This is a genomic window from Paenarthrobacter nicotinovorans (genome assembly GCF_021919345.1).
GTDB classification, from domain to species: domain Bacteria; phylum Actinomycetota; class Actinomycetes; order Actinomycetales; family Micrococcaceae; genus Arthrobacter; species Arthrobacter nicotinovorans.
In genome coordinates this window covers 1,654,086-1,769,428 of sequence record NZ_CP089293.1, presented here as the reverse complement: position 1 = coordinate 1,769,428, position 115,343 = coordinate 1,654,086, and the positions used below count along the sequence as shown (strand labels likewise).

The window sequence follows — 115,343 nt, the reverse complement described above, 5'->3', positions numbered from 1 at the left end:
CACATTGGCCGATCGGATGCGGCTGGCCAGACGCCAAGCATCCCGCAGCAGTGCCGCGTCGTCCCTGCCGATGAACCCCAACTCCTCAGCGGCAGCCAGGGCCTCAAGGGTGGAGCTGGTCCGCAAAGCGGGATGCTTCCCGGCATGCTGCAACTGAAGCAGCTGCACCAGCCACTCGACGTCGCTCAGACCACCACGGCCAAGCTTGACGTGCCTGGCGGGATCCGCGCCCCGGGGCAGCCGTTCAGACTCTACCCGCGCCTTGATCCGCCGGATCTCCCGGACATCCTGCTCCTGCAGTTCCTGCGGATACCGGATGGGATCGATCAGCTTAACGAAGTCTGCCGCCAACTCATCCGAACCAGCCATGGGACGGGCACGCAGCAGCGCCTGGGCTTCCCAGATCAAAGACCACCGGCGGTAATACTCCGCGTAGGAGTCCAAGGACCTCACCATCGCACCGTTCTTGCCTTCCGGCCGGAGGTCGGCGTCCACCATCAGCACCCGCTCGGCCATGATTGCCGGCTTGAGCGGCTGGGTGAGGAAGCCGGAGACCTTGGCGACGATCGCCGTCGCCTGTTCCTGCGCCTCGGCATCGCTGAAGCCAGGGCGGGCACGGTGCACATACATAACGTCCGCGTCCGAGCCGTAGCCGATCTCGCGGCCGCCCTGCCTACCCATGGCAACCACAAGTACATCGGTTTTCAACGGGCCTGAGCCAGCCACTACGGCCTCGGCCACATGCAGGGCTCCCAGTACGGCAGCGCGGTCAGTCTCGGCCAAAGCCAAACCGACGGCGTCCTGGTCAAGGAGTCCGGCGCTGTCCGCAATGGCCGTCCTGAGGATCTCGCGTCGCCGGATCAACCGGATAAGCCTCATGGCACTCTCAGGGTCAGGATGCCGGGACAGCTTGGATTGGATTTCCTGCCATTGGGCTTCGAAACGAACGGGGGCCAATTCCTTGTCGCTGCCCAGCCACGCCACGGACTCCGGTGATACTTCCAGGAGGTCCGAAATCAAACGGGAATTGGCCAGGACCTGGCATAGGCGTTCGGCGGCAGCCTGCGAATCACGGAGCAGGCCCAGGTACCAGTGCGTGGTGCCAAGGGCTTCGCTGACCCGGCGGAACGCAAGCAGGCCGGCATCGGGGTCGACGCCCTCAGCAAGCCAACCCAGAAGGATCGGCAGCAACTGCCGTTGCAAAGCAGCACGGCGGCTGACGCCCGCCGTCAAAGCTTCAATGTGTCGCAGAGCTCCCTGGGGATCCAGGTAGCCGAGAGCCGCCAGCCGGCCTTGGGCTGCCTCAGGACTGAGCTTTGCGTCTTCGCTGCTCAACTTCGCAGCAGTGTTGAGCAGCGGACGATAGAAGATCCGTTCATGGAGTTCCCGCACGGACTTCTTGGTCTTTTGCCATGCAGCCATGAGCTGGTCCGGATGGGGGCGCTCAAGGGAAAACGGACCCAGGACAGCTTTGGCCAGGAACCGCTGGGCATCCTCAGCCACAGGCATCAGGTGGGTGCGCCGCAGCTGGAACAGCTGGATCCGATGCTCCAGCAAGCGGAGGTACCGGTAAGCGCTGTCGAAGGCAGCGGCATCGGCACGCCCGATGTAGCCTCCCGCCGAAAGTGCGGCGATGGCCGACGTCGTATCTTTGCAGCGGAGGGATTCATCGGACTTGCCGTGTACCAACTGCAGCAACTGGACGGTGAACTCGACATCCCGCAGTCCGCCACGTCCCAGCTTGATCTGCCGCTGCTCCTCGGATGCGGGGATGTAGTCGGTCACCCTGCGGCGCATCGCCTGCACGGACTCCACAAAGCCCTCACGGCCGGCAGAAGACCAGACCAACGGCTCCACGGCCTTTTCATAGCGCTGGCCAAGTTCCCGGTCGCCGGCGATGGTCCGCGCCTTGAGCAGCGCCTGGAACTCCCAGCTTTCGGCCCACCGGGCGTAGTAGCTCAGGTGGGAAGGAAGGGTGCGTACAAGAGGGCCCGATTTTCCTTCCGGGCGGAGATTCGCATCCACTTCCCAGAGGCCCGGTTCGGGAGCAAAGGAGGAAATTGCCCGGGAAATACCCGAGGCCAGGGCGGTCCCGATCGTGGACGCCCGGGCATCCTCCAGCTCTTCGGACTCGATGACATAGATGACATCGACGTCCGAAATGTAGTTCAGCTCGCGGGCTCCGCATTTGCCCATGCCGATGACGGCCATTCCGACGTCGGCGATGTCGTCAGCGTCGTAATGGCCTGCCGCTTCAGCCCGGGATACGGCAAGGGCGGCTTCGATCGCGGCACCGGCGAGGTCGGCCAGTTCAGCTCCGGCTGCAGGCATGAAGTCCTGGGGCGAAGCTGCGCACAGGTCTTTGATGGCGAGCTCAGTCAGGCCCCGGCGGTACGCCGTCCGCAATGCGGCATAGGCGGGCTGCCCGGTGATGCCTGCCACGGGCCTGTGGGCGCCGGGCTCAGCCTTGACGGAACGAAGCAGTGTGGCGCGGAGCTCGTCGCTGGAAGCCTGCAGGGGCTCCGGACTGACAGGAGCATCAAAGACGTCCAGGTGCTCGGGCCGGCGCATCAGGAACTCCCCCAGCGCCTCCGAGGCCCCCAGCAAACGGTACAGGGGCTCGCAGGTGTCCGGATCCGCCGCGGCCAGCTTCTTCAGGCCAGGATTCTTCTCAATGAGCCGGACCAGTGACTGCAGGGCCGTATCGGGACTGGCAGCCATGGAAAGGCCGGCAAACAGTGCGTCCTCGTCAATACCCTCAAGCTCGGGGGCAGCAAGGAAGCGCTCCCCCTTCTCAAGGTCGCTGAATCCGGCTGAGATGAGCCGTCGTGCAAGGCTCACTGGCCCTGCCTAAAGAATGCCGAGGTTGCGCTGCAGCTCATAGGGGGTGACCTGGAGCCTGTAATCCTGCCACTCTGCCCGCTTGTTGCGGAGGAAGTGCTCAAAAACCTGCTCGCCAAGGATTTCGGCCACCAGTTCGGATTCCTCCATTGCCCGGATGGCGTCGTGGAGGCTGGCCGGAAGAGGCGCGTGCCCCATCGCCTTGCGCTCCGCGGTGGTCAGTGACCATACGTCGTCCTCAGCGGCAGCGGGGAGCTCATAGCCCTCCTCGATGCCCTTCAGGCCCGCCCCGAGCAACACGGCGTAGGCCAGGTAAGGGTTGGTGGCGGAGTCGATGCCACGGTATTCGATCCGCGCAGACTGTCCCTTGCCGGGCTTGTAGAGCGGAACGCGGACCAGCGCAGACCGGTTGTTGTGTCCCCAGCTCAGGTAGCTCGGGGCCTCGCCGCCGCCCCAAAGCCGCTTGTAGGAGTTCACGAACTGGTTGGTGACAGCCGTGAATTCCGGAGCGTGCTTGAGGATGCCGGCAATGAACTGGCGTGCGGTCTTGGAGAGCTGGAACTCCGCACCGGCTTCGAAGAAAGCGTTGGTGTCGCCCTCGAACAGCGAAAAGTGCGTGTGCATTCCGGAACCGGGGTGATCGGTGAACGGCTTGGGCATGAACGTGGCGTAGGTACCCTGCTGGAGCGCAACTTCCTTGATGACGGTACGGAACGTCATGATGTTGTCCGCGGTCTGAAGCGCATCGGCGTAACGAAGGTCGATCTCGTTCTGCCCCGGGCCGCCCTCGTGGTGGCTGAACTCCACGGAGATGCCCACGGATTCGAGCATGGTGACCGCAGTACGGCGGAAGTCCTGTGCCACACCACCGGGAACGTGATCGAAGTAGCCGCCCTCGTCCACAGGTACCGGCGAGCCATCCGGGCCCAAGTCCTTGGACTTGAGCAGGTAGAACTCGATCTCAGGGTGGGTGTAGCAGGTGAAGCCCATGTCCGCGGCCTTTGCCAAGGTCCGCTTGAGGACGTTGCGGGGGTCCGCGGCCGACGGTTCGCCGTCCGGAGTCAGGATGTCGCAGAACATCCTTGAGGTTTGTTCGGTCTCACCACGCCAGGGCAGGATCTGGAAGGTGGAGGGATCCGGCTGCGCGAGCATGTCGGATTCGAACACACGCGCCAGGCCCTCGATCGCTGAGCCATCAAAGCCAAGGCCTTCTTCAAAGGCACCCTCGACTTCGGCGGGCGCAAGCGCCACCGATTTAAGGGAACCCACGACGTCGGTGAACCACAAGCGTACGAAGCGCACGTCACGCTCTTCGATTGTCCGCAGAACGAACTCTTGCTGGCGGTCCATAGGGCCTCTTTTCCGATTCGTTGTCCATGCCGCTGGTTTCAAGGGACAGAAGCCACGGCAGCTCAGCCTTCACTCTACTAAGAGTTCCCCCCTAAAGCCGCAGCAGTAGCTGCGTGTAACACACCGTTTACAAAAGGTGACGCTGGGCACACTGCTGGCAGCCGCCGTCGGCACCGCTTAGGCTCTATCCATGGCCCCGAGCAACCTTCCTGAGTCCACCACGCCCGCCGAAGTTTCCGCCCCTTACGGAAGCGGTCCCGGAACCGGTGCGCAGGCGCCATCAGCGACCGGCAGGAAGCCGGCCGGCCGGATACGGATCCACCACCTCCAACAGGCCAAGGACAACGGCGAACACTTCGCCATGCTGACCGCGTATGAGCAGTACGCGGCGGAGATCTTCGACCAAGCGGGAATCGAAGTGCTGCTTGTCGGCGATTCGGCTTCCAACAACGTCTTCGGCAACGAAACCAGCCTTCCCGTCACCGTGGATGAGCTTCTTCCCCTGACCCGGGCAGTGAGCCGCGCAGCCAAGCGGGCATTGGTCATTGCCGACCTGCCTTTCGGCAGTTATGAGGTCTCTCCCGGCCAGGCCGTGGCTACCGGCGTGCGCTTCCTGAAGGAAGGCCTTGCACACGCGGTGAAGATCGAGGGAACCGCGTACTACGCGGACACTGTCAAAGCGATGGTCCAGGCAGGCATCCCCGTCATGGCGCATATCGGCTTCACACCGCAAAGCGAACACTCCCTCGGCGGTTACCGCGTCCAGGGGCGTGGGGATGACGCGCAGCGGCTCGTGGACGACGCTGTGGCCCTCCAGGATGCCGGAGCGTTCAGCGTCCTGATGGAAATGGTCCCCGCGGAAACGGCTGCCCTTGTGGACGCTGCGTTGCGCGTACCAACGGTGGGCATCGGAGCAGGCAAGAGCACCACAGGCCAGGTCCTCGTCTGGCAGGACATGGCCGGACTCCGGGGCGGCAAGATGGCCAAGTTCGTCAAGCAGTACGCAGACCTGCGCACAACCCTGACCGACGCAGCTGCCGCATTCGGCGAGGACGTCCGGTCCGGGCAGTTCCCCGGACCGGAACACTCCTTCTAGGCAGGCCTTGGCTAATCGTCGTCCTGGGCATCCCAGGCGTCATTGCGGGCTTTGACCTTCTCCAATGCGTGCTCGGCTTCTTCCCTGGTTTTGTAGGGGCCAATCAGCTGGGTCCAATCGGACATGGCGTCCTCTTCGATCTCGTGCGTCTTGACGTTGTACCAGTACTCCGTCACGTCTCCTCCTCATCGCCGGGGCCGTTGAACGCGTAACGTTGGCGCGGCCACAGTAGCCTTGCCGTGCATTGTTACTTACGTCTCTTGCGTGCCTTATATGATCAATCTATGCCTTCTCTTGCTTCGACTGCACCCATTGGCGCCCTCACCCCGGGAACCATCAGCCCTGAACGCCCCGTCCCCGCATCGATTCCCCGGCCGGAGTACGTCGGCAAGAAGGCGCCTGCCAAGTTCACGGGCTCCGAAGTGAAGTCGCCGGAGACGGTTGAGAAGATCCGCGTAGCAGGCAGGATTGCCGCCCAGGCGATAGTAGAAGTAGGAAAGCACATCCAGCCGGGTGTCACTACCGACCAGCTGGACAAGGTCGGCCATGAGTTCCTCTTGGATCACAACGCCTACCCGTCCACCCTGGGCTACCGGGGCTTCCCCAAGTCCCTCTGCTCCTCCCTCAACGAGGTGATTTGCCACGGCATCCCGGATTCCACCGTGGTCCAGGACGGCGACATTCTCAACATCGACATCACCGCCTTTATTGACGGCGTGCATGGGGATACCAACTACACTTTCCTGGTTGGCGACGTGGATGAAGAGTCCCGTCTGCTGGTTGAGCGTACGCAGGAGTCGCTCAACCGGGCCATCAAGGCCGTGGCCCCGGGCCGCGAAATCAACGTAATCGGCCGTGCCATCCAGTCCTACGCCAAGCGCTTCGGTTATGGTGTGGTCCGGGACTTCACAGGCCACGGCGTGGGTGAGGCCTTCCACACGGGCCTCATCATTCCGCATTACGACGCAGCCCCGGCATACAACACCGTGATCGAGGCGGGCATGGTGTTCACCATCGAGCCCATGCTTACCCTCGGCACCATCGAATGGGATATGTGGGCAGATGACTGGACAGTCGTCACCCGCGACCACAAACGAACGGCCCAGTTCGAACACACGCTGCTGGTCACTGAGACCGGCGCGGAAATCCTTACCCTTCCCTGAGCTCACCGGAAGGTCCAAGCAGCCCGGCCGGCTGTGCCTTGCCCATCCCCTCCTGCCATGATCGGAAATGCATTGTCCAAGAAGGATGAGAAAACCCACAAGAACGCGCCGCTGATCGGTATCGACATCGGCGGTACCGGCATCAAAGGCGGCATCGTCGACCTCAAGAAGGGGAAGCTGATCGGCGACCGCTTCCGGGTCCCCACACCGCAGCCTGCTACACCGGAAGCGGTGGCCGATGTCGTAGCCGCGATTGTCGCGGAGCTGTCCAAGCGTCCCGAGGCCCCGGCAGCGGACTCCCCGGTGGGCGTCACTTTTCCCGGCATCATCCAGCACGGCGTTGTCCACTCCGCAGCAAATGTGGACAAGTCCTGGCTCGAAACCGACATAGACAAGAAGTTCACCGAGCGCCTCGGCCGTCCGGTTGAGGTCATCAACGACGCCGACGCAGCGGGCCTCGCGGAAGCACGATACGGAGCCGGTGAAGGTGTCGACGGTACCGTCCTGGTGATCACGCTGGGAACGGGCATCGGGTCAGCATTCATCTTCAACGGCCAGCTGGTCCCCAACGCCGAGCTCGGCCACCTTGAGGTGGACGGACATGACGCCGAAACCAAAGCCTCCGCCGTGGCCCGCGAACGGGATGGCCTCAGCTGGGACGAGTACGGCGTGTTGCTCAACCGCTACCTCCAGCACGTGGAATTCCTGTTTTCCCCTGAGCTCTTCATCGTGGGCGGTGGCATCTCCAAGCGCTCGGACGAGTACTTCCCGTACCTGGACCTCCGTACCAGGATCGTGACTGCAAAGTTGAAGAACGACGCCGGCATCGTGGGCGCAGCCCTCGAAGTTGCCCTGCACCACAAACTCGCCAAGTAACCCGGACATGGCCGAGGCTACAGAAAGCCGCTCAGGCATCGCGATCGTCACCGGCGCAAGCCGCGGGATTGGTGCTGCCGTCGCCCAAGCAGCGGCCTTGGCGGGATACGGTGTCGTCGTCAATTACTCGTCTGACGCCGCGGGCGCGGATGCCGTGGTTAACAGCATCCGCGCCCGCGGCGGCGAGGCACACGCCGTCCGGGCAGACGTCAGCCAACCCGCCGACGTCGAGCGTTTGTTTGACGAAGCTGCGCGCCGCGGACCAGTGACTGCCGTTATCAACAACGCAGCCATCACGGGCGATCTGATCGGGCCGCTGGTGGACGTACCCTCGGGGACTGTTCAACGGGTGTGCGACGTGAACATCGCCGGCCTGATCTATATGTGCCAGGAAGCTGTCCGGAGGCTCTCGTTGGATTCCGGCGGACCCGGCGGTTCGATCATCAATATTTCGTCGACGGCCACCAAAGCCGGCTCTCCCGGAACCTGGGTCCACTACGCCGCAACCAAAGGCGCAGTGGACGTTCTGACCGTGGGCCTGGCTGCCGAGGTCGCCAAACAGGGAATCCGGGTTAACGCCGTGGCGCCCGGAAGCACGAACACCGGCTTGCATGCCGCAGCCGGAATGCCGGATCGTGTGGAGAGGCTCAATCCCACCATTCCCATGGGCCGCGGAGCCGAACCCGAGGAAATCGCGGCAGCTGTGACGTGGCTGATGTCCGATGACGCCGGGTACATCACGGGTGCAGTGCTGCCGGTCTCCGGCGGCCGCTGATACGGCCATGCCTTGGTGCCGGTGGCGGCTGCGGCTTCCCCTCCGCTGCCGCCACCGGAGCTAGAGTTGGCTCGCCTCGGAGCCTTTGGGTTGCTTGCTGCCCGCTTTTGCGTGAGCTTCATGCTCGTGTCGGAGCAGCGAAATAGCGGATTCGAAGTCTTCCAATGATTCGAAGGCCTGGTACACACTGGCGAAGCGGAGGTAGGCAACCTCGTCCAATTTGCGGAGCGGTCCAAGGATGGCGAGCCCGACCTCGTGGGCATCAATCTCCGCCGCGCCGGATGAGCGGATGTTTTCTTCAACTTCCTGGGCAAGCATGGCGAGGTCGTCCTCGGTCACCGGCCGCCCCTGGCAGGCCTTGCGGACGCCGCTGATGACCTTGATGCGGCTGAATGGTTCACCCACGCCGGAGCGTTTGATGACGGAGAGGCTGGTTGTCTCCACCGTGGTAAACCGGCGGCCGCATTCCGGGCATTGCCGACGGCGGCGAATGGAAGAGCCGTCGTCCGCCATGCGGCTGTCGACAACACGGGAATCGGGATTCCGGCAGAACGGACAATACACGCTGGGCCTCCCCTGACAACTCCGGCACGGGCACCACCCGGCAAGCCGCCGGATGCGCAAAAGGTGCCGGAAGATTCACTTCCGGCACTAGTTTACGTAGGTACACACCCTAATGACAAGCTTGTAATTACTACATGTAGTGGTGGTGACCCTTATATGTAGTGGTTGACCTGCTATTCGAAGCGGATCCGCACCGCATCTCCGTGACCCGGCAGGTCCTCGGCACCGGACAGGCTCACGATGTGGCTGCTGACCTCCTCCAGGGCACCGCGGTCATAGTTGATGACCTGGACGGCCCGCAGGAAGGTGGTCACGTTCAGTCCGGAGGAGAACGCCGCCGTGCCGCTGGTGGGCAGGACGTGGTTGGATCCGGCGCAGTAGTCGCCGAGGCTGACAGGGCTGTAATCCCCCACGAAGATGGCCCCGGCGTTGTGGATGCGTCCGGCTACCGCTGCGGCATCCGCCGTCATGATTTCCAGGTGCTCCGCAGCGTAGGCGTTGCAGACTGCAATCCCCTGCTCAAGGTCATCCACGAGGACCACGCCGGACTGCGGGCCGGAGAGGGCCTCAAGAACACGGGCGCTGTGCTTGGTTGCCGCCGCCTGACGCGCCAGCTCACGCACGACGGCGTCAGCGAGTTCGGTCGAATCCGTCACTAGGACTGAGGCTGCTTTGGGATCGTGCTCTGCCTGGCTGATGAGGTCGGCCGCCACAAGCGGGGCTTGGGCAGTGGAGTCGGCGAGGATGGCGATCTCCGTAGTGCCGGCCTCCGAGTCAATACCCACCACGCCCTTGACCAGCCGCTTGGCCGTGGCCACGAAGATGTTGCCCGGGCCTGTCACGACGTCCACAGGTTCGATGGGCAGTTCGTCCCCCGAGCCCGGAATCCCGTAGGCGAAGGACACAATGGCCTGCGCACCGCCGATGGCGTAGACCTCATCAATGCCCAGAAGCTTGGCGGCCGCGAGAATAGTGGGGTGCGGAAGTCCGCCAAAATCCTTCTGCGGCGGTGAGGCCAGGGCGATGGATTCGACGCCGGCGGCCACCGCAGGAACGACGTTCATGATGACGGAGGACGCCAACGGAGCGAGTCCCCCGGGAACGTACAGCCCCACCCGGCCCACCGGAATCCAGTTCTGGCTGACGACTGCACCGTCCCCCAGCGAAACGTCCACGTTGCGGGGTCGCTGCCTGTCGGCAAACTGCCGAGCCCTGCTGATTGACTCTTCAAGGGCGGCCCGGACGTTGGGATCAAGCCCGGCGAGAGCCTGGGTCAGGGCCTCCGCGGAAACCCTTGGATGCGACTGCTCAACGCCGTCGAACGTGCGTGCCAGCTCGGCCAAGGCACTGAACCCGCGGCTGCGAACGGCGGCAATGATGTCCTGGACCTTCTGTTCCGCATCCGCCATGGTCTGATGGCGCGCCCTGGGAACAGCTCCGCGGAGTTCCGCCAGGGAGAGGCGACGACCCCGGAAGTCAATGCTCCGGAAGTTAAGGGCGGCTGGGGCGGAAGTATCGGAGGAAGTGGTCACCCCGCTATTTTACGGGCTTCTTGGAGAGAACCCCGAATAAAGACAGGACGAAGGTGACAAACGCCGTCGCACCGGTCCACAGCAGGAGGACAGCATAGGACCGGAGCGTGAACCCATAACCAGGGCCAAGGGCCGGGTTGGCTGGAGGACCCCATAGCTGGGCGGCCAGCAAGCCGGTCAGCCATGCGAGGAGTGCACCCGCCGCACCCCCGAGTAGCGCCAACACCAAACGCCGGGAGGCGCTGGCACCCTCGAGCTTGCCATCGAGCATGAGCCCGGCAGCGCATCCCGATACCAGCATCAAGGCCGCCAGGATCAGGTCACGCGGGAGCCACGACTCAGGGTTGTCAGGATTGGACAGCTCGGGATTGCCGGAGACGAGGTTGAGGCCGCCCGGAGCCAGCAACCACCAGAGCAGCCCCACAACGATTCCGGAAGCGGCCGGGACAACCAGCCAAAGGAAGTCCCGCGCCGGGCGGGAAGCGGTGGCCGGAGCCGGTTCGGAAGCAGCTTGGAGGTTCACACTGGGCTCGGTCATGCACTCACATTAACAAAGGTTCACGCTGGCTCCGCAAAATAGGGGAACCGCTGCGTGGGAGGAATACTCTGGGAGGAGAGCATAGGCCCACCCCAGGAGAACACCACCGTGGCAAGCGAACCATCCGGCTTCGAACAGACTTTCAGGGAGATGTTCCGCAGGCACGCTGCCGGAGTCGCCATCATTACGGCCAACCTCAACGGCAAACCCTTTGGTTTCACCGCAACATCCGTGGCATCGCTGTCCGCCGAGCCGCCCCGTTTCACCTTCAACATGGCCAGGAGCTCCAGTTCCTGGCCCGCTGTCGCGAACGCGGAATATATCGGTGTCCATATGCTGGGGCTGGAGAACCAGGCGTTGGCCGACAGGTTCGCACGGACCCGCGACCGGTTCGACGGCGACCACTGGGAGCCCGGCCCCCATGACGTTCCCATCCTCAAGGACGTCAGCGGCTGGCTGGTCGGCAAGATCCAGATGCGCTTGTCTTTTGAGAACAACGCAGTGGTTGTGGTCGAGGTCGTCGACGGCCAAGTGGGCGGGGAAGGGACCCCGCTGCTGTACCACGGCGGCGCTTACAGCAAGCCTGCGCCGCTCGACTACGAGATCTGACTACCGCGGGCCCGGCTGTCAGTTGTCCAGACAGGCCGGACCGAGCAGGACCTTGAGGTCTCCAAAGAGCGACGGACTGGGATTCACCCGAAGATGCACTGGCAATCCCATGACCTCCACCTTGGTATCACCCATCAGCTTCAACCGGACCTCCGAGTTCCCGCGGTGGGTGCGAAGGACGTCCCGCAGATCCGTTACCACTGCCTCCGTGGCCTTGAACGTGGGAATGGTGATCACGACGGGACCGTTGACGCTTTCGCTCAGGTCCGGCACCGATAGTTCCATGCAGTTCAATGTCACAGCGCCGTCATCCCGGCGCTGCAGGCGCCCCTTGACCACAACGATCAGGTCTTCGGCCAGCACAGAAGCAATGGGGCCGTAGACCTGGCCGAAGAACATGACCTCCATTGATGCACCGAGGTCCTCGATCTCCGCCCTGGCATAGGCATTGCCGCTGGCCTTGGCGATCCTGCGGCTCAGGGAGGTGATCATGCCTGCAATGGTGACAATGGCGCCGTCGTGTGGTCCGTCCTCGGCGATGATCGACGCAATGGTCTGCTCGGCGTGCTGGCTCAGGACACCCTCCAGCCCCTGCAGGGGGTGGTCTGAAACGTACAGTCCCAACATGTCGCGCTCGAAGGAGAGTTTGTCCTTCTTTTCCCATTCAGGGAGATCGGGAATTTCCGTGGTCAGCGAAGCTTCCGGTTCCTGGTCTTCGAACCCGGCGAAGAGGTCGAACTGGCCAATGGCCTCGTTTCGCTTGAGCGTGATCACCGAATCAATGGCTTCTTCGTGGATCATCGCCAGCGCCCTGCGATGGTGGCCGAGGGAATCGAAGGCGCCCGCCTTGATCAGCGATTCAATGGTGCGCTTGTTGCACACCACCGCCGGGACCTTGAGGAGGAAGTCCTTGAAGGACGTGTAGTTTCCCTCCGTCGCCCGGGTGGACACCATCGCGTCCACCACGTTGACACCAACGTTGCGGATGGCTCCCATGCCGAAACGGATGTCCTGGCCCACCGGGGTGAAGTTCAGCGACGATTCGTTGACGTCCGGCGGAAGCACCGTGATGCCCATGCGCCGGCACTCATTGAGGTAGATCGCGGACTTGTCCTTGTCATCACCCACCGAGGTCAGCAGTGCGGCCATGTACTCCGGTGCATAGTGCGCCTTCAAGTAGGCAGTCCAGTACGAAATAACCCCGTACGCGGCCGAGTGCGCCTTGTTGAAGGCGTAGTCGGAGAACGGAAGCAGGATGTCCCAGAGCGTTTTGACCGCGGCCATGGAGTAGCCGTTGTCCTGCATGCCTTGGGAGAACCCGGCGAACTGCTTGTCCAGTTCGGATTTCTTCTTCTTACCCATCGCGCGGCGAAGGATATCTGCCTGGCCAAGCGAGTAACCGGCCAGTTTCTGGGCGACGGCCATGACTTGCTCTTGGTAGACGATCAGGCCGAAGGTGCCACCAAGGATCTCCTTGAGCGGCTCTTCCAGCTCCGGATGGATGGGAATGACTTCCTGGATGCCGTTCTTGCGCAAGGCATAGTCCGTGTGGGCGTTGGCGCCCATGGGACCCGGCCGGTACAGGGCCAGGACGGCGGAGATGTCTTCGAAGTTGTCAGGCTTCATGAGCTTGAGCAGCGACCGCATGGGTCCGCCGTCTAGCTGGAACACGCCCAGGGTGTCGCCGCGGGCCAGAAGCTCATACGACGCGGCGTCGTCCAGCGCAAGGTTTTCGAGATCCAGGTCCACGCCACGGTTCATCTTGATGTTTTCCAGGGCGTCCGAAATGATCGTGAGGTTTCGGAGGCCCAGGAAGTCCATCTTGATCAGGCCGAGGCCTTCAGAGGTGGGGTAGTCGAACTGGGTGATGACCTGGCCGTCCTGGAACCGCCGCATGATCGGAATAACGTCGATGATGGGGTCCGAGGACATGATGACGCCGGCGGCGTGTACACCCCATTGGCGCTTCAGGCCCTCAATGCCCAGCGCCGTCTCGAAGACCTTGGCTGCCTCCGGGTCGGTGGCAATGAGCTGCCGGAAGTCCCCGGCCTCGCTGTAGCGCTTGGACTCCGGATTCTGGATGTCCGCGAGGGGAATGTCCTTGGCCATGACGGCCGGCGGCAGGGCCTTGGTCAGCTGCTCGCCCATGCTGAACGGATAGCCCAGCACGCGGGAGGAGTCCTTGAGCGCCTGCTTGGTCTTGATGGTTCCGTACGTCACGATCATCGCCACGCGCTCGTCGCCGTACTTCTTGGTGACGTAGTCGATCACTTCCGAACGGCGACGATCATCGAAGTCGACGTCGAAGTCAGGCATGGAAACGCGGTCCGGGTTGAGGAAGCGTTCGAAGATCAGACCGTGCTGGAGGGGGTCGAGGTCGGTGATGCGCATGGCGTAGGCAACCATGGAACCGGCACCGGAACCACGTCCGGGACCCACCCGGATGCCGTTGTTCTTGGCCCAGTTGATGAAGTCGGCCACCACGAGGAAGTACCCGGGGAAACCCATGGAGGTGATGACGCCAAGCTCGTAATCGGCTTGTTTGCGGACCTTGTCCGGGATGCCCTGGGGGTAGCGGTACTTCAGGCCGGCGTCGACTTCCTTCACCAGCCACGAGGTCTCGTCTTCGCCTGGCGGGCAGGGGAAGCGGGGCATGTAGTTGGCACCGGTATTGAAGGAAACTTCGCAGCGCTCGGCGATCAGGAGCGTGTTGTCGCAGGCTTCCGGATGGTCACGGAACAGCTCCCGCATTTCCTGCGGTGATTTCAGGTAGTAGCCACTGCCGGAGAAGGCGAAGCGGGACCCGCCGTTGTCGTAGGTTGGCTCAAGCAGAGTGGAACCGGACTGGATGGCCAACAGGGCTTCGTGCGCCTTGGCATCGTGTTCGTGCGTGTAGTGGAGATCGTTGGTGGCCACCAACGGCAGGTTGAGCTCCTTGGCCAGGCGGAGCAGGTCACCGGTGACGCGCCGCTCAATGTCCAGACCATGGTCCATCAACTCGCAGAAGTAGTTTTCCGCGCCGAAGATGTCGCGGAACTCGGCTGCGGCTTCCACGGCCTCCCGGTAGAGTCCCAGGCGGAGCTTAGTTTGGACTTCTCCGGAGGGGCAGCCCGTGGTGGCAATGAGGCCTTCGGAATAGGTGTTGAGCAGTTCACGGTCCAGGCGCGGCCACTTACCGAAAACAGAATCCAACGACGCAATCGACGAGGCCCGGAACAGGTTTCGCATGCCCACGTTGTTGTAGCTCAGCAGGGTCATGTGGGTGTAGGAGCCACCGCCGGAAACGTCGTCCTTGCGCTGGCTCTCATCGCCCCAACGGACCCGCTCTTTGTCACCGCGGGCCGTTCCCGGGGTCACATAGGCTTCGACGCCGATGATCGGCTTGATGCCTTTATCCGTCGCCTTGCGCCAGAAGTCGAAGGCGCCAAACAAATAGCCATGGTCCGTGGTTGCGAGGGCCGGCATGCCCAGGCGCTCAGTTTCGTCGAACAACTCCCCCAGCCGTGCCGCTCCATCCAGCATGGAGTATTCGGTGTGGGTGTGAAGATGGACGAACGAATCATTGCTGGAAGTCACCACGACAGTCTACCGTCCCGGGTCGGGGAGGAAACGGACCGCAACGGCACCGGACTTCAGGTCAATGGAATCAGGCCGAACCCGTTTCCAACAGATCCAAGGCGTACTGGAGGTCCGCCGGATAATCGCTGGCAACTTCCACCCATTCGCCGGTGCGGGGGTGCGTGAAGCCGAGCTGGCGGGCGTGCAGCCACTGCCTGGTCAGCCCCAGCGTTGCCGCAAGACGGGGATCGGCGCCATAGGTGAGATCTCCGGCACACGGGTGGCGCAGCGCCGAGAAGTGGACACGGATCTGGTGCGTCCGTCCGGTCTCCAGATGGACTTCCACCAGGGTCGCCTTACCGAAGGCTTCCAGGACCTCGTAGTGGGTAACGGACGGACGACCGTCCTCGATGACGGCGAAGCGCCAGTCGTGGCCCGGGTGCCGGCCGATCGGTGCATCAATGGTTCCGACCAAGGGATCGGGCAGCCCTTGGACAACGGCGTGGTAAACCTTGTCCACGGTGCGCTCCTTGAAAGCCCGCTTGAGCACCGTGTACGAATGCTCGGTCTTGGCTACGACCATGACACCGGACGTGCCAACGTCGAGCCTGTGGACGATGCCGGCGCGCTCCGGCGCTCCGGACGTGGAAATCCTGTACCCCGCCCCGGCGAGACCGCCAACCACTGTGGGTCCAACCCACCCGGGAGACGGATGCGCCGCAACCCCCACAGGCTTGTCGATGACAACGAAGTCTTCGTCATCCAGCAGGATTTTCAGGCCTTCCACAACTTCCTCCACCACTTCAAGGGGGTCACGCCGGTCGGGAACCGTGACGTCCAGCACCGCACCGGCCACAAGCTTTGCCGACTTCCCCAAGGGCGCACCGGCGCTCGTAACGTTCCCTTCGGCGATCAACAGGGCCGCGGCCGAGCGGGATATGTCCAGCAGCTGGGCCAGTCCGGCATCCGCGCGGACGCCGGCCAGATGGTCAGGTACAACCACAGCGTCACTCACCGGCGGGGCCTCCGCCGGCCGGCTTGGCGTCCTTGGAAGACTTCGCGGCGGCGACATGGCGCTTGCCGTCCATGCCAATACCCCGCAAGGTCAGCAAACAGATGATGACGACGCCGGACACCACCGCGGAGTCAGCGATGTTGAAGATGGCGAAATTCGGCAGCTGGATGAAATCGACCACGTGACCCATGGCGAACGAAGGCTCCCGGAACAAGCGGTCCGTCAGGTTGCCCAGTGCTCCTCCCAGGAGAAGGCCCAAGGAGAGCGCCCACCATGCAGAGCCCAGGCGACGAAGCTGGAACAGGATGGCCACCGATACCGCCGCCATAATGATCGTGAAAATCCACGTCACATTCTCGCCAATGGAGAACGCGGCCCCGGAGTTCCTGATGAAGTACCAGTGCAGCAACGGAGGCAGTACCGGAATGCGCTCCCCCTCGGTCATGGTGCTCGTAACCCAGAGCTTGGTGAGCTGGTCAAACGCGTAGGCGAACGCAGCGAAGCCGGCAAAAAGCCACAGCATGGCCGGACGCCACTTACGTTGCACGGTGGGTGCCGGCTGTGAGGCGTCGTCAGTTAGGTCGTCGGTCATAGTGCTTTCATTCGGGAGGCGTGGCGGTCTGTTATTGGTCTTTAACAGCAAAGGCCGGTGGCCGAGGAGTCCTCAGCCACCGGCTTTCAGAATACTTGCTAAACGTCTGCGGTTGCTTCGCCGACCTCGGGGGCAGCAACGGAACCACGGGCATCGAGATCGCGCAGCTGGCCTTCGATGTAAGCCTTCAGGCGTGAACGGTAGTCACGCTCGAAGCCACGGAGCTGCTCAACCTTGCGCTCCAGGACGGAACGCTGCTGCTCGAGAGCACCAAGGATCTTGCGGGACTTTTCCTGGGCATCGTTCACGAGGCTGGAAGCCTCGATCTGAGCCTCGGCAATGATCTTTTCCTTCTGCTGCGCACCGTCGGAGACGTGCTTGTCGTGCATCTGCTGCGCCATGGCGAGCAGGCCTGCAGCGGATTCAGCGGAGGGGGTAACGCTGTTGCTGGCGGCCGGGGCCTTGGCAGCGGCGGCAGCCTGCTCAGCTTCCTTCTTCTTGGCAGCTTCGGCGGCCTTCGCTTCAGCCTCGGCCTTCGCCTCGGCTTCCTTGTCGACCTTGACGGGAGCCGGAACCTTCTCGACGACCGGAGCCGCAGCAGTTGCAGCGGGCACAGCCGAACCAGCCTCGCCGAGCTTCTTGCGGAGCTCGTCATTTTCCTGGTTCAAGCGGCGCAGTTCCACCACGATCTCGTCCAGGAAGTCATCGACCTCGTCCTGGTCGTAGCCTTCGCGGAACTTGGTCGGCTGAAAGCGCTTGTTGACAACGTCTTCTGGCGTCAAAGCCATCTGGTCACCTCGTTGGTCTAGTTAGTCAGTAGGCCTTCCGGCCGTTCAAAACTACGGTACCTAAATAACATCTTGTTCCTCCAATTCAACACCATCGTGTTGATTTGGAGAATTTGCGGCCTGTGAACCATCGGTGGTCCAGGTTCCGCGGGCAATCAGGCCAGACTGAAGGTCACTGCCATGGCGATGCTCACGGCAATGATCAGGATCAGGAAGCCCAAATCCAGGGATATTCCACCCAGCTGCAATGGCGGTATCAGTCGACGAAGCCTTCCCAGGGGAGGATCCGTGACGGAGTAGACCACATGTGCTGTAACCAATGCCACACCCCTGGGGCGCCACTGGCGCGCAAACATCTGCACCCATTCAAAGACCAGGCGGATGATCAGCGTGATGAAGAACAGAAACAACACAATATGGATAAGGCCGAAAACAATGCCCACGAGTTAGCTCAGATCTCCCACTTGTTCCGGAATGCGGATCGGTCCCTACTATTGCAACACAGATGCCAGGCAGGTTGACCCGCCTGGCATCCGCGAAAAGACTGTTGTCAGCTCTGGTTGAAGAAGCTGGCCTGCGTTTCGCTGGCCTTCTTGTCATCTCCGATGACTTCAACGTACGACGGCGACAACAGGAAGACCTTGTTGGTAACCCGCTCGATACTGCCGTGCAGGCCGAAGACCAGGCCGGCGGAGAAGTCCACCAGGCGCTTGGCGTCCGCTTCACCCATGTCGGTGACGTTCATGATGACCGGAATGCCATCCCTGAAACTTTCACCGATGACCTTGGCATCGTTGTAGGAGCGGGGGTGAACGGTGGTGATCTGCCTCAAGCCAGAGGCATCTTCGCGGCTGGACGCCGCACGCTTAATTGGTGTCACGGGTGCGCGGTATTCCTCTTCGACCTCAACAGGGGGCATTTCACGGACAACTTCCCGGACGGGAGCGGGCGCGCGTCGCTCTTCCCGATCCTGTGTCTGGGGGCGTTCTTCGTCGTGGTGCGCGGCGACGGACTGCTCAGATTCGTAGTGTTCATCGCCGTCGGCGAGCCCAAGATAGATCATTGTCTTGCGCAGAGCGCCAGCCATGGTGCACTCCTATCATTTCTGCAGTAGGCGGGCCGCCATGACTTGACATATTGGAACCCCGGCCCGTCATTCCAATACTTTGACGCTACCCCACGGCCGGACGTGAACCGAGAATATCGGAGCCAATTCTCAGGTGTGTCGCCCCGAACTTCACAGCGGCCTCCAGGTCCTGGCTCATGCCGGCGGAAATCGCCGTCGCGGACGGATGGTCGGCACGCAGTGCGGCAGAAATGCCGGCCAGGTTCGCGAACGCTTCTTCGGGGTCCGCGCCGAGTGGCGCGACCGCCATGAGCCCGCACAAACGCAGGCCGGCCGCCGACTCGATCCGGGCGGCGAGGTCCCCGACCATTGCCGGAGCGGCACCGCCCCGGTGGGTACCGGCGTCGTTCTCCAAGCTGACCTGGATGAAGCAATCAAGGTCTGCCCTGCCCGTGGCGTCCTGCTCACGGGCGACAGCCTTTGCCAGGGCATCAACCAGTTGGGGCCTGTCGATCGATTGGACCGAAGACGCATATTTGGCCACGGATTTGGCCTTGTTGCTTTGAAGCTGGCCGATGAAATGCCAGCGGATGTCCAGTTCAGTAAGCCCGGCAGCCTTTGCGGCGGCCTCCTGATCGCGGTTTTCGCCAACATCGGCGATCCCGAGGGCGGCCAACCTGCGGACATCGTCCGCGGGATGGAACTTGGTCACGACGATCAGCCGGGGAGTGTCGGAGCGGGCGGCGGCAACAGTAGCGGCCTTGATCCGGTGACTTACAGCATCGAGACGCTCCGCAAGTTCCGCAGAACGCGCGTCACCGTGCCGGGGGGCGTCGCCGTTGCCTGGGCTAGTCATGCGTCCACACCAATCCTGCGAATCGACCGGTACGGGAGTCCCGCCGGTATGAAAACAGCGAGTCGCTCTCCAACGTGCACTCCCCCAGGTACTCCACGGCAACGCCGGCAGCGTCCAATTGGGCCCGGACACCCGCAGGCAGGTCCAGGGAAGGAGTTCCCCACGATGTGGAAGACCACGTCGCAGGAACCTTTTCCGCGACCTCGGACCGCAACTGCTCCGGGACCTCATAGCAGTTTCCACAAATTGAGGGACCCACCCATGCCTGGATATCCAGCGCACCCCGGTGCCGCATTTCGGCCACCGTGGAAGAAACGATTCCGGCGGCAACACCCGGGCGACCGGCGTGGGCCACGGCGATAACGGGGCGATCTCCGGAGTCGATCCCTACCAGAACCACCGGTACGCAATCGGCGACCATGACTGCCAACGGTTGGGGCGCACCGTTGGGCAGTACGGCCGCAGACACCATGGCATCGGCGGTGGGCCCGGAACCGTGCGAAGCAATGAACTCCACATGGTTTCCATGCACTTGGTCCATGAATTGGAATCGCTTGGAGCCCAACCCTGCCGACTGCTCCAGCCCGGTACGGCGGAGCTGCACGTCGCCGGGATTGTCCCCCACGTGGAGGGCCAGGTTCCCGGCGCCCGTATCAGTGAATGCTACGGAGACGCCGGGCCGGACCTCATCGCGCCACAAAAACACCAAGTACTTCTTCTCCGAACGGGGCTTACTTCAGGAAGTCAGGAACATCGAGATCGTCCGAGCGGCTGCCCGAAAGATCGGGCTCCACCACTGCGGGGAGGTCGACGTCGAAGCCTGAGTCCGCGGGCAACGCGGCAGGACGCTGCTGGCCCCAGTTGCTCAAGCCTGCGGCGCCGATGCCAGCCGTTGCGTGCTGCGGAGCCGCAGCGTTCGACGGCGCGCTGGACGGCGCAGCAGGGCGGTCGGCCGGTACGGGGTTCTGGGCCGGACGGGACTGATCCATGGAGGGCGAAGTGGCCTTGACGTCGTCAAAGCCTGCAGCGATGACAGTCACGCGTGCTTCGTCGCCAAGGGCGTCGTCGATAACAGCACCGAAGATGATGTTGGCCTCAGGGTGGGCAACTTCCTGGACAAGGCGGGCCGCCTCGTTGATTTCGAAGAGGCCGAGGTCCGAGCCACCCTGGATGGAGAGCAGAACACCATGCGCACCATCGATGGAAGCCTCCAGGAGCGGCGAGGCAATGGCAAGTTCCGCTGCCTTGACCGCGCGGTCCTCGCCGCGGGCCGAGCCAATGCCCATCAGGGCCGAGCCGGCACCCTGCATGACCGACTTGACGTCGGCGAAGTCCAGGTTGATGAGGCCGGGGGTGGTGATGAGGTCCGTGATGCCCTGGACACCTGAGAGGAGCACCTGGTCCGCGGAACGGAAGGCGTCAAGGACAGAGACATTGCGGTCGCTGATGGACAGGAGGCGATCGTTGGGGATCACGATCAAAGTGTCGACTTCATCGCGGAGGGCGTCGATTCCGGCCTCGGCAGAACCTGCACGGCGACGGCCCTCGAACGTGAACGGACGGGTGACCACACCAATGGTCAGCGCGCCCAGGGAGCGGGCGATGCGCGCAACAACGGGGGCGCCACCGGTTCCGGTGCCACCGCCCTCGCCGGCGGTTACGAAGACCATGTCAGCGCCGCGGAGAACTTCTTCGATCTCATCAGCGTGGTCCTCGGCGGCCTGCTTGCCGACCTCAGGGTTTGCGCCGGCGCCAAGGCCGCGCGTCAGCTCGCGGCCGACGTCAAGCTTGACATCGGCGTCGCTCATGAGCAGCGCCTGCGCGTCAGTATTGATGGCGATGAACTCGACTCCACGAAGGCCGACCTCGATCATGCGGTTGACTGCGTTCACGCCACCGCCGCCGATGCCGACGACCTTGATGACGGCCAGGTAATTCTGCGGTGCTGCCACGTTTCGTGCCCCTTGCTTGTGTCCTATAGCGAAACTGATCGAGTCCAACTTGAATCCTTGGACCTTAACCCTCTAGTTGAAGGTTATAGTTATGTCAAGTAACTCTACTGCGACGGTATTTCCTATGGTTCGCACATGCAATGACCGCTTGCGCGTGTCGTGGGAATGTCGCAAATTAAGGGCTACCGGCGGCAGTGGATTTACATCGTCAAAGCTGCCTATTTGGTGAATGGATGCCGGGGAACACTGACGTCATAGACGCTGACGGGAACCTTGGGATCGGCAGGCATCTTGAGCAGTGCCTCAAGTGCCTTCGCCTTCAGCTCCCTGTCCTCGGCATTGCCCCACACTACAGTCTTTCCGTCCACGAGTTTGAGTTCCACGGCGTCGACCGAAGCCGCAGACGCCGTCGACATCCGGGCCCGGACATCCGCAGGCAAGGTATCCAGGACCGCGGCGATCGCCTTGAACAATTCCGTATTGGTCGATCCGGCACCAGCATCGATCAACGGCAGTGCCACGGCAGAGGGATCCTGCGTCGCACCCAACTGGACCCCATCAACGTCAACCATGATGTAGGAATCGCCCTGCTTCAACAGCGCCACCGGAACACGCTCATTGATGTGCACCAACAGCCCCGACGGCGGCCGGGCCTCCATCGTTGCCGATCGGACTTGGACCAGGGGTTTGAGGAGCTCATTGATGTCCTGCTCAGTGACCTGCGGCAGCGGCTTGCCCTCGAGGCCGGACAACGCCTTCTGCACGGCGTCGGGCGTCAGCAGGGTGGTGCCGTCAACCGTGATGGTCCGTACTGCCAATACCGGCGAGAAGATTGCCCCGGCAATAAGCACGGCAATAAATGCGGTCACCACGGAAACCGTCCACCACACGATGCGGCGTTGGCGCCTGCGCTTGGGTTCGGGGAACGCAATGATGTTGTCCCCGGACGACGCAGCAGACTTGGTTGCTGTCGCGCCTGCCTTCCCGCCGGACTTCCCGGCAGGTTTTCCGGGGGCTTTGTCAGCAGTCTTCCCAGGCAACTTGCGGCCGGCTTTATCTGCCGGTTTCACGTCAGGTTCAAGATCCCGTTGCGCACTGATGATGGCGCCGGAGTCATGGCCCCCGGGCTTGGCCGAACGGCCCGCCGCAGGTTCCGGTTGGCGGGCAGCCGGCTTGAACGTGGGCTTCCGGGTGCTAGCCACCCAACGCCTCCACAATGGCGGGACCATAGGCTGTAACGTCCCCGGCCCCCACCGTGATCACCACGTCGCCCTCCGTTGCAACCGCCGCAATGGCGTCCACGGCCTCGGCCCCGGTCACCAGGCGCCCATTCGACAGCCGGTCGGAGATCAGCGAACTGGTCACGCCGGGAATCGGGTCCTCGCGCGCCGGATAAATATCCAGGACCAGCGCTGTATCTGCCGCCCCGAGTGCCGAGGCAAACTCCCCGGCGAATTCCCGCGTGCGCGAGAAGAGGTGCGGCTGGAAGAGAACGTGGACTTTGTGGCCGCCGGCTACCGAACGGGCAGCAGACAGGGCGGCACGGACTTCCGTGGGGTGGTGTGCGTAGTCGTCGTAGACCCGCACGCTCCTCCCCTGCCCCTTCAGCTCGAACCGGCGCGAGGCTCCAGTGAAGTGTCCCAGCGCTGCCGCGGCAGCCGCCGGGGCCACCCCCAGTTCAAGCGCGACGGCGAAGGCAGCCGCTGCGTTGAGCGCGTTGTGGCGTCCGGGTACCTGGAGTTCGAGGCGGTGAATGTCGTTGCCAAGACCCACCGACACCTCTCCGGGTCCACCATCGTGGAGCCTGATGTCGGCGTCGGGTGACGTTCCGTACGTCAAGACCCGGGTGCTTTCCTTGGCCGCTGTTCGTTCGGCGAGTGCCAGCGCTCCGGGGTCGTCCGCGCACGCCAGCAGTACGCCGTCGGCGGGCAGCAGCGCTGCGAACGCGTCGAAGGAAGCAAAGACAGCTTCGGGTGTGCCGTAGTGGTCCAAATGGTCCGCTTCGACATTCGTCACGACGGAGATGAGCGGCTGGTAGTTCAGGAATGAGCCGTCTGATTCGTCCGCCTCGGCCACGAAAATATCCGAGGAGCCATGCGCTGCATTGACCCCAAGCGCGGGAACGTTCGCCCCAATGGCGAAGGACGGGTCCAGGCCGGCCTCCTTGAGCAGGACTGCAACCATGGACGTTGTGGTGGACTTCCCGTGCGTACCGGCTACCGTGACCACCCGGTGTCCCGCCATGGTGGCCGCCAGGCCTTCTGAGCGGTGCAGGACAGGCAGCCCGGCACTTCGTGCCGCCACGAGTTCAGGATTGTCGGCCCGGATGGCTGATCCAGCGACGATGGTCTGGGCGTCACCCAGGTTTGCCGCGTCGTACCCGACGGCGATGCGTGCTCCGGCAGCAGCCAGATCCTGCATGACTGGCAGATCCTTGGCGTCGCTGCCGCTTACGGTAACTCCACGGGCAACCATGATGCGTGCAACGGCGGACATGCCGACACCGCCGATACCAATGAAGTGGACCCGGCCGAGGGTCTCAAGGGGTGCGATGCTGGTGGTCATGCGGATACCGCTTCCAGGACGAGATCAGCCATGCGCTGATCGGCGTTTCTAATACCAAGGGCCTCGGATTTCCGGGCCATGTCGTTCAGTCGTTCGCGGTCCGAGAGCAGGGGAATGAGCTCGCGTTCCAGCCACTGCGGGTCAAGGTCCTGGTCCGCGACCAACAACGCACCGCCGGCTTCCACCAAGGGAGCCGCGTTCAGGGCCTGCTCCCCGTTTCCGATCGGCAACGGCACAAAGACCGCCGGCACGCCGACTGCTGCCACTTCGCTGACCGTTCCGGCTCCCGCGCGGGCCAGCAGGACGTCAGCAGCAGCGTAGACGTTCTCCATCCCGTCCACGTACTCAACCTGCCGGTAGCCTTCACCGGCCAGCAGGCCGCCGTCGTCGTTCTTGACGGCTTTGCCGACACCTGTGATGTGGAGCGTCTGGACCCCTGCAGCCCCGAAGGCAGGCAAAGCTGCGGCGATGGCACGGTTGATGCTGAGCGCTCCGGAAGAGCCTCCGGTCACGATCAGGGCCGGCCGGTCCGCATCGAGGCCGAGCATGGCTTTGGCGGCCGGACCCGCTGCGCCCCGGTCGAGAGTGGAGATGGCACGCCGCATCGGCATGCCTACATGGCGGGCGCCCCTCAGGCGTGTACCAGCAAAGGCCACGGCGACGTGGTTGCTGAACCGGGCGCCGACCCGGTTGGCCAGCCCTGCCTTCATGTTGGCTTCGTGGACCACGATCGGGACGCCGAGCTTCCGTGCTGCAAGGTACATGGGGGTGCAGACGTAGCCGCCCACACCCACCAGGACGTCGGCCCGTGCGTTCTCCAGGATCCGGCAGGCTTGCTTGACTGCCCCGCCCAGGCGGCCCGGAAGCTTGAGCAGATCAACGGAAGGCCGTCGGGGGAACGGGACACGGTCAATGGTGGCGAGCTCGTAACCGGCCGCCGGGATGAGCCTGGTTTCCATTCCCGACGGCGTGCCAACAGTCAGGATGGACGCCTCCGGACGCTTTTCCCTGATGGCATCAGCAATGGCGAGCAAAGGGCTGATGTGCCCGGCAGTTCCGCCGCCTGCAAGGACGACGGACAAAGGCTTGGTCGCGTGGGAATCAGAAGTCATGAAGTGCTAGGTACGCTTTCGTGCGGGTTTGGGTGAGCGGCGCGGCAGGAATCGTGGACGTTGCTGGGGTGGCAGCTGGCCGCGGGCCAAGGACAACACTACGCCCACACCGCACAGGGACATGATCAGCGCCGAACCGCCATATGAGATGAACGGCAAAGGCACTCCCACCACCGGCAGCAACTGCGTTACCACCGCCATGTTCATGCTCGCCTGGCCCAGGAGCCACACCATGATGCCGCCGGCAAGGGTCCGCTGGAACGGGTCCGTCTGGCGGACCACGACCCGGAAAATCGCAATGCCCAGGATGGCAAACAGCACCAGGACCACAATGGTTCCCACAAGGCCGAGCTCCTCACCGATGATGGCGAAGATGAAGTCGTTGTGGGCTTCCGGAAGCCAGTTGTACTTCTGCCGGCTCTGGCCAAGGCCCAGACCTGTCCAGCTACCCTGGGCCAGGCCGTACATGCCGTTCGTTGACTGGAAATCGAAGTCGAACTGTTCGGTGCACGTCGCGGACGCCGTTCCGAGCCATGACGTGATGCGGCAGATCCGGTTGGAGCTGCTGACGGTGGCCAGCACAGCCCCGACGATACCCACGGCGCCGGCGATGCCGAGCATGCGCCCCGGAACGCCGGCGAAGTAGAGCCCTGCGGCGGCGATGGCTGCAATGACAATGACTGTTCCGAGGTCATTACCGAGCATCACCAAACCGATGACCAGTCCGGCACCCGGCACAACCGGGATGATCACGTGCATCCACCGGTTAAGGAGCTTTTGTTTCCGGGCAAGCACGGCGGCAATCCAGACACAAAGGACCAGCTTGGACATCTCCGAAGGCTGGAGTGTGACACCGCCGATGTCGATCCAGTTCTTGTTTCCGTTGACGCTGTTGCCCATGACCTGGACCAAGGCCAGGAGGACCACGACGGCGCCAAGAGCCCACCAGGAAAGTTTCTTCATCCAGTTCACGTTGGTTCGTGAAATGACGTACATGGCGACCAGGCCGACGACGCCGAACACGGCCTGCTTCAACGCATCCGCGTAGGGGGACTTTCCCTCCGAGATGGCTTCGACGCTGGAAGCGGACAACACCATCATGATGCCAATGGCCGTCAACGCCAGGGCACAACCGAGAATGAGGTAATAAGTGGAGCTGTTGGGCGCCTTGCTTTTGCCCTCTAGGCTCTCCCAGAAGCTGCGCCAGTGCCGGCGTAACCCTTTGGGCTGCCTGGCGGCCGGGGGCGTGGCCTTGTTCTTCCCGTCCCGTGGCTCTTTGCCGCGGGTGCGGGTGGGCGTGCTGACCATTGTTACTCCTCGGTGGTCTGTGCCTGCCCTTCCACAAGCTCGCGAACTGCCTGGACGAATGCGTCGCCACGGTGAGCGTAGGAAGAGAACTGATCCATGGATGCAGCCGCTGGTGCCATGAGGACGGTATCGCCCGAGGTTGCCACTCCGGCTGCGGACGCCACGGCCTGGGCCATGATGGTCTCGCCGAAAATTGGCGAAGCGGCGTTACCGGCTGCGGTCTGCACACTCTCAGTGTCACCCTTGGCCTGGGCTATCACCGGGACATCCGGCGCGTGTCGCTGGAGGGAGGCCTCCAGCGAGGCGGTGTCGGTTCCGATGAGCACCACGGTCTTGAGCCGCCGTGCATGTTCCTTGACCAGCTCGTCGTAGTTGACGCCCTTGGACAGGCCGCCGGCAATCCACACCACGTTCTGGAAGGCCGAGAGTGCCGCCGATGCCGCATGCGGATTCGTCGCCTTCGAGTCGTTGATCCACAGGATGTCGTTGTGCTTGGCTACCAGTTGGATCCGATGCGCGCCGGGGAGGTAGTTGACCAGTCCCTGCTTCACAGCCGAGGGTTCCACACCGTAGGCCCGGACCAGTGCCGCGGCGGCCAGCGCGTTGGCCACCATGTGGCGCGGGGCCACCGGGCCAAGATCTGTCATCGCGGCCAGTTCCGCTGCCGAATCCTTGCGTTCGGCGATGAAAGCGCGGTCCACCAGCAGACCGTCCACGACGCCCAGCATGCTGATGGCAGGAGTGTTGGTGGTAAAACCGATGGCCCGGCAACCCTCCACAACGTCCGCATTCTCGACCATGCGCTCGGTTTCGATTTGCTCGGCGTTGTAGATCGCTGCCTTTTGGGTGTTCTCGTACACCTTGGCCTTGTCCGCGAGGTAGGACGCATAGGAACCGTGCCAGTCCACATGGTCCTCCGCGACATTGAGGCACACACTTGCCACGGGCGAGAGCGAGTGACTCCAATGCAACTGGAAGCTGGACAGTTCCACAGCAAAGACGTCATAGTCCACCGGGTCCCGCAGGGCGTCCAGGATCGGCGTTCCAACATTGCCGACCGCGATGGCCTTCAAGCCGGCAGCCTGCAGCATTGACTCGGTCATCCCCACCGTGGTGGTTTTGCCGTTGGTGCCGGTGATGGTCAGCCAGTCGGTGGTCTTGCGCCCTTCACGGACCCGGAGTCGCCACGCCAATTCGACGTCGCCCCATACGGCGATGTGCTTGCGCTTGGCCGCCGCCAGCAGGGCTTGATCCGGACGCCAGCCGGGAGAAGTTACCACGAGGTCGGGCAGGCTGTCCTCAATCAGCGGGAGGGTGCTGACAGCGTCCTCCCCCAGCAGGACGTCAACGGCGCCGACGATTTTCAGGGTGTCTGCCTGAGCTTTGGCTTTGTCGGTGGTTGCGGCGTCCACCACTAGTACCTTGGCTCCGAGCTCAATCAGGGTGTCGGCAGCGGAAAAACCGGACAGGCCGATACCCGTCACCACGACCCGCAGCCCGCTCCAGTTGGAATCCCAGCTGGTCAGCTCCTTGAGCCGGTCGGATGAAGAGGACATGGTTCCAGGGGCCTCGTTCACAGCAGCACCACCCATTCAGCGTAGAAAATTCCCAGGCCTGCGGCCACGAACAGCCCGGCGAGGATCCAGAAGCGGACCACCACGGTGACCTCGGCCCAGCCCTTCAGTTCGAAGTGGTGCTGGAGCGGGGCCATTTTGAACACCCGTTTACCGCCTGAGAGCTTGAAGAAGCCCACTTGGATGATGACCGACAGGGTGATGAGCACGAACAGGCCGCCGATGAAAGCCAACAGCAGCTCAGTCCGGGAAAGGATGGCAAATGCTGCCACGGCTCCGCCGATGGCCAGCGAGCCGGTGTCGCCCATGAAGATCTTGGCCGGTGACGTATTCCACCAGAGGAACCCGACCAGGGCTGCGCTGAGGATGGCCGCGAGCAAGGCCAGATCCATGGGGTCGCGGACCTGGTAGCAACCGCTGCCCGCTTCCTTGGGTGAACCGCATGCTTGGTTGTTCTGCCAGATACCCATGATGGTGTAGGCGCCGAAGACCATGATGGATGCTCCGGCGGCCAGCCCGTCCAGGCCGTCTGTCAGGTTCACGCCATTGGTTGCTGCCGTGATGATCAGGTTGGACCAGACAATGAACAAGATAGCGCCCAGTACTGTCCCGCCGAAGGCGAGATCCAGCCAGGGAATATCCCGTACCAGCGAGATCTGCGTCGAGGCCGGACGGAGCCCGTCCTCATTCGGGAACTGCAGGACGAGCACGGCGAAGATGATGCCAACGGCTGCCTGGAGGATGAGTTTGGCTCGGGCGTTCAGGCCCAGGCTGCGTTTGTTCGAGATCTTGATGTAGTCATCCAGGAATCCCACGAAGCCCATGCCGACCATGAGGAACAGCAGAAGAAGACCTGACGCCGATGGCCCGGCGGACCGCGGGTTCATCATCCACATGATCAGGTGCGTCACAAAGTAGCTGATGAGCACAGCCGCCACCACGACGGTCCCGCCCATGGTGGGGGTGCCGCGCTTGGTGTGGTGCGAAGTGGGGCCGTCATCGCGGATGAACTGCCCGTAACTCTTGGCTACCAGGAACCTGATGAAGAGGGGTGTGCCTATCAAGGCCACCAGAAGGGCGACGCCGGCGCCGATCAAAAGTGCAATCACAGCTGCTCGTTCCCTTCGCTTGCGGCAGCTTCAGCCGCGCTTTCTCCGGTGGGCTCGGCCCGTGGAGGTAATGCTATCCGATCCCCCAAGTGCCTGAGCCCCACACCATTGGAGGACTTGAACAACACGAGGTCGCCTGGTCTGAGTTCGTTCTGCAGGAGTTCGTATGCTTCCTCCACAGTCTCGGTGAAGGAACATTCATCCCCCCAGGAGCCTTCCTGGATGGCAGAGACATAGAGGGCGCGGGCTTCGCGTCCCACCACCACCAGCCTGGAGATGTTCAGCCGGACCACCTGAGTGCCAACCGCAGTGTGTTCGCGGATGGAGTCTTCGCCCAGCTCGAGCATGGCGCCAAGGACAGCCCAGGTCCTCCTGCCTTGTCCAAGGTCTGCAAGAGTGCGCAGAGCAGCGCGCATGGATTCCGGGTTCGCGTTGTAGGCGTCGTTGATGATGGTCACGCCGTCTTCACGTTCTGTTCGCTCCATGCGCCAACGGCTGGCTGCCGACTGGGAGCTGAGTGACGAGGCGATGTCGACGGCTGGAATCCCGGCCGCAAAAGCCGCTGACGCAGCTGCGAGCAGGTTGGTCACGTGGTGGCCACCGATCAGGCGGCTCCGCACCGGAACAGAAGGGCCGCCGTCGGGAAGTATGAGGTCGAAGTCGGGGAAGCCCTGGTCGTTGACCACGACGTTGCGGGCTTCCACCTCTTCGGTGGTAGCGGGCGAGGCCGTGAACCCCAGGACCTTGGCCTTGGTGCGGGCGCGCATGGCAGCTACGCGGCCGTCGTCGAGGTTGATGACCGCAGTGCCGTTTTCGCTAAGGGCTTCGACCAGTTCACCCTTGGTTTTGGCGATGTTCTCCACACCGCCGAATTCGCCGGCATGGGCGGTCCCGACTACCAGGACTACACCGATGTCCGGCTTGACCATCTCCGCGAGGTACTTGATGTGGCCCAGGCCGGTGGCACCCATCTCGATGACAAGGAAGCGCGTATCGGTGTCAGCGGCGAAAACCGTGAGCGGAACACCCACCTCGCCGTTGTACGAGCCCTGTGGCGCCACAGTGGCGCCTGCCGTCGACAACACGCCGGCAAGGAGATCCTTGGTGGTGGTCTTGCCGGCTGAGCCGGTGATTCCAATGACCGTGAACTGCTCGCCGCGCTGTTCGCGGTCGGCCCGGATGCGCCGGACCGCTTCAGCCGCCAGGGCGCCCATGGCCAGGACAGCGTCGTCGACCACGACGGCGGGATATGGGCTGCCGTGGGCATCGGTCACCTCACGTTCGGCGAGGACCAGAACGGCGCCACGCTCAAACGCGGCGTCGACGAAGTCGTGGCCATCGGCGTGCTCGCCGGGTTTGGCCACGTACAACGAGCCGGGCATCGCCTCCCGTGAGTCAGTAACCACAGAGGAGGGCACGATGCCCGGATCTCCGGTCAAACGGCCATGGGTGATGTCGGCGATCTCCGCCGCAGTAAGTGCAATCATCTCGGTTTAGGACTCTATCCGCTGGTCCGATGAAACGCTGAATCCCTTGGATGTCAAGGCGGCCCGCAACTCGACCCTGTCGTCCAGGGCGAGGTTTACGCCTTGTACTTCCTGCCACACCTCGTGGCCGCGTCCTGCGATGAGGATGGTGTCCTTCGCCGTCGCCAGGTCAACGGCGAGGCGGATGGCAGCATCCCTCGGGTAGGACTCGATGATCTCGCTGCCCAGGTTCTCTCCCTCCCGCGCAGCAAAGGCGCCCGCCAGCACCTCAGCGCGGATGGCGGCGGCATCCTCATCGTGGGGGTCGTCATCGCTGATAATCACGACGTCGGCCAGACGGGCCGCGATTGCGCCCATGGTAGGCCTTTTGCCTTGGTCACGTTGTCCTGTGGCGCCAAAAACCACGATGACGCGTGACTCTTCCTCCGGTGACCGGACCGCCATCAGTGCACGGGCCAGGGCATCGGGATTGTGGGCAAAATCAACAACGGCGGCGGGCTCCGTGGAGACGAGCTGCATGCGCCCGGGAACAGCAACCGTAAAAGGATCGTGGGCATCCAAGGCGTCCTGGAGCTCGGATTCATCTACCCCGGACGCCAGGACCATGACGGTAGCCAACGCCGCGTTTGCCACGTTGAAGTCGCCCGGCAAGCCGGTGTGGACCCGCAAGGTCCGGCCGTCCGTGTGGTGCAGTTCGAATTCCGAACCCAACCCGCGCGGGTTGATGGACGCGACGTGCCAGTCAGCGTCCGGGGCGCCACTGGAAGAAGCCGCTGAAAGCGTGGTGACCGGAATGTCCGCCAGGGCGGCAAGCTTGCGGCCCCATTCGTCGTCGACCGTGACAACAGCCTGGCGTGCGCGTCCGGCGGTGAAGAGTTCGGCCTTGGTGTTGAAGTACTCCTCCATGCTGCCGTGGAGGTCCAGATGGTCCTGGGTGAGGTTGGTGAATCCTGCGACGTCGAACATGACAGAGTCCACCCGGCGGTAGGAGATCGCGTGCGATGAAACCTCCATGGACGCCGCGTCCAGGCCCCGCTCCCGCATCAATGCGAGCAGTGCGTGGACATCCGGGGACTCCGGAGTGGTCAGGAGGCTCGGGATGGGTTCTCCGCCGGCCACTATCTCGATGGTCCCGATCAGGCCCGGCTGCTTGCCCAAGGCACGCAGCAGCGAGTTGATGAAGTAAGTGGTGGTGGTCTTGCCATTGGTCCCCGTGACGCCGAAAAGCGACGGGAAGGCCGCATCCTCCGGTTGGCTGCGATAGATCAGCGCGGACAAAGGCCCGACGGCGGCCCGCGGCTCCGCAATGATGAGGACAGGGACGGGCTGCTCGGTTGCCAGCGCAAGCTGGCGTGCACCGGCGTCGTCCGTAACCACTGCGACGGCACCGGCCTCCACGGCTTGGGGTACGAAATCGGCACCATGGCGCGTGGCGCCCGGCAAGGCCATGTAGAGATCGCCCGGTTCAACGGCACGGGAATTGAGCGTGATGCCGGTGACGCCAAGGTCCTGGCTGCCGTCAGGGGCCGTTACTCCCAGCGCTCCCGCTATGACCGCCAGGGGCACCGCAGCAACGGATGCGGGACGGAAAGCTGACCGTCCGGCATCCGGCGTCGCGGTATTGGAAGCTGCCTCTTTGTGCTCTGACACGTGGTTCTCCGTTGGTGCTCGTGGAACGACCGGCCGGGGGCCAGCGGCGCCCGGGCCGTTAGTGGTGGATCGAATGGTGACCGAAACAGACGCCCAAGAAGCTTACTTGACGAACTGGGGCAGCCGCGCGGGAGTCCCGGTGGATGGGGCCACGTTGTAGGTCCTCAGGACCTGTGCCATCACTGACCGGAACACCGGGCCGTTGGTGACTCCATAGATGTTTCCCTTGGGGCGCTGCAAGACCACTTCAACGATGAACCGGGGGTCATCCATGGGGGCCATGCCAACCATCGAGGCAGTGTAGCCATCGAAGCCCGGCAGTCCGTCCTCACGCGGGGCTTGGGACGTACCGGTCTTGGCGCCGACACGGTAGCCGTCGATGGCGGCATCCTTGATCTGTCCCTCGGTCACTGCGCTCTCCAGGATGTCCCTGACCTGTTGGGCGGTCTCCTTCGAGACCACTTGGCGCGGATCCTTGGCAGGGGCCTTCTGCTCCTGGCCGTCGGGGCCGATGTAACCGTCAATCAGCCGGGGTTGGAGCATCACCCCGTTGTTGGCGATGCTCTGGAAGGCCCGGACCGTCTGCAGCGTCGACTGCGACACGCCCTGTCCGAAGAGCACCGTGTACTGCTGGCGTTCATCCCATTGGTCTGGCGTGGCGAGGATGCCCGTCGCTTCGGCCGGCAGCCCGATGTCCGTCTGCTCTCCGATGCCGAACTTCTTCAGCCAGTCATACCGCTGCTCTTTGCTCAGGCGGCTCCCGACCATCACGGTGCCGGTGTTCATGGACCAGCCCAGGATGCCGGCGAGTGTGCGTTCTTCGGTGCCGTGCTCGAAAGCGTCCGTGAAGGTCTGCCCGTCAATGGTGTATGCGGGCGGAATGGTGAAGTGGTCCAGCGGGAAGGACTTGCCCTCCTCGATTGCCGCCGCAGCGGTGATCATCTTCTGGACGGAGCCGGGCTCGTAGGCGGCAGTCACCGAACGCACGCCACGGTCCTTGGCGTCGACTTTGCCGGGGTCGTTCGGGTCCGGGGCATTGGTGTCGGCCAGGGCGATGAGGTTGCCGGTCTTCGTGTCGATCACGACGATCGAACCCCACTCGGCATTCATTTTGTTGACCTGGCTCTGAATAGCCTGTTGAGCGAAGTACTGGATGTCGGTATTGATGGTCAGTTTGACGTCACTGCCGTCGACGGCAGGTGTCAGTTCGTCAGTGGCCACGGGAATACGGAGGCCGTCGGCACCGATCTCGAAGACGCGCTTGCCTTCAGTACCGCGGAGAATCTCGTCCTGGGTTTGCTCGATGCCCGCCTGGCCGGTGGTCCCGTCCTTGAGGAAACCCACTACCCCGCCGGCCACGCTGCCATTCGGGTAGACGCGTTTGCTGATGCCTTCAGCTTTGAGTCCCGGGATGTAGAGCTTGGTAATCCGGTCCTCCAGCTCAGGCTTGATGTCCTTGGCGACCACAAAGTAGCGCTTATCCCCCGTCAGGGAGTCCCGGACCTTGGCGACGTCGGTCCCGAGCAAGGCCGCAAGATCAGCAATGCCCTGGTCACGCGTGATTTCGTCGAGCTTTTCCGTTTTCTCGTTGTAGCGGTGGAACGTCTCGGTGTTCGTATTCACGGTCTGGTCGACGACGATGTTGTACCGGATGACGCTGCTGGCCAGAACAGTGCCGTTCGCGTCCAGGATCTGCCCACGCTCAGCGGGGAGGACCTGGGGGGTCAGGCGCTTGGCAAGGGCAGCCTCGGCCATCCCGCCCATGTCCAGGCCCTGGACCATGAACAACTTGCCCCCGACCACCAGCAGCAGGGTCAGCATGATGCCGAGCCCAACGCGCAGCCGCCTTCGTGCCGCCGGCGTCTTCGTTTTATTCGATGTGCCGGGGTTCTGAGCCACGTTGATTCCTTGCTGCTGGCCTTGGTTCAGTGGACGGATGGACTACTGTCCGGGAGTCTTCTGCTGGGGGGCCGGGACCGACCCTCCATGAAGATCCACCGGCGGTTTCGCTGCCGGGGACGCCGGAGCTGCCGACGCAGTTGCCTGCGCGGCCGACGCTGCCGGCGCCGCGGGGGTGACTGGCTTGAGGTTCTCCAAAGGATCCTTGGTGGTCACCGAGGGAACAACATCCAATACGCCCCCGACGGCCGGAGGAGCAAGAACAGCCCCGGGGCTGTCGCCCTTGACTGCGGGAGTAGCCTTCCCGGTCACCGTCATGGTGTTCAGGTCGATCTGGCCTTTGACCGTGGAAGGAACCATACCCAATTCTGTAGCCTTGGCGGCCAGATTCTGGGGAGCTTCGAAGTTCTGCTTCTTCTGTGTCAGGTCCTGGTTTTCCTTGTTAAGGGTCGCGGCCTGCGCCTTGAGCTGCACCAGCTGGTACTGCGCCGTCGACACGGAGATGTTCAGCACCAGGACCGTCAGGAGCGCCGCTGCCATGGCCACGAAGCACAGAACCACGAAGGGGGTCCTGCGCCTGCCGGGAGCACTGCGTACAACGGAGAGCGGCGTGCGCGGCCGGCGGGCGACATCCGGCTTCCCTGCCGGTGTTGGAAGCGCGCGGGCAGTGTTGCCCACCACGGAGGGCAAAGTCCTCGCTGCGGCGTTGCTCATGCGTCTCTCCTCGATTTGATGCGTTCGACGGCCCTCAGCCGCGCAGAAGCCGCGCGCGGGTTCTCTGCGATTTCTGCCGCTGTGGGCACTTCCGTGCCTTTGGTGATTGTCTTCAATTCAGCTTTGTGTTCCTCGAGCTCCACCGGGAACCCGAGCGGCGCCGAGGATTTCGAGCCCTTCTGGAATACGGACTTGACGATCTTGTCTTCCAGCGAGTGATAGGACATCACCACCACGCGGCCACCCAACGCCGTGGCGGCCACTGCGGCCGGAACTGCGCGTTCCAGGACATCGAGTTCCTCGTTGACCTCGATGCGCAAAGCCTGGAAGGTGCGCTTGGCAGGGTGTCCCCCGCTTTTCGCTGCGGCGGCAGGAACCACGCTGCGAATCTGCTCCACGAGCTCGCCCGTGGTGGCAAATGGCTTCTCCGCCCTCGCGTTGACGATCCTGTTGGCAATCCGTCCGGCGAACTTCTCCTCGCCCCATTTGCGGATGATGCGGACAAGATCTTCTTCGCTGTAGGTGTTCACGACGTCGGCGGCGGTCTGCCCGCGGCTCGTGTCCATGCGCATGTCCAGAGGAGCGTCATAGGAGTAGGCGAATCCACGTTCGCGTTCGTCCAGCTGCAGCGAGGAAACTCCCAGGTCCATCAGGATGCCGTGGACCTCCGGAATTCCGAGGTCAGCCAGCACGTCCTCGATCTCGTCATAGACGGCGTGAACAAGGTCAGTGCGCTGCGAAAAGGGCTCCAGCCGGGCGCCGGCCAGTGAAAGTGCTTCTTCGTCCCGGTCAATGCCAACGAGGTGAAGATCGGGAAAGCGCTGCAGCATCGCTTCGGAGTGCCCACCCATGCCGAGAGTCGCATCGATGGCAACAGGAGTCTCTCCCCTGCTCCTGGCAGCTTCGAAGCCGGGAGCGAGCAGGTTGATGCAGCGGTCTTTCAGGACGGGCACGTGGCGCTCCGATGTGGGCTTTGCCGCGTCCTGCTCTTCCACGCTGCCTCCTCTTTCCTCAGTTACGTGCATGGTGATTCTTGAACCGGATCCCCATCCGCGCCTATCGTCCGCCGGCCTGGCTCAGGGGAAGTTGAGCCAGGAAGACTGTCCGATGGGCGGCTGGAGATCCCATTCAAGAAGCGGTACTGCTTCCACCGACCGGTTAGATGAACCCGGGCAGATTGTCGTCATCCGTTTCCGAGAAGGCTGCTTCCTTCTCGTTGAGGTACTCGTTCCAAGCGTCTGCATCCCAGATCTCGGCCCGGGTGCCGGCACCAATCACTGCCAGCTCCCTTCCCAAGCCTGCGTATGCACGGAGCGCCGGTGGAATGGTCACGCGCCCCTGCTTGTCAGGTACTTCGTCCGAGGCTCCGGACAGAAAGACCCGGATGTAGTCACGTGCCTGCTTGGAAGACAATGGCGCTTCCCGCATCGACTCGTGGATACGTTCGAATTCCTTCTGGCTGAAGACGTAGATGCAGCGCTCCTGGCCCCTTGTGAGGACCAGTCCCTCTGCAAGCTCCTCACGAAACTTGGCGGGAAGTATGATCCGGCCCTTTTCATCGAGACGCGGCGAGTGAGTGCCCAGAAACACTGGCCCCACCGCCCCTCAGTCAAGGTGCCCGTACATACCCAACACTGCCACTACCCTCTTATGTGCTCCACTTTACTCCACAACGCACCACAGTCAACGCACTCGTGGGCGTTTCTCCACCACTTTGAGATTCCTCGGGGCCGAATTGCCGCGGGTTTTCCGGGGGTGGAGTGAAGTGGAGGTATCGACACGTCGGCCGACGTCCAAGTCCCGCGCCGGGAAGCTGAAAGGCGCCTGGGAAGCGCTCTGCACCCCAAAACCGCTTTCGGCGGGAGGAAAGTGGAGCTGGTGGTGGGAAATGGAGGGGCCGGGCGTTGCAACCCTTAAATGCGAAAGGACCCGCTTGGCGGGTCCTTGTCAAAGCATTGGAAGTGTTTAATCCACGAGCGGGCTCAGGGGCGCGACTGACTCACGATGGCCTGCTGCCGGGAGAAGTGACACGGCCTCCGTCAGTGGTCGTCGCGGCGTCGTTCATCCCAGCGCTCTTCGAGGCTGCTCATGAAGGTGCTCTTGGGCTTGGCCTTGGCGGGCTTTCCCTTACCGGATTTCCCGAAAGCCGCTCCACGCAACGTCGCGAAGTACACGCCAGCACCCATGACTATGAAGCCGAGGACACCCACAGGTATCGCCTGCAGCGAGACGCCGACCAGCAGGAGAAGAATGCCGGCGATTGCCCCAAGGACGCCAATGATGACATGCCTGGTCGACCAGCTGCGGATGGGATCCGAACCCATGGTGTTGGCAAACTTCGGATCGTCCTCATGAAGTTGCTTTTCAAGTTGCTCAAGCAGCTTCTGTTCGTGCTCCGAGAGGGGCATCGCGACCTCCTTTAGTCAGCCAGCGTCTGGACATAACGCGTCCTGTGCGTCTGTTTACCCCAACGATCGGACCAAGAATTTCGTTCCCAAAATACCCTCTTGGTTCAGCGGATACCTCAGGGCCGACTGTTCAGGAAACAGTTTGTCCAGACGATCTAAATCTCTGTAATAAATAGGATAGTTTGTCCGGGGCCGTTCTGAAAGACGCCTGGGGCCGTGCGGGACCAAGGTCACAGGGTTCAGGCCTCCGAGGCAGGTTTACCGGGTTCCAGGAGCCGGGCCGGAAGCAGGGTTTTGGAACCAAATCGCTGGGAAACCCTGTCCAGGGCCTGCTCGGCTGCCCGCCAGTTGTCATCCCGGCGGTCCAGGCTCAATTGCATCGACGTCTGACCTGCCGGTTCCAATTGCTCCGCCCGCACTCCCACCAGCCTGACGCTCATGGAACGCGGGCCCAAGGAGTCGAGCAGCTGCATGGCCACCTGGTAGATCAACTGGGCACTGTCTACCGGCGTGTGCACAGTGCGGCTCCGGGACACCGTGGAGAAATCGGCATACCGGAGCTTCAAGGCGACCGTCCGTGCGAGCATTCCGGAACTCCGGAGACGACTGGCCGTCCGGTGGGACAACCTCAACAACTCCCTGTGCAGCAGTTCTTCATCTGCTGTGTCTACGGAGAAGGTCTCTTCAGCACCAATGCTCTTCTCAACCCTGGTGGGCGTCACTGGACGGGGATCAATTCCCATGGAGAGCCTGTACACATGTTCCCCGCTTGCGCCAAGAACCTTCTTCAGCGAGGACAAGGGTGTGGCGGCCACATCGGCGACCGTTCGGATGCCCATACGCGCCAGGACCTCCCCGGTCTGGCCACCCACACCCCAGAGGGCGCTAACAGGAAGGCTGTGAAGGTAGGAAAGGGTGTCTTCGGCGTCGATCTGCAAAATGCCGTCGGGTTTGCACCGGGTGGAGGCGATCTTGGCAACGAACTTGGTGCCGGCAATCCCCACGGAAGCCGTGATGCCAAGCTCTGATTGGACCCTGCGCCTGATGAGGTGGCCAATTTCCAAGGGCGTGCCCAGCCGGCGGATGGCCCCGCCAACGTCCAGGAAAGCTTCGTCCACGCTCAAAGGCTCCACCAGGTCCGTAATGGACCCGAAGATCTCCATGAGCTGCGCTGACACCTCGTAGTACAGAGTGTGGCGGGGATTGATGACGACCGCCGCCGGACAGCGCCTCATCGCAATGGACATCGGCATGGCCGACTTGACCCCTGTGGTCCGGGCTTCATAGGAAGCAGAGAGGACCACGGACCTGTCCGCGGGGAATCCCACGATCACGGGCTTGCCCCGCAGTTCGGGACGGCTGCGGAGTTCGACGGAGACAAAGAATGCGTCCATATCAACGTGCAGGATGCTGGTTCGCCTCAATTCCCGCAGGGCTTCTTCAGCGCTGCGGGCCGGTCTGTGTCCAGCGCTTGACTCGCCGCCGGGTGCTTCCTGCCTCACAACGGCAATACTATGCCCGGGCACTGACTAAACTGGAGGCAAAGTCCGGCTCAGCCCCAGGAAGGATACCCTGTGAAGCTCTTTGGAACTCCTCAATCGCGAGGGTTTGCCCTGCTCGCAGTCAGTGTCGCAGTGGCGGTCTCCGCATGCACGCCGTCCCCCAGCGGTTCGGCGGCTCCGTCATCCACCGGCGCTGCTTCATCTTCGTCAGCTTCGCCGGCGCCCTCACCCTCCGGGACAGCGTCTTCGGCGAGCAGCACCCCCTCGCCTGAAACCACCGGGTTCACCGAGTCCAGCGCACCCGACCCCAATGCCACGGCCACGGTCAATGCGCTTGTTCCCGGATTCCCTGAGAAGCTCATTCCCGTCATGCCAAACACCTCGGTACGGTCCAGCAGCTTCGACAAGAACGCCTCCCTGGCCACCGTGGCGCTGGTAGGGACCGTCAAAGCGCCTCCGCAGGGCGTGGTGGACTACTACAAGTCCTCGCTCGAGGCCCAGGGCTTTAAGCTTGTCCCCGGACCGGAAGCGGTGGGCAACGTCACCTCCCTGGACTTTGTCCGCGGTGATGGTGAAACAGTGAATGTCTCGATCATGCAAAAGGAAGGCGTCTCTACCTTCACCATCGGCGCCAATGTGGCAGCCGGGTCCATCAAGTGACGTCAGCGTCCCCCGTCGCGTCAGAGCAGGCCCGATACATTGAAGGCGTCGCCGGCAGCCTCAGCAGTTTCCTGTCGGGACAGCGCGACGTCATGGCTACCGTTTCACCCGACGTCGATCCGCTCATCGGGTCGATCTCGACGTTGGTAACCGGCGGCAAGCGGCTGAGGGCGTTGATGTGCTACTGGGGTTGGCGCGGCGCAGGCGGCCCCGCCGGCGACGCGGACATTGTCACAGCCGGATGTGCCCTGGAACTTTTCCAGGCTGCGGCACTGATACACGACGACATCATCGACCGTTCCGATACGCGGCGCGGCGGCCCAAGCGTGCACAAACGGTTCAGCCAGCTTCATGAAACGAACGGCTGGGCCCTGGACAGCGAACATTTTGGAGATGCTGCCGCAATTTTGACCGGTGACCTCTGTCTCTCCTTCAGCGAAGAGGCTTTTACCGGGATTGGGCCCCGCGCCGTTTCAGGGAGCCCTGCCCGCCGCATCTTCAACGTGATGCGGGCAGAGGTGATGGCCGGTCAATACCTTGACATCCTTGAAGAGGTGGCCGGCCCCGTGCGCGACCGGGCGGGATCGGTGGACCGGGCCCGCTCCATCATCCGCTACAAGTCAGCCAAGTACTCCACGGAACATCCGTTGGCATTGGGCGGTGCCCTTGCCGGTGCTTCCACGGAACTACTTGCCGGGTACTCCGGTTTTTCGCTCCCGCTCGGTGAAGCGTTCCAAATGCGCGATGACGTTCTTGGGGTCTTTGGAGACCCAGCAACGACAGGAAAGCCGGCCGGAGATGACCTGCGGGAGGGCAAGCGCACTGTGCTGGTTGGCTTTGCCCTTAATCAGGCTTCGGCGGCCGAAGCCGATTACCTTGACCGCATGCTGGGGAACCCGGAACTCGCTGAGGAGGACGTTGCCAGGATCCGCCATCTCATGGTTGATTGCGGGGCTCTGGACGCGACGGAATCGCTGATCGCGCAGCTGAGCACTGACGCATTCGAAGCGTTGGAACGCCTGCCACTGGATGCACTCCCGCTGCAGGCTTTGGGAGAACTGGCCGAAGCGGCCGTCAGCCGCGCAGCCTGACACCGGGCGCAGGTCAGCCGCGCGGAGCAAGGCAAAGAAGGCATGAGACGACGACGGCGGTTTGGGGACCGCCGTCGTCGTCGCTTTAAGTAGTTGCCGCTTTAGGAAGTGAACCGGCGCAATTACCAGGCCAGCGACTGGGCGCGGCGCCTGATCTCCGTTTTACGCCCCTCACGCAAGGCGTCAATGGGACGGCCACGCAGTGATTCATCGGGAGTAAACAGCCAGGTGATCAACTCTTCGTCGTTGTAGCCGGCGTCACTAAGGACCGCAATGGTCCCCTTCAAGCTGTCCACAACATGGCCATCCTGAATAAACAAGGCCGGGACGGAGCGGATATTCCGTTCTCCCCGCCTGACGGCGACGAGCGCACGCTCATCCAAAAGTCCATGGACTTTGGTGATGGAAACTTCCAGCAACCCGGCAACATCCGGAAGCGGCAACCACTCGGAAACAAGGCTTTCTACATTACTCACGGATCAAGGTTGCCATGCCGGCCCACCCGTCGCCTAGCCGGAGCCCGAAAGGGACCACGTCGAAGCCCTTATTACCTGCAATTCCCATACCAACGAATGGCATCAAGAATCTTCCCCCGCGGGAATTGTTGTGTCCACGGAATAAGTATGAGAGATTCACACTGATCACACTTGCACCATTGATAACATCAGTAACATTGGCAACACTGACAACAGCGTTAACAATCAACCCCCGCTGTTTGAGATGAGGACTCCTTCATGACGACGCCCCGCTCGCCGAAACGAACCATGAGCATGCCCGTTATCGCGGCAACCACGGCCGCGCTTCCCGCTGTGGTTTTGTCGTCGCTTGCGCTGGCCCAACCGTCCATCGCAGCGCCCGCACCCCAGCCCCGCAAAATACCGGCCACGCTCGCTGCCGCCATGAAGGCCCAGGCAGTCACGACCGGTACGGTGATCCCCGCGCAGGCAGTGGCCGCCACGCTTCCCGCGGCGCTCCGCCCGATGGCCCCCGCAACTCCGGACAGCTACACCGTGGTTCGAGGCGACACCATCAGCGCCATCGCCCGACGTTTCAACCTCGACACCTCCGCGGTGCTCCAGCTGAACAACCTGACTCCCACCACGCTGATCTACCCGGGGCAGAGCATCAAGCTCACCGGAACGGCTGCGTCGGCCCCGGCGCCCAGCGCCCCGCCTGCCTCCGGCACCGCGAGCACCGCCACCGTCTACACGGTTGTCTCCGGCGATACCCTCGGCGGCATTGCGGCCAAGCACGGCGTTCCGCTGTCCAGCATCTTCAGCTGGAACAACCTCAATGGCAGCTCCATCATCTACCCGGGCCAAAAAATCAAGGTCAGTGGCGGATCGGCGCCGTCCGCGCCCGCAACTCCGGCACCCGCACCAGCGCCGGCACCAGCACCTGCCCCCCTGGCAAGCACGGGTTCCTACACCATCAAGGCCGGCGACACCCTCAGCTCCATCGCCTCACGGTTGGGCGTTTCGCTTTCCGCACTCATGTCGGCCAACAACGTGAACGCCAGCACGGTCATCTACCCCGGCCAGAAGCTGACCATCCCCGGCGGCAGCCTGCAGCCTGCCGGAGAGACCACACCGCTGGTGCCCAGCACATTCCTGGGGTTCACCTATCCCCCGGCCGTGGTCAGCTCCGCGAATGAAAACAAGGCACTCCTCAACGCTTCGCCGGTGCCCAGCCGCGCTGAAATGAAGACCATTGTGGCTGACACGGCACGGCGCATGGGCGTCAGCCCGTCGCTGGCCCTCGCGTTCGCAGAGCAGGAATCCGGTTTTGACCAGCGGGCCGTTTCCCCGGCCAACGCCATCGGCACCATGCAGGTCATTCCGTCCTCCGGCCAGTGGGCCTCTGACCTGGTTGGCCGGAAACTCAACCTCCTGGACCCCTACGACAACGCCACGGCCGGCGTCGCGATCATCCGCGTCCTGGTGGCCACCAGCAAGGATCTCGATACGGCCATTGCCGGTTACTACCAGGGACAGTATTCGGTGAGCAAGTACGGCATGTACGAGGACACCAAACGCTACGTCGAATCGATCAAGGCACGTCAGCGCACGTTCGGCTAGGCCTGTTGCAGCACCCTCGGAAGGGGCCCGCATCCCACCGGGGATTCGGGCCCCTTCCCTGTCTCGTTTAGGATCGTATGGTGCAAGAAGCAACGCAGGACCACCTCATCGGTACCACCGTGGACGGGCGCTACGTGGTCCGTTCCCGCTTGGCGAAAGGGGGAATGTCCACCGTCTACCTGGCCACTGACAGACGCCTGGAGCGCGACGTGGCCCTCAAGGTCCTGCACCCGCATCTGGCAAACGACCAGACCTTCCTGGAGCGCCTGAGCCGCGAAGCAAAAGCCGCAGCCAGCCTCTCACACCCCCACATAGTCGGCGTCCTGGATCAAGGCGAAGACGGCCATATCGCGTACCTGGTCATGGAGTACGTCAAGGGGCACACCCTCCGTGATGTCCTCAATACCCAAGGAGCGCTGCCCCCGCGCCTCGCCCTGGCCTTGATCGATCCCGTGATCGAAGGTCTGGCGGCCGCCCATTCATCAGGCTTGATCCACCGCGACATCAAGCCTGAGAACGTCCTGATCGCAGACGATGGTCGGATCAAGGTCGGGGATTTCGGTTTGGCCAGGGCCATCTCTGCCAACACCAGCACCGGGGCCCTGATCGGGACTGTGGCTTACTTGGCTCCGGAGCTTGTGCTTGGCCGGCCTGCCGACGCCCGCAGCGACATCTACTCGGCCGGAATCATGCTCTACGAAATGCTGACCGGCAAGCAACCGTACAACGGCGACTCCCCCATCCATGTGGCCTACCAGCACGTGAACGCCTCTGTGGGCCGCCCGTCGGACGCAGCCCCCGGGTTGGCCGAAGACCTGGACGAACTGGTGCAGTGGTGCACCTCCGTTGACGCAGAGAACAGGCCCATCGACGGGTCCGCACTGCTGACTGAACTGCGCCACATCCGTACGACGCTCACCGACGAACAGCTGGATCTCAAGCAACAGTCAGCCACCGCTGTCCTCCCTGCCGCTCCCACCACAGCCATGGCAGCCTCCGGGCCGGACACGAACGCCACTGAAGCCATTGCCACCACGGCATCACCAACGGAATTCATTGCCCGGCAAAGCAACCCCACCACCATCATGGCCGCCGGTGGCGCGTCCTACCAGTCGCCAAAGGGTGCCACGGGGGTGGAGTCACGCCCGCCCGGAAAAAGGGACCTGAAACGGATCGAACGGCAGCAGGCAAAGGACCAGGCCCGGGCGGCGGCAACCCCGGTCCGACCACTGCGGGAAGGTAATCCACGCCGTCGTGGCTTGATCTGGACCGTGGTGATCGTCATTCTTGCGCTGCTCGCGGCAAGCGCCGGCTGGTTCTTCGGCATGGGGCCGGGGTCGCCAGGCACCGTTCCGGACGTCAAGAACAAGACTGTCGCCGAGGCCCAGCAATTGCTTCGCACTGCCGGCTTCCAGTCAGAACCCCAGGATGTTTTCGATGACGATATCCTCTCCGGCCTCGCTGTTGGCACCAAGCCGGAGTCAGGTGCCGAAGTCCGGAAGTTTCAGCCCATCACCCTTTTCGTGTCCAAGGGAGCCCAGCTCTTCCCTCTCGAGGACCTCACCGGCGGCACCCTGGACGAAGCCAAAACTGCCTTGAATTCAGCCCAGATGGCCCTGGGCAACGTCACTGAGGCTTTCGATGACAAAGTGCCTGCCGGCGTGGTCATCGCCCAGGATCCCGCGAAGGGCACGGAAGTCAGGCACGGCACTCCCATTGCCCTGGTCGTCTCCAAGGGTCCCCAGCCAATCCCGGTCCCGGATGTACGGGGTCTTGCGCAGGACGCGGCAGTCAAGGCCATCCAGGATGCCGGGCTGAAGGCCGTGATCGCCCCGGAGACGGTGAACGACAAGTCCGTCCCCAAAGGCTCGGTTGTCTCGCAGGCGCCCGCCAATGGCACGCTCGTCAAGGGTGAGACGGTGACGTTGACGGTCTCGAAGGGACCAAAGATGGTCAAGATACCGAGTTTCATCGGGAAGCAGGCCGCCGAAGCGGAGAAAGAACTCAAGAAGCTGGGCTTCAAGGTAGAGATCAACAAGATCCTGGGCGGCTTCTTTGGAACGGTACGGGATCAGAATCCCGTCAATACCGAGGCACCCGAAGAATCGGTCGTGACGCTGACAGTGGTGTAGTAACCCGGCCACGCAGCGACCCAGTACCCAAGAAGGCGCGGCCCGGAGAAATCCGGACCGCGCCTTCTTCTGTGGCAGCAGGGACTGTCAGCTACCGCTTGGACAGGGCGCCGGCCACCAGGAACGCCATCTCCAGCGACTGCATGTGGTTCAGGCGCGGGTCGCATACGGACTCGTAGCGGTCCAGGAATGCGTCCTGGTCGATCGGGTCTGCGCCGCCCAAGCACTCAGCGACGTCATCGCCCGTCATTTCAACGTGCAGACCACCGGGGACGGTGCCGAGCGAGTGGTGCACCTCGAAGAAGCCACGGACTTCATCGATGACGTCGTCGAAGTTGCGGGTCTTGTAGCCGTTGGGTGAGGTCACCGTGTTGCCGTGCATCGGATCGGTCACCCACAGCACCTGGGCACCGGATGCCGTGACACGCTCGACGACGGCCGGCAGCTTTTCGCGGATGTTCCTCGCGCCCATGCGGGTGATGAACGTCAGGCGGCCGGGTTCGCGGTTCGGGTCCAGCTTGTCGATGAGGCGCAGGGCGTCGTCACCGCTGGTGGTCGGCCCGAGCTTGACGCCAATGGGGTTCCGGACACGCGACAGGAAGTCCACGTGCGCGTGGTCAAGTTCCCTGGTCCGCTCCCCGATCCAGAGGAAGTGGGCGGAGGTGTCATAAGGGAGGCCGGTACGGGAGTCGATGCGGGTGAGGGCGCGCTCATAGTCCAGCAGCAATGCTTCATGGCTGGCGAAGAATTCAACACGCTTCAGTGCCTCGAAGTCTGCCCCGCAGGAATCCATGAACATAATGGCGCGGTCGATGTCACGGGCCAGCGACTCGTAGCGTGCATGGGCAGGGTTTTCAGTGAATCCCTTGTTCCACTGGTGCACCAGGCGCAGATCAGCAAAGCCGCCCTGGGTGAAAGCACGGATCAGGTTCAGGGTGGAAGCCGAGGTGTGGTAGGCCTTCAACATGCGACCGGCATCGTGTGCGCGGGACTCAGGTGTGAACTCGTAGCCGTTGACGATGTCCCCGCGGTAAGCGGGCAAAGTCACGCCGTCGCGGGTCTCGTCATTGGACGAACGCGGCTTGGCGAACTGGCCGGCCATCCGTCCCATCTTGATCACGGGCATTGCTGCGCCGTAGGTCAGCACCACGGCCATCTGCAGGATGGTTTTGACGCGTGCGCTGATCTTGTCGGCCGTGGCAGCCTCGAACGTTTCTGCGCAGTCTCCGCCCTGGAGCAGAAACGCCTTGCCCTGGGCTGCGGCAGCCAGACGTTCCCGAAGAACATCCACTTCTCCGGCAAAGACCAATGGCGGAACAACGGAGAGTTCGTTGACCGAGGCCTTGAAGACATCGGCATCCGACCACGTTGGCTGCTGCGAAATCGGCAGGTCACGCCAGGCATCCAGCCCGGGATAGTTTGCCGCTCCGCTCTGGGCGGTGCTGGCGAGGGGATCTACTGTGGAAGGTGCGGTGTTCGCGGTTAGCTCAGTCACCCTTCAAGAGTAGTAGCCTCCGGCGGGGTTGAGGCACTGCAGGCGTAACTGATGCCGCCGTCTGCGTCACAGTTTCCTTGGTGGTTCCTGGCCTTCGGGATTGGGGTCGTCCCTGTCTTCGGCGATGTCCGCGACGGCGTCTTCGGTCCCTTCGAGCTTGTGGAGGGGCTCCGGCCCCTTTCCGGCCAGCCGTGCCTTGACGACGGCGGCATACTCGTCCACATATTCCTGGCCGGAGAGGCGCATCAGTTCGTACATGATTTCGTCGGTGACCGCCCTCTGGACCAGGCGGTCGTCCTCCATGCCGTAATAGCGGCTGAAGTCCAAGGGTTGCCCAAAGATGATGCCAATGCGGCGAATGCTTGGAAGCCTCTTGCCGATGGGTTGGACCTTCTCCGTGCCGATCATGGCTACCGGAACCACCGGAACACGGGTCTGCAGGGCAAGCCGGGCAACGCCCACCTTGCCGCGGTAGAGCCGGGCATCGGGGCTTCGCGTGCCTTCGGGGTAGATACCCAGGAGGCCGCCCGACGTGAGGACGTCTTTGCCTGCCTGCAGCGACATCTCGGACGCGGCGCCTCCGGACCGGTCCATGGGGAGCTGGTTGCTCAGCCTGAAGAACAATGCCGTCAGGCGTCCTTTAAGCCCTTTGCCGGTGAAGTACTCCGACTTCGCCAGGAAGATCACCGGGCGATGCACCATCAGGGGAAGGAAGATGGAGTCCGAAAAGGAAAGGTGGTTGGAGGCCAGGATTGCTGCGCCGTTCTCAGGGACATTGTCCAGGCCTTTGACCCAGGGGCGGAACAGGAGTTTGAGGATCGGACCCAGAAAGATCCTCTTCATGACCCAATAGAACACGTTTGTCCTCTCACGGCCGTTGGCAGGCATGCGTCCGGCAACCCGGCCGGCATTCAATTGCAACCCTACTCCAGTGTGAAATGTCCGGAACAATGACACGATGGAACGCATGACGGAACGCAAACCACCAGCCGCGGCCGCTTTCCACTACGCCGGACATGGGCCGAACGCCTCCACCGGCGTAGCGATCTGCCACGGATTTACCGGCAGCCCGTTGAGCATGCTGCCATGGGCTGAATATCTGGCCGCGCAAGGCTTCGCTGTCACGGTCCCCCTGCTTCCAGGACACGGGACAAGTTGGCATGACCTGGCCACAACCCGCTGGCAGGACTGGTACCGGGCCTTTGAAAAGAGCTACATGGACCTCGCTGCCACAACGGAAACGTGTTTCGTGGCGGGGCTGTCCATGGGTGGGGCTGTAGCCCTCCGTCTGGCGTCCCTCCACGATGTTCCGGGCGTCGTGCTGGTCAATCCGGGTTTGAGCTTCTATGACCGCCGCGTGAAGTACGTGGGCGCGTTGAAATACGTCATGCGCACCACGGATCCCATCGTGGAGGATTCCCCGGCACCTGAGCTCATCGAAGACAGTGACTACTCCAAGACACCCTTGAAGTCCGTGCACGAGCTCAAGAAGCTGTTCCGGTCCGCGACCCGGGGATTGACCCAGGTGAAGGCGCCGGCATTGGTCTTCAAATCGTCGGTGGATGGGGTCATTCCGCCCAGCTCGGTGGATACGATCCGCAGGCACATCGACTCGGCGCGCCTGAAAGTTGTGACCCTCCCGCACAGCGGGCACGTGGCCACCCTGGACGTTGACGCCCCCACCATTTTTGAAGAATCAGCAGCATTTTTCCGCCGGCACGCCAATCACAGAGTAGCCTCGGAGTCATCATGAAGATGACCCCGGATTTCTCACCGTTCCTCAGCAGCTGGAGCGGAACTGGACCGCGCGTCGGCGTGGTCATGTCCCACGGCTTCACCGGGAGCCCGCACAGCGTGCGGCCCTGGGCTGAGCATTTGGCCGCTGCCGGCTATGCCGTCCGCCTGCCGTTGCTGCCGGGCCACGGCACTACCTGGCAGGATATGGCGAAGCGATCCTGGCAGGAATGGCACAGGGCAGTGGATGATGCCTACCTTGAACTGGCTGCGGAGTGCGACTACGTCTTCGCCGCGGGCTTGTCCATGGGCGGCACCCTGGCATTGCGAATAGCAGCCACGCGGCCCGTCGCGGGGACTGTGGTGGTCAATCCCGGCCTCGTCCTGGACGATCCACGTGCCGTGATCGTCGCCGCACTCAAGTACGTGGTGAAGACGACGCCGGCCATCGCCAACGACATCCTCAAACCGGACCAGGACGAAGGTGCGTATGCACGCACCCCTGTTGCCGCGGCCCATCAGTTGAAGAAGATGTACAAGGACACGGCCGCGATCCTGCCACGCATCAGCGCCCCGGTGCGCGTCTACCGGTCAACAGTGGACAACGTCATATCGAACGCCAGCCTGGAATTTCTCCGCTCCCGCGTGAACGCTCCGGTTGACATCAGCTATCTTCACAACAGCCACCACGTGGCCACCCTCGATAACGACGCACCGGAAATCTTCTCCGGTACGGTCGATTTCATTCAACAGACACTTGCCGCCTTGGCCGGACAGGGGCCATCTCCCGATAAGGACGCAGCCCATGAACAGGCCTGATCCCAACTCCGCCGACCAAAGCGCCAATAAAGACGACGACGCGGTCTGGCAGGACCTCGTGGCCCGGCTTGAGGCAACCAGGTCCACGCCTGATGAACAAGAACCGGAGCCCACCGCCGGCCCCGGCGAGGCTCCGGCGGGTCCAGCCAGGTCTTTCCGGGATTTCGATCCCCTCGGCCTTTCCACCCCCGCTGCAGTGCCGGCCGCTGATCCCATGGCCGGAGAGGGTCAGGGGCGTGCGCCGGGACCGCGTGACTTTGAGGTGGACGACGACGACGAGTCGTTCGTCCCGGAAGAACCGCCGAGCCTGGCAGGTACCGAACCGCTGACCATGCTGGCCTGGGTAGGCGCTGTGGGCGGACCCATCGCGCTGCTCTTCACTGCCATGTTCTGGCGATCAGCGCCGCTGGCAGCCATCCTCGGAATCGTCGCCGCGTTTGTGGTCTCGGTGGTTTTCCTCATCATGAGGCTTCCGCAGGAGAAGAACGAGGACGACGACGGCGCCCGCATCTAGGTGCCGACGCTCCAGGTCCCGCTGACGCTTAGCTGTGCGTCCGGCCGCTGACCCGTGAGAGGTCGGCAGCGCCAATCATGCCGGCACGTGGGCCCAGGGCGGCAAGTTCAATCCTGGCCATGGGCCGGAAGCCACGCCCTGTGAGGTTCTTGGCAAAAGAGTCACGGGCAGGACCAGCCAAAAGGTCTCCGGCGTCGCAGAGTCCACCACCGATGACAAACATTCCCGGGTCCAGGGCAGCTGCAAGGTTGGCCAGGCCCAGGCCAAGCCAGTCGCCCTGGTCCGCCAGCAACTCCCGGGACGTAGCGTCCCCGGCCAGGGCGAGGGCGGTGACGACCGCCCCCGTGATGTTGTCGGCGGTACCTCCGGCGCGATCCAGCAAGGCCCGGCCTTCGGGCGAATTTGTCCTCACCAGCTGGCGGGCTTCACGTCCCAGCGCGTTGCCCGAAGCGTATTGTTCCCAGCACCCTCGGTTCCCGCATTCGCATCGGTGGCCGCCGGGAAAAATGATCTGGTGACCGAATTCGCCGGCGACACCGTAGCGGCCCCGTTCCACCCGGCCGTCCATCACCATGGCACCGCCAATGCCAGTACCAAGGGTGATGCACACAAGCCGGCTCTCTCCTTGACCGGCCCCGAAGCGCCATTCCGCCCATGCTGCGGCATCGGCGTCGTTGGTGAGCAGGACCGGGCGCCTGAGCAGTTTCTGCAGGCTGGCCCTGAGCGGTTCGTTACGCCAGGCGAGGTGCGGGCTGAAAAGCACCGTGCCGCCGTCGAGGTCCATCCAACCGGCTGCGCCTATCCCCACGGAGGCCACCCTGTGCCCAGCACTGAGTTCGTCCACGAGTTCCACAATGGTCTGTTCAACTGCCCGTGGATCGGCGCCCGGGGTGGACCGGCGCGCCTCGGCGAGGACCCTGCCGTCGGCGTCCACCACACCGGCGGCAACTTTGGTGCCCCCGATATCGATTCCGATGGCCAGTCCCCTGCGGCCCAAGTGGCTTCGCCGAGCGGCCCAGGGGACGTCCTTCCAGGCAGCGGCCGGGGGCCTGGAGTTTACGCGGGTGCTGGACCGAAATGCGGGCATCCCATCATCCTATTCCGCCATCGGGCACGCCCCCGCATCGCCGGGTCCAGAAGTCCCCGAGTTGCTTGAAATGGGGCCTGATCCGTAAAGTTACTCGCCAGTAGGTGAAATAGAACACACCTCCGCGAGCGGGCATACTAGAGTGGAAGAAGCCCCTCGTGGCCCGTGGATATCAAAGGAGCTACCGTGCGTGAAATCAGTGTTCCTCCCCTCGTGAACATCTCCCCTGAAACCAACATCACGGACCTCGTGCTTCGGGAGGCGGGAAAGGCGTCCAATCCCCCGCTGTTCTCCAAGCTGGATGCCAGCGGGCAGTGGGCGGACATCCGCGCCACCGACTTCCTCGCTGACGTCCGGGCTCTGGCCAAGGGCCTCATCGCCAGCGGCGTAGGACAGGGTGACCGTGTAGGCATCATGTCCCGGACACGCTACGAGTGGTCGCTGGTGGACTTCGCGATCTGGTTCGCCGGGGCCGTCTCCGTCCCGATCTACGAAACGTCGTCGCCGTCGCAGGTGGCATGGAACCTTGGTGACTCAGGCGCAGTAGCCGCCTTCGGCGAGTCAGCCCACCATGAGGACATCATCCGCCAGGCCGTCGTCGCGGAGGACATCACGTCCGTTGCCAACGTCTGGCAACTCGAAGGCGCCGGCCTCGATGCCCTGCGCACTGCGGGAGCGGGAGTTCCCGACGACGAACTCGAGTCGCGGCGGTCCGCGGCAGGCCTGCGGGACATCGCCACCATCATCTACACCTCCGGAACCACGGGCAGGCCGAAGGGCTGCGAACTGACCCACGGAAACTTCGTGGAACTTTCCGAGAATGCCCGCGCCTCGTTGCCGGAAATCATCAACGAATCCGGCAAGACCATCATGTTCCTGCCATTGGCCCACGTTTTTGCCCGCTTTATCTCTGTGCTGGCCGTGGCCGGCGGCGTCAAGGTTGCCCACACCCCGGACATCAAGAATCTGCTGGGCGACCTCCAGAGCTTCCAGCCGACGTTCATCCTCGCCGTGCCCCGCGTGTTCGAGAAGGTATACAACTCGGCGCTCACGAAGGCCGAAGACGGTGGCAAGGGCGCCATCTTCCACCGGGCGGTAGACACCGCGATCGCCTATTCCAAGGCGCGCCAGGACGGGAACCTTGGCCTGGGGCTGAAGATCAAGCATGCCGTGTTCGACAAGCTGGTCTACGGAAAGCTCCGGGCGGCGATGGGTGGCCACGTGGCCCACGCGGTATCCGGTGGCGGGCCGCTCGGCGAACGCCTGGGCCATTTCTTCCAGGGCATCGGCCTGCAGATCCTCGAAGGGTACGGGCTGACCGAGACTACGGCTCCGATCTCCGTCAACACTCCATCCATGATCCGGATCGGCTCGGTGGGCGCTCCCCTTCCGGGGAACGCAGTGAAGATCGCGGACGACGGCGAGATTCTCGCCAAGGGCGTCTGCGTGATGCGCGGCTACTACAAACGACCTGACCTCACGGAAGAGACCTTCACAGCCGACGGATGGTTCCGAACCGGCGACATCGGAGAGCTGGACAGCAACGGCTTCCTGAAGATCACTGGCCGCAAGAAGGAGATCATCGTCACCGCAGGCGGCAAGAACGTGGTCCCTGCGCTGTTGGAGGACCAGATCCGCGCAGACGCCTTGGTGTCCCAGGTCCTGGTGGTTGGTGACAACCGTCCTTTCATCGGCGCGCTGGTGACCCTGGACGAGGAAGCCCTGCCCGGCTGGCTCGAACGCCACGGACTTCCGGCCGGCACGACTTTGGCCGAGGCCACCGAAAACGCCGTGGTCAAGGCTGCGGTGCAGGAGCTGATCAGCAAGGCGAACCAGTCCGTCTCCCAGGCAGAGGCCATCAAGGCCTTCCGTGTGGTTCCGGCTGACTTCACCGAGGCCTCCGGTCACCTGACACCGTCGTTGAAGGTCAAGCGCGCGCAGGTCATGAAGGACTTTGACGCCGTGATCGAGGAAATGTACTCGGCTCCCCGCGCCTCCTAGACCGCCTTCCGGCCAAACAGCCGGACAGCACACAGCAAAAAGCAAAAAAGTACCCCGCCCGGATGACTCCGGGCGGGGTACTTTTTCGTGGCCGCTAGCTAGCTGATGACCAGCAGCAGATCGCCACCCTGCACCTGCTCCACCGCTGAGATGGCCAGGCGCGAAACCGTGCCGGCCACCGGCGTCGTAATGGATGCCTCCATCTTCATCGCCTCAATGGTGGCCACAGTGTCACCGGCCTTCACGGCATCGCCGGCCTTGACCGTAACGGTCACGGCACCGGCGAACGGTGCTGCAACCTGTCCGGGCTGGGCTGGGTCGGCCTTTTCTGCAGCCTTGACGTTGCTGACCACGGAGCGGTCGCGGACGACCACGGGCCGGGACTGGCCGTTGAGCGTGCACATGACCGTGCGCATGCCCTTCTCGTCGGCTTCGGAAACGGCTTCGAGCTGCGCAATGAGGCGGACGCCCTTTTCCAGTTCGATGACGTGCTCGGAGCCCTGCTGGAAACCGTAGAGGTAGTCACGGGTGTCGAGAACGGAAAGGTTGCCGTAGGTGTCCACGCTCTTCAGGTAGTCCTTGGTGGGACCAGCGAACAGCAGGCGGTTCAGCGTGTGCTGGCGCGTCTTGGAGTCGCCCTTGAGGGCTGCGCTGTCTTCCGGGCTGATATCGACGTCGCGGACCTTCACGCTGCGGCCCTGGAGGGCCTTGGTGCGGAAGGGTTCGGGCCAGCCACCGGGAGGATCACCAAGTTCACCGGACAGGAAGCCGATGACGGAATCCGGAATGTCGTAGTTCTGCGGGTTCTCGTTGAAGTCCGCCGGGTCTGCGTTCAGTCCCACCAGGTGCAGGGCGAGATCGCCCACGACCTTGGAGGACGGTGTCACCTTGACGAGGCGGCCGAGGATACGGTCTGCCGCGGTGTACATGTCCTCGATCGCTTCGAACCGCTCCCCCAGTCCCAGGGCAATGGCCTGCTGGCGCAGATTGGACAGCTGGCCGCCCGGGATCTCGTGCTGGTAGACACGGCCGGTCGGGCCCGGGAGGCCGGATTCGAAGGGTGCGTAAACGCGTCGCACAGCTTCCCAGTACGGTTCCATGGCGCCGACGTTGGCCAGGCTGAGGCCGGTGTCACGGGGAGTGTTGGCCAAAGCGGCAACCAACGCGGAGGCAGCAGGCTGGCTGGTGGTACCGGCCAGGGAAGCCGCGGCGACATCCACCGCATCCACGCCGGCGTCGACAGCTGCCAGCAGGGTGGCCAGCTGGCCGCCGGCGGTGTCGTGCGTGTGCAGGTGCACGGGCAGGTCGAAGCGCTCACGGAGTGCGGTAACGAGCTTGGCCGCGGCGGCCGGGCGAAGGAGCCCGGCCATGTCCTTGATGGCGAGGATGTGCGCACCGGCGTCGACGATCTTCTGGGCCAGGTCCAGGTAGTAGTCCAGCGTGTACAGGTCCTCGTTGGGATCCAGGAGGTTGCCGGTGTAACACATGGCCACTTCCGCTACAGCTGTTCCCGTGGCCCGGACCGCCCGGATGGCCGGAGCCATCTGGTTGACGTCATTGAGGGCGTCGAAGATCCTGAAGATATCGATGCCCGTAGCGGCGGCTTCCTCGACGAAAGCTTCCGTCACTTCTTCCGGGTAGGGCGTGTACCCGACGGTGTTTCGTCCGCGAAGCAGCATCTGGAGGCAGGTGTTCGGAAGGGCCTGGCGCAGTGCGGCCAAGCGGTCCCAGGGATCCTCGCCCAGGAACCGTAGGGCGACGTCGTACGTCGCGCCACCCCATGCCTCCACTGAAAGCAGCTCAGGCATCAAAGCTGTCACGGCCGGACCGGCCGCGACCAGATCGCGGGTGCGGACCCGTGTGGCAAGGAGCGACTGGTGGGCGTCACGGAACGTGGTGTCCGTGACCGCCACAGCGTTCTGCTCGCGCAGAGCCTTGGCGAAGCCCTCCGGACCGAGCTCGATCAGCTTCTGCCGCGAACCCGACATCGGAACAGGACCGTCGACGGCGGGCAGCTTGCTTGCGGGATCGCTGTGGACCTTGAGTTCGCCGTTCGGCTTGTTGACAGTCACCTCAGCCAACCAGGTGAGCAGCTTGGTGCCACGGTCGGCGGAGATGTGCGACTTCAACAGTTCAGGACGCTTGTCGATGAAATCCGTCGCCACATTGCCGGCGTTGAAGTCCGGATCGGCCAGGACGGCCTGCAGGAACGGGATGTTGGTGGACACGCCACGGATACGGAACTCGGCGAGTCCGCGCCGGGCGCGGGCAACAGCAGCCGGGTAGTCGCGGCCGCGGCAGGTCAGCTTCACCAGCATGGAGTCAAAGTGGGGGCTGATTTCGGCACCCGAGTAGACCGTGCCGCCGTCGAGCCTTACACCGGCGCCACCGGCTGAACGGTAGCCGGTGATCTTTCCGACGTCAGGCCGGAAGCCGTTGGCGGGGTCTTCAGTGGTGATACGGCACTGCAGGGCAGCGCCCTTGATGGAGACGGTTTCCTGGCTCAATCCCAGATCCGCCAGGGTCTCCCCCGACGCAATGCGCATCTGCGCCTGCACGAGGTCGACGTCGGTGATTTCCTCCGTGACGGTGTGCTCCACCTGGATGCGGGGGTTCATTTCGATGAAGACGTGCTGTCCCGCACGCTCGCCTTCGGTGTCCACCAGGAACTCGACCGTTCCGGCGTTGACGTAGTTCAGTGCTTTGGCGAACGCCACGGCATCGCGGTACAGCGCCTGGCGGATGTTCTCATCCAGGTTCGGTGCCGGGGCGATTTCAACGACCTTCTGGTGGCGGCGCTGCAGGGAACAGTCACGCTCGAAGAGGTGCATGACGTTGCCCTCGGCGTCAGCCAGGATCTGTACTTCGATGTGGCGCGGGCGCAGTACGGCCTGCTCAAGGAACATCGTGGGATCACCAAAGGCCGCGTCGGCCTCGCGCATGGCAGACTGCAGTGCTTCGGGGAGGGCCTCGCGCGTCTCAACGCGACGCATGCCGCGACCGCCACCTCCGGCAACAGCCTTGGCGAAGATGGGGAATCCGATCTCGTCGGCTGCCGCAATAAGTTCGTCAAGATCCTTGGAAGGCTTGCTCGACTTCAGGACGGGCACACCGGCCTTGCGGGCGGCTTCCAGGGCTGCGACCTTGTTGCCGGCCAGTTCCAGGACCTCGGCGGGCGGGCCCACGAAGGTGATGCCCGCAGCTTTGGCCGCTCGCGCGAGATCCGGGTTCTCCGAAAGGAAGCCATAGCCGGGGTAGATGGCGTCTGCCCCGGCTTCCTTGGCGACGCGGACAACCTCCTCGACGTCCAGGTAGGCGCGGACGGGGTGACCCACCTCGCCGATCAGGTAAGCTTCGTCGGCTTTCTGACGGTGGATCGAGTTACGGTCCTCGTGCGGAAAGACGGCTACGGTCTTGGCGCCCAGTTCATAACCAGCGCGAAACGCCCTGATCGCGATTTCGCCGCGATTGGCCACCAGAATTTTCGAAAACATACTTCTCCTGCATCATTGCGGGTGGATCGGTCGGTGGTCACAGTGTGTAGTGCCGCCAGCATCAAACACAAATCTTTGTGGCAACCATCACAAAGGAATCGTCATGTGGGCTGTATATGCGTGCGCGCGATCCAACGGCATGCTATTGCCAACTGCGATCTCCCTTGGCCGGGCGCGTAGAAAGCGGGATTCGATGCCGAAGCACCATATGATGTTGAGGGGGCTTCGGCAAGCCCCGGCTCCGGTGATTCCGGAGGCGAATGAGCGCGATACGGCAACCGGCGTTAGGTTTTGGGTTTTCAAGTGCAAGTAGTCAGCATCAGCAGCCTCAAAGGTGGAGTGGGAAAGACGTCCGTGACCACCGGTCTGGCGTCCGCGGCCCTCGCTGCCGGCATATCCACCCTGGTGGTGGATCTCGATCCCCATGCCGACGCCACGACGGCACTTGGTGTCCAGCCCGGCGGCCAGCAGGACATCGGTCGGATGCTGAAAAGCCCTCGGCGTGCCAGGCTCCAGGACAACGTCGCCGGCAGCAGCTGGGTCTCCAACGGCTCCAGCAACGGCACCCTGGACGTCGCAGTAGGCTCAGCGTTCACTGGAATCTACGACCGCCCCGACCTCGGCCGCCGCGACCTCCGCAGGCTGTCCACGGTTCTGGCCGGCACCACCAACTACGAGTTGGTACTGGTCGACTGCCCGCCGTCCCTGAATGGATTGACCCGCATGGCCTGGAGCGCCAGTGACCGCGTGGTGCTCGTGGCCGAGCCCGGGCTGTTTTCCGTAGCGGGCACCGAACGAACCATGAGGGCCATTCAGCTGTTCCGCCAGGAATTCGCCCCCAATCTGGCCCCGGCAGGTATCGTGGCCAACCGCGTGCGCAGCGGATCCGCCGAGCACACCTTCCGCTTGGCCGAAATGGAGTCCATGTTCGGAGAGCTGCTGTTGACTCCGCACATTCCGGAACAAGCCAATTGGCAGCAGATCCAGGGTGCGGCGCATTCCGTCCACCACTGGCCGGGAGATTCTGCGAAGAATGCCGCAAAACTTTTCGATGCCCTGCTAGAGAGTCTTCTTGAGGGGCAGGGTTCCACCAGGGAACGCCGCCAACGCTGACGGGCACGGGGCTCCGTCAGTGGCCCCGGTCTGCACAACAAGAAAGCCTCTTCCCTGTGGGAAGAGGCTTTCTTCATGTCCTTTGTCGGTTGCCTAGCCTATGCGGCGGGCAACGCGGCGCTTGCTCAGTTCGTCGTCGGGAAAGGATTGCTCGACGGCGTGCTCGCTCGGCAGCGCGGCCAAGCTGCCCTCAACTTCCCGCCATACGCGGCCAACGGCTATGCCGAAGACTCCTTGGCCACCCTGCACCAGGTCGATGACCTCATCTGCGGAGGTACATTCGTAAACACTGGCACCATCGCTCATGAGGGTGATCTGCGCGAGGTCCTCCACACCACGTTCGCGGAGGTGTTCCACCGCGGTCCTGATCTGCTGGAGTGATACGCCGGTGTCAAGAAGTCGCTTGACCACTTTGAGAACCAGGATGTCGCGGAATCCGTAGAGCCGCTGTGATCCGGAGCCGGCAGCTCCACGGACAGCAGGTTCAACGAGTCCTGTGCGTGCCCAGTAGTCCAGTTGGCGGTAGGTGATGCCTGCCGCCTTGCATGCGGTGGGGCCGCGGTATCCCGCGTCCTCGTCCAGCACGGGAAGATCCTCGGTGAAGAGCAGACCTTGGGCGCCGGATGCGGGCGCAGCAATGCCGGCAGAGGACTGCTTCAGCTCGCCTGCTTCGCCTTTCGGACTCACGTGACCTCCTTGTTCTCAGCTCCCTTGGGGACGGTGCATACCCCTGACACAACAACAAAATGCAGCAGTGTAATTCCCACAAGTCGGCACCTTCCAGTGTGACTTGCGCGGGCAGTGTATGCAACGGGAACTTGATACTTCGACGTTAGGCCCGTGAAGCGCCGAGGTCAAAGACCTTGGGCCCAAAATCCAGTCGTGTCGAAACTTTCACCCTCAACTTTAGGTTGAGGGTGTTTCAACCTTCGAAATCTTCAGGTTCCACATCGTCGAGGAACTCGCGGAACCGGCGCATTTCTCGTTCTTCGTCCACCGTGGGATCCGGCTCCGAATCCTCGCCTTCATCGTGCTCGGTGATCCGGACACCCGCTTCTTCCATGACGGCGTCAGCGCACCAGATGCGGCACTTGGCCCGCAAAGCCAGGGCGAGGGCGTCCGAGGCGCGGGAACTGACCACCGTGCCGTCGTCGAACTGCAGCTGGCCATAGAAGATGTTGTCCTCGACCGCCACGATGTTCACGCTGATGATTGTGTGACCCAGCGATTCCACGACATCGATCAGGAGATCATGCGTCATGGGCCGGGGCGGGACCACGCCCTGCTGGGCGAGGGCGATGGCACTGGCTTCCGGCGTGCCGATCCAGATTGGCACATGCCGTTCACCGTTGAGTTCGCGAAGGAGCACCAATGGCTGGTTGGACGGCAATTCGATCCGCACACCGACAATTTCGACTTCGATCATCAGCTGTCCATCCGGGAGATTCGGTCGTGGACGAGGGCCCGGTGGAGGGTGAGGCACAGCTCGCTGATCTCGCGTGCCGCTTCTGCGGCCCTTGCCTGGGATGCTGCGTCGCGCCGTGAGGTCAACGGCGCGACGGCCCTTTCAACCAAGCCGAACTCCCGCTCGGCTGCAGCCTGGAAGGGACGAAGGTGCCGGGGCTCAAGGCCGTGGCCCTCCAATTGAACGCAAGCCCTGGCCACCTGGAGGGCATGTTCGTCGAACTTGCCACCGACATGGGAGATCAAGCCAAAGCTCAGGAGCGATTCCAGCAGCGGCACGCTGGCGCCGGACTCGGCACGCAATTGCTCCTCCGTGAGGGCCCGGGCTCGTCCTTGCATCTCCGCCGCCATTTCCGGCGAGACAACCCTCGGGGAGACAGTGACCCCCGGAGGAAGATTCTCCGGCCGTTCACCGCGGTCGATGGCGTCGAGGTAGTCCTTGATGACCTTGAGCGGCAGGTACTGGTCACGCTGCAGGGCCAGGACGAAGCGCAGGCGCTCCACGTCGCTGTCCGAATACTGCCTGTATCCGGCAGGAGTCCTCTTCGGATTGATGAGGCCTTTTTCCTCCAGGAAGCGGATCTTGGACGCAGTCATTCCAGGGAAGTCATCGCTCAATTGGGCGAGGACTTCCCCGATGTTCAGGACCTGCGGCCCGCGACGGTCCGGCTGGGCAATAGCCACAGGCAGGTTCCCCGTCAGACTTGGCCTGCTGAGCGGACAGGGCTGATGTAGTAGGTCAACCGGAACTTACCGATCTGGACCTCGTTGCCGCTCTTGAGCTGCACGCGGTCAACGCGGTCGTGGTTGACATACGTACCGTTGAGGCTGCCCATGTCCACGAGCTCGAATCCCGACGCAGTGCGGATGAACTGCACGTGCTTGCGGGACACCGTGACATCGTCAAGGAAAATGTCCGCGTCAGGGTGCCGGCCGGCAGTTGTGGTGTCCGCGTCCAGCAGGAACCGGGCTCCGGCGTTGGGTCCGCTGTGCGCAATGAGCAAGGCCGAATTCGGCGGAAGAGCATCCACGGATGCACGCTCTTCAGGAGCCAACTTGGGGGCAATGCTCGGCTCGTCCCACGTTGGCGTGATGCTGATTGAGGTGGTCTCCGACGTCGGCTGTTCCTCCGCGCCGTTCCCGACATTGGCTTGATTCTGTTCGCCGCCAACCATGGAATTTCCTCCTCATCCGCTGACAGTTCCAAACCCTGCCAGCAACTTCCGCATCCCGGTACCGCCGGGCAAATCGGTTCCTGGCCCGCCCTTCCATTTCCCCTGTAATGGGAAAACAGCCTGGCGGGCCAGATAACTTTAGCCTACCTGTTGTTCGTACTCCGATGCACTGAGCAGGGAATCCACTGCGTCAGGTTCTGCGAGCTTTACTTCAATGAGCCAACCTTCGCCGTAAGGGTCGGAGTTAATCAGTGCGGGATCCGTATCCAACGCGTCATTGCGATTGGTGACCTCGCCGGAAACCGGAGCATAGATGTCGCTGACGCTCTTGGTGGATTCGACTTCCCCAACAACTTCATTGCCGGTGATTTTTGTCCCCGGCTCCGGCATCTGGGCGTAGACCACGTCGCCCAGCGCGTCCTGGGCGAAGTCGGTAATGCCAATGCGCACAACGCCGTCGGCATCCGGAGCGGTGACCCACTCGTGTTCTGCAGTGTAGGAAAGTTCTTCAGGAATATTGCTCACGGGTGGCCTTTCATCGGGACAATGACGAACCTCGGCGACGGCCTGCGCAGCTGGCCGCCGCTGAAAGTATAGGCACAATTCCCCTGCGCCTGATGGGGTCTCTGCCATGATTGACCCATGACTGAACAAGCACAAGTACCAGCCGGGAAAAAGAGCAACCTGGGCGCCAAAATAATCCTGGTCCTTGTGTTTTTGCTGGTTGCTGTGGCCGCCTGGTTCATTCTTGGGGCAATTCTTCCCAGATGGTGGTCCGATGTCATCGCAGGACAAATCAGGCGTGACCTTGGTGCCAGCGTGCTGGTCGGCATGTTCTACGGCTTCGTATTTACCTTCATTCCTTTGCTGGTCGCCTGGCAGGCCACCAGGAAAGCCGTAAGCTGGCCCTGGAAAACAGCCATCGTCCTGCTGGCAGTTGCCATCGCAACTCCCAATCTGCTCACTGCCGGAATCGTCTTTGGCTCCACGGAATCAGCCCACGCCGGCCAGAGGACCCTCAGCGTGGATGCAGGCTTCTTCACCACCTGGACAGCCATCTCCGCCGTTGCCGCGGTAGTTGTCTTTATTGCGGTGACGGTCATGTGGTCGATCTGGCGGCGCCGGGGCAAACAGATGAAGGCCCTGAAGCAGGCGGAGAACGAACGCATCAAGGCTGCCGGGAACCGGAACGCCGAACCGGAACCGCAGAACCCCACGCCCACCCCATAAGAGCCGAAAATGCCCGCCACGGACTTTCCGTGGCGGGCATTTTCCTGCCTGCGTCAGACGTGACGCTCCAGGCGTCGGGCTCCAGACCACATGACTTAGGCGACGATGGCCCCATCAGGTTCGCGTTCGACGTCGGGAGTTGCCGTCGGTGCGGCCCCTCCCCCGCGCTTGGCGGCCGCAGCGGCAGCAATCATGACCAGCAGGGCAGCAACCGTGATCCCTGCGCCCGCCCAGATGGGCGAGGTGTAGCCGAGACCGGCAGTGATGGTGACGCCGCCCAGCCATGCGCCCAGCGCGTTGCCCAGGTTGAAGGCACCAATGTTCGCACCCGATGCCAGCGTTGGTGCCGTGGAGGCGAAGTGCATCACGCGCATCTGGAGGCCTGGAACGGTTGCGAATCCGAATCCGCCCATCAGGGCCAGGGACACCAGGGTTGCAATGCTGCTGGCAGCCGTCAGGGCGAAGAAGACCAGAACCACCACAAGTCCGGCGAGGATCACGATGAGTGACTTGTCCAAGGCCTTATCGGCAGCCTTGCCGCCGAGGAAGTTGCCGACGAACAGTCCTCCACCGAACAGCACCAGCAGCCATGGGACGGCGCCCGGCTCAAATCCGGAGACCTCGGTGAGGGTGAAGGCAATGTAGGTGAAGGCGCCGAACATGCCGCCGAAGCCGAGGATGGTCACGATGATCGACAGCCACACCTGGCCGGATGCGAAGGCGCCCAGTTCGCTGCGTAGGCCCTTTGTGGGTTCCGTGCCGGCCTTGGGGACCATGAAGGCGACGCCGAGCAGCGCCACTACGCCGATCACGGTGATAGCCCAGAACGTTGAACGCCAGCCGAAGTTCTGGCCAAGCAAGGTCCCGAAGGGAACACCCAGGACGTTGGCCGCCGTCAGGCCGGTGAACATGATCGCGATGGCGCCGGCCTTCTTGTGCGCCGGCACGAGGCTTGCGGCCACCACTGAGCCGATACCGAAGAAGGCCCCGTGGCACAGTGCGGCCACGATACGTCCGAGCAGCATGGCCGAGTAGGTGTCGGCGATCGCGGAGAGGAAATTGCCTGCGATAAAGAGCACGAGCAGGCCCATGAGTACAGGTTTGCGGGGCAGCCGGGTCACAGCGGCAGTCACCAGCAGGGCACCGACAGTGACGCTGAGGGCGTAACCGGAGATGAACCAACCGGCCGAAGCCTCGCTGACGTCGAAGTCGGCGGCAACCTCGGGCAAGAGGCCCATGATCACGAATTCGGTCAGTCCGATGCCGAATCCGCCGAGGGCAAGGGCAATCAACCCTGCGGGCATGTGGAACTCCTTAGATGGCCGGTTCCCCTGGGAAGTGGAAGTGCGTCGCCGGGAACCGTAGAATAATAGTTGCAGACGCTCTATATATAGTTGCATACGCTAGGTACTTGCGCAAGCAACTACTTTCGAACGTCCGCGATCGACTCAACATCAAGGCAGGAGCACAGCAGACATGGGCATCAAGGATGACGCCGTAGAAGTACGGGCACAGGGCTGGCGGACCCTTGCCGCCCTGCACGGAAGCATCGAAGCGGAGCTGGAACGGGCGCTCCAGGCCTCGAACGAGCTCTCTGTCGTGGAGTACACGGTGCTGGATGCGCTGAGCCGCCAGGACGGCTGGCACATGCGGATGCAGCAGCTGGCCCGCGCCACCGCACTCTCAAGCAGCGCCACAACGCGCCTGGTCAACCGCCTGGAAGACCGGGGGCTGCTCACCCGCATCCTCTGCGCCGACGACCGGCGAGGGATCTACACGGAGCTGACGGGCGCCGGCCAGAAGCTCCTCGAATCAGCCAAGCCCGTTCATGACGAGACTCTGGCTGCAGCCTTGGACGCCGCGGAGGCCGTGCCGGAGCTTGAGCCGCTCGTAAGGGCGCTCGGAGCGTTGCAAAAGGCATAGGCCGGATCCCGGGCTCGTAGGCGCAATTCCGCCCTGAATGACGGGCGTGGCGAACGAGCCCGGGAAGTCTTGCGCCTTAGCGACCCGACTTAACGACCAAAGGCCGGAATCACGCGTTTCCACGTGATTCCGGCCTTTTTGGTCGGGCTGACAGGATTTGAACCTGCGACCCCTTGACCCCCAGTCAAGTGCGCTACCAAGCTGCGCTACAGCCCGCTGGTTCCACCGTTCTCCGCCTAAGTTTTCCTCCGAAGAGTCCCACCTAAGCAGTCCGGCCGAACCACCTCCAAAAGCTTACACGAAGTTGGAGGTCGGAGACGCCATCACAGCCAAAGTGGGCTGTGATGCGCGTCTCACTTAGCGCTTCTTGCCGCGCTTTTCGCGTACGCGCATGTTGACCTCGATGGGCGTGCCCTCGAAGCCGAACGTTTCGCGCAGGCGGCGGGTGATGAAGCGACGGTATCCCGGGTCCAGGAAGCCAGTGGTGAAGAGCACGAACTTCGGCGGACGGCTGGAAGCCTGGGTACCGAAGAGAATGCGGGGCTGCTTTCCACCACGGACCGGGTGCGGGTGGGCTGCGACGAGTTCACCCAGGAACGCGTTGAGGCGTCCGGTGGGGATACGGCGGTCCCAGCTCTCCAGGGCGATGTCCAAGGCAGGAACCAATCGGTCCTTGTGCCAGCCGGTCTTGGCTGAGATGTTGACGCGGGGAGCCCATTCAACGTGGGCCAGGTCCTGCTCGATCTCACGCTCAAGGTAGCGGCGGCGCTCGTCATCCAACAGGTCCCACTTGTTGAACGCAAGCACCAGGGCGCGGCCGGATTCGATGGCCAGCTGAAGGATGCGGACGTCCTGCTCGCTGAGGACCTCGTCCACGGCAAGAAGCACGACGGCGACCTCCGCCTTTTCGAGCGCGGCCTGCGTACGCAGGGATGCGTAGAAGTCTGCACCCTGGGCCATGTGCTGGCGGCGACGGATACCGGCGGTGTCCACGAATCGCCAGGTGCGGTCACCCAGCTCGATGAACTCGTCAACGGGATCGCGCGTGGTGCCGGCCAGCGGATCCACCACTACGCGCTCGGAACCTGCGAGCTTGTTCAGCAGCGAGGACTTGCCAACGTTCGGGCGTCCGATCAGGGCGATACGTCGCGGGCCGCCGGAGCGCTCCACTCCTTCGACCAGGGAGAACTCGGGAAGGGTGTCCATGACATGGTCAAGGAGGTCGGCAACACCGCGTCCGTGCAGCGCCGAGACGGGGTACGGCTGACCGAAGCCCAGTCCCCACAGTGCTGCGGAATCGGCTTCCTGCGCAAAGTCGTCCACCTTGTTGGCCACCATGATGACCGGCTTCTTGCTCTTGCGGAGCATCTTCATGACGCCCTCATCCGTGGCTGTCGCACCAACGGCGGAGTCCACCACGAAGAGAACGGCGTCAGCGAGCTCCACTGCCATCTCGGCCTGCTCGGCTACGCGGGCATGGATGCCCTTGGCGTCATGCTCCCAGCCACCGGTGTCCACCAGGGTGAAGTTGCGGCCGTTCCAGCGGGCCGAGTACATGACGCGGTCGCGGGTAACGCCGGGGGTATCTTCGACAACTGCTTCGCGGCGGCCCAGGATGCGGTTGACCAACGTGGACTTGCCGACGTTCGGACGGCCGATGATGGCCAGGACGGGGTCCAGCTTGAGGGGACCTTCGTCTCCTTCATCGCCGTACTCGCCACTGAGCAGCGCAGCATCTTCTTCATCGAGTTCGTAATCGTCCAGGCCTGCCCGGAGGGTGGCTGCGCGCAGCTCGGCCTCGTCGTCGTCCAGGGCAGCCAGGTTTTCAGCCACCTGGTCGGTGCCGGTGGGCGTGTATTCGTCGTCGCCGGCTCCGTGGAGGCCGGATTTTTGAGTCGTATCGCTCATTGCACTTTCCTTAGTGGTGGTCTGCCGGCGTCCCGGCTACTTCTGATGGGCGGTGCTGCAGAAGGGCTACCCCGGGCGCAGGCTCCGTAGGCAGGCCCTGGCCCGTGGCCCGGATGGCATCCTGGACGTGTCCGGCAAGGGCTTCACGGATCTCCGCAGCTGCCCTGTCCATTGAAACACGCCCCGGTTCGCCCTTCCGGCGCTTCACCGTGATGGGTTCGCCGAAGCTCACATGGAGCTTGCGGCGTGGTTTGGGGATATGGTCGCGGTGCTCGTCACCCTGGCGGGTTCCGAGGATGGCGACCGGAATTACTGTTGCTCCGGAATTGATGGCGAGCCATGCAACCCCGTTGCTGATGTTTTCGGCGGCGCCGCTCCCCCGGGTTCCTTCAGGAAGAATCCCGACGCAGCGGCCGTCGTCGAGCAGTTGCTTGCCGATGTGCAGCGCCGTGCGGTCGCCGGTCCGGTCCACTGGAATCTGCCCGGAGCCCCTGAGGACCTTGCCCAGGAATCCTTTGAACATCTCTTTCTTGACCAGGATGTGCATGGGACGCGGCGAAGCGCCGAACATCACCGGTCCGTCCAGAAAGCTGATGTGGTTGGCGGCGAAAACCACCGGGCCGGCAGCGGGCACGTTGGTCTTGCCAGATACCTCGGTCCGGTAAAGGACGTGGTCCAGGAACCAACCCACAGGCCGGCTCCAGAGGCGCGTCCACGCTGCCGGGAGTTGATTGCTAGTCGCCATAGATGACCTTGCTGACGATTGCCAGGGCGGTGTCGACGGTTTCCTCGAAGTTGAGGTCGGAAGAATCTAGCGTCACAACGCCGTCGGCAGCCTGGGTGAAGTTCACCACCGTGGAGTCCTTGGCATCGCGCTGGATCACCTGGGCCGCGAGCTGCTCTTTGCTCTGCGTGCCACCCAACTGGATTCCACGACGCCGGAGCCTGGCTTCCTCACTGGCGGTCAGGAGCATACGGACCTCGGCATTGGGGACGACGACAGTGGTTATGTCCCGCCCTTCCACCACCATGCGGTGGTGGTGCTGGTCGATCAGCTCTCGCTGCCGGCGGATCAATTCGGTGCGTGCGCCGAGGGTTGTCGCCACGGCACTGACGGAGGACGAAATCAGGGGTTCCCGGATCTCATCGGTGATGTCGGTGCCGTCAACGGCCACATATTCCTTGGCAGTACTGGTGCTGACTTCCAAGGGCATGGTTTTGGAGGCATGTTCCACAGCGGCGCCGTCCTGCAGGTCCACTCCTGTTTTGAGGCAGTACCAGGTCAAGGCGCGGTACATCGCACCCGTATCCAGGTAAGCCAGCTTCAAGCGGCGGGCCACTTCCTTGCTGACGCTCGATTTTCCGGAACCCGAAGGGCCGTCGATCGCAATCACCAAGGGCTTGCCGGGGCGGGCGACCGTCTCGGGGCCAAAGAATTCACGTGTCATTACTGGAGTACCCGCCATCCACGGTCGGTCAAAGCTTCAACAAGGAGGTCATGCTTGCTGGGAAGCACGGAGAGCTCCACCATGCCCACGTTCTGACCGGACGAATGGTCGAGCCGAAGGTCTTCAAGGTTCACGCCGATTTCACCGATCTCGGTCAGGAGACGTGCGATCTGGCCTGGCTTGTCGTCCACCAGGATGGTGAGCCACGAGTAGGCCTGCGGTGGTCCGCCGTGTTTGCCTGGAATCCTTGCCTGGCCGGCGTTGCCTTCGCTGATCAGTTGGGCGAGGTCGAGCCTGGCGCCCGGCGCGGACGGTGCTTCCAACGTGCCGATCAGCCGGTTCAGGTCCTCCCGCACACCGTGCAGGATGGACACCACCTTGTCTGCGTTGCCTCCCAGGATCTGCACCCAGAGGGTTGGATCACTGGCGGCAATCCGGGTGGTGTCCCGGAGCCCGTTCCCGGCCAAGGAGAGGGCATGCAGTGGCGTACCCTGCAAGCGGCTGGCCAGCAGGGATGACATGATCTGCGGCAGATGCGACACCAAGGCAACGGCTTCATCGTGCTCGTCCGCGGTGAACTGGGAGACAATCGCCCCAAGATCTCCGGCGAGCGAACGCGCTACCTGGACGGCCGCTGCCGAGGTCTCCTCGGAAGGGCAAACGACCCACGGCATGGACGTGAAGAGTTCCCCCCTTGCTGCAACGGGACCGGACTTCTCGCGCCCGGCCATGGGGTGTGTCCCCACGTACCGGGAGAGATCAACTCCGCGTTCGCGCAGCTGCGCCAGGATGGTTGCCTTGACGCTCGCGATGTCGACGACGACGGCGGACGGGTAGTCCCCCAGCGCTTTTTGCACGACGTCGGCCGTCACGTCAGGCGGGGCAGCAACGACTACCAGTTGGGGTACTTCATCCAGCTCAGACAAAGGACGGCCTGCACCGATGTCCACCGCAACCGCCTGGTTGGTGGGCGAAGGATCGAAAAGAAAGACCGGGACCCCGCGTCCGCGCAGCCCGAGGCCAATGCTGGCCCCCAGCAGGCCTGTACCGAGAACGACGACCGGGCCATCAAGATGGCCCCGGCCGTGCGTACCGAATGCCGACATGCCCTAGAGCCCCACAGATGCCAGGAGGTGTCCGACTTCCTGCCTGCCGAGGTTGCGGATGCTGCCCTGGCGCTGGTCACCCAGGCCGATGGGACCAACCTTGACCCGGACAAGCCGTTCTACCGGGAAGCCGACGGCGTCGAACATGCGGCGCACAATGCGGTTCTTACCGGAGTGGAGGACAACCTCGATCAGGACGTGGCCCGGAGTGGAGTCCACCAGCCGGAAGGAGTCCACTGCTGCTACGCCGTCTTCAAGCTCAACGCCGCTCTTCAGCTTGGCGCCGACTCCTTGCGGGAAGGGGCCACGCACCTGGACCAGGTACGTCTTGGGTACCTCGTAGGAAGGGTGGGTCAGACGGTTGGCGAGCTCGCCGTCGTTCGTCAGCAGAAGCAGTCCTTCGGTGGCGACGTCGAGGCGTCCTACGTGGAACAGGCGTTCGCCCTTGTTCTTGCTGTTCTTGAGGAAGTCGCTGATGCAGGGGCGGCCCTCGGGGTCTTCCATGGTGGAGACAACGCCCTTGGGCTTGTTGAACACCATGTAGACGAGGGTCTCGTCCAGCTGGATACGGATACCGTCCACGTGGATGACTGCCGTTGCAGGGTCCACGCGCATTCCGAGCTCGGTGGTGACCACGCCGTCTACTTCAACGCGGCCTTCGAGGATCATTTCCTCACAGACGCGACGGGAAGCAACTCCGGCCTGGGCCATGACCTTCTGCAGGCGTACGCCGTCGGCATCGTGAAGGTCCGACTGCGGGACCTCTTGGCGGGGCCCGCGGTTGCGGCCCGGCTTGCGCACGGGGCCAAGGTTCTGGCCGAACCGTTCGCTGCCGAAGGCCTTGGAACCGTATTGCCGGGCCGGCTTGGCCTTGGGCTTCAAAGCGCCGGGCGTGCCGGGTGCCTTGCCGAAGCCGGGCTTGTTGGAGCCGGGCTTGCGGAACGGCTTGGCAGGCCGTGCGGCCTGGCCGCGGTCGTAATCGCCGGCCGTTGTGGGGTTGTCGGGATCGAAGGGGGCCGCTTCGCGCGGCTTCGAAGCCTTGAAGGGGCGACCCTCGCCCTGGGTGAAGTTGCGCTTTCCAGCGCCGGCGCTTCCGCCGCGGCCGGAGAAGCCGCCGGCGTTGGAGCGGCCAGTGCCGCCTCCCTTGGCCTCATTGCGTCCGGAGCTGTTGCGCCCCGAACCGTTACGTGGTGAACTCTGGCGTCCCGCCTGTGTCATGACCCGTCCTTGTGTAGTAATGGCCGGCATTGTGTGCTGCAATCAACACTAGCCAGCCGGGCAGACATCGTCTGCCCCTTGTCGCTGTGCACCTATATAAGGTGCCGAAATTCAGTATGAAGTTGTGTCGCACAGCCTGTTGGAGCCCGTGGCTACATCCGGCTTGCGTCGTAGTATTCGTCGATCCCTTCCAAACCCGGAAGGTGCGGCGAGAGCTGTGGCAATTCGGCCACCGATCCAATGCCCATCCGTTCCAGGAAGTACGAGGTTGTCCGATACAGGACAGCCCCGGATTCGGGATCCGTTCCGGAGTCCTCGATCAAGCCCCTCTGCGTAAGGGTCCTGACCACGGAATCGACGTTAACGCCGCGAATGGCGGACACCCGGGCCCTGGAGACCGGTTGCCTGTAAGCAATAACCGCCAGGGTTTCAAGTGCTGCCTGAGTAAGCCTGGTGGTCTGCCCCTCGAGGACGAACCTTCCCACGATGTCGGCGAAATCCGACCGTGAATAGATCCGCCACCCTCCAGCGACGTTCCGCAATTCAAAACCCCGGGGTGCAGTGCTGGCAACGGCAAAGCCGACAGCATCCACGTCCGGGGCTTTAACAGTATAGCCGCTATACTCCCGCCGCAGGTCCTCCAGCAAATCCTCGACGACGGCGACCGTTACGTTGAGTCCGGCGGCCAGCTCTTCGGAGGTTGCCGGCTGGTCGATGACCATGAGCACGGCCTCCAGCGCAGCGCGGGCTCCGCCGGGCAAAGCCTCCAGCTCCGCAAGCCCATCCTGGACCGCTTCTTGTTCACTCATTGATACCTGCCTCGTATTCTTCACTCAGCCTTGAGCTGTCCCATTCGGCGTCGTCGCCGGTCCACCGCACCGTCAGCTCTGCCAGCGGCTCCGGCTGTTCGAATGCGATCACGCGATCCCGGAACATCTCCAGCAACGCCAGGAACCGGGCCACCACCACCAAGGTGGTTTCGGCATCGGCAATCAGCGTCTGGAAGGACAGCGGGGCACCCAGCTTCAGGCGATGGCCGATGATCGCCGCCTGCTCCTTGACGCTCACCGGCGGGGCGTGCAGGTGGCCCAAACCCACCTCTTCCGGAGTCGAGTCCTTGGGCTTGAGCGCTTTGGCCGCCAGTTCACCGAATTGTTCAGGGGTGTGCCGCCACACGAGTTCCGGAAGCAGCGCGGCGAAGTGAGCCTCAAGAGCCACTTGGCGCGGGTACCGCATGGCTTCCTGCTCCAGCGTTTCACCCATGATTCCGGCGATTTGCTTGAAGGCCTTGTACTGCAGCAGACGGGCGAACAAGAGGTCCCTTGCCTCCAGCAAGGCAATGTCCTCGGCATCCTCCACTTCTCCTGCGGGCAGGAGGCGGGCGGCTTTGAGGTCAAGCAGGGTTGCTGCGATCACCAGGAATTCGCTGGCTTCGTCCAGCGCCCAGTCCTCCCCCAGTTCCTGGAGGCGGCGGATGTACTTGATGAACTCATCGGTGACGGTAGCCAAAGCCACTTCGGTGATGTCCAGCTTGTGCTTGGAAATCAGTCCCAGCAGGAGGTCGAAGGGGCCGGTGAAGTTGGCCAGCCGGACCTCAAAGCCCGCTTTGGGAGCTGCGGAGGTATCGGCGTCGGGTGCTTCCCGTTCGGCGATCGCTTCCGATGCCGGGGCGAGTGACGGTGCCACCGTCGGTTACGGCGCGCCGCCGCGCGAAATCAGTTCCTTGGCAAGGCGGCGGTAGGCGTCGGCACCGATGTGGTTGCCGGCGTAGCTCGTGATGGGCTCCGCCGCCACCGTGGCGTCGGCGAATTTGATGGAGCGTTTGATGACGGTCTCGAAGACTTTGTCTCCGAAGGCTTCCACCAGGCGGGAGATGACTTCACGGCTGTGCAGGGTCCGGGCGTCGTACATCGTGGCCAGGACGCCGTCCACCTGCAGGCGCGGGTTGAGGCGGTCCTGGACTTTCTCAATGGTCTCGACAAGCAGGGCCACGGCGCGCAGGGCGAAGAATTCGCAGATCAAAGGGATGATGACGCCGTGGGCTGCCGTGAGCGCGTTGACGGTCAGAAGACCCAAAGAGGGCTGGCAGTCAATGAGCACGACGTCGTAGTCGTCTTCGACGTTCTTGAGGGCGCGGTCAAGGACCTGTTCCCGGGCTACCTCATTGACGAGCTGCACTTCAGCAGCAGAGAGGTCGATGTTGGCAGGAAGGAGATCCACGCCCTCCACCCCGGTCTGCTGGATGGCGTCACGGATATTGACCTTGCGGTCCATCAGGACGTTGTAGACAGTGAGGTCGAGTTCATGCGGATTGGCGCCCAGGCCTGCCGACAAAGCGCCCTGGGGGTCAAAGTCCACCAACAGGACCCGCCGGCCGTACTCTGCGAGCGCTGCTGCAAGGTTGATGGTGGACGTCGTTTTACCGACCCCACCCTTCTGATTGACCATGGCGATGACTCGCGCCGGCCCGTGGGAGGCAAGGGGTGCAGGTTCCGGGAATTCGCGGTAAGGGCGGCCCGTAGGCCCCATGACGGCGTCTTCCAGATCGAGCTCGGTGCCTTCCAGCGTAGCTGTTCCCCGTTCGATGCTCACGTATCTAACCACTCTTTCGACGACGATCTTCCCTGCCGCTGTACCCCCGGCTGCAGCGCTACTACCCCCTTAGGCTACATGTCCCGACACGGTAATCCGGGGAACTTGACTTTGTCCGTTGTTTGAGCCTTGACCCTCTAGTTGAGGTCGAAGGTTGGGATCCGGGAGCCTGGCCGGGTATTGGAAAACGCCGAAGGCCGGCACCTGGATGGTGCCGGCCTTCGGCGTTGCTGTTCTGTTCCGGGACTTGGCTGTTAGACGACAGCCTTGCCGCGGGTTTCGGCTTCGGCGACAACCACGTCTTCTTCGCCATGGGCCATCATCGTCTGCTCGTCGAAGGGCTCGCTTCCGGAGAGGACCCGCTCGACCTGGCCGTTGTCGATTTCCTTGACCCAGGTACCGATGAGGACGGTGGCCACAGCGTTGCCGGTGAAGTTGGTCAGAGCGCGGGCCTCCGACATGAAGCGGTCGATGCCAACGATCATGCCTACCCCGCCCAGGAGTTCGGGCTTGTGCGCCTGGAGACCGGCCGCCAGGGTCGCCAGTCCGGCACCCGTCACGCCTGCGGCTCCCTTGGAGGCAATGATCATGAAGACCAGCAGCGAGATCTGCGCACCGAGGTCAAGCGGCGTACCCATGGCGTTGGCCACGAAGAGGGAGGCCATGGTCAAGTAGATGGCCGTGCCGTCCAGGTTGAAGGAGTAGCCCGTGGGAACGGTGACGCCAACGACCGGCTTGGAAACACCCAGGTGTTCCATCTTGGCGATGAGGCGGGGAAGAGCCGCTTCGGAGGACGACGTGGAGAAGATCAACAGGTATTCGCGGGCCAGGTACTTCATGAGGCGGAAGATGTTCACGCCGGCCACGGCGCGGAGCAACGTACCGAGGATCACCACAATGAACAGGGCGCAGGTGATGTAGAAGGCCAGCATCAGGGTGAACATGCTCAGGATGGCCTGGGCACCCGTCGCACCGACGACGGCGGCAATCGCACCGAACGCACCTACCGGGGCCAGCCACATGATCATGATGAGGATGCGGAACACGAGTCGCTGACCGTGGCCGATGGCATTGAGGATGGGCTGGCCTTGCTTGCCCATCTTCTGCAGCGCGAAGCCGACCAGGATTGCAGCAAGCAGGGTGGGCAGGACGGGGATGTCGCCCGGAATGATGCCGAGGAGGAAGTCAACGGTGCTGTCCGTCGCCGCCTTCTTGTTGGGATCGTACGGCGTCAGCTTGAGTCCCTCACCCGGGTGGATGAGGTTGCCGACCACCAAGCCGATGGCGAGCGCGAACGTCGACATCGCCACGAAGTACCCCAAAGCGAGCCCGCCGACCTTGCCGACGGTTGCGGCCTTGGCGATGGAGCCGATGCCAAGGACAATGGTGCAGAAGATCACGGGGGCGATCATCATCTTGATGAGTTTGATGAAGCCATCACCCAGCGGTTTGAGTGACTTTCCGACCTCAGGGAACATCAGGCCGACGACAGCGCCAAGCACTACGGCCAGGATGACCGCGATGTACAGGTAGTGCGACTTGTCGAGCCCCTTGCGTCCACTTTTGGCAGCTACTGCCGACTCTCCTCGTTGAGAGGTCATGGGATTCTCCTTCTGGATACTGTGTAAGGCGCTGCGGTCCTGCACTGATGTCCAATCCGCTGCCCTTGTGTGATATCCATCATTGAGCCGCTGGTGACATACATCACCGTTGCGGTCATATTGGTCATGGAGGTCCATGTGTTTCACAGCTGGAGCATTGCCCGGCGGTTGTTTGTTGCGAACTTGCTGTTCGTCCTGGTGATGACGGCGGTCTTCGGGACCTTTTCGGTGCTGGAAGCCAGGGACCGGGCGTATGACAACGCCGGCGGGCGGATGCTTGCCCTGTCCACGTCGATTGCCAACAACCCCCTCGTGCTGGAGGCGGCCGCCACTGCCAACCCGTCAGAGACGCTCCAGCCGTATGCCCTGAAGGTCATGCACGATGCCGATGCGGACTTCATTACGATCATGGCTCCGGACCGGACGCGGTGGACCCATCCCCGGGCCGAAGAGCTGGGCAAGCCTTACATCGGGACGATCGAGCCTGCCCTGCGCGGAGAGACCTTCACTGAAGTCACTGCGGGAACGCTGGGGCCTTCGGTCCGTACCATTGCACCGGTCAGGGCACCGGACGGATCCATCAAGGCTTTGGTTGCCGCAGGGGTCACGGTCCGCACGGTGGACACCGACGTTGCCGAGCGGTTGGGCGTCATTGGCAGCATTGCCTTGGTGGTGCTGGCATTCGGGTCTTTTGCTGCCTGGCTGCTGGGCCGCTACCTCCGCTCGGTCACCCGCGGTTGGGGGCCGGAACAGCTGGCACAGCTCTTCGCCTACTACGAATCGGTCCTGCACTCAGTACGCGAGGGCCTGATTCTCATCGACACCCACGGCAAGGCCGTGATGTACAACGACCAGGCAGCCGAACTCCTGGGTTTGGAGCCTTCCGACGCCGACAGGTCACCAACGGCGGCGCCAAAGCTGGCGGAGCTGCCGATCGACGGCAGCCTGCGGGCACTGTTCGAATCCGGCAGGGCCGCCCATGACGAAATCCACCTCACCGGCTCCCGCATCCTGGTGATCAACCAGGCTCCGGCGGTCGGACCGGTTCCCGCGCGCAGCCGCCAGAAACCGGCGGTGTATGGGACAGTGGCCACCATCAGGGACCGCACGGAAATCGAATCCCTGGGCACGGAGCTGCAGACCATGAAAACCCTCTCCGATGCTCTGCGCGCCCAGACCCACGAACACGCCAACCGCCTCCACATGATCGTCTCCTTGCTGGAACTGGGCCGGACACCGCAGGCCCTGGACTTCGCCACCAAGGACCTGGAACTCAGCCAACAACTCACCGATGACATGGTGGCCTCGGTGGATGAACCCGTCATGAGCGCTCTGGTGATGGGCAAGGCCGCCGAAGCTCATGAGCGCGGCGTGGAACTGATTGTCCGGACATCAGGGAGTGGCGGTGTCCGGGGGCTGGAAATCCAGGACCTCGTCACCATCCTGGGTAACCTGCTGGACAATGCGATCGATGCCGCGGCAGCCGGGGATTTCCCCCGCCAAGTGGAAATGGACGTGGACGCCGGTCCTGCCGCTGTCGAATTCACCGTGCGCGATTCGGGCGCCGGCATCGACCCTGAATCGATCGACGACGTCCTGCAGTACGGATTCAGCACCAAGTCGTCGGAGGGAAACTCCCGTGGAGCGCACGGCCGGGGGGTGGGTCTTGCCCTGGTGCGGCAGGCCGTCCAGCGGCTGAACGGTACGATGACCATCAGCAATCCCGGCGGTGCACAGTTCCATGTTGTGCTGCCTTCGCCGGTTCCCGAGGAAGAGAAGGCATGACAGACATCCGCGTCCTGGTTGTAGAGGACGAGCCGATCGCTTCGGATGCCCACTCCGTCTACATCGGCCGCCTGGACGGATTCACCCTGGTGGGAACAGCGCCAGACGGACAATCGGCCCTCCGCATCCTGGGTGAGTTCGCAGCATCAGGCTCCCCCGTGGATCTGGTCCTGCTGGACATGAACCTCCCGGACTTGCATGGGCTGGACGTCGCCCGCCGCATGCGCTCAGCAGGTGTCTTCGCCGACATCATCGCCATCACGGCCGTCCGTGAACTGAACATTGTCCGCAGTGCCGTATCCATCGGCGTCGTGCAGTACCTCATTAAACCGTTCACGTACGCCACCTTCGCGGACAAGCTGCGCAGCTATCGGACATTCCGCGAACAGTTGGCGGGTTCACTGTCCGGGATTTCCAAAGCCGGCGCGTCACAGAGCGACGTTGACCAGGCGTTCGCGAGCCTCCGTGCCCCGACGGAACTGCCGCTGCCCAAGGGTCTGTCCGGGTCCACGCTCGAAGCGGTCAAGGAACTGGTGCGGGGGCGCGAGGATCCCATTTCCGCGAGTGAAGTCATGGACGCGCTGGGAATGTCCAGGGTGACCGCCCGCAGGTATCTGGAGTACTTGGCCGACGCCGGAACGGTCACCCGGGCACCGCGGTACGGCACTCCTGGCCGACCGGAGAACGAGTATGGCTGGAACCGCAATTGAATGAATGTATACAAAGCATCGCTCTATAGCCCTATTGCTGGCGTAGCTCGTCCTCAATGTATACACTGAGGTCATGCGCGCCAGTGATCGGGCTTACAGGGCCCTCCGGGAAGACATTCTCGAGTGGCGCCTCCGCCCCGGCACCGTCCTCGCTGAGGTCGAGCAGTCCGAACGCCTTGGGGTCTCGCGCACTCCCGTCAGGGAAGCGCTGGGGCGACTCACCGCGGAAGGTCTGACGACGGCGGCGGGCGGCCGCGGCGTCGTCGTCACCGATATCTCGCTGGACAGCATCGACGAACTGTTCGAACTGCGCGAAACCCTGGAGGTAAGGGCCGCTTCCCTCGCCGCGCAACGCGGCGAACCCGGAGTGTTCGCGGAACTGCACGCAGAACTGCTGCTGGCTCCCACGCTGCTGGGCGACGACGATCCCGCCAGGCACGAGTACTACGCCCTGGTGAGCCGTTTGGACGAAGCCATCGACGCCGCGATCTCCAATGTGTACATGGCCAACGCCATGCGAAGCCTCCGCGTCCACCTTGCCCGCGTCCGCCGCCTGGCCGCCGACGACACCGCCAGGCTCCAAGCAGCGGCCGCCGAACATGCCGCCATCGCCGAAGCAATCGCCGTCGCCAACCCGCGCCTGGCCGAAGCCGCCACGATGGTCCACCTGCACCGCAGTCTCACCCACCTCAAAGCCGCTCATTCAGCCGGCTGAACGTCCCACCAGAAGGAGCACCATGGTCAAGTCCAACCACGTCCGTGTTTACAAGTCCGAGGAGAACCTTCCCCGGGAGGAGCAGCTGGCGCACAAGATCGCCGTGGTCGCCGCCGACCCCGTCGAGGTCACCCCGGAGGTCACCGACATGGTGATTAACCGCATCATCGACAACGCTTCCGTTGCCATCGCCTCGCTGAACCGGGCACCGATCGTCGCAGCCCGTGCACAGGCCCTGACGCACGGCCCCTCCGCCAACGGCAAGGGTGCCCACGTCTTCGGCATCACTGAGCAGGTCTCTCCGGAGTGGGCTGCCTGGGCCAACGGCGTAGCCGTGCGCGAACTCGATTACCACGACACGTTCCTGGCCGCCGACTACAGCCACCCGGGCGACAACATCCCGCCGATCCTGGCCGTTGCCCAGCACGTTGGCTCCAACGGCGCTGACTTGGTCCGTGCCATCGCCACCGGCTACGAGATCCAGGTGAACCTGGTCAAGGCCATCTGCCTGCACAAGCACAAGATCGACCACGTCGCCCACCTCGGCCCATCGGCCGCCGCAGGCATCGGCACCTTGCTGGGGCTGGATGTCGAGACGATCTTCCAGTCCGTGGGCCAGGCCCTGCACACCACCACCGCCACGCGCCAATCCCGCAAGGGCGAAATCTCCACCTGGAAAGCCCACGCCCCGGCGTTCGCAGGCAAGATGGCGATCGAAGCCGTGGACCGCTCCATGCGCGGACAGACCTCCCCTGTGCCGATCTACGAAGGCGAAGATGGCGTGATCGCCTGGATGCTCGACGGACCGGACGCCTCCTACGAGGTCCCGCTGCCGCTGCCCGGTGAAGCCAAGCGCGCCATCCTGGACACCTACACCAAGGAACATTCCGCCGAGTACCAGGCCCAGGCCTGGATCGACCTCGCCCGCAAACTGCACCGCGAGCACCCCGAAACCACCGACCCCGCCAACGTGGAATCGGTGCTGATCAAGACCAGCCACCACACGCACTACGTGATCGGCTCCGGCGCGAACGACCCCCAGAAGTACTCCCCCACGGCATCCCGCGAAACCCTGGACCACTCCATCCCGTACATCTTCACCGTCGCCCTGCAGGACGGCGCGTGGCACCACGTGGACTCCTACGCCCCCGAACGCGCCGCCCGCCCGGACACTGTGGAACTCTGGCACAAGGTCACCACTGTGGAGGACCCGGAATGGACCCGCCGCTACCACTCCCTGGACATCGCGGAAAAAGCCTTCGGCGGCACTGTTGTCATCACACTCACGGATGGGTCGGTTGTCACGGACGAGATCGCCGTAGCCGACGCCCACCCGCTCGGTGCCCGGCCGTTCGCCCGCGAGCAATACATCCACAAGTTCCGCACGCTTGCTGCCGGGCTCGTGGAGGAAGCCGAAATCGAAAGGTTCCTCGCCGCCGTCGAACGCGTCACCGAACTGGGCGAAGGCGAACTGGACCAGCTGAACATCACCGCAGCCCCCGGCGTGATCAACCTCAACAACGCACCCAAGGGACTGTTCTAAATGCTGTACTCCAAAGTCACCCCCGAACAGAAGCGGCTGAAACTCCGGGAACTGCTGGCCTCCGGGACCGTGCAGCAGTTCCCGGGCGCCTTCAACCCGCTCTCCGCCCGGCTCATCGAAGAGAAAGGCTTCGCCGGCGTCTACATCTCCGGCGCCGTCCTCGCCAATGACCTCGGCCTGCCGGACATCGGGCTCACTACCCTGACCGAGGTAGCCACCCGCGCCGGACAGATCGCCCGCATGACCGATTTGCCGTCGCTGGTGGACGCGGACACCGGCTTCGGCGAGCCCATGAACGTGGCGCGCACCATCCAGGAACTCGAAAACGCAGGCCTGGCCGGTTGCCACATTGAGGACCAGTTCAACCCGAAACGCTGCGGACACCTGGACGGCAAGAACGTCGTCGACATCGACACCGCCACCAAACGCATCCGCGCCGCAGCAGACGCCCGCCGGGACCCGAACTTCCTCATCATGGCCCGCACCGACATCCGCGCCGTAGAAGGAATCCAGGCAGCACAAGACCGCGCCAAAGCCCTCGTAGACGCCGGCGCCGACGCAATATTCCCTGAAGCCATGGCCACCCTGGACGAATTCCAAGCCATCCGCGACGCCGTGGACGTTCCGATCCTGGCCAACATGACCGAGTTCGGCAAAAGCGAGCTCTTCACCGTCGACCAGCTCCAAGGGGTGGGCGTCAACATGGTCATTTACCCCGTCACGCTCCTCCGCATTGCCATGGGCGCTGCAGAGCGTACTCTGGAATCGATTAAGGCTGCGGGGACCCAAGAAGCGCAAGTGGAAAACATGCTCACGCGTGCGCGCCTCTACGAACTCGTCGACTACGAGGCATACAACCAATTCGATACCGGCGTTTTCAACTTCCAGGTTCCTGGCGTCCGCTAGGTTCCGGATTCATCAAGGGGAACGCAGGCGTTCCGGATCGACCCGGTGCACCTGCACTATGAACGAAGGAGAGCAGCATGGCAGCTGTTGACATCAAAAAGGGCCTTGCCGGAGTCGTGGTGGACTACACCGCCGTCTCGAAGGTCAACCCGGACACCAACTCGCTCTTGTACCGCGGATACCCGGTCCAGGAACTGGCCGCCAAATGCAGCTTCGAAGAGGTCGCCTATCTGTTGTGGAACGGAGAACTGCCCAACGAGGCACAGTTGGCCGAATTCACCGCCCGCGAGCGCGCGGGCCGCGCGCTGGACCCGGTAGTGAAGCAGGTTATCGATGCCCTGCCCACCACAGCACACCCCATGGATGTGTGCCGCACCGCCGCGTCCGTACTCGGCGCCCGGCACGAGCTGGCCGAGGATTCATCACCCGAAGCCAACATGAAGAAAGCCATCGACCTGTGGGCTGCCATGCCCGCCGTCGTCGCCTACGACCAGCGCCGCCGCCACGGTCAGGAACCCGTGGAACCCCGCGAGGACCTGGACTACTCCGCCAACTTCCTGTGGATGACCTTCGGCGAAGAACAAGTGCCCGAGGTAGTGGAGGCTTTCAACGTCTCGATGATTCTCTACGCAGAGCACTCCTTCAACGCTTCGACGTTTACCGCCCGCGTAGTCACCTCCACGCTCTCGGACCTGCACTCGGCTGTCACCGCAGCCATCGGAGCACTCAAGGGCCCGCTGCACGGCGGCGCCAATGAGGCCGTGATGCACACGTTCGACGAAATCGGCATCCGCAGCGAGGAGTCCCTCGAAGAAGCCGCCTCCCGGGCGAAGACGTGGATGGAAGACGCGCTGGCGCAGAAGAAGAAGGTCATGGGCTTCGGGCACCGCGTCTACAAGCACGGCGACTCCCGCGTGCCCACCATGAAGGCCGCCCTGGACAAGATGATCGCCCACTACGGACGACCCGAGCTCCTCGGTCTTTACAACGGCTTGGAGCAGGCCATGGACGAGGCCAAGGCCATCAAGCCCAACCTTGACTACCCTGCCGGACCCACGTACCACCTCATGGGCTTCGACACCCAAACCTTCACACCGTTGTTCGTCGCCAGCCGCATCACCGGTTGGACCGCGCACATCATGGAGCAGGTGGCTTCGAACTCCCTGATCCGCCCGCTGAGCGAATACAACGGACCCGAAGAGCGCCACGTTCCGTAAGGCTTTTTGGGCGCCAAAAGCGGTAAGTACGACGTCGGGCCGGTCACCGAAAGGCGACCGGCCCGACGTCGTACTCTTTAGGCCTCAGGTTCCGCCCACTCCACAGTGTGGACCTCAGCGACATTCTCGTTGTCTTCCGCCAGGTCGACGCGCACGGCGATGCGCTGACCGGAAATCATGGCGGGCAACCAATGCTCGGCATCTGCCCACATCCGCTCCACCGGAAGCCGGCCAACGGGGAACCACGCCGGAGCGATCTCCTCGCTCTCGGAGGGCTCGCCTTCCCAGGCACGGGTGAGGAAGACCGTGGTGGCCATGTTCCATTCGGGCCTGGCCGGAAAAACGAAGTCTACGGTTCCCGCGGGAATCAGGTCATGCGCATGGACCACCACGTTGATTTCTTCCATCACCTCACGGCAGGCGGCCTCGGATGCAGTCTCCCCCACTTCGACGTGTCCGCCTACGCCCACTACTTTTCCCCGGCCAAAGCCGGTCTTCTTGGTGCCGAGAAGTACGTATTCGCCGTCCGCACCGTCGCGGAGGAGGAAGCACAAAGTCACCTGGGCTGCAGTCATGCTGCCTACCTTAACCTGATCTCCCCAGCCGTTGCCGCCATTGCTACAGTGAGCCCATGAGCGAAGGTGGGGGTGAAGCGGGCGCCAAAGCGGCCGCCGTCGATGAGGTTGGCGGGATGCCGTCCACAGCGGAAAGCACCCGGGACGGGACAACAGTCAAAGGCGCCGAAGCCAAAGCCGAACGGGACGCCTGGCTCCCGCGCTGGCTTGTGGCTCATCCGCTGAACGCCGGGTGGGCGTGGACCCTTCTCTGGGCTGGGCTCATTGTCCTGGACGAACTGCTGGACCTGGCCGGCTGGACCTGGTATCTGCTGGTCCTGGTTGCTGCCTTGCCGACGCTGATCTCCACGCTGGTGGTGCTGCACGCCACCCCACGGAGCCATCTCCGCGCGGTCGACGCGACGGTGCTCGGACACTTCTTTGTCCGGTTCCTGGCATTGGTGGCGGCCTTCATGGTGTGGGCTGCGTCAGTGGTGATGAGCGCGTCCATCTCCACCACTGTCCAGTCAGTAATCGGCGACTCGGAGAAGGAAGTCACTGCCCTTGGCTTCAACCTCATGCTGGCGGCCGTTCCCCTGGTGCTCTCCGTGCTCTGGATGGCCTTCATTGTGCGGTGTGCCTGGTTCCTGCGGCGGCTGCGCGGTTGGCGGCAGGTGCCGGTCAAGACCAGGGTTCCCAAGAAGTTCCTGCGGGGACGTCCACGGCTGAAGCGCGTGGTGGTGGGACTCGCCCATCCGGGTTTGCTGCTGGTGGCCGGACTGGGAACTTCTTTGTTGGCGCTGTTCGTGGACGCCGTCGAATTGACGCTGAACGTTCTGGAGTAACCTGCTTCCGGCGGAGTGGTTCCAGTAACGGTTTCCAGCCGAGGGTTACCAGCCGAAGATTACTAGCCGAGCGCCCTGGGGTGGGCCGCTGCGTAAATCTCGCGCAGGGTGTCGGCGGTGACCAGGGTGTACACCTGTGTGGTGGTCACGGAGGCGTGGCCCAGCAGCTCCTGCACCACCCTTACATCAGCGCCACCCTCCAACAGGTGCGTGGCGAACGAGTGCCTCAGCGTGTGCGGCGAGACATCCTTGGTGATGTTCGCCCTCTCGGCCGCCGTTTTCAGAATGGTCCATGCGCTTTGCCGGCTGATCCGGCCTCCACGGGCGTTGAGGAACAGCGCCGGGGTGCCTTTGCCCTTGGAGGCAAGCAAGGGCCGACCCCGGACGACATAAGCTCCGACGGCGCGGGCACCGTATGATCCCAGCGGCACCAACCGTTCCTTGGAACCTTTGCCGAACAACCGTACGATCGCCGGACCGGCTCCAGGGTTTTCCAACGAGACATCGTCCACGTCCAGCCCGACGGCCTCGCTGATGCGGGCTCCGGTGGAGTAGAGGAACTCAAGAAGCGCCCGGTCCCTGAGCCCTGTGGCCGTGTCCGAACCTGCAGCCTCCAGGATCCGCGTCACTTCTCCTACGCTGATGGCTTTGGGAAGCCGTTTGCCCGGCATGGGCGGGTGGACATCGCTGGCGGGGTCCGCCGTCGTAGTCCCTTCCAACGCCCAAAACTTGTGAAGTCCGCGGACGGCAACCACGGTGCGCGCCGCTGAGCGGACACCCAGGACCGCGCCTCCATCCGATCCGTCGGACAACGCCTGGACGAAAGCTGTCACATGATGGCGTGTGACGTCGCCGGGCTGCTCCACCCCCTGCGAGGCAAGGAAATTGGAGTATCGGGCCAGGTCACGGCGGTAGGCAGCCAAGGTGTTCGCCGCCAGGCCGCGCTCCACGCCAACGTGCTGCAGGTAATCCGTTACCGCACGGTCAATCCCGTTGATGGGTCGGGCAGCGGCTTCGGTCATGCTCAGCGCTGGCTCGGGTGTGCCGGCCACGGCGCGTTGGCAGGGCGGAGGCTGGTGAATCCGTCGGCCTTCGCTGCAGCGGCGGCAAGGATGCCCAGCACCGCGGAGGGGTTGTGCAGGCGCCCCTCCAGGACGGCCTTGACCGCATCTTCCAGCGGAACCCAGTGGAGTTCGATCTCCGCTTCCTCGTCCGTACGGACGTGGCGCTCGGCCTCGGGAACATCCCGCAGCCCGCGCGCCAGGTAGATGCGGACTGCCTCGCTGGAGGAGCCGGGCGAGTTGAAGAAGTCGACCAGGACATTCCACGTCGCCGCCACAAGGTCAGCTTCCTCGGCAAGTTCCCTGGCAGCACCCACCACGAAATCCTCACCCTCCACGTCCAGCAAACCGGCCGGTATCTCCCAGAGGTCCATGCCCACAGGGTGACGGTATTGCTTCAACAGCAGGATTTCCCCGTCGACGTTCATGGGAAGCACCGCTACTGCACCTGGGTGGTCGATGTAGTCGCGGACCAGGGTGTTCGTGCCCTCACTGAGTTGGAACGAGTCACTGACCACGTCCCAGATGCGTCCTTCGTAAACCTTGCTGGTAGACAAAAGACGGCGCGGGCTCGGCATGTCCGAAACCTGCCTTGATGTGCGGGGGGTTTCAGAAATACCGGGCATCGCGCCGTCCTTCGTTAGTGCTTGCTGTTTACTTGGCTGCTACCGTGCGGTCGCCGGTCTTGGTGGCAACGGGGGCTCCTTCACGACGCTCGAGCGCAGCCTTCACCAGACCTGCGAACAGCGGGTGCGGGCGCGTCGGGCGGGAGCTGAGCTCCGGGTGCGCCTGGGTTGCCACGTAGTACGGGTGGACTTCGCGGGGAAGCTCCACGTACTCCACCAGCTTGCCGTCAGGAGAGGTACCGGAGAAGACCAGTCCTTCTGCGGCGATCTGGTCACGGTACTTGTTGTTGACCTCGTAGCGGTGGCGGTGGCGTTCGCTGACCGTTGTGGTGCCGTAGGTCTCGGCAATGACCGAGCCCTCGTCCAGCTTGGCTTCGTACAGGCCAAGGCGCATGGTGCCGCCCAGGTCTCCCTTGCCATCGACAATGTCCAGCTGCTCTTCCATGGTGGCGATGACCGGGTACTTGGAATCGGGTTCGAACTCGCTGGAGGAAGCGCCCTCAAGGCCAACCACGTTACGGGCGTACTCGATGACCATGCACTGCAGGCCGAGGCACAGGCCCAGGACCGGAAGCTTGGATTCGCGGGCGAACTTCAAAGCACCCAGCTTGCCTTCAAGCCCACGGATGCCGAAGCCGCCGGGAACACAGATGGCGTCGACGCCGGCCAGGGACTTTGTAGCACCGGCCAGGGTCTCGCACTCATCCGAAGGTACCCAGCGGATCTTGACCTTTGCCTCGTTGGCGAAACCACCGGCGCGGAGGGCTTCGGTCACCGAGAGGTACGCGTCGGGCAGGTCGATGTACTTGCCCACCAAAGCGATCTCGACTTCGTGCTTGGGGTTGTGGACAGCTTCAAGCAGCTTGTCCCACTTGCTCCAGTCGACATCCTTGAACGGCAGGTCCAGCGCGCGGACGATGTAGGAATCCAGGCCCTGGGAGTGCAGGGTCTTGGGGATGTCGTAGATGCTGGGTGCGTCTGCGGCGTTAACCACAGCGTCGATGTCGACGTCGCACATGCGGCCGATCTTCTCGCGCATTGCTTCGGGGACTTCACGGTCCGAACGGATCACGATGGCTTCAGGCTGGATACCGATCGAACGGAGGGCCGCTACGGAGTGCTGCGTCGGCTTGGTCTTCAGTTCCTGGGAGGGGCCGATGTACGGCACCAGGGAAACGTGCAGGAAGAAGACGTTGTTGCGTCCCACATCCTGGCGGACCTGGCGGGCCGATTCCAGGAACGGCTGGGATTCGATGTCGCCCACGGTGCCACCGATTTCGGTGATGATGACGTCCGGAGCGTTCTTGCCTTCGGCAGGAAGGCGCATGCGGCGCTTGATTTCATCCGTGATGTGCGGGATGACCTGGACAGTGTCTCCCAGGTATTCGCCGCGGCGTTCCTTGGCGATAACGGTGGAGTAGATCTGGCCGGTTGTGACGTTGGCCGAACCTTCGAGGTTTTCATCGAGGAAGCGCTCGTAGTGTCCGATGTCGAGGTCGGTTTCGGCGCCGTCATCCGTCACGAATACTTCGCCGTGCTGGAAGGGGTTCATCGTGCCCGGATCCACGTTCAAGTAGGGATCGAGCTTCTGCATAGTTACAGACAAACCGCGTGCCCGCAGCAGGTGGCCGAGGCTGGAAGCCGTCAGACCCTTACCGAGCGAGGACGCCACACCACCGGTGACGAAGATGTGTTTGGTCGTCTTGGACGAGCCCGGGAACCGGGAATTTACACGGGAATTTGATCGCTGCACCACGGAATTCGAGCTTATCATCAATTACGCCTTCCAAGCGTCCTGTTCGGATTCCCCAAATGGTCAATGGTTGCCCAGGACCGCGTTCCAATCAAGAGCCGGGCGGCCAAAAGCCTCTTGATGTGATGGTGCTCGCATCGCGTTTCGCACCGCACCGCTGCGGCATCAGGCACTCTGAGGCAGGAGCTTCGCATCATCCAGCAACTCCTGGGCGTGGGCCTGAGCGGATTCGGAATCTTCCTGGCCTGCCAGCATGCGCGCCAGCTCCTTGACGCGTTCGTCGTCGCTGAGGAGCTGAACGTCGCTGGAAGTGAAGCCGGTGGCCGTCTTGCCGTCCGAACCCCGCACCGAGGTCTTGGTGACGCGGATGTGCTGGTCGGCGAAAGCTGCCACTTGCGGCAGATGGGTGACCACCAGCACTTGGACGTGCCGTGCCAGCATGGCGAGCCGACGGCCGATTTCGACGGCGGCGCGGCCGCCCACGCCTGCGTCCACCTCATCGAAGACGAAGGTCGGGACCGGGTCCACGGCGGCCAGGACAACCTCGATCGCCAACATGACCCGGGACAGTTCACCTCCGGAGGCTCCTTTGCCCAGCGGACGGGCAGGAGCCCCCGAGTGCGGCTGCAGGAGGAAAGCGATCTCGTCGGTTCCCCAAGGGCCCAGTGAATCGGTGCTTTCCACTTCGATCACCAGGGTTGCATCGGCCATGGCCAGTGCCTTGAGCTCCGCACTCACGCGTCCGGACAGGTCCTTGGCGGCCTTGGCACGTGCCTTGCTGATAGCCGCCGCCTGCTTGCGGAGCGCCACCTCAGTGGAGGCCACCTCGGCGTCGAGGGATTCGATACGGCTGGAGTCATCCTGAAGCTCGTCCAGGCGGGTCCGGGCTGCAGCGGCCCACTCAAGTACCTCGTCAATGCTGGGCGCATACTTGCGAATCAGCTTGGCGAGGGCCGCGCGGCGGTCCTCGATTTCGGAAAGGCGTTCAGGGCCTTCCGTATCAAGCGCTGCCTGGTAGCTGGAAAGCTCCGCTGCAATGTCGTTGAGAAGGAAGCCCACCTCGGCCAGCCGTGCAGCAGCGGAGCGCAGCTCTTCATCGTGCTCGGCAACATGCTCCAGCGTCCGCTTCGCCGCATCCACCATGGTGGTGGCATCTCCAGACTCACCGAATTCCTCGGCAATGAGCGACTCGTGGGCCGCTGCTGCAGCAAGCCTTAGTTCTTCGACGTTGGCCAGCTTCACGGCTTCGGCCTTGAGGGTCTCGTCCTCGCCCGGCTGCGGATCCACCTCGTCGATCTCCTTGAGGGCCGCGTCCAGCGATTCGGCCTCGCGCAAGCGTTCGCGGGCTTCCCTCCGCAAAGTCTCCAGCTCCGACTGGATAGCTTTCCAGTGGTTGTACTTCTCCTGGTACTCCCCCAGGATTTTGGCCAGGGGCGCTCCGGCAAAGCGGTCCAAAGCGTGACGCTGTGCCGTCGCGCTCTTCAACCGGATCTGGTCCGATTGGCCATGGACCACCACCAGGCTCTCCCCCAGCTCGGCCAGCACCCCTACCGGTGCCGCGCGCCCGCCAACATACGCACGGCTGCGTCCATCCGCGCCCACCGTGCGGGCCAGCAGGAGTTCAGCCACGCCGTCGAACTCCTCGGCGTCTCCCCCCGCGTCCTTGGCCCGCTGCACAGCACTGTGCGCGGGATCAAGCTTCAACACGGCCTCAGCCGACGCGGACTTGGCGCCACTCCGGACGGCCCCGGCATCCGATCGGGCACCGAGAAGGAGCCCGACGGCGGTCACCACCATGGTCTTGCCGGCACCGGTCTCGCCGGTGACGACGCTGAGGCCAGGGCCCAGCGGCAGGGCAGCGTCAGTGATGACGCCCAGGTCACGGATTCGGAGTTCTTCAAGCATGGTTCACTTCGCATTCGTGGGGTCGGAAGGTTCACCGTCCTGGGGACTGTCAACATCCCGCGGACTGGGCAAGGGAGCCGGCGACAAGGTCCGGATCACAGGGATGGGACCTGTGTGGACTTCGCCGCTCCGGGGGGCCGGACCACGCCAGCCATGGATCGGAAGCTCGAACTTACGCACGAGCCTGGCCGAGAACGGCGTCTTGTGGGTCCGGGCAAGCCGCACCGGAGTAGCTGATCGGGTTACCTCCACCCGGGCACCGGGCGGCAGATCCACTGAGCGCCGCCCATCGCACCAGAGAACACCCAGGGCATCCGTGCGGTTCATGATTTCAACAGCCAGCTTGGAGCGCGGAGAGACCACCAAGGGCTTGGCGAATAGTGCGTGTGCGCTGATGGGGACAATCACGAGCGCTTCAACTTCCGGCCACACCACGGGTCCGCCCGACGAGAAAGCGTAGGCAGTGGACCCGGTGGGGGTAGCCATCACCACGCCATCACAGCCGAAGGAGGTCAGGGGACGCTCGTCCACTTCCGTCACCACCTCCAGCATCCGCTCCCGGTTGGCTTTCTCGATGGCTGCCTCGTTCAAAGCCCACGTGTGCCAGATCTTTTGACCCTTGATCCATACCTGGACGTCGATGGTCATGCGCTCTTCCACCGTGTATTGGCGGCTCGCGATCCACTCCACCGTCTGGGCGAGGTCAGCCCGTTCGCTTTCGGCCAGGAAGCCCACATGCCCAAGGTTCACCCCAAGCAGAGGGACGTCCACCTCGCGGACCAGCTCAGCGGCGCGCAGGATGGTGCCATCGCCACCCAGGACCATGACAAGTTCCACGTCCTCCAAGCTGACGTGGTCGTTCAAAATCTCAATCGGGGTGTCCAAAGCACCGAAAAACCGCTCGATATCTGCAAGTTCGGACTTCTGCAGCACAGGAACCAAACCTGACGAGTGCAATTGCGTACAGGCATCCCATGCAGCGCGGAGCGATTCCTCCCGCCCAGTGTGGGCAAGGACAAGTACACGCCTGCTCATCGGGTTCTGCTTTCTAGTGGTTTGGCCAGAGGTTCTTCAACAAGGCAGCTACGTGCTGGTCCCGCTCTTCGATCTTAGGCAACGCAGCCGACATCCGGCGCGTCATCCACAGGAAGTATTCAACATTTCCGTCCTGGCCCGGCAACGGACTGGCCGCAAGGCCCCGTAGATCCAACCCCGAATCAACCGCAGCCCGGGCAACCTGGGCAACAGCCCGGCGTCGTTCATTGTCGGAAGAAACAACGCCGGTCCGGCTCAGCCGTTCCTTGCCGACCTCGAACTGGGGCTTGACCATGAGGACCAGGTCACCGCCTGGATCAGTGCAGTACGCCAGGGGCGCCACCACCAGCGTCAGCGAGATGAAGGACAGGTCCGCGACAGTCAGCGCGGCCGTGCCGCCGATCTGCTCCGGGGTCATGTACCGGACGTTGAGGCCCTCATGGACGTCCACGCGCGGATCGTCCCGAAGGTGCGGCACCAGTTGTCCGTGCCCGACGTCGACCGCCACAACCCGCGCTGCACCTTGCCGGAGCAGCACGTCGGTGAAACCACCGGTGGAGGCACCGGCGTCGAGACACCGCTTCCCTGCCACCGCGACGGCGGGAAAGGCCTCCAGCGCGCCGGCCAGTTTGTGACCGGCACGGCTGGCGTAGATGTCTTCGAGATGGGCCTCGACGGAAAGCTCCGTCTCAGCGTCGACCTGCAGGGCCGCCTTGGCGAGGACGCTGCCGGACGAGCTGACCTTGCCATCGCTGATGAGCTTGGCCGCATGGGTACGGGACCTCGCCAGCCCGCGGGTGACAAGTTCCTGATCGAGTCGTGCCATGCGTTAGCTGTCGCCTTCCGGGGTGATGGGCCTCGGCGCGGCAGGGAGTCCAGGTTCCGCGTCCAACGCCGCCAAGAGGGAGTCGTGAATTCCGGCGTACAGTTCACCGTGCTCTGCTATGGGTGCTTCCCGGACTCCTTCGAGCAAGCCGAGGGCCCTGTCGACGAGTGCGTCGCCGGTGGTCTCGGAGTCGTCAGGCCACTGGATGTCGCGGGTTTCGGGCTCGGGCGTCCCGGGCTCGGGTGAACTGTTCGGCACGGTCATCGCACCAGTCTAGTTAGTTCACCATTCCAGCTGCGGCGCCTGCGCTGTCGACGCGTACGGGACAGCTGCCCACCATGCCGCGCAAGCGGCGCGCCATGCGTCGAGATCGCCCTCTTCGCCGGTCACCGTCACCGTACCGCCATCAGCAACCGCCGACGCCGACCCGCAACGGAACGAGCCGCCGTCGTCGATAATTCCGGGATACGGAGCGTAGAGGTCCTCGAGGTTCGCCAGCAGGTAGTCGGGACGCTCATCGGTCCTTGCAGCCAGGATGGTGTGCTTGGTGTCAACACCGGTGAGGACGGCCGCCGTCGCATATCCTGCACGGTTGCCGCCCAGGATGTCAGTGTCCAGACGGTCGCCCACCACCAGTGGCCGGTCCGCCTTGAGTCGCTTGGCTGCCGCATGGAACAACGGCGCTTCCGGCTTCCCCGCCACCAACGGGGACTTCCCTGTGGCAGCAGCGACGGCGGCAACGAGGGTTCCGTTGCCCGGCGCCATGCCGCGTGCCTGAGGAATGGACATGTCCGTGTTGGTGGCGAACCACATGGCTCCCCCGGCCACCACGTACGACGCCTCGGCCAGATCCTTCCAACCGATGTCCGGGTTGAACCCCTGGACGACAGCAACCGGAGACTCAGCGGCACTGTGCACCGGTTTGAGTCCCACCAATTCGATCTCATGGGCCAACGCCGCACTGCCTGTGATGAGGACATGCGCCCCCGCGGGAAGCATGGAAGCCAGGAGCTCCCCTGCTGCCTGCGAGGAACTGACTACCTGATGGTCCTCAGCCGGCGCACCGAGCTCACGCAGATGCGCGGCGACCTGGGCGGGGGTCCTGGATGCGTTGTTGGTGACATAACCCAGACCAACCCCCACGGACGCCAGCCGCTGCAGCGCTTCTATGGCGCCCGGAATGGCGTGCGGTCCAGCGTAGACCACGCCATCCAGGTCCGACAGGACAGCATCAAACCTCGAGATCAGTGAATCAGCCATGCTGGGAGTCGGTACCCTCGTTGTCTGCTTCCTTGTGCTCTTCCTCGTCCTCGACGGAATCAACGTCCGACTCGGCGTCATCCGACTCGAAGTAGTCCGACTCAGCGTCATCAAGTTCAACCTCGTCGTGCTCAACATCAGCAGCTGCGGCTTCCACGATGACCGTTTCGGTTTGTGCTGTCGCGGCTTCTGCCGTTGCGACGTCGGCCTCCGGGGCCGGCGTCTTGAAGCGCGGCCTGCGTTCGGCTTCTTCTTCCTGCTCATCCCAGCCGAGGTCAAGAATCTCAGGCTCAGCGAAATCGCCAACGCCCAAAGCATTCTCGGCCACGAGGGCCTGACGGGCCCACTTGTCGGCTTCCTCAGTACGGCCAACAGCGCTCAGTGCCTCAGCGTAAGCACGGAAGAGACGGGGGCTGTAGGAGAACGCCCGGTTGATGTCCAACTGCGGGATCTCAAGCTCGCTGACAGCAGCGTCCAATTGATTCAGGTCCGTGCGTGCACCGGACGCCACAATCGCCAGCTCCACCTTGCCCGGAGCGTCAAGATCCTGGGCTTCGGGCGAACGGACCATATCCAATGCACGGTCCGGGCGGCCGAGGCCACGTTCGCAGTCGGCCATTACGGGCAGGTGTACGTTCGATCCGCTGATACGGCGGTAGGTACGGAATTCACGCAGTGCCTCGCCATAGTGGCCGGCAGCGTAAGCCGTCAGACCCACAGCTTCACGGACAGCCGAGAGACGGCCACCGCGGCGGCTTGCAGCCAGGGCGTGCTGGAACGCAAGCTCCGGTTCAATGTCGATCAGGCGCCCGGCCATGACCAGGTGCTTTGCAACCCAGCCTGCGCTCTGCTCTTCAAGGGTCTTGATCTGGTGACCCGTGGCACGGTCGAGTTCCTTGCCCGTGACGTCGTCATCGATCTCGGGGGAACGTTCGCGGTCAGGACGGTTTGCGCTGCGGATGTCCTTGGCGTTGGGGACCCGTGCAGGACGCTCTTCCCAGGAATTGCCGCGGTCACTGCCGAAGGAGCGACGCTCACCATCACGGGCCGGACGGTCACCGCGGGCGGGGCGGTCACCACGGTCGGGGCGGTCGCCACGGTCGGGGCGGTCACCGAAAGGCTTGCGGTCACCGAAGGGCTTGCGATCGCGGTCGCCACCGAAGGAACGACGCTCACCATCACGGGCCGCACGGTCACCGAAAGGCTTGCGGTCTCCACGATCGTTGTTGAAGGGACGGCGGTCATCGCCATCACGACGAGGACCGTCAAAGTTCCGCGGGCCGCGCTCGGGGCGGTCGCCGAAAGGCTTGCGGTCACGGTCGCTACCGAAGGAACGACGCTCACCATCACGGGCCGGACGGTCACCGAAAGGCTTGCGATCTCCACGATCGTTGTTGAAGGGACGGCGGTCATCGCCATCACGACGAGGACCGTCAAAGTTCCGCGGGCCGCGCTCGGGGCGGTCACCAAAGGGCTTGCGGTCACGGTCGCCACCGAAGGAACGACGCTCACCATCACGGGCCGGACGGTCACCACGATCACCAAACGGCTTTCGATCACGATCCCCACCGAAGGAACGACGCTCACCATCACGAGCCGGACGGTCACCACGATCACCAAACGGCTTTCGATCACGATCCCCACCGAAGGAGCGACGCTCACCATCACGGGCCGGACGGTCACCACGGTCGTTGTTGAAAGGACGACGCTCACCATCACGGGCCGGACGGTCACCACGATCGTTGTTGAAAGGACGACGCTCACCATCACGACCCGGACGATCGTTGCTGTCCCGGTTTTCCCTGGAACGGAATCCGCGAGGATCTCCGCCGGAATTGTTGTTGGGGCGGTACGAACCGCGGTCGTCCCGGTTCCCGCCGAAGTTTCCGCGATTGCCGCCGCGATTGCCGCCGTTGTGCTCAGCCATGGTGGATTCCTCCTGTTGCGAGCCGACCACTGGCGCGTGCGTAGTCGCTCATAACCCTTATTTCGTTGTCACGCCGCCGGCAGCCCGAAGCTCCCGACTCGTATATCTCAGTCAATTCTATTCGACCCCGCCATCAGTCCCGAACGTGGAACCCCGATTTGGGGCACCCGTGGCAAGTCTCACAAGCACGAAGGCCCACAGGAACTGCCACGAGGGGCAGGGCCGGTGCTTGTGTGGGGGTTGTGTTTGTTAAATGGAAGAGCCCCAACCGTGGTTGGGGCTCTTCGTTAATGGTTGTCCGGCGGTGTCCTACTCTCCCACACCCTCCCGGGTGCAGTACCATCGGCGCTGTGGGTCTTAGCTTCCGGGTTCGGAATGGGACCGGGCGTTTCCCCCACGCTATGACCGCCGTAACTCTGTTACCCGTCCCGGCCCCGCGTTGGTGTGGGGGTGGGTGGGAAGCTTTGTGGTTACAACTGTGGTGTTATGTAGTTGTTGTTGTTGTTGGTTCCTGGAACGGTTGTTGTTCGGGAACCACATAGTGGACGCGTGCAGTGTTTTGTGTGTGGTGTAAGTTGTTGGCCTATTAGTACCGGTCAGCTTCACGAGTCTTTAGTCCTCGCTTCCACATCCGGCCTATCAACCCAGTGGTCTGGCTGGGGGCCTCTCACACATAATGTGTATGGAAATCTCATCTTGAAGCGAGCTTCCCGCTTAGATGCTTTCAGCGGTTATCCCATCCGAACGTAGCTAATCAGCGATGCACTTGGCAGTACAACTGACACACCAGAGGTTCGTCCGTCCCGGTCCTCTCGTACTAAGGACAGCCCTTCTCAAATTTCCTGCGCGCGCAGCGGATAGGGACCGAACTGTCTCACGACGTTCTAAACCCAGCTCGCGTACCGCTTTAATGGGCGAACAGCCCAACCCTTGGGACCTACTCCAGCCCCAGGATGCGACGAGCCGACATCGAGGTGCCAAACCATGCCGTCGATATGGACTCTTGGGCAAGATCAGCCTGTTATCCCCGAGGTACCTTTTATCCGTTGAGCGACGGCCATTCCACAATGTACCGCCGGATCACTAGTCCCGACTTTCGTCCCTGCTCGAGATGTCTCTCTCACAGTCAAGCTCCCTTGTGCACTTACACTCGACACCTGATTGCCAACCAGGCTGAGGGAACCTTTGGGCGCCTCCGTTACTTTTTAGGAGGCAACCGCCCCAGTTAAACTACCCATCAGGCACTGTCCCTGACCCGGATCACGGGCCGAAGTTAGATGTCCAAAGTGACCAGAGTGGTATTTCAACGATGACTCCACCCGAACTGGCGTCCGGGTTTCAACGTCTCCCACCTATCCTACACAAGCCACTCCGAACACCAATACCAAACTATAGTAAAGGTCTCGGGGTCTTTCCGTCCTGCTGCGCGTAACGAGCATCTTTACTCGTACTGCAATTTCGCCGAGTTTATGGTTGAGACAGCGGGGAAGTCGTTACTCCATTCGTGCAGGTCGGAACTTACCCGACAAGGAATTTCGCTACCTTAGGATGGTTATAGTTACCACCGCCGTTTACTGGGGCTTAAATTCTCAGCTTCGCCACAAGTGGCTAACCGGTCCTCTTAACCTTCCAGCACCGGGCAGGAGTCAGTCCGTATACATCGTCTTGCGACTTCGCACGGACCTGTGTTTTTAGTAAACAGTCGCTTCCCCCTGGTCTCTGCGGCCCACACCCGCTCACGGAGAGCAAGTCTCCATCACGGGGCAGGCCCCCCTTCTCCCGAAGTTACGGGGGCATTTTGCCGAGTTCCTTAACCATAATTCTCTCGATCGCCTTGGTATTCTCTACCTGATCACCTGTGTCGGTTTGGGGTACGGGCGGCTAAAACCTCGCGTCGATGCTTTTCTTGGCAGCATAGGATCACCGGATCCCCCCTTACGGGAGTCCCATCAGATCTCAGGAACGTGCTCGAAGCACACAGGAACGGATTTGCCTATCCCTGACCCTACATCCTTAGACCGGGGCAACCATCGCCCGGCCCGGCTACCTTCCTGCGTCACACCTGTTAATACGCTTACCTCCCGGGATCAGGTCCCGCGCTCGGCCAAAACCCACAACACCACAAGGGTGAGCGGGCAGGCTCCGGGCGGTTAGTATCCCCCGCTTGGCATGGGCGGTTTTTCGCCGGTACGGGAATATCAACCCGTTGTCCATCGACTACGCCTGTCGGCCTCGCCTTAGGTCCCGACTTACCCAGGGCAGATTAGCTTGACCCTGGAACCCTTGATCATTCGGCGGACGGGTTTCTCACCCGTCTTTCGCTACTCATGCCTGCATTCTCACTCGTGTAGGCTCCACCGCTGGTTTCCACCGCGACTTCACTGCCCACACGACGCTCCCCTACCACTCCACACCCCTGAACCACGAAGGCTAGGGTACTGTGTGAAATCCACAACTTCGGCGGTGTACTTGAGCCCCGCTACATTGTCGGCGCGGAATCACTTGACCAGTGAGCTATTACGCACTCTTTCAAGGATGGCTGCTTCTAAGCCAACCTCCTGGTTGTCTTCGCAACTCCACATCCTTTCCCACTTAGCACACGCTTAGGGGCCTTAGTTGGTGGTCTGGGCTGTTTCCCTCTCGACTATGAAGCTTATCCCCCACAGTCTCACTGCTGCGCTCTGACTTACCGGCATTCGGAGTTTGGCTGACGTCAGTAACCTTGTAGGGCCCATCGGCCATCCAGTAGCTCTACCTCCGGCAAGAAACACGCAACGCTGCACCTAAATGCATTTCGGGGAGAACCAGCTATCACGGAGTTTGATTGGCCTTTCACCCCTACCCACAGCTCATCCCCTCCATTTTCAACTGAAGTGGGTTCGGTCCTCCACGACGTCTTACCGTCGCTTCAACCTGGCCATGGGTAGATCACTCCGCTTCGGGTCTAGATCACGCCACTACACTCGCCCTATTCAGACTCGCTTTCGCTACGGCTACCCCACACGGGTTAACCTCGCGACGTAACACTAACTCGCAGGCTCATTCTTCAAAAGGCACGCCGTCACAGTAACAAGACTGCTCCGACGGATTGTAAGCACACGGTTTCAGGTACTGTTTCACTCCCCTCCCGGGGTACTTTTCACCTTTCCCTCACGGTACTGGTCCGCTATCGGTCATTAGGAAGTATTTAGGCTTATCAGGTGGTCCTGACAGATTCGCACGGGATTTCTCGGGCCCCGTGCTACTTGGGATACTCTCCAGGCGGCACACAACATTACGGTTACGGGGCTCACACCCTCTCTGGCCGGCCTTTCAAGACCGTTCACCTATGCACGCACTCTCACCTCACTGGCCCGGCAGAACCAGAACGGAAAGTCCCACAACCCCGCCCATGCAACGCCCGCCGGCTATCACACATGGAAACGGTTTAGCCTGATCCGCGTTCGCTCGCCACTACTAACGGAATCACTCTTGTTTTCTCTTCCTGCGGGTACTGAGATGTTTCACTTCCCCGCGTTCCCCCCACGCACCCTATGTGTTCAGATGCGGGTCACACAATCACCATGACAGCGTTGTGCGGGGTTTCCCCATTCGGACATCCTGGGATCAACGCTCGGTTATCAACTCCCCCAGGCTTATCGCAGATTCCTACGTCCTTCTTCGGCTCCTAATGCCAAGGCATCCACCGTGTGCCCTTAAAAACTTGACCACACAAACATGATCAAAAACTTACTCGAGAGAACCACGAGCCACTACGGCCCAAGGTTCATTCATAAGAAATTGCTGTATGGAACACACACACCAAAGCGTGTATGTCCCAGATGCTCGCGTCCACTATGTAGTTCTCAAACAACAACCCCATCAACCAACCCCCCAACCCGCCACAACCCACACACGCAGGCCGCAACACAAAGACCGGAGGAACCGGCTGCAGGAACAAAAGAAACACCAGAAGTGCCCCCCTGCATTGCTGCAAAAAGGTCCTGTTGCCTCAGGACCCAACAGTGCGCCAAACACAACCCCCACCAGCCGCACCCCGGACACGTTCCCAACAACCCACACCCCCACACAAAGCAGGAGCACGAACCGCCGTACTAGCACCAGGACACAACCACGAAAGCCATGCCAAAAAAATGATTCGTTGATATTCCACCCATGAGCACCCACCGCAGAACAAACGCCTGCGCAATGGGCAACACTGACAACAACCAGACACCCCATGCAGGGCACCAATCATTGCAAGCAGCTCCTTAGAAAGGAGGTGATCCAGCCGCACCTTCCGGTACGGCTACCTTGTTACGACTTAGTCCCAATCGCCGGTCCCACCTTCGACGGCTCCCCCCACAAGGGTTAGGCCACCGGCTTCGGGTGTTACCAACTTTCGTGACTTGACGGGCGGTGTGTACAAGGCCCGGGAACGTATTCACCGCAGCGTTGCTGATCTGCGATTACTAGCGACTCCGACTTCATGGGGTCGAGTTGCAGACCCCAATCCGAACTGAGACCGGCTTTTTGGGATTAGCTCCACCTCACAGTATCGCAACCCTTTGTACCGGCCATTGTAGCATGCGTGAAGCCCAAGACATAAGGGGCATGATGATTTGACGTCGTCCCCACCTTCCTCCGAGTTGACCCCGGCAGTCTCCTATGAGTCCCCGGCCGAACCGCTGGCAACATAGAACGAGGGTTGCGCTCGTTGCGGGACTTAACCCAACATCTCACGACACGAGCTGACGACAACCATGCACCACCTGTAAACCGACCGCAAGCGGGGCACCTGTTTCCAGGTCTTTCCGGTTCATGTCAAGCCTTGGTAAGGTTCTTCGCGTTGCATCGAATTAATCCGCATGCTCCGCCGCTTGTGCGGGCCCCCGTCAATTCCTTTGAGTTTTAGCCTTGCGGCCGTACTCCCCAGGCGGGGCACTTAATGCGTTAGCTACGGCGCGGAAAACGTGGAATGTCCCCCACACCTAGTGCCCAACGTTTACGGCATGGACTACCAGGGTATCTAATCCTGTTCGCTCCCCATGCTTTCGCTCCTCAGCGTCAGTTACAGCCCAGAGACCTGCCTTCGCCATCGGTGTTCCTCCTGATATCTGCGCATTTCACCGCTACACCAGGAATTCCAGTCTCCCCTACTGCACTCTAGTCTGCCCGTACCCACTGCAGAACCGGAGTTGAGCCCCGGTCTTTCACAGCAGACGCGACAAACCGCCTACGAGCTCTTTACGCCCAATAATTCCGGATAACGCTTGCGCCCTACGTATTACCGCGGCTGCTGGCACGTAGTTAGCCGGCGCTTCTTCTGCAGGTACCGTCACTTACGCTTCTTCCCTACTGAAAGAGGTTTACAACCCGAAGGCCGTCATCCCTCACGCGGCGTCGCTGCATCAGGCTTGCGCCCATTGTGCAATATTCCCCACTGCTGCCTCCCGTAGGAGTCTGGGCCGTGTCTCAGTCCCAGTGTGGCCGGTCACCCTCTCAGGCCGGCTACCCGTCGTCGCCTTGGTAGGCCATTACCCCACCAACAAGCTGATAGGCCGCGAGTCCATCCAAAACCACAAAAGCTTTCCACCCCCCACCATGCGATGAGGAGTCATATCCGGTATTAGACCCAGTTTCCCAGGCTTATCCCAGAGTCAAGGGCAGGTTACTCACGTGTTACTCACCCGTTCGCCACTAATCCCCCAGCAAGCTGGGATCATCGTTCGACTTGCATGTGTTAAGCACGCCGCCAGCGTTCATCCTGAGCCAGGATCAAACTCTCCGTTGAAGTAAAACAAAATCAAACAGACACAACCACACCCACCGGAAATAACGGCAAAACGCGGCTGCACAAAATTCGAAACCAGCTGAAAACCAGACCACCACACACGGGGGTGCGCAGCAACCTGGCAAAATTTCAACCAATCAATAAAACAATCGGTATCAACAAACTTGGCACACTATTGAGTTCTCAAACAACAGACACTACCGGCACCACCCACACCCCACAGGGTCCAGGATCGCTCCGGAGCAACTTTCCAAACTTACCCGAACCGGCCGCATAAAGCAAACCAAACCCGGGCCTCCCCCACCCACCAGAAGCACACAAAAGCACAACCGGAACCGGTGATTTGAAAGGGAGTCGGTCGCTATCTTTCCGCATCAGCGGCGGCGACTCGAATAACTTTACACGCGCCCCACCCCCACACCAAATCCACCCCAACACCACCCAAAAACCCCGCAAACACAACCCAAACAACCCCACCAACCCAACAAACCACCCCCAAACCCACCAAAACAACCACCGTGAACCCCATCACAACCCACCCACACCCCCGGACACCCACGCACCCAACCCAACAACCGCCGTCGAACACCCAAAGACGACACCCGACACCAAAACAACAACGCTCCCCCACCAAAGTGAGAGAGCGTCGAAGAAAATGAGCAAGCGTCCGATTCAAACCCGCGGGATATGAGCAAGCGACCGCCTCAAACCCGCGGGATATGAGCAAGCGTCCGATTCAATCCCGAGGGATGCGAGCGAGCGTCCGATTCAAACCCTAGGGATGTGAGCAAGGGTCACACGCAAGCGCTAGGGATGTGAGCGAGCGTCGGAAAGAGGCGGCGGTTATCCGGCAGCGCGCGTCCAAGGGAGGAACGACCGAGCGCGCAGAGGATGACCGCCCCCTCCGCGACAGCCACCCCTCCCCGACAGCCACCTCTCCGCGACAAGCCCCACCGGCCTGAGGAACTGAACAACCCGCGCTTAAACACAAAAAGGGCCGGCAACCATAACGGTCGCCGGCCCTTTCAGAGCTGGGTTGCCAAGGAACCTAGGCCGAGACCTCGATCGTGGCCAGGTTCTTCTTGCCCCGGCGGAGCAGCAAGTAGCGGCCGTGAAGGAGTTCGTCCCGGGCAATGACGGCGTCGGGATCGGACACCTTGGTGTTGTTCACGTACGCACCACCTTCGCCAACTGTCCGTCGGGCAGCCGACTTGCTCTCGGAAAGTCCGGACGCAACCAGGAGATCGATGATGCCGAGGCCGTCAGCGTTGATCGTCGCCGAAGGAAGTTCCGCAGTGGCCGCCTCCAGGGTGCGCTCGTCCAGAACCGTGAGGTCGCCGTTCCCGAAAAGGGCAGCGGAGGCAGCGATGACCTTCTCCGTGGCGTCGACTCCGTGGACCAACGACGTCACTTCGTAGGCAAGCTTCTTCTGGCCTTCGCGGGCAAACGGACGTTCCGCCACGGCCTCGCCCAACGCTTCGATCTCGGCACGCGAGAGGAAGGTGAACACCTTAAGGCGATCCACGACATCAGCGTCCGCCGTGTTCAGCCAGAACTGGTAGAAGGTGTACGGGCTGCACATGTCCGGGTCAAGCCAGACAGCATTGCCTTCGCTCTTGCCGAACTTGGTGCCGTCGGAGTTGGTGATCAACGGCGTACCCAGGGCGTGCACGCTCTTGCCCTCCACCTTGCGGATGAGCTCGGTTCCGCTGGTGAGGTTGCCCCACTGGTCCGAACCGCCGGTCTGCAGGACGCAGTTGTAGTCGCGGAAGAGCTGGAGGTAGTCCATGCCCTGCAGGATCTGGTAGCTGAACTCGGTGTAGCTGATGCCCTCGTCGGAATTCAGGCGCGAGGCAACAGCGTCCTTGCGGAGCATGGTGCCCACGCGGAAGTGCTTGCCGATTTCCCGGAGGAAGTCGATGGCACTCAGGGGCGCAGTCCAGTCAAGGTTGTTGACCATGCGGGCAGCGTTGTCACCCTCAAAGCTGAGGAAGCGGCGAACCTGGCCCTGCAGGTAACCCACCCACTCGGCCACGGTGTCCTTGGTGTTCAAGGTGCGCTCCGCCGTCGGACGCGGGTCGCCGATCAGGCCGGTGGAACCGCCCACCAAACCGAGGGGTTTGTGGCCGGCCAACTGCAGGCGACGCATCAGCAGCAACTGCACCAAGTTGCCCAAGTGCAGTGACGGCGCCGTGGGATCGAAGCCACAGTAATACGTGATCGGGTCCCCGGCGAGCAGTTTTTCCAGTTCCGTTTCATCAGTGGAAACGTGGACCAGGCCGCGCCAAGTAAGTTCCTGCCAGATGTTGGCAAAGGCGGGATCGTTGTGCTGGGACTCGAGGTTGTTTACGTGTGACACGAGATCTAAGTTAGCAGGGTTGCGGGGACGGTTTTGCCTAGCGCTCGATACCGGCAGGCACCGGCGCGGCCGCGATGAGGCGCAGACGCTGCGTGGCCCGGGTCATGGCAACGTAGAGGTCGCCTACCTTGCCGTGCTCGTGGTTGAGCATCGCCGCCGGTTCAAGGACCACCACGCCGTCGAATTCCAGCCCCTTCGCTTCCTTGGGGCTGATGACCACGATGTCCTGTTCGTAGCTGCCTGCTCCGGCACCGATACGGCGTCCGTAGACCTCTTTCAAGGCCGCGGTTGCCTGCGGCAGCAAGGGACCGTCGGCAATGACGGCCAGCAGGCCGCCGTCGATCGCTTCCACCTCCTCGGGCAGGACGTCCACCAGGCGCTGCACAATACCGTCCGGCTCCACGCGGTCAACGATGGGTGACCACTTGCCCTCGCGCACCGCCTTCGGGGCTGAGACCACCAGCCCGGCCCGGTTGGCCATGCGGACGGCAGCTTCTGCGATCTGTGACGGCGTGCGGTAGTTGACCGTCAATTCCTCCAGCGTCCAGCGGTCACCGAACGACGGCGCCAATGCGCTCTGCCACGAATTGGCACCGGCTGCGGCACTCGTCTGGGCGATGTCGCCCACGATGGTGAAGGACTTCAACGGGCAGCGGCGCACCAACAGGCGCCACTGCATGGGTGAGAGCTCCTGGGCCTCGTCAACTACGATGTGGCCGAAGGCCCACGACCTGTCGCTCGTGGCGCGCTCGGCAGCGGTCAACCGGCCTTCGCGCTCTTGGTTTTGCTCCGCGAGCTCTTCGGCCGTGACCAGGACGTCGACGCCCATGGCTTCCATGTTGGCCAGGGTCTGCTTGGCATTGGCAAGGTCACGAGCGCGGTCAGCTTCCTGCTGGGCCAATCCCCTGCCGGCTGCCGGATCCAGCTCGCCCAGAAGTTCGGCGGCCTCATCCAGGAGCGGAACGTCTGCTTCGGTCCACGGCGCGTCGACAGGCCGCTGGAGCAACGAACGCTGTTCGGGCGTCAGGTGCGGCGTGCACGCTTCAAGGATGGCGGGCTTGCTGAAGAGTTCCGAGATGAGCTTCTCCGGCGTCATCGGCATCCAGCACAAGTTCAACGCGATCCGGACGTCCCTGGCAGAGCGAACGTCCTCGGCAAGGTAGGCGCGATCGGCGTTGTTGCCGATGTTCGATTCCTCGACGAGGTCCGTCAGCTGCTCGGTGAGCTCGCGCAGGAGAATCTTGACGAACGTCAGGCGTGCTTCGTTGTGGGGCTTGCCGGTGGCGCGAGCCTTTTCGCGGGCACGGCGCACTTGGCGCACGGTGAGCGTCAGCTTCCGTGAATCGACTTCCAGGATGCGGTCCTCGGCAGGTGTCCGTTGCCGGTTCGCCACAGCGTTGGCCACCACCTTGGCCATGTCGAGCTTGCCCTTGAGGGCATCGACGTCGGCGTTTTCCTCGGGGACGGCGTTGATGCCGGGCATCAGGCGGCCGAGGCTGGCCATGACCACCCCTGTCTCACCGAGGGACGGGAGCACGCGTTCGATGTAGTGCATGAACGACGACGACGGTCCCACCAGCAGGACGCCGGCGCTCTTGAGCCGGTCGCGGTGCGTGTAGAGCAGGTAGGCCGCGCGGTGCAGGGCAACAGCGGTCTTACCCGTACCGGGACCACCTTGAACAACGAGCGCCCCTGAAATGGAGGAACGGATGATCCTGTCTTGTTCGGACTGGATGGTGCCCACGATGTCCGACATCCGGCCCGTACGCTTCGAATTCAGCGCGGCCAGCAGCGCGCCTTCGCCTTGGAGGGAGTCGTTGTCGGCCAGCATCCCCGCGTCCAGGACGTCATCTTCGATCGCCTTGACGTCGCGTCCCTGAAGGATCAAGTGACGACGGCGGCGCACACCTTGGCGGTCGAACGCGGTCGCCTGATAGAAGTGGCCGGCTTCGGGCGCACGCCAGTCGACCATGAGCCGCTGGAGGTCGGCCGTGGACAGGCCGATGCGACCGATGTACTGCGCCTCTCCGGAATCCAGGTCGAGGCGGCCGAAGACCAAGCGGTCGTCGACGGCGTCGAGCTGGGCAAGGCGGTCCTCGTACAGGGCAGCGAACGCGTCACGCTCTGAGACGTTCTGCATGGTTCCCACCGCGCCTGCCTTGCGCACCTGCGCCAGCTGGGCGCGCTTTTCAGCGCGCAGCTCATCGAGCCGGGCGTAAAGCCCGGCAACGTATTCCTGCTCGTGGACCAAATCAGCGTCGTGCATCGAACCGTAACCCCTATCGCAAAAGACAGACCTACCATTCTACAGCGATTTTGGTAAACGCGTGGGGTACAAGTCATACCTCGGACTGCGTCACAGGAAAGTCGTACTGCCGGAGGGGAAAGTTACCCGGATGCAGGCCTTTTTCTGGGCCGGGCCGCCTTGTACCTGGACACAGTCGGGTCATCCTCGATCCAAAAACGCCACGGGTACTCGGTGGTGCCGCCCGGTCCCGCCACTCCAACGCGGGGACCGCTGGCCACTGCCGCCGCCGGAACTGCAGGCAACCACAAGCTGAAGGGTTCCGCGAGCGCGTCACGGCCGGTGTCCGACGTCGTCAGTCCCAGTGCGGAGGCGAGCCTGGCTGGTCCGCTGGCCAGGTCCTTATGTGCTTTCGAGGCCGGTCTTCGGACGGCGGCGAGGCCTTCGCCGTCGACGATTTCTCCCGCCCGCAGGAGCAAAGCCGAGGGTGAACCGTCGGGTCCGCAAACGATGTTGGCGCAATAGTGCATGCCATAGGTGAAGTAGATGTAGAGAAATCCCGGCGGTCCAAACATGGGCGCGTTCCGGGCCGTGGGGCCGCCGAAGGTGTGCGAACCGGGGTCGGGGTGTTCGGAATCCTTGGGACCCATATAGGCCTCGACTTCCGTCAGGCGGACGGAAACCGGGCCCGCTTCCGAGTTGTGGGTCAGTACAGCGCCAAGGATCAGCGGGGCGATCACACGGGGGTCGCCCTCAAGGAAGCTACGCACTTCCACCGGGTCGCTGACACCATTCTCCATGGACGAACTCATGACCAGACCCTAGCAACAACCCCCGTAACGGACATGTCCGATTTCCGCTAGCACCGACCCGGGGCGGCTGGCAGGATGAAGCCATGGACTTCTGGCAGCGCTACCGGGCAATCGACGCCCGCGACACCCGGTTCGACGGTCAATTCTTCACAGCCGTCAGGTCCACCGGCATCTATTGCAGGCCATCATGTCCCGCCCGGACACCCAAGGCCGAGAACGTCACGTTCTATGAAACATCGGCGGCAGCGCACGAGGCCGGCTACCGGGCCTGCAAGCGATGCCTGCCCGAAGCGGTTCCCGGGACGCCCGCGTGGAACCTCCGTTCCGATATCGCCGGCCGCGCCATGCGATTGATCAACGACGGTGTCATAACCCGCGAAGGCGTCGATGGCCTGGCGCACCGTTTGGGGTACTCAGCCCGCCATCTCAACCGCATCCTCAGCGATGAACTGGGCGCGAGCCCGCTCTCCCTTGCACGGGCAAGCAGAGCACAGACGGCCAGGACCCTGTTGGTCTCTACGGACATGCTTTTGGCAGATGTCGCATTCGCTTCCGGGTTCAACAGCGTGCGCCAATTCAACGACACCATCGGTGAAGTGTTCGCCATGACCCCGACGGCGTTGCGCGCCACCGGGGCGAAGACCGGCCTGCGCCGTGGTGCCGGGGTTTCGGAGGCCACGCCCTCGGCGCTGACACTGAACCTGCCCTATAGGGAACCGTTCGACCCCGGAATCTTCGACTTCCTGGCAGTACGCGCAGTTCCCGGCATCGAGTCTGCGGACACCTCGGCGGACGGAACCCGGAGCTACGCACGCACCCTGCGCCTGCCTCGAGGCAACGCATCCTTCTCTGTCTCCTTCAACCCCGAATCCCGTGGAAAGCCCCTGCAACTGACGGTCAACGCCCTGGATCTCCACGACCTCCCCGCACTGTTGAGCCGGGTCCGGAGACTGTTCGACCTCGACGCCGATCCGCAGGCGATCGATGACGCCCTTGCCATAGACCCCCGTCTGTCCGGCAGAATCCCGGCCATTCCCGGTATCCGGGTTCCCGGCGCGGTGGATCCCCAGGAACTACTGATCCGGGCGATGATCGGTCAACAGATCACCGTCGCCGCCGCCCGCACGGCCCTCACGCAGTTATCGGACGCCGGCTCCCCCGCCGGTGTGGGCGGACCGGGTTTGGATCGACTGTTTCCGACGGCGGCAGAACTCGCCGAGCACGGCCGGGCCCTGATCCGGGGACCCCGGCGTCGCATCGACTCCATCGTGTCAGCTGCGGAGGCCATGGCTACCGGGACACTTGATTTCGACTACGGCGACGACGTCGAAAGCCTTGGACGCAAGCTGCTCCCCTTGCCCGGGGTGGGGCCGTGGACCGTGGGATACGTCGCGATGCGCGTGCTCGGCGCTCCGGACATTCTGCTGGCCAACGATGCTGCGGTCCGGAACGGCTTGAAGGTCCTTCCGTCAGGGGCGGGACTCAGTGCCGACTTCCGGGAAGTCAGCCCTTGGCGCTCCTACGCCACCATGCATTTGTGGCGGGCAGCGGCAAAGCCCGTTGCGGTCCGTCCCGCCCGCACGGCAGCCGGCGTCGGCACCCACGCCTAGTGCCGGCGTCGCGCCGTTGAGTCGACTGGGCGTGAGCAAGCGACCGGACCAAACACGCGGAACGTGAGCAAGCGACCGCACCAAACACACGGAACGTGAGCAAGCGACCGGACCAAACACGCGGAACGTGAGCAAGCGACCGCACCAAACACACGGAACGTGAGCAAGCGACCGCACCAAACACACGGAACGTGAGCAAGCGACCGCACCAAACACGCGGAACGTGAGGAAGCGACCGCACCAAACACGCGGAACGTGAAGAAGCGTCGGTGGACTAACGGGCAGCGGGTTGGGCGGCCGGCCAGGGCAGAAGTTCGGGCAGTTCGACGCCGTCGGCGGCCGCAGTTGCCCGGAGGCTGCCGAGGCTCGGTTCGCGACCCGCCAACCACGCTGCGATGTCCGTCAGCATGCCGGTGATCGCAATCGACGTGCCACCGCTGCCGATGCTCAGCTGCGGAAGGCCGGTAGGCTGCAGGACCAGCTTGTATTTCCCGGGCACGCGCGCGGCCAGGAAACCCACGAGGTGTTCGCAGAACGGGCGGCTCCAGGTCTCCGGTCCGAATCCGAGACGCAGGTCCGCGGCATGGATGGCGAGTTCGCGCCACAGCGCCAGGCCGCCGTCGAGGACTGTTCCGTCCCGATAGGCAATCCGGGCTTGCCAGTCGTCAGGACCCAAGGCGTCGAATGCGGCGAGGGCGGAATCCAGCGCAGCGGTGACGGACTCCGTGTGCTGCGCAAGGCTGTGACCGGCGGCCAGTTCAATCGCTTTCGTGCGTCCCTCCATGCCGCCGTCGTACAGTTCGATGGTCTCTCCACGGCGTGCATATTCGAGCTGGCGTGCCATCGCGTCGGCAATGCCCCTGATATGGGCAAGGACGTGTCCGCGGGTCCAACCGGGAAGTTCCGAGGGTTCGGCTACGGACGCGTCGTCCATTTTGGCAAGGAGTCGGGTGACGGTGCCGGCGGCTTTGTGAAGCTCTGCGGGCAGCGTCTCTGGGGTGATCCGGGTCATATCGCCATGCTAACGCAGAGTTAAACGAAGAGCGGGACGGCGCCTTCAGGCACCGTCCCGCTCCCGGCGGACGAGGGTTACAACGCGTAGGAGCGCGCCGCGTCCAGTTCAGCTTCCAAAGCAGCCAGTTGGCGTTCGACGGCGGCCGGTGCGGTTCCGCCTTGCGAGTTGCGGCTGTTGAGGGAACCTTCGGTGCTCAGCACAGAGCGGACCTCGGGCGTCAGGTGCTCCGAAATCGCTGCGTACTCTTCGTCCGTGAGATCCCACAGTTCCACGCCCCGGCCTTCGGCCTGCTTCACCGCTGCCCCGGAGAGCTCGTGCGCCTCGCGGAACGGAACGCCCTGGCGGACCAGCCATTCGGCGATATCGGTCGCCAGCGCAAAGCCCTGGGGTGCCAGTGATTCCATCCGCTCGGTGTTGAACGTGAGCGTGGCGATCATGCCGGACACGGCCGGGAGCAAGAGCTCCAGGGTGTCTGCGGCGTCGAAGACCGGCTCCTTGTCTTCCTGCAGATCGCGGTTGTACGCGAGCGGCAGGCCCTTGAGCGTCGCGAGGAGGCCGGTCAGGTTGCCGATGAGGCGTCCCGCCTTGCCGCGCGCGAGCTCGGCAACATCCGGGTTCTTCTTCTGCGGCATGATCGAGGACCCCGTGGAGTACGAGTCATGCAGCGTGACGAAGGAGAACTCCTTGGTGGCCCAGAAAATGACTTCCTCGGAAATCCGGGACAGGTCAACGCCAATCATGGAGCAAACCCAGGCGAACTCGGCAAAGACATCACGTGAAGCAGTGCCGTCGATCGAGTTGTGCACGGCCGAGAAGAAACCGAGGTCCGCGGCAACAGCCTCAGGATCCAGCCCAAGGGACGAACCAGCCAAGGCACCGGAACCATATGGCGAAACACCGGCGCGCTTGTCCCAGTCCTGGAGCCGCTGCACATCACGCAGCAAAGCCCAGGCATGGGCCAGCAGGTGGTGGCTCAGGAGAACCGGCTGGGCATGCTGCAAGTGGGTACGGCCAGGCATGGCGACACCATGGTGTGCCTTTGCCTGCTCAACGAGGGCATCGATGGTGGCAAGGACACCCTGGGCGATGATCCGGGCGTGGTCCCGCAGGAACATGCGGCCAAGGGTGGCCACTTGGTCGTTGCGTGAACGGCCGGCGCGGAGCTTGCCGCCCAGCTGGGTCCCGGCACGCTCAATCAGTCCGCGTTCCAGTGACCCGTGCACGTCCTCGTCGCTCTCGGCCGGGAGATAGGCGCCGCTCGCGACGTCTTCGTCCAACTGCGTGAGGGCTGCGAGCATGCCTTCGAGCTCGGCGTCGTCCAACAGTCCGGCCTTGGCCAGCACGCGGGCGTGGGCCTTGGAACCGGCGATGTCGTAACGGGCAAGCCGCCAATCAAAGTGGGTGGACTTGCTCAGTGCGGCCAGCGCATCCGCGGGGCCGCCGGCGAACCGGCCGCCCCACAGTGCACCTTCATTTGTCCCTGAACGCTCCCCTACCTCGCTACGCTCGGCCGGGGACCCCTGCGTCCCGGGGCCCTGCTGCGGCGTCACTCGCCTGCGACGCGGAGGTCGCGGCCGGATGCTACCTTCGAGGACATGCCCCACAGCTCGATGAAGCCGCGTGCCATGGACTGGTCGAAGGTGTCGCCGGTGTCGTAGGTGGCGAGGTCGAAGTCGTAAAGCGAGGTCTCGGAGCGACGTCCGTTGACGACTGCCTGGCCGCCGTGGAGGACCATGCGGATGTCACCGGAGACGTACTTCTGGGTGTCCTCGATGAAGGCGTCCAGGGAGCGCTTGAGCGGGGAGAACCACTGTCCGTCGTACACGAGTTCTGCCCAGCGCTGGCCAACGGTGGCCTTGAAGCGGGCCTGCTCGCGCTCGATGGTGATGTCCTCGAGGTGCTTGTGCGCGGTGATCAGCGCCATGGCACCCGGGGCTTCGTAGATTTCGCGGGACTTGATGCCCACAAGGCGGTCCTCGACGACGTCGATGCGGCCAACGCCCTGCGCGCCCGCACGGCGGTTGAGTTCCTGGATGGCCTGCAGCGGGGTGACCTTGACGCCGTCGATGGCTACCGGCACGCCGGCCTGGAAGGAAATGGTGACCTCGTCCGGTGCCGGCGGGAATTCCGGGGTGGCGGTGTAGTCGTAGATGTCCTTGGTGGGAGCGTTCCAGATGTCCTCGAGGTAACCGGTTTCGACGGCGCGTCCCCAGACGTTCTGGTCGATCGAGTACGGGTTCTTCTTGGTGGTCTCGATCGGCAGGCCCTTTTCCTCAGCGAAGGCGATGGCCTTGTCGCGGGTCAGTGCGAGGTCGCGGACGGGTGCGATGCACTTCAGGTCCGGGCCGAGGGTCTGGATGCCGACTTCGAAGCGGACCTGGTCGTTGCCCTTGCCGGTGCAGCCGTGGGCAACGGTGGTGGCGCCGAATTCGCGGGCAGCCTTCACCAGGTGCTTCACGATGACCGGACGGGAGATCGCCGAAACCAGCGGGTAGTGTCCCTGGTAGAGCGCGTTGGCCTTCAGCGTCGGCATGGCGTACTCGTTGGCGAACTCGTCGCGGGCGTCCGCGACGTAGGCCTCGACGGCGCCGCAGCCGAGGGCGCGCTGGCGGATGGTCTCCAGGGACTCGCCACCCTGTCCGACGTCAACGGCCACGGCGATGACCTCGGCACCGGTGGCTTCACCGATCCAGCCGATGGCTACGGACGTATCAAGGCCACCGGAGTAGGCCAGAACAATGCGCTCAGTCACGAGAGTGCTCCTTTGTTGTTGCTTGGTTCATTCGAATCAAATGCTGTGTGAATCAGTGCGGTGTAAAGCAGTTAGTTGCCGGGGCCGGCTTCCTCGGCCATCCGCAGGAATCTGGCCGCTAGCTCTGCCCCGCCATCGGGATCCCGTGCGACCAGCAGCAAAGTATCGTCGCCTGCGATCGTACCCAATACCGACGGCATCACGGAGTGGTCAACGGCCAGTGCCAGGAAGTTCGCTGCCCCCGGCGGGGTGCGGAGCACCACGATGTTGCCCGATGCCTCGGCGGTTACCAGGAGTTCGCCGCAGAGCCGGGTCAGCCGCGCGTCGAGAATTTCCTGGGTGACCCCGCTCTTGGCGTTGCGGTCGCCGCCCTCCCCCGGCACGGCGTAGACCAATGCTCCATCCTTGCCGCGGACGCGCACCGCGCCCAGTTCCACGAGGTCGCGGGACAGTGTGGCCTGGGTGACCTGCACGCCGTCGTCCGCGAGCAGGGCTGCAAGCTCTGCTTGGGAGCGCACGGACTCACCCGTCAGGATCGCAGTGATGCGGGCCTGCCGGGCGGTCTTGGTGGCCGGGCTTGCGCCCGGCACGGACGGGTTGGCGGACACTAGAACGTGCTCTCCCCAGTACCTTCGACGGGAGAAAGGCCCTCAACGAACGCAAGTCCGGAGCGGTGCATCAGCCAGGCCATGAGGGCCTTCTGGGCGTGGAGCCGGTTCTCTGCCTCATCCCAGACGATGGACTGCGGTCCGTCAATGACGCCGGCCGAAATCTCGTAACCGCGGTATGCCGGGAGGCAGTGGAGGACGACGGCGTCCGGCGCGGCCTGCGCCATGGCAGCCTCGTCCACGGAGTAGTCGCGGAACAGTTGCAGGCGTGCTTCCTTCTCCGCTTCCTGGCCCATGGACACCCAGGTGTCCGTTGCCACGACATCTGCACCTTTGAGGGCTTCGGCGGCATCGCTGGTGATCAGGACGGAACCACCGGTTTCAGCGGCGCGCTCTTCCGCGGCCGCGACGATTTCCGGTGCCGGGAGGTAGCCTTCGGGACCGGAGATGCGGACGTGCATTCCCGCGGTAACTCCCGCCAGGAGGTAGGAGTTGGCCATGTTGTTCGCAGCATCACCCAAGTAGGCCATGGTCAATCCTGCGAGCTCCCCCTTGTGTTCCTTGACGGCCAGGAGGTCGGCAAGGAGCTGGCACGGGTGGTAGTCGTCGCACAGGGCGTTGATGACGGGGACCTTGGAGTTTTCCGCCATGGCCACCAGGCCCGAGTGGGCTCCGGTGCGCCACACAATGGTGGAGACCATGCGCTCCAGGACCTTCGCGGTGTCCTCCACGGATTCCTTGTGACCGATCTGCGCTTCACCGGGATTGATGATCAAGGCGTTGCCACCCATGTCGGCGATGCCCGTGGCGAAGGAGACACGTGTCCGGGTGGACGTCTTGTCGAAGATCACCGCGACCGTCTTCCGGCCGTTGCCTTCCCCGGCGAAGGGCTGCACGCTGTACGGCGCGGCCTTCATCCGGGCTGCGAGTTCCAGAACCTCGGCCTGCTCAGCCGGGCTCAGGTCGGTGTCTTTGAGGAAGTGACGGGTGGAAATGCTCACTTGTTGTCCTTGGAAGTCGTGGCCTTGGCCGTGGAGATCAATGCCGGCAGGGCGGTCAGGAACCGGTCTGCCTGTTCGATGGTCAGGATCAGCGGGGGCGCCAGGCGGATGGTCCGCGGGCCGGGGCTGTTGATAATGAATCCGGCATCCAGGGCCGCTGTCACCATGGCCGGTGCTACGTCGGCGTCCACGTCAAAGCCGATGAGAAGGCCTTCTCCGCGGACTTCGGTCACAGCCTCATGTGCGGCGAGGCCGTCGCGCAGGTGCGCTCCAACAGCGAGCACATTCTGCAGGACACCCTGGCTTTCGATCGCGTGAAGCGTGGCAAGCGCGGCGGCGGTGGGCACGGGGTTTCCGCCGAAAGTGGTGCCGTGCTGCCCGGCGGTGAGCAGAGCCGACGTCGTACTGCCGAACGTGACCAGAGCTCCTACGGGGAAGCCGCCACCGAGTCCCTTGGCGAGGGTCACGGCGTCGGGCACGATGCCCGCGTCTTCGCTTGCCAACCATTTGCCGGTGCGGCCGATGCCTGTTTGGACTTCGTCCAGGATCAGCAGCGCGCCCGCGGCGCTGGTGGCCTCACGGGCAGCCCGCAGGTATTCGGTACTGAGGGGCCGGACGCCTGCTTCGCCCTGGATCGGTTCCAGGAATACGGCCGCGGTGGAATCATCGACGGCGGCGCGCAAGGCGTCGATGTCGTTGAACGGGATGTGGACCACGCCACCGGGCAGTGGCTCGAAGGGCGCACGGTAGGCTTCTTTGGCAGTGAGCGCCAAAGCACCCATGGTGCGGCCGTGGAAGGCGCCTTCAAGGGCAATGATCTTGGTGCGCTTGCCGTCGGCGTTGTTCCGCCGCGCGAGCTTGAAGGCCGCCTCGTTCGCTTCCGTGCCGGAGTTCGCGAAGAACACCTTGGACCCGGCCGGTGCCTTGCTCAGGGACAGCAGCTTCTCGGCAAGGGCAATCTGGGTGGGGCTGGTGAAGAAGTTGGAGACATGGCCCAGCGTGGCCAACTGGCTGGAAATCACCGAGGTGACGAACGGGTGGGCGTGGCCCAGCGCGTTCACGGCGATACCGCCCAGGAGGTCCAGGTATTCCTTGCCGTCGGCGTCCCACACAAGGCAGCCGGCGCCACGGACAAGAACCCGCTGCGGGGTCCCGAAGACACCCATGAGCGACGACGAGTACCGGGCAAGCCAGTCCGCGCCATTACTCACTCCAGTAATGACGGAAGCTTTGGCGTCCGATCCGGCGATGGACCCCCGGGTGTGGTCGGGCACCGCGAAGCGGGCGGGGGGTCCATCGCCGGTCGGGCTGAGGCCAACAGTTTCGCTCATGCGTTCACTTCCTCGTCGGGGACAACTTGGGTGCCGATGCCCGCCGTCGTGAAGGTTTCCAGCAGCATCGAGTGCGGCAGGCGGCCGTCGACGATGTGTGCGCGTTCCACGCCTTCGTCGATGGCCTTCAGGCACGCGGCCATCTTCGGGATCATTCCGGACTCGAGGCGGGGCAGCATTTCACGGAGTTCGGAGGCCGTCAGGGAGGAGATCAGCGAGGACTTGTCCGGCCAGTTGGCGTAGAGGCCTTCGACGTCGGTGAGGATGACCAGCTTGGTTGCGCCCAAGGCTGACGCTACCGCGGCTGCGGCGGTGTCCGCGTTGACGTTGAGGACCTGCCCTGTGGTCTGGAAACCGTTGCCTTCCTCAGTGATCTCGGGGGCGACCGTAGAAATCACGGGGATGCGGCCGGCGTCGAGGATGTCCGTGATACCAGCGGGGTCCACGCCGACGACTTCGCCCACCAGGCCGAGGTCTACTTCCTCGCCGTCCACCACGGTGCCGGTCCGGACGGCGCGCAGCAGTCCACCGTCTTCGCCGGACATGCCCACCGCGTACGGTCCGTGGGAGTTGATGAGGCCAACGAGTTCGCGTCCTACCTGGCCCGTGAGGACCATGCGGACAACGTCCATGGCTTCGGGGGTGGTGACGCGCAGGCCGCCTTTGAACTCGGACTCGATGCCGAGCCGGCCCAGCATTGAGTTGATCTGGGGACCTCCGCCGTGGACCACCACCGGGTGGATACCTACGTGGTGGAGGAACACGATGTCCTCGGCGAAGGCACGCCGAAGGTCATCGTTGACCATGGCGTTTCCGCCGTACTTGATCACCATGGTGGTGCCGGCGAAACGCTGGATCCAAGGCAAAGCCTCGATCAGCGTGCCAGCCTTGTCCTGTGCTGATTCGGCCGAGACGTAGCCCGGTGCAGTCTTCTCGCGGGTGTGCGCAGTCATCGTCATTCCGCTCAGCTCGAGTAGGCGCTGTTCTCGTGCACGTAGTCGTGCGTGAGGTCGTTGGTCCAAATAGTCGCTTCGGCGTCGCCGGCCTGGAGATCAATTTCCACGAGCACTTCGCGCGGTTCGAGGTCCACCAGGTTCCGGTCATCACCGATCGCACCGTTGCGGCAGATCTGGATGCCGTTCATGGCGACGTTGAGCTGGTCCGCTTCGAACACAGCGTCGGTGGTTCCTACGGCGGACAGCACGCGGCCCCAGTTGGGGTCTTTGCCGAAGATGGCCGCTTTGAAGAGGTTGGAGCGGGCCACGGAGCGGCTGACGGTTTCAGCGTCACGTTCGCTGGCGGCATTGAAGGTGCGGATGGCGATGTCGTGGCTGGCACCTTCGGCGTCGCCGATCAGCTTGCGGGCAAGCTCAGCGCAGACGGCGGTTACCGCTTCGCTGAGTTGCTCTGCCGACGGCAGGGCCTCGGAAGCACCTGAAGCGAGCAGCACCACGGTGTCGTTCGTGGACATGCAGCCATCCGAGTCTGCACGGTCGAACGTGACGCGCGTGGCGTCCCGGAGCACTACGTCGAGCTCGTTCGCCGGTACTTCAGCGTCGGTGGTAAGGACCACCAGCATGGTGGCCAGGCCTGGTGCCAGCATCCCCGCACCCTTGGCGATACCGCCGACGGTGAACGGCTTGCCTTCTGCATCCTTACCCGCGAAGACAGCTTCCTTGGAGACGCTGTCCGTGGTCATGATGGCGGTTGCCGCGGCTGCGCCACCGTCCTCGGAGAGCTCCTTGGCGGCGGCTTCGACACCCGGGATGATCTTGTCCATGGGCAGCTGCTCGCCGATCAGCCCGGTGGAGCACACCACGACGTCGGAAGCTGAGATTCCCAGCACCGCCGCCACTTTCTCAGCGGTTGCGTGGGTGTTCTGGAAGCCCTGCGGGCCGGTGCAGGCGTTGGCGCCGCCGGAGTTCAGCACTACGGCATCCACGCGGCCATCGCTGACAACTTGGCGGGACCAGTGAACAGGGGCAGCTGCCACGCGGTTGGAGGTGAAAACCGCGGCGGCCGCCTTGGACGGACCATCGTTGACGACGAGTGCCAGATCCGGCTTGCCTGAGGCCTTGATGCCGGCTGTGATGCCGGCGGCCCGGAATCCCTTGGGTGCGGTAATGGTCACGGTGCAACTCCCTGCAGGTTCAGGCCGGCTGTTTCGTCCAGGCCGAGGGCAATGTTCATGGACTGCACGGCTCCGCCGGCTGTCCCCTTGGTGAGGTTGTCGATGGCGCAGGTGACGATGACACGGCCGGTGTGCTGGTCGAACGCCAGCTGCATGACGGCATGGTTGGAACCCTGCACCGACTTGGTGGTTGGCCACTGGCCCTCGGGCAGCAGGTGCACGAACGGTTCGTCGTCGTAGGCATCAGCCCACGCCTGGCGAAGCTCTGCTTCAGTGACACTGCGACCATCCTGCAGCCGCACTTTCGCTGTAGCAGTGGTGAGGATGCCGCGGCTCATCGGAGCGAGCGTAGGGGTGAACGACACTGTCACGGATTCCCCTGCTGCATTGGACAGTCCCTGTTCGATCTCAGGCGTGTGGCGATGACCGCCACCCACGCCGTAGGGGCTCATGGAACCCATGACCTCCGAGCCGATCAGGTTGACCTTGGCCGCTTTGCCGGCACCCGAGGTGCCTGAGGCGGAAACAATCACGACGTCGTCCGGCTGGAGGAGATTGTTGGCGAACCCTGGCGTCAAGGCCAGCAGGGCCGACGTCGGATAGCAGCCAGGCACGGCGATCCGGGTTGCGCCCTTGAGAACCTCGCGCTGGCCCGGCAGTTCGGGCAGGCCGTACGGCCAGGTGCCCGCATGTTCGGAGCCGTAAAACCTCTCCCACGCTGAGGCGTCCTGCAAGCGGTGGTCCGCGCCGGCGTCGATGACTACAGTGCCTTCCGGCAACTGTGCCGCGATCCCGGCAGAAGTGCCGTGCGGCAGGGCCAGGAACACAACGTCATGGCCGGAGAGGTTCTCCACCGTGGTGTCTTCCAGTATCCGGCTGGCCAAACCGTGGAGATGTGGCTGCAACTCCCCTAGTCTGGAACCGGCGTTGCTGTGTGCGGTAATGGCACCGATGGTGACGTTCGGATGGCCCGCAAGCAAGCGCAGCACTTCTCCCCCGGCGTAGCCGCTGGCACCGGAGACGGCAACAGAAATAGTCATAACTCCACTATACAGCAAGAATATTCATGCTGTCCGATATTTATGCATGCCCAATGTGAGCTGTCACATTTGTTAGGACATTGCGCGTATGCTTAGTGGAGGGTGATCCAGACCGTGCAGTCCGAACGTCGGCTGCAGCGTTGCCCGTTAGCGATACGGGGCACATATATGGCACCCACGTCCACCGCTGAGCGCCCCAAAGCACGCGCAATTCAGCCAAATCCCGTCGTTCAGAGCTACTCAGAGCTCCTCAAGACCGTCAAATCCGCAGGGCTCCTTGAGCGCCGCAGCGGCTTCTACATCTGGGTTTTCGTAGCCCTGATACTGCTCATGGCCGGCACCTGGCTCGGCTTCGCCCTCTTGGGTGAGTCCTGGTACCAACTCCTCATCGCCGCCGCAGTCGGTATTCTCTGCACGCAGCTCAGCTTCCTGGCCCATGAGGCCGGACACAAGCAGATCTTCGCTTCACGCCGCGCCAACGATTGGTCAGCCCGTCTCCTGGCCACAGGCATTGCCGGCATCAGCTACTCCTGGTGGGAACAGAAACACGGCGCCCACCACAACCACCCCAACGTCATTTCCAAGGACCCCGACATCCGGAACAACGCCTTGGTCTTCTACGAGGATGCAGCGGCAGAACGCAAGGGCCGCCTGGCGTTCCTCACCAAGAAGCAGGGGTGGTTCTTCTTCCCCCTCCTGACGTTGCTTGGCCTGAGCCTTCAGTTCGACTCTCTTCGTTTCGTGCTCGGCAAGCAGAACGTACGTCACCGCTGGGTAGAGGCACCCATCCTGCTGGCAAGACTCACGGCCCTTCCCGTACTGGCTTTCACCTTCCTGCCCATCGGGATGGCTTTTGCCTTCCTCGGTGTCCAGATCATGGTCTACGGCTTCTACATGGGAGCTTCGTTTGCGCCGAACCACAAGGGCATGCCCGTCCTCCCCAAGGACAGCCGCGTGGACTTCCTCAACCGTCAGATCCTGACCTCGCGCAACATCTCCGGCGGCATCTTCATGGACTTCCTCCTGGGCGGACTCAACCGGCAGGTGGAGCACCACTTGTTCCCGGACATGGCCCGCCCCCACTTGTACAAGGCCACAAAGATCGTCCGCGAATTCTGCGCCAAGCATTCGATCTCCTACACCGAAACCACGCTGATGCAGTCCTACGGCATCGTGGTCCGGTACCTGAACGAAGTCGGCCTGGCAGCGGGCCGCGGATTCGATTGCCCCGTGGCATCGACGCACGGACGCTTCTAGGCGTTCGACACGGGAGGCCCCAACCTCCCTAGGATGGGTTCTGGAACCGGGCACCGGAAGGTCCGCCCCGGAGTAAGGAGCCACCATGACGCACGCAATCGTTGCACAGCAGCCCGGAGGACCGGAGGTCCTCGAGTTCGCTTCCGTCGAAGTACCGGCACCGGGCCCCGGGCAGCTGCTGATCAAAGTCGCAGCTGCCGGGGTCAACTTCATCGAGACCTACCAGCGCAATGGCACCTACAAGGTGGACTACCCCTTCACCCCCGGCGCCGAAGCAGCCGGCGTCGTGGAGGCAGTAGGCGAGGGCGTTGAAGAGTTTGCCATCGGCGACCGCATTGCCACGGCCGAAGGAACCAGGA

General features: G+C 63.1%; 99 protein-coding genes, 1 tRNA gene and 3 rRNA genes (2 of these 103 cut by a window edge). 27 read left to right on the top strand and 76 right to left on the bottom strand.

Annotated elements, in window-relative coordinates; translation table 11 throughout:
• Positions 1–2,841: the 5' portion of a bifunctional [glutamine synthetase] adenylyltransferase/[glutamine synthetase]-adenylyl-L-tyrosine phosphorylase gene (locus tag JMY29_RS08240; protein ID WP_189075733.1), read on the bottom strand. The gene continues 171 nt to the left of window position 1, outside the view; 2,841 of the gene's 3,012 nt are visible here — the first part of the coding sequence; the start codon lies at positions 2,839–2,841; its stop codon lies off the left edge, out of view.
• Between the two features lie 9 nt (positions 2,842–2,850).
• Positions 2,851–4,191, bottom strand: a complete 1,341-nt coding sequence (glnA, locus tag JMY29_RS08235; RefSeq protein ID WP_018779314.1) for a type I glutamate--ammonia ligase — start codon at positions 4,189–4,191, stop codon at positions 2,851–2,853.
• A gap of 190 nt (positions 4,192–4,381) precedes the next feature.
• Between glnA and panB the strand changes: the two genes are divergently transcribed.
• Positions 4,382–5,287: a 3-methyl-2-oxobutanoate hydroxymethyltransferase gene (gene panB / locus JMY29_RS08230; RefSeq protein WP_189075734.1), complete on the top strand. Its 906-nt coding sequence runs from the start codon at positions 4,382–4,384 to the stop codon at positions 5,285–5,287.
• Between the two features lie 11 nt (positions 5,288–5,298).
• Here panB and JMY29_RS08225 read toward each other — a convergent pair whose 3' ends face one another.
• Positions 5,299–5,463 carry an SPOR domain-containing protein gene (locus JMY29_RS08225; protein WP_011774435.1) on the bottom strand — a complete coding sequence of 55 codons (165 nt, stop codon included), beginning with the start codon at positions 5,461–5,463 and terminating at the stop codon, positions 5,299–5,301.
• Between the two features lie 108 nt (positions 5,464–5,571).
• Between JMY29_RS08225 and map the strand changes: the two genes are divergently transcribed.
• The 3 genes from map (at position 5,572) to JMY29_RS08210 (ending at position 8,101) form a co-directional block, all read left to right on the top strand.
• Positions 5,572–6,450, top strand: coding sequence for a type I methionyl aminopeptidase (gene map, locus JMY29_RS08220; protein WP_018779312.1), 879 nt, complete (start codon positions 5,572–5,574; stop codon positions 6,448–6,450).
• A 72-nt stretch (positions 6,451–6,522) separates the two neighbouring features.
• On the top strand, positions 6,523–7,326 hold the full coding sequence (gene ppgK, locus JMY29_RS08215) for a polyphosphate--glucose phosphotransferase (RefSeq protein WP_189075770.1): 804 nt from the start codon (positions 6,523–6,525) through the stop codon (positions 7,324–7,326).
• Between the two features lie 7 nt (positions 7,327–7,333).
• Complete coding sequence (locus JMY29_RS08210) at positions 7,334–8,101, top strand: SDR family oxidoreductase (RefSeq protein ID WP_189075735.1); 768 nt, start codon at positions 7,334–7,336, stop codon at positions 8,099–8,101.
• Between the two features lie 60 nt (positions 8,102–8,161).
• On the opposite strand, the gene nrdR is transcribed toward JMY29_RS08210, so the two are convergent.
• The 3 genes from nrdR to JMY29_RS08195 form a co-directional block, all read right to left on the bottom strand.
• Positions 8,162–8,665 carry a transcriptional regulator NrdR gene (nrdR, locus tag JMY29_RS08205; protein WP_026267383.1) on the bottom strand — a complete coding sequence of 168 codons (504 nt, stop codon included), beginning with the start codon at positions 8,663–8,665 and terminating at the stop codon, positions 8,162–8,164.
• 173 nt (positions 8,666–8,838) lie between these two features.
• Positions 8,839–10,197 carry a histidinol dehydrogenase gene (gene hisD, locus JMY29_RS08200; protein ID WP_055977771.1) on the bottom strand — a complete coding sequence of 453 codons (1,359 nt, stop codon included), beginning with the start codon at positions 10,195–10,197 and terminating at the stop codon, positions 8,839–8,841.
• Positions 10,198–10,201: 4 nt separating this feature from the next.
• Entirely contained in the window at positions 10,202–10,735 is a 534-nt protein-coding gene (locus JMY29_RS08195) for a hypothetical protein (protein ID WP_018779307.1), read from the bottom strand.
• Between the two features lie 108 nt (positions 10,736–10,843).
• On the opposite strand from JMY29_RS08195, the gene JMY29_RS08190 reads away from it, so the two are divergent.
• Complete coding sequence (locus JMY29_RS08190) at positions 10,844–11,344, top strand: flavin reductase family protein (RefSeq protein WP_018779306.1); 501 nt, start codon at positions 10,844–10,846, stop codon at positions 11,342–11,344.
• Between the two features lie 18 nt (positions 11,345–11,362).
• On the opposite strand, the gene dnaE is transcribed toward JMY29_RS08190, so the two are convergent.
• The 24 genes from dnaE to JMY29_RS20930 form a co-directional block, all read right to left on the bottom strand.
• On the bottom strand, positions 11,363–14,920 hold the full coding sequence (dnaE, locus tag JMY29_RS08185) for a DNA polymerase III subunit alpha (protein ID WP_026267382.1): 3,558 nt from the start codon (positions 14,918–14,920) through the stop codon (positions 11,363–11,365).
• Between the two features lie 70 nt (positions 14,921–14,990).
• A complete protein-coding gene (locus JMY29_RS08180) occupies positions 14,991–15,917 on the bottom strand; it encodes an RluA family pseudouridine synthase (RefSeq protein ID WP_189075736.1) in 927 nt (308 codons plus the stop codon).
• Positions 15,910–16,509: a signal peptidase II gene (gene lspA / locus JMY29_RS08175; RefSeq protein ID WP_055977774.1), complete on the bottom strand. Its 600-nt coding sequence runs from the start codon at positions 16,507–16,509 to the stop codon at positions 15,910–15,912. The genes JMY29_RS08180 and lspA overlap by 8 nt, the downstream gene beginning before the upstream one ends.
• 98 nt (positions 16,510–16,607) lie before the next feature.
• Complete coding sequence (locus tag JMY29_RS08170; RefSeq protein WP_018779302.1) at positions 16,608–17,297, bottom strand: DivIVA domain-containing protein; 690 nt, start codon at positions 17,295–17,297, stop codon at positions 16,608–16,610.
• A 155-nt stretch (positions 17,298–17,452) separates the two neighbouring features.
• Positions 17,453–17,740, bottom strand: coding sequence for a YggT family protein (locus tag JMY29_RS08165; RefSeq protein WP_018779301.1), 288 nt, complete (start codon positions 17,738–17,740; stop codon positions 17,453–17,455).
• A gap of 107 nt (positions 17,741–17,847) precedes the next feature.
• Positions 17,848–18,384, bottom strand: a complete 537-nt coding sequence (locus tag JMY29_RS08160) for a cell division protein SepF (protein WP_018779300.1) — start codon at positions 18,382–18,384, stop codon at positions 17,848–17,850.
• An 85-nt stretch (positions 18,385–18,469) separates the two neighbouring features.
• Positions 18,470–19,219, bottom strand: a complete 750-nt coding sequence (locus tag JMY29_RS08155; protein ID WP_018779299.1) for a YggS family pyridoxal phosphate-dependent enzyme — start codon at positions 19,217–19,219, stop codon at positions 18,470–18,472.
• Positions 19,212–19,925, bottom strand: coding sequence for a polyphenol oxidase family protein (locus JMY29_RS08150; RefSeq protein ID WP_018779298.1), 714 nt, complete (start codon positions 19,923–19,925; stop codon positions 19,212–19,214). Before JMY29_RS08150 ends, JMY29_RS08155 begins: the two co-directional genes overlap by 8 nt.
• 25 nt (positions 19,926–19,950) lie before the next feature.
• Positions 19,951–21,171 (bottom strand): cell division protein FtsZ, encoded by a 1,221-nt coding sequence (gene ftsZ, locus JMY29_RS08145; RefSeq protein WP_018779297.1) that lies wholly within the window; start codon positions 21,169–21,171, stop codon positions 19,951–19,953.
• A gap of 218 nt (positions 21,172–21,389) precedes the next feature.
• Positions 21,390–22,373, bottom strand: coding sequence for an FtsQ-type POTRA domain-containing protein (locus tag JMY29_RS08140; protein ID WP_189075737.1), 984 nt, complete (start codon positions 22,371–22,373; stop codon positions 21,390–21,392).
• Entirely contained in the window at positions 22,366–23,736 is a 1,371-nt protein-coding gene (gene murC, locus JMY29_RS08135) for a UDP-N-acetylmuramate--L-alanine ligase (RefSeq protein ID WP_018779295.1), read from the bottom strand. The genes JMY29_RS08140 and murC overlap by 8 nt, the downstream gene beginning before the upstream one ends.
• Positions 23,733–24,848 carry an undecaprenyldiphospho-muramoylpentapeptide beta-N-acetylglucosaminyltransferase gene (gene murG / locus JMY29_RS08130; RefSeq protein ID WP_189075738.1) on the bottom strand — a complete coding sequence of 372 codons (1,116 nt, stop codon included), beginning with the start codon at positions 24,846–24,848 and terminating at the stop codon, positions 23,733–23,735. Before murG ends, murC begins: the two co-directional genes overlap by 4 nt.
• A gap of 6 nt (positions 24,849–24,854) precedes the next feature.
• On the bottom strand, positions 24,855–26,156 hold the full coding sequence (ftsW, locus tag JMY29_RS08125; RefSeq protein WP_018779293.1) for a putative lipid II flippase FtsW: 1,302 nt from the start codon (positions 26,154–26,156) through the stop codon (positions 24,855–24,857).
• A 2-nt stretch (positions 26,157–26,158) separates the two neighbouring features.
• The gene (gene murD, locus JMY29_RS08120) at positions 26,159–27,748 is read right to left on the bottom strand and encodes a UDP-N-acetylmuramoyl-L-alanine--D-glutamate ligase (protein WP_189075739.1); all 1,590 of its coding nucleotides are present in this window, start codon (positions 27,746–27,748) and stop codon (positions 26,159–26,161) included.
• Positions 27,730–28,839: a phospho-N-acetylmuramoyl-pentapeptide-transferase gene (gene mraY, locus JMY29_RS08115; RefSeq protein ID WP_018779291.1), complete on the bottom strand. Its 1,110-nt coding sequence runs from the start codon at positions 28,837–28,839 to the stop codon at positions 27,730–27,732. Before mraY ends, murD begins: the two co-directional genes overlap by 19 nt.
• The gene (locus tag JMY29_RS08110; RefSeq protein WP_189075740.1) at positions 28,836–30,326 is read right to left on the bottom strand and encodes a UDP-N-acetylmuramoyl-tripeptide--D-alanyl-D-alanine ligase; all 1,491 of its coding nucleotides are present in this window, start codon (positions 30,324–30,326) and stop codon (positions 28,836–28,838) included. The genes mraY and JMY29_RS08110 overlap by 4 nt, the downstream gene beginning before the upstream one ends.
• 6 nt (positions 30,327–30,332) lie before the next feature.
• Positions 30,333–31,976: a UDP-N-acetylmuramoyl-L-alanyl-D-glutamate--2,6-diaminopimelate ligase gene (locus JMY29_RS08105; RefSeq protein WP_189075741.1), complete on the bottom strand. Its 1,644-nt coding sequence runs from the start codon at positions 31,974–31,976 to the stop codon at positions 30,333–30,335.
• 102 nt (positions 31,977–32,078) lie between these two features.
• Positions 32,079–33,875 carry a peptidoglycan D,D-transpeptidase FtsI family protein gene (locus tag JMY29_RS08100; RefSeq protein WP_189075742.1) on the bottom strand — a complete coding sequence of 599 codons (1,797 nt, stop codon included), beginning with the start codon at positions 33,873–33,875 and terminating at the stop codon, positions 32,079–32,081.
• Positions 33,876–33,917: 42 nt separating this feature from the next.
• On the bottom strand, positions 33,918–34,589 hold the full coding sequence (locus tag JMY29_RS08095; protein WP_189075743.1) for a hypothetical protein: 672 nt from the start codon (positions 34,587–34,589) through the stop codon (positions 33,918–33,920).
• Positions 34,586–35,614 carry a 16S rRNA (cytosine(1402)-N(4))-methyltransferase RsmH gene (gene rsmH, locus JMY29_RS08090; RefSeq protein WP_051088534.1) on the bottom strand — a complete coding sequence of 343 codons (1,029 nt, stop codon included), beginning with the start codon at positions 35,612–35,614 and terminating at the stop codon, positions 34,586–34,588. Before rsmH ends, JMY29_RS08095 begins: the two co-directional genes overlap by 4 nt.
• Before the next feature lie 133 nt (positions 35,615–35,747).
• Complete coding sequence (mraZ, locus tag JMY29_RS08085) at positions 35,748–36,179, bottom strand: division/cell wall cluster transcriptional repressor MraZ (protein ID WP_018779285.1); 432 nt, start codon at positions 36,177–36,179, stop codon at positions 35,748–35,750.
• A gap of 449 nt (positions 36,180–36,628) precedes the next feature.
• Positions 36,629–36,997 carry a DUF3040 domain-containing protein gene (locus JMY29_RS08080; RefSeq protein ID WP_039240730.1) on the bottom strand — a complete coding sequence of 123 codons (369 nt, stop codon included), beginning with the start codon at positions 36,995–36,997 and terminating at the stop codon, positions 36,629–36,631.
• A 239-nt stretch (positions 36,998–37,236) separates the two neighbouring features.
• Positions 37,237–38,499: a DNA polymerase IV gene (gene dinB / locus JMY29_RS08075; protein WP_189075744.1), complete on the bottom strand. Its 1,263-nt coding sequence runs from the start codon at positions 38,497–38,499 to the stop codon at positions 37,237–37,239.
• 92 nt (positions 38,500–38,591) lie between these two features.
• Entirely contained in the window at positions 38,592–38,870 is a 279-nt protein-coding gene (locus JMY29_RS20930; protein WP_306765510.1) for a hypothetical protein, read from the bottom strand.
• Here JMY29_RS20930 and JMY29_RS20925 point away from each other — a divergent pair.
• Both JMY29_RS20925 and JMY29_RS08065 read left to right on the top strand, forming a co-directional pair.
• Complete coding sequence (locus JMY29_RS20925) at positions 38,869–39,159, top strand: hypothetical protein (protein WP_307730322.1); 291 nt, start codon at positions 38,869–38,871, stop codon at positions 39,157–39,159. The two genes, JMY29_RS20930 and JMY29_RS20925, sit on opposite strands and share 2 nt — an antisense overlap.
• Positions 39,156–40,250: a polyprenyl synthetase family protein gene (locus tag JMY29_RS08065; protein WP_055977799.1), complete on the top strand. Its 1,095-nt coding sequence runs from the start codon at positions 39,156–39,158 to the stop codon at positions 40,248–40,250. The genes JMY29_RS20925 and JMY29_RS08065 overlap by 4 nt, the downstream gene beginning before the upstream one ends.
• Positions 40,251–40,372: 122 nt before the next feature.
• Here JMY29_RS08065 and JMY29_RS08060 read toward each other — a convergent pair whose 3' ends face one another.
• Positions 40,373–40,726, bottom strand: a complete 354-nt coding sequence (locus tag JMY29_RS08060; RefSeq protein ID WP_018779279.1) for an Rv2175c family DNA-binding protein — start codon at positions 40,724–40,726, stop codon at positions 40,373–40,375.
• Positions 40,727–40,984: 258 nt separating this feature from the next.
• Between JMY29_RS08060 and JMY29_RS08055 the strand changes: the two genes are divergently transcribed.
• A complete protein-coding gene (locus JMY29_RS08055; RefSeq protein ID WP_026267378.1) occupies positions 40,985–42,328 on the top strand; it encodes a LysM peptidoglycan-binding domain-containing protein in 1,344 nt (447 codons plus the stop codon).
• A 77-nt stretch (positions 42,329–42,405) separates the two neighbouring features.
• Positions 42,406–44,460: a Stk1 family PASTA domain-containing Ser/Thr kinase gene (pknB, locus tag JMY29_RS08050; RefSeq protein WP_189075746.1), complete on the top strand. Its 2,055-nt coding sequence runs from the start codon at positions 42,406–42,408 to the stop codon at positions 44,458–44,460.
• A 91-nt stretch (positions 44,461–44,551) separates the two neighbouring features.
• Here the strand turns inward: pknB and JMY29_RS08045 are convergent, their stop codons facing one another.
• On the bottom strand, positions 44,552–45,955 hold the full coding sequence (locus tag JMY29_RS08045) for a class II 3-deoxy-7-phosphoheptulonate synthase (protein WP_039240719.1): 1,404 nt from the start codon (positions 45,953–45,955) through the stop codon (positions 44,552–44,554).
• Positions 45,956–46,021: 66 nt separating this feature from the next.
• Complete coding sequence (locus tag JMY29_RS08040) at positions 46,022–46,813, bottom strand: lysophospholipid acyltransferase family protein (RefSeq protein WP_026267377.1); 792 nt, start codon at positions 46,811–46,813, stop codon at positions 46,022–46,024.
• A 109-nt stretch (positions 46,814–46,922) separates the two neighbouring features.
• Here JMY29_RS08040 and JMY29_RS08035 point away from each other — a divergent pair, with 109 nt between their 5' ends.
• From JMY29_RS08035 to JMY29_RS08025, 3 genes are read left to right on the top strand one after another with little or no spacing between them, the layout of a single operon-like run.
• On the top strand, positions 46,923–47,708 hold the full coding sequence (locus tag JMY29_RS08035) for an alpha/beta hydrolase (RefSeq protein WP_189075771.1): 786 nt from the start codon (positions 46,923–46,925) through the stop codon (positions 47,706–47,708).
• The gene (locus JMY29_RS08030) at positions 47,705–48,508 is read left to right on the top strand and encodes an alpha/beta hydrolase (RefSeq protein WP_064723224.1); all 804 of its coding nucleotides are present in this window, start codon (positions 47,705–47,707) and stop codon (positions 48,506–48,508) included. Before JMY29_RS08035 ends, JMY29_RS08030 begins: the two co-directional genes overlap by 4 nt.
• Entirely contained in the window at positions 48,495–49,022 is a 528-nt protein-coding gene (locus tag JMY29_RS08025; RefSeq protein WP_079582337.1) for a hypothetical protein, read from the top strand. Before JMY29_RS08030 ends, JMY29_RS08025 begins: the two co-directional genes overlap by 14 nt.
• Positions 49,023–49,050: 28 nt before the next feature.
• Here the strand turns inward: JMY29_RS08025 and JMY29_RS08020 are convergent, their stop codons facing one another.
• Entirely contained in the window at positions 49,051–50,109 is a 1,059-nt protein-coding gene (locus JMY29_RS08020; RefSeq protein ID WP_018779271.1) for an ROK family protein, read from the bottom strand.
• Between the two features lie 186 nt (positions 50,110–50,295).
• On the opposite strand from JMY29_RS08020, the gene JMY29_RS08015 reads away from it, so the two are divergent.
• Positions 50,296–52,110, top strand: a complete 1,815-nt coding sequence (locus JMY29_RS08015) for an AMP-dependent synthetase/ligase (RefSeq protein WP_018779270.1) — start codon at positions 50,296–50,298, stop codon at positions 52,108–52,110.
• Positions 52,111–52,208: 98 nt separating this feature from the next.
• Here JMY29_RS08015 and JMY29_RS08010 read toward each other — a convergent pair whose 3' ends face one another.
• A complete protein-coding gene (locus tag JMY29_RS08010; protein WP_189075747.1) occupies positions 52,209–55,604 on the bottom strand; it encodes a pyruvate carboxylase in 3,396 nt (1,131 codons plus the stop codon).
• A gap of 303 nt (positions 55,605–55,907) precedes the next feature.
• On the opposite strand from JMY29_RS08010, the gene JMY29_RS08005 reads away from it, so the two are divergent.
• Positions 55,908–56,717 (top strand): ParA family protein, encoded by an 810-nt coding sequence (locus JMY29_RS08005; RefSeq protein WP_018779267.1) that lies wholly within the window; start codon positions 55,908–55,910, stop codon positions 56,715–56,717.
• 93 nt (positions 56,718–56,810) lie between these two features.
• On the opposite strand, the gene JMY29_RS08000 is transcribed toward JMY29_RS08005, so the two are convergent.
• From JMY29_RS08000 to gcvH, 5 genes are all read right to left on the bottom strand, one after another.
• A complete protein-coding gene (locus JMY29_RS08000) occupies positions 56,811–57,404 on the bottom strand; it encodes a MerR family transcriptional regulator (RefSeq protein WP_018779266.1) in 594 nt (197 codons plus the stop codon).
• 235 nt (positions 57,405–57,639) lie between these two features.
• Complete coding sequence (locus JMY29_RS07995) at positions 57,640–58,143, bottom strand: bifunctional nuclease family protein (RefSeq protein ID WP_018779265.1); 504 nt, start codon at positions 58,141–58,143, stop codon at positions 57,640–57,642.
• Positions 58,143–58,859 carry a transcriptional regulator FtsR gene (gene ftsR, locus JMY29_RS07990; RefSeq protein ID WP_026267375.1) on the bottom strand — a complete coding sequence of 239 codons (717 nt, stop codon included), beginning with the start codon at positions 58,857–58,859 and terminating at the stop codon, positions 58,143–58,145. Before ftsR ends, JMY29_RS07995 begins: the two co-directional genes overlap by 1 nt.
• Before the next feature lie 20 nt (positions 58,860–58,879).
• Positions 58,880–59,356, bottom strand: a complete 477-nt coding sequence (locus tag JMY29_RS07985) for an FHA domain-containing protein (protein ID WP_018779263.1) — start codon at positions 59,354–59,356, stop codon at positions 58,880–58,882.
• Positions 59,357–59,494: 138 nt separating this feature from the next.
• Positions 59,495–59,881 (bottom strand): glycine cleavage system protein GcvH, encoded by a 387-nt coding sequence (gene gcvH / locus JMY29_RS07980; RefSeq protein WP_018779262.1) that lies wholly within the window; start codon positions 59,879–59,881, stop codon positions 59,495–59,497.
• A gap of 117 nt (positions 59,882–59,998) precedes the next feature.
• Here gcvH and JMY29_RS07975 point away from each other — a divergent pair, with 117 nt between their 5' ends.
• A complete protein-coding gene (locus tag JMY29_RS07975; RefSeq protein ID WP_189075748.1) occupies positions 59,999–60,586 on the top strand; it encodes a hypothetical protein in 588 nt (195 codons plus the stop codon).
• 95 nt (positions 60,587–60,681) lie between these two features.
• Here the strand turns inward: JMY29_RS07975 and JMY29_RS07970 are convergent, their stop codons facing one another.
• Positions 60,682–61,890, bottom strand: a complete 1,209-nt coding sequence (locus JMY29_RS07970; RefSeq protein ID WP_018779260.1) for an MFS transporter — start codon at positions 61,888–61,890, stop codon at positions 60,682–60,684.
• Between the two features lie 172 nt (positions 61,891–62,062).
• Here JMY29_RS07970 and JMY29_RS07965 point away from each other — a divergent pair, with 172 nt between their 5' ends.
• Positions 62,063–62,509 carry a MarR family winged helix-turn-helix transcriptional regulator gene (locus JMY29_RS07965; protein ID WP_018779259.1) on the top strand — a complete coding sequence of 149 codons (447 nt, stop codon included), beginning with the start codon at positions 62,063–62,065 and terminating at the stop codon, positions 62,507–62,509.
• 139 nt (positions 62,510–62,648) lie between these two features.
• On the opposite strand, the gene JMY29_RS07960 is transcribed toward JMY29_RS07965, so the two are convergent.
• The 10 genes from JMY29_RS07960 to JMY29_RS07915 form a co-directional block, all read right to left on the bottom strand.
• A tRNA-Pro gene (locus JMY29_RS07960) sits at positions 62,649–62,725 on the bottom strand.
• A 141-nt stretch (positions 62,726–62,866) separates the two neighbouring features.
• Positions 62,867–64,417, bottom strand: coding sequence for a ribosome biogenesis GTPase Der (gene der, locus JMY29_RS07955; RefSeq protein WP_018779258.1), 1,551 nt, complete (start codon positions 64,415–64,417; stop codon positions 62,867–62,869).
• A gap of 10 nt (positions 64,418–64,427) precedes the next feature.
• A complete protein-coding gene (locus JMY29_RS07950) occupies positions 64,428–65,162 on the bottom strand; it encodes a lysophospholipid acyltransferase family protein (RefSeq protein WP_051088533.1) in 735 nt (244 codons plus the stop codon).
• Positions 65,152–65,865: a (d)CMP kinase gene (gene cmk, locus JMY29_RS07945; protein WP_039240700.1), complete on the bottom strand. Its 714-nt coding sequence runs from the start codon at positions 65,863–65,865 to the stop codon at positions 65,152–65,154. The genes JMY29_RS07950 and cmk overlap by 11 nt, the downstream gene beginning before the upstream one ends.
• A complete protein-coding gene (locus JMY29_RS07940; protein ID WP_039240699.1) occupies positions 65,865–66,971 on the bottom strand; it encodes a prephenate dehydrogenase in 1,107 nt (368 codons plus the stop codon). Before JMY29_RS07940 ends, cmk begins: the two co-directional genes overlap by 1 nt.
• Positions 66,972–66,974: 3 nt before the next feature.
• Positions 66,975–68,189, bottom strand: a complete 1,215-nt coding sequence (locus tag JMY29_RS07935) for a pseudouridine synthase (RefSeq protein WP_039240696.1) — start codon at positions 68,187–68,189, stop codon at positions 66,975–66,977.
• Positions 68,190–68,341: 152 nt separating this feature from the next.
• Entirely contained in the window at positions 68,342–68,998 is a 657-nt protein-coding gene (gene scpB / locus JMY29_RS07930; RefSeq protein WP_018779253.1) for an SMC-Scp complex subunit ScpB, read from the bottom strand.
• Positions 68,991–69,875: a segregation and condensation protein A gene (locus JMY29_RS07925; protein ID WP_039240693.1), complete on the bottom strand. Its 885-nt coding sequence runs from the start codon at positions 69,873–69,875 to the stop codon at positions 68,991–68,993. Before JMY29_RS07925 ends, scpB begins: the two co-directional genes overlap by 8 nt.
• A 6-nt stretch (positions 69,876–69,881) precedes the next feature.
• Positions 69,882–70,781: a ParA family protein gene (locus tag JMY29_RS07920; protein WP_018779251.1), complete on the bottom strand. Its 900-nt coding sequence runs from the start codon at positions 70,779–70,781 to the stop codon at positions 69,882–69,884.
• Between the two features lie 254 nt (positions 70,782–71,035).
• On the bottom strand, positions 71,036–72,382 hold the full coding sequence (locus tag JMY29_RS07915; protein WP_018779250.1) for a C4-dicarboxylate transporter DctA: 1,347 nt from the start codon (positions 72,380–72,382) through the stop codon (positions 71,036–71,038).
• Between the two features lie 138 nt (positions 72,383–72,520).
• Between JMY29_RS07915 and JMY29_RS07910 the strand changes: the two genes are divergently transcribed.
• The 6 genes from JMY29_RS07910 (at position 72,521) to JMY29_RS07885 (ending at position 79,258) form a co-directional block, all read left to right on the top strand.
• Positions 72,521–74,167 carry a sensor histidine kinase gene (locus JMY29_RS07910; protein ID WP_039240744.1) on the top strand — a complete coding sequence of 549 codons (1,647 nt, stop codon included), beginning with the start codon at positions 72,521–72,523 and terminating at the stop codon, positions 74,165–74,167.
• The gene (locus tag JMY29_RS07905) at positions 74,164–74,877 is read left to right on the top strand and encodes a response regulator (protein ID WP_018779248.1); all 714 of its coding nucleotides are present in this window, start codon (positions 74,164–74,166) and stop codon (positions 74,875–74,877) included. Before JMY29_RS07910 ends, JMY29_RS07905 begins: the two co-directional genes overlap by 4 nt.
• A gap of 73 nt (positions 74,878–74,950) precedes the next feature.
• Positions 74,951–75,592 carry a GntR family transcriptional regulator gene (locus JMY29_RS07900; RefSeq protein ID WP_026267373.1) on the top strand — a complete coding sequence of 214 codons (642 nt, stop codon included), beginning with the start codon at positions 74,951–74,953 and terminating at the stop codon, positions 75,590–75,592.
• Positions 75,593–75,614: 22 nt separating this feature from the next.
• The gene (locus JMY29_RS07895; protein ID WP_189075749.1) at positions 75,615–77,135 is read left to right on the top strand and encodes an MmgE/PrpD family protein; all 1,521 of its coding nucleotides are present in this window, start codon (positions 75,615–75,617) and stop codon (positions 77,133–77,135) included.
• Entirely contained in the window at positions 77,136–78,041 is a 906-nt protein-coding gene (prpB, locus tag JMY29_RS07890; protein ID WP_064723236.1) for a methylisocitrate lyase, read from the top strand. It begins immediately after the preceding gene.
• A 77-nt stretch (positions 78,042–78,118) separates the two neighbouring features.
• On the top strand, positions 78,119–79,258 hold the full coding sequence (locus tag JMY29_RS07885) for a bifunctional 2-methylcitrate synthase/citrate synthase (protein WP_018779244.1): 1,140 nt from the start codon (positions 78,119–78,121) through the stop codon (positions 79,256–79,258).
• Between the two features lie 77 nt (positions 79,259–79,335).
• Here JMY29_RS07885 and JMY29_RS07880 read toward each other — a convergent pair whose 3' ends face one another.
• Positions 79,336–79,833, bottom strand: coding sequence for an 8-oxo-dGTP diphosphatase (locus tag JMY29_RS07880; protein WP_189075750.1), 498 nt, complete (start codon positions 79,831–79,833; stop codon positions 79,336–79,338).
• Positions 79,834–79,889: 56 nt separating this feature from the next.
• Here JMY29_RS07880 and JMY29_RS07875 point away from each other — a divergent pair, with 56 nt between their 5' ends.
• Complete coding sequence (locus JMY29_RS07875) at positions 79,890–80,657, top strand: hypothetical protein (RefSeq protein ID WP_189075751.1); 768 nt, start codon at positions 79,890–79,892, stop codon at positions 80,655–80,657.
• A 62-nt stretch (positions 80,658–80,719) separates the two neighbouring features.
• On the opposite strand, the gene xerD is transcribed toward JMY29_RS07875, so the two are convergent.
• From xerD to JMY29_RS07830, 9 genes are all read right to left on the bottom strand, one after another.
• Positions 80,720–81,679, bottom strand: coding sequence for a site-specific tyrosine recombinase XerD (gene xerD / locus JMY29_RS07870; protein WP_189075772.1), 960 nt, complete (start codon positions 81,677–81,679; stop codon positions 80,720–80,722).
• Positions 81,680–81,681: 2 nt separating this feature from the next.
• Positions 81,682–82,344 (bottom strand): NUDIX domain-containing protein, encoded by a 663-nt coding sequence (locus tag JMY29_RS07865; RefSeq protein WP_018779240.1) that lies wholly within the window; start codon positions 82,342–82,344, stop codon positions 81,682–81,684.
• A 28-nt stretch (positions 82,345–82,372) separates the two neighbouring features.
• Positions 82,373–84,118, bottom strand: coding sequence for a CTP synthase (locus tag JMY29_RS07860; protein ID WP_039240685.1), 1,746 nt, complete (start codon positions 84,116–84,118; stop codon positions 82,373–82,375).
• A 144-nt stretch (positions 84,119–84,262) separates the two neighbouring features.
• On the bottom strand, positions 84,263–86,002 hold the full coding sequence (gene recN, locus JMY29_RS07855; protein ID WP_189075752.1) for a DNA repair protein RecN: 1,740 nt from the start codon (positions 86,000–86,002) through the stop codon (positions 84,263–84,265).
• Between the two features lie 3 nt (positions 86,003–86,005).
• Positions 86,006–87,037 (bottom strand): NAD kinase, encoded by a 1,032-nt coding sequence (locus tag JMY29_RS07850; protein ID WP_026267372.1) that lies wholly within the window; start codon positions 87,035–87,037, stop codon positions 86,006–86,008.
• A 13-nt stretch (positions 87,038–87,050) separates the two neighbouring features.
• Positions 87,051–87,863: a TlyA family RNA methyltransferase gene (locus JMY29_RS07845; RefSeq protein ID WP_189075753.1), complete on the bottom strand. Its 813-nt coding sequence runs from the start codon at positions 87,861–87,863 to the stop codon at positions 87,051–87,053.
• 3 nt (positions 87,864–87,866) lie between these two features.
• Positions 87,867–88,127: a hypothetical protein gene (locus tag JMY29_RS07840; protein ID WP_039240682.1), complete on the bottom strand. Its 261-nt coding sequence runs from the start codon at positions 88,125–88,127 to the stop codon at positions 87,867–87,869.
• A gap of 18 nt (positions 88,128–88,145) precedes the next feature.
• Positions 88,146–89,123, bottom strand: a complete 978-nt coding sequence (locus JMY29_RS07835; protein ID WP_189075754.1) for an HAD-IIA family hydrolase — start codon at positions 89,121–89,123, stop codon at positions 88,146–88,148.
• A complete protein-coding gene (locus JMY29_RS07830; protein ID WP_227453629.1) occupies positions 89,116–89,940 on the bottom strand; it encodes a tetratricopeptide repeat protein in 825 nt (274 codons plus the stop codon). Before JMY29_RS07830 ends, JMY29_RS07835 begins: the two co-directional genes overlap by 8 nt.
• 54 nt (positions 89,941–89,994) lie before the next feature.
• On the opposite strand from JMY29_RS07830, the gene JMY29_RS07825 reads away from it, so the two are divergent.
• A complete protein-coding gene (locus tag JMY29_RS07825; RefSeq protein WP_229778593.1) occupies positions 89,995–91,104 on the top strand; it encodes a hypothetical protein in 1,110 nt (369 codons plus the stop codon).
• Between the two features lie 242 nt (positions 91,105–91,346).
• On the opposite strand, the gene rrf is transcribed toward JMY29_RS07825, so the two are convergent.
• The 6 genes from rrf to JMY29_RS07795 all read right to left on the bottom strand — a co-directional run bounded on the left by rrf (position 91,347) and on the right by JMY29_RS07795 (position 102,227).
• A 5S ribosomal RNA gene (gene rrf / locus JMY29_RS07820) occupies positions 91,347–91,463 on the bottom strand.
• A gap of 152 nt (positions 91,464–91,615) precedes the next feature.
• Positions 91,616–94,759, bottom strand: a 23S ribosomal RNA gene (locus JMY29_RS07815).
• A 545-nt stretch (positions 94,760–95,304) separates the two neighbouring features.
• Positions 95,305–96,823, bottom strand: a 16S ribosomal RNA gene (locus JMY29_RS07810).
• The 16S, 23S and 5S rRNA genes sit together here, the layout of an rRNA operon.
• A 1,048-nt stretch (positions 96,824–97,871) precedes the next feature.
• Positions 97,872–99,182 (bottom strand): tyrosine--tRNA ligase, encoded by a 1,311-nt coding sequence (gene tyrS / locus JMY29_RS07805; RefSeq protein ID WP_189075773.1) that lies wholly within the window; start codon positions 99,180–99,182, stop codon positions 97,872–97,874.
• A gap of 37 nt (positions 99,183–99,219) precedes the next feature.
• Positions 99,220–101,448: an ATP-binding domain-containing protein gene (locus JMY29_RS07800; RefSeq protein ID WP_189075774.1), complete on the bottom strand. Its 2,229-nt coding sequence runs from the start codon at positions 101,446–101,448 to the stop codon at positions 99,220–99,222.
• 122 nt (positions 101,449–101,570) lie between these two features.
• Entirely contained in the window at positions 101,571–102,227 is a 657-nt protein-coding gene (locus JMY29_RS07795) for a DNA-3-methyladenine glycosylase (RefSeq protein WP_189076075.1), read from the bottom strand.
• Between the two features lie 95 nt (positions 102,228–102,322).
• On the opposite strand from JMY29_RS07795, the gene JMY29_RS07790 reads away from it, so the two are divergent.
• Complete coding sequence (locus JMY29_RS07790; RefSeq protein ID WP_189075775.1) at positions 102,323–103,849, top strand: DNA-3-methyladenine glycosylase 2 family protein; 1,527 nt, start codon at positions 102,323–102,325, stop codon at positions 103,847–103,849.
• A gap of 274 nt (positions 103,850–104,123) precedes the next feature.
• Here JMY29_RS07790 and JMY29_RS07785 read toward each other — a convergent pair whose 3' ends face one another.
• The 9 genes from JMY29_RS07785 to argC all read right to left on the bottom strand — a co-directional run bounded on the left by JMY29_RS07785 (position 104,124) and on the right by argC (position 113,727).
• The gene (locus JMY29_RS07785; RefSeq protein ID WP_189075776.1) at positions 104,124–104,861 is read right to left on the bottom strand and encodes a maleylpyruvate isomerase family mycothiol-dependent enzyme; all 738 of its coding nucleotides are present in this window, start codon (positions 104,859–104,861) and stop codon (positions 104,124–104,126) included.
• Positions 104,862–104,938: 77 nt separating this feature from the next.
• Entirely contained in the window at positions 104,939–106,414 is a 1,476-nt protein-coding gene (gene argH / locus JMY29_RS07780) for an argininosuccinate lyase (protein ID WP_189075777.1), read from the bottom strand.
• A complete protein-coding gene (locus JMY29_RS07775; protein WP_018779118.1) occupies positions 106,411–107,616 on the bottom strand; it encodes an argininosuccinate synthase in 1,206 nt (401 codons plus the stop codon). Before JMY29_RS07775 ends, argH begins: the two co-directional genes overlap by 4 nt.
• Positions 107,617–107,687: 71 nt before the next feature.
• Positions 107,688–108,224 carry an arginine repressor gene (locus JMY29_RS07770; protein WP_039240660.1) on the bottom strand — a complete coding sequence of 179 codons (537 nt, stop codon included), beginning with the start codon at positions 108,222–108,224 and terminating at the stop codon, positions 107,688–107,690.
• The gene (gene argF, locus JMY29_RS07765; protein ID WP_018779116.1) at positions 108,224–109,225 is read right to left on the bottom strand and encodes an ornithine carbamoyltransferase; all 1,002 of its coding nucleotides are present in this window, start codon (positions 109,223–109,225) and stop codon (positions 108,224–108,226) included. Before argF ends, JMY29_RS07770 begins: the two co-directional genes overlap by 1 nt.
• Positions 109,222–110,556 (bottom strand): acetylornithine transaminase, encoded by a 1,335-nt coding sequence (locus JMY29_RS07760; RefSeq protein WP_237567111.1) that lies wholly within the window; start codon positions 110,554–110,556, stop codon positions 109,222–109,224. Before JMY29_RS07760 ends, argF begins: the two co-directional genes overlap by 4 nt.
• Positions 110,553–111,509, bottom strand: coding sequence for an acetylglutamate kinase (argB, locus tag JMY29_RS07755; protein ID WP_018779114.1), 957 nt, complete (start codon positions 111,507–111,509; stop codon positions 110,553–110,555). Before argB ends, JMY29_RS07760 begins: the two co-directional genes overlap by 4 nt.
• A gap of 11 nt (positions 111,510–111,520) precedes the next feature.
• Positions 111,521–112,687: a bifunctional glutamate N-acetyltransferase/amino-acid acetyltransferase ArgJ gene (argJ, locus tag JMY29_RS07750; RefSeq protein ID WP_039240658.1), complete on the bottom strand. Its 1,167-nt coding sequence runs from the start codon at positions 112,685–112,687 to the stop codon at positions 111,521–111,523.
• Positions 112,684–113,727, bottom strand: coding sequence for an N-acetyl-gamma-glutamyl-phosphate reductase (gene argC, locus JMY29_RS07745; RefSeq protein WP_189075778.1), 1,044 nt, complete (start codon positions 113,725–113,727; stop codon positions 112,684–112,686). Before argC ends, argJ begins: the two co-directional genes overlap by 4 nt.
• A gap of 168 nt (positions 113,728–113,895) precedes the next feature.
• Between argC and JMY29_RS07740 the strand changes: the two genes are divergently transcribed.
• Together JMY29_RS07740 and JMY29_RS07735 are read left to right on the top strand one after the other, a co-directional pair.
• A complete protein-coding gene (locus JMY29_RS07740) occupies positions 113,896–114,984 on the top strand; it encodes a fatty acid desaturase family protein (RefSeq protein WP_018779111.1) in 1,089 nt (362 codons plus the stop codon).
• 85 nt (positions 114,985–115,069) lie between these two features.
• Positions 115,070–115,343, top strand: partial view of a quinone oxidoreductase family protein gene (locus JMY29_RS07735; protein ID WP_189075779.1) — the start only. The gene runs 692 nt beyond the window's last position; only the first 274 of its 966 coding nucleotides appear in the window; the start codon lies at positions 115,070–115,072; the stop codon falls past the right edge of the window.

What these genes read in the sequence shown, in the direction of transcription:
- glnA (WP_018779314.1), bottom strand. Translation starts at nt 4,191, where the DNA reads ATGGACCGCCAGCAAGAGTTCGTTCTGCGGACAATCGAAGAGCGTGAC.
- panB (WP_189075734.1), top strand. Translation starts at nt 4,382, where the DNA reads ATGGCCCCGAGCAACCTTCCTGAGTCCACCACGCCCGCCGAAGTTTCC.
- map (WP_018779312.1), top strand. Translation starts at nt 5,572, where the DNA reads ATGCCTTCTCTTGCTTCGACTGCACCCATTGGCGCCCTCACCCCGGGA.
- JMY29_RS08210 (WP_189075735.1), top strand. Translation starts at nt 7,334, where the DNA reads ATGGCCGAGGCTACAGAAAGCCGCTCAGGCATCGCGATCGTCACCGGC.
- JMY29_RS08195 (WP_018779307.1), bottom strand. Translation starts at nt 10,735, where the DNA reads ATGACCGAGCCCAGTGTGAACCTCCAAGCTGCTTCCGAACCGGCTCCG.
- lspA (WP_055977774.1), bottom strand. Translation starts at nt 16,509, where the DNA reads ATGACCGACGACCTAACTGACGACGCCTCACAGCCGGCACCCACCGTG.
- JMY29_RS08170 (WP_018779302.1), bottom strand. Translation starts at nt 17,297, where the DNA reads ATGGCTTTGACGCCAGAAGACGTTGTCAACAAGCGCTTTCAGCCGACC.
- JMY29_RS08160 (WP_018779300.1), bottom strand. Translation starts at nt 18,384, where the DNA reads ATGGCTGGCGCTCTGCGCAAGACAATGATCTATCTTGGGCTCGCCGAC.
- JMY29_RS08155 (WP_018779299.1), bottom strand. Translation starts at nt 19,219, where the DNA reads ATGACTAGCCCAGGCAACGGCGACGCCCCCCGGCACGGTGACGCGCGT.
- murC (WP_018779295.1), bottom strand. Translation starts at nt 23,736, where the DNA reads ATGACCACCAGCATCGCACCCCTTGAGACCCTCGGCCGGGTCCACTTC.
- murG (WP_189075738.1), bottom strand. Translation starts at nt 24,848, where the DNA reads ATGACTTCTGATTCCCACGCGACCAAGCCTTTGTCCGTCGTCCTTGCA.
- ftsW (WP_018779293.1), bottom strand. Translation starts at nt 26,156, where the DNA reads ATGGTCAGCACGCCCACCCGCACCCGCGGCAAAGAGCCACGGGACGGG.
- murD (WP_189075739.1), bottom strand. Translation starts at nt 27,748, where the DNA reads ATGGGTGGTGCTGCTGTGAACGAGGCCCCTGGAACCATGTCCTCTTCA.
- JMY29_RS08110 (WP_189075740.1), bottom strand. Translation starts at nt 30,326, where the DNA reads ATGATTGCACTTACTGCGGCGGAGATCGCCGACATCACCCATGGCCGT.
- JMY29_RS08095 (WP_189075743.1), bottom strand. Translation starts at nt 34,589, where the DNA reads ATGAGCAACGCCGCAGCGAGGACTTTGCCCTCCGTGGTGGGCAACACT.
- rsmH (WP_051088534.1), bottom strand. Translation starts at nt 35,614, where the DNA reads ATGCACGTAACTGAGGAAAGAGGAGGCAGCGTGGAAGAGCAGGACGCG.
- JMY29_RS08080 (WP_039240730.1), bottom strand. Translation starts at nt 36,997, where the DNA reads ATGCCCCTCTCGGAGCACGAACAGAAGCTGCTTGAGCAACTTGAAAAG.
- JMY29_RS20925 (WP_307730322.1), top strand. Translation starts at nt 38,869, where the DNA reads ATGCCAAACACCTCGGTACGGTCCAGCAGCTTCGACAAGAACGCCTCC.
- JMY29_RS20930 (WP_306765510.1), bottom strand. Translation starts at nt 38,870, where the DNA reads ATGACGGGAATGAGCTTCTCAGGGAATCCGGGAACAAGCGCATTGACC.
- JMY29_RS08055 (WP_026267378.1), top strand. Translation starts at nt 40,985, where the DNA reads ATGACGACGCCCCGCTCGCCGAAACGAACCATGAGCATGCCCGTTATC.
- pknB (WP_189075746.1), top strand. Translation starts at nt 42,406, where the DNA reads ATGGTGCAAGAAGCAACGCAGGACCACCTCATCGGTACCACCGTGGAC.
- JMY29_RS08035 (WP_189075771.1), top strand. Translation starts at nt 46,923, where the DNA reads ATGACGGAACGCAAACCACCAGCCGCGGCCGCTTTCCACTACGCCGGA.
- JMY29_RS08030 (WP_064723224.1), top strand. Translation starts at nt 47,705, where the DNA reads ATGAAGATGACCCCGGATTTCTCACCGTTCCTCAGCAGCTGGAGCGGA.
- JMY29_RS08025 (WP_079582337.1), top strand. Translation starts at nt 48,495, where the DNA reads ATGAACAGGCCTGATCCCAACTCCGCCGACCAAAGCGCCAATAAAGAC.
- JMY29_RS08020 (WP_018779271.1), bottom strand. Translation starts at nt 50,109, where the DNA reads ATGCCCGCATTTCGGTCCAGCACCCGCGTAAACTCCAGGCCCCCGGCC.
- JMY29_RS08010 (WP_189075747.1), bottom strand. Translation starts at nt 55,604, where the DNA reads ATGTTTTCGAAAATTCTGGTGGCCAATCGCGGCGAAATCGCGATCAGG.
- JMY29_RS07995 (WP_018779265.1), bottom strand. Translation starts at nt 58,143, where the DNA reads ATGATCGAAGTCGAAATTGTCGGTGTGCGGATCGAATTGCCGTCCAAC.
- JMY29_RS07985 (WP_018779263.1), bottom strand. Translation starts at nt 59,356, where the DNA reads ATGGTTGGCGGCGAACAGAATCAAGCCAATGTCGGGAACGGCGCGGAG.
- JMY29_RS07975 (WP_189075748.1), top strand. Translation starts at nt 59,999, where the DNA reads ATGACTGAACAAGCACAAGTACCAGCCGGGAAAAAGAGCAACCTGGGC.
- JMY29_RS07970 (WP_018779260.1), bottom strand. Translation starts at nt 61,890, where the DNA reads ATGCCCGCAGGGTTGATTGCCCTTGCCCTCGGCGGATTCGGCATCGGA.
- JMY29_RS07965 (WP_018779259.1), top strand. Translation starts at nt 62,063, where the DNA reads ATGGGCATCAAGGATGACGCCGTAGAAGTACGGGCACAGGGCTGGCGG.
- der (WP_018779258.1), bottom strand. Translation starts at nt 64,417, where the DNA reads ATGAGCGATACGACTCAAAAATCCGGCCTCCACGGAGCCGGCGACGAC.
- JMY29_RS07950 (WP_051088533.1), bottom strand. Translation starts at nt 65,162, where the DNA reads ATGGCGACTAGCAATCAACTCCCGGCAGCGTGGACGCGCCTCTGGAGC.
- cmk (WP_039240700.1), bottom strand. Translation starts at nt 65,865, where the DNA reads ATGACACGTGAATTCTTTGGCCCCGAGACGGTCGCCCGCCCCGGCAAG.
- JMY29_RS07940 (WP_039240699.1), bottom strand. Translation starts at nt 66,971, where the DNA reads ATGTCGGCATTCGGTACGCACGGCCGGGGCCATCTTGATGGCCCGGTC.
- JMY29_RS07935 (WP_039240696.1), bottom strand. Translation starts at nt 68,189, where the DNA reads ATGACACAGGCGGGACGCCAGAGTTCACCACGTAACGGTTCGGGGCGC.
- scpB (WP_018779253.1), bottom strand. Translation starts at nt 68,998, where the DNA reads ATGAGTGAACAAGAAGCGGTCCAGGATGGGCTTGCGGAGCTGGAGGCT.
- JMY29_RS07915 (WP_018779250.1), bottom strand. Translation starts at nt 72,382, where the DNA reads ATGACCTCTCAACGAGGAGAGTCGGCAGTAGCTGCCAAAAGTGGACGC.
- JMY29_RS07905 (WP_018779248.1), top strand. Translation starts at nt 74,164, where the DNA reads ATGACAGACATCCGCGTCCTGGTTGTAGAGGACGAGCCGATCGCTTCG.
- JMY29_RS07900 (WP_026267373.1), top strand. Translation starts at nt 74,951, where the DNA reads ATGCGCGCCAGTGATCGGGCTTACAGGGCCCTCCGGGAAGACATTCTC.
- JMY29_RS07895 (WP_189075749.1), top strand. Translation starts at nt 75,615, where the DNA reads ATGGTCAAGTCCAACCACGTCCGTGTTTACAAGTCCGAGGAGAACCTT.
- prpB (WP_064723236.1), top strand. Translation starts at nt 77,136, where the DNA reads ATGCTGTACTCCAAAGTCACCCCCGAACAGAAGCGGCTGAAACTCCGG.
- JMY29_RS07885 (WP_018779244.1), top strand. Translation starts at nt 78,119, where the DNA reads ATGGCAGCTGTTGACATCAAAAAGGGCCTTGCCGGAGTCGTGGTGGAC.
- JMY29_RS07880 (WP_189075750.1), bottom strand. Translation starts at nt 79,833, where the DNA reads ATGACTGCAGCCCAGGTGACTTTGTGCTTCCTCCTCCGCGACGGTGCG.
- JMY29_RS07875 (WP_189075751.1), top strand. Translation starts at nt 79,890, where the DNA reads ATGAGCGAAGGTGGGGGTGAAGCGGGCGCCAAAGCGGCCGCCGTCGAT.
- xerD (WP_189075772.1), bottom strand. Translation starts at nt 81,679, where the DNA reads ATGACCGAAGCCGCTGCCCGACCCATCAACGGGATTGACCGTGCGGTA.
- JMY29_RS07865 (WP_018779240.1), bottom strand. Translation starts at nt 82,344, where the DNA reads ATGCCCGGTATTTCTGAAACCCCCCGCACATCAAGGCAGGTTTCGGAC.
- JMY29_RS07860 (WP_039240685.1), bottom strand. Translation starts at nt 84,118, where the DNA reads ATGATAAGCTCGAATTCCGTGGTGCAGCGATCAAATTCCCGTGTAAAT.
- recN (WP_189075752.1), bottom strand. Translation starts at nt 86,002, where the DNA reads ATGCTTGAAGAACTCCGAATCCGTGACCTGGGCGTCATCACTGACGCT.
- JMY29_RS07850 (WP_026267372.1), bottom strand. Translation starts at nt 87,037, where the DNA reads ATGAGCAGGCGTGTACTTGTCCTTGCCCACACTGGGCGGGAGGAATCG.
- JMY29_RS07845 (WP_189075753.1), bottom strand. Translation starts at nt 87,863, where the DNA reads ATGGCACGACTCGATCAGGAACTTGTCACCCGCGGGCTGGCGAGGTCC.
- JMY29_RS07840 (WP_039240682.1), bottom strand. Translation starts at nt 88,127, where the DNA reads ATGACCGTGCCGAACAGTTCACCCGAGCCCGGGACGCCCGAGCCCGAA.
- JMY29_RS07835 (WP_189075754.1), bottom strand. Translation starts at nt 89,123, where the DNA reads ATGGCTGATTCACTGATCTCGAGGTTTGATGCTGTCCTGTCGGACCTG.
- JMY29_RS07830 (WP_227453629.1), bottom strand. Translation starts at nt 89,940, where the DNA reads ATGGCCGGGCGCCTGATCGACATTGAACCGGAGCTTGCGTTCCAGCAC.
- JMY29_RS07800 (WP_189075774.1), bottom strand. Translation starts at nt 101,448, where the DNA reads ATGCACGACGCTGATTTGGTCCACGAGCAGGAATACGTTGCCGGGCTT.
- JMY29_RS07795 (WP_189076075.1), bottom strand. Translation starts at nt 102,227, where the DNA reads ATGGAGAATGGTGTCAGCGACCCGGTGGAAGTGCGTAGCTTCCTTGAG.
- JMY29_RS07790 (WP_189075775.1), top strand. Translation starts at nt 102,323, where the DNA reads ATGGACTTCTGGCAGCGCTACCGGGCAATCGACGCCCGCGACACCCGG.
- JMY29_RS07785 (WP_189075776.1), bottom strand. Translation starts at nt 104,861, where the DNA reads ATGACCCGGATCACCCCAGAGACGCTGCCCGCAGAGCTTCACAAAGCC.
- JMY29_RS07760 (WP_237567111.1), bottom strand. Translation starts at nt 110,556, where the DNA reads ATGAGCGAAACTGTTGGCCTCAGCCCGACCGGCGATGGACCCCCCGCC.
- argB (WP_018779114.1), bottom strand. Translation starts at nt 111,509, where the DNA reads ATGACTGCGCACACCCGCGAGAAGACTGCACCGGGCTACGTCTCGGCC.
- argC (WP_189075778.1), bottom strand. Translation starts at nt 113,727, where the DNA reads ATGACTATTTCTGTTGCCGTCTCCGGTGCCAGCGGCTACGCCGGGGGA.
- JMY29_RS07740 (WP_018779111.1), top strand. Translation starts at nt 113,896, where the DNA reads ATGGCACCCACGTCCACCGCTGAGCGCCCCAAAGCACGCGCAATTCAG.